Below are 115,343 nucleotides of genomic sequence, written 5' to 3'. Positions count from 1 at the left end.
AGTGCGCCAAAAGCCGAATTCCAGTTTTGTTCCGGCAGCGGTAATCCTGATGAAGCAACTCCAAGACCTCCAAATCCATAAAGCGGTCCGTTTTGACCATTTACAGTTCCGTAATCCTGCTGTGCCGACAAATTTAGGTTAGGCAGGTAATCACGTCGAGATTGTTTTAGAGTCTCTTTTGATGCATTGGTGTAATTGTTTTTTGCCCTAATCGAACCGTAATTTTCAAGCCCTGTTTTTACTGCTTCTTTTAAAGAAAGGGTTTGAGAGTAACCGATTGATGCAAAAATCAAGAAAAATAATAAGGTAATTTTTTTGAAATACATAAACTCAAGTGTGAAATTATAGTACAAATTTATTTCTCTTGTACTGATAAAAGTCATGTTAAGTGATGTACTGCAATAGTAAATGACCAATTCAATTGGTCATTTTTTAGAAATGATAATTAAATATTTGTCCGTACTTTGTGAACTATTTAAGTTTAAAAAATGAGCATAAAATTTGATAATATTCTGGATAACAAATGGTGGCAGGAAATTGCCGTCGTCGCGTTTTCCTTTACCATATATACTTTAAAAAATGACTGGATGTTATTTAGTTCTATAACATCTGTTTTAATGGGCGTTTTTTTCTACTGCATTCTTTACATGCATGCGCAGTTCAATCGTTTCTTCCTTTTTCCTATATTATTTAAAACCCGCCGTCCTTTTACTTACCTGGTATTAACGCTTTTTGGAGTTCTTGTTTTCTCTATTGTTTTGTATGAGATTACGATGCTGGACATATTTAGAAATCTTTATTTTTATCAAAACTCGCATCAAAGAAGTTATTTGTACCAATTGGCCAGTGTTTTAGGAACGTTGGTTTGTATTTTGAGCCCGATTATTGTTTTTAAATTCTACAGAATACACAGAAAACGTACAGAAGAAGCTTTGTTATTTAACCAAATGCAGTTGAATTCGTTAAAAGGACAATTGAACCCACACTTTTTATTTAATACTTTTAATACGCTTTACGGAATCAGCTTGGAATTTCCGGACAGAACGCCGGATTTAATCATGAAAGTTTCGCAGTTAATGCGTTATCAATTAGAAAGTAACAGTAAACAATGCGTATCTTTAGAAGACGAATTAGAGTTTATAAATAGTTATGTGCAGCTTGAAAAAGAACGTGTTGGATATCGTTGTGACATTACTTTTGATTCTAAAGTTGACAACGAAAACGCGTATAAAATTTCGCCAATGCTTTTAATTGCTTTTATTGAAAATGCTTTTAAACACGGAACCTGCGCAATTGAAAAATGTTTCGTTCAAATTTTTATTACGGTGGAAGACGGACAGCTGCATCTTCATGTAGTAAATTCAATTCCAACGAGGCAAACCGATGTTGTTTCGACCAAAATTGGTTTAAAAAACACGATTGAAAGGCTAAATCTGATTTTCGGGAAAAACTATACACTCGATATTCAGGAGAATAAAAAGACTTATATAGTTGATTTAAAAATGCAGTTGAAAAGATTTGCATAATGAGAGATCCAAAAAAATGTATTATTGTTGATGATGAGCCGGCAGCGCATTATGTTTTAGCTAATTATATAAAACAAAATCCGCAGTTAGAATTGGTTTTTCAAGGATATAATGGCATTGAAGCAATGGATTATCTTAGAGAAAACAAAGTCGATTTGATGTTTTTGGATATTAATATGCCGGAGATTTCAGGAATGGAATTATTGAAGATTATTCCCAATCATCCTAAAACCATTTTAACGACAGCTTATTCTGAATTTGCACTTGAAAGTTACGATTACGGCGTAATTGATTATTTACTGAAACCTATTTATTTTCCGAGATTTTTAAAAGCTGTAGATCGTTTTTTCTCTACAGAAAATGTAAAAACAAAAGAAGAGGAAGTAGTTGTAAATAAGGTAAGCGTAAAAGTCGATGGTTATTTTATTGATATTGAATTAGACCAGCTTTTGTATGCACAAAGTTTTGGAAATTATGTGAAACTGCACACAACAAAGCGAACTTATCTGGCTTCAATTACCACAACGGAACTTGAAAAATGCCTTCCGGAAAAGAATTTTATCCGAATTCATAAATCTTATATTGTCGCATTAGACAAAATTGATGCAACTGAAAAAGATTTTGTAGTCATCAAAAATGAAAAATTACCCGTTGGAATAACCTACAAAAGGGAATTGACGGACAGATTAAAAAAGTAACATTTTTTTTATTAAAAAATATTTGGATTTCATTTTAAAAGTAATAATTTTAGTACTTATTTTGGTTTTTAATTTTAATAGTCAGGATCATGAAAAAAGTATTCTTACTGCTGATTTTACTTTACGGTGGTTTTTTAAGCGCTCAAAATGAAGTAGTAACACCGCCCGAAAAAGTTAGATTTACTTTTGAAAAAGAATATCCAAATAAAGTTGCGGTCTGGTCTATAGATTACGTTGGCGATGATAATGATGAAATTAGATACGAAGCAAAATTTAATACTGATAAGAATACAAAAGCTCTGGCAGTTTATGATAATTTAGGAATTTTAAAAGCATATGAATTACAAATTCCGTTAACTCAATTACCTCAAAAAGCGCAGACTTATTTAAAGAAAAATTACGCACCAAAAGCGATTAGGGAAATCGCTGTGATAGTAAATGATAAAAATAAAACCACTTATGAAGTGGGTGTAGAAAAAGACTCCAGATTTTATGATGTTGTTTTTGATCAAAATGGAGGTTTTGATGTGATCATCGAAAAAAATTAACAAGCACACTTACTAATTCAATTATATTTAAAACGGCAAACCCGACAAGTTTTATACTTGTCGGGTTTTGTTTTTATAGGAAATATTTTAAAAATTAACTTTTTTAATAAATTTTAACGTAGTATTTTTACTACTTTATTATAACCAATTTATTTAAAGTATTAAAATGAAAAACTTCTATTTATTTGCCTGCCTTGTGTGTTGTAATTTTATGATAGGTCAAGCTATTCTTCTTCCGTCTGAGACTATTAGAACAGCTTTTGAACAACAATTTCCTAGAAAAAAGCAAATTTGGACAATGGAATATGGCAAAAATGAAAATGACATTAGATTTGTAGCAAAATTTATAGCAGCAGCAAAGACTCAGGCCTATGCTGTTTATGAAAGTGATGGCACTTTTAAATCATATAAAGAGCAAATTCCAAGCGCTAAATTACCACAAAATGCACAAGTTTATTTAGATGCCAATTATCCGATTAAAGCAAACGCGAAGCCAAAAAGTAAATCTAAGGCTGTACCTGCCGCAACTGTAAGAGAAGCTTATTCTGTTGTTGATGCTAAAAATAGAACAACTTATGAAGTGAGAGCAGTAAAAGATGGGAAAAATTATAATCTCATCTTTGATCAAGAAGGAAATTTAATTAAAACAATTCAAATAGCATAAAAAAAAATACTCTTTCAATTCCTTTAAAATAACAAACTCGACAAGTTTTTAAATCTGTCGGGTTTGTTTTTTATCTTTTTTAAATAAAATTATGCAATCGCCAATTTTTCTCTCCATTTAGCAAGATTTACACCTTTAAAAATAAGCCATAATGTGAGGCCTAATTCTGCAATGATGCAAGGAAACAATAATGCAAAATTGGAAAGCTGCGGTGCCAGAATTGATAGAAAACTGTTTATTAAGTAGCAAAGACCGGCTATTGCCATTAAGATACCTAATACTTTTGGCAAATAATGGGATTTATAAATCAAATATCCTTCAATAAGACACACAAATCCAAAAAAGATTAAACCTATACCAAGCCCATAGCTGTGTAATTTTATGGAAAGATAAGATAATGCGTGTAATTGATCTGGATTAAAAGATTTTAAATAATCTGAATCTCCCAGGAAAAATAAAGCAGCAAGCAGATTTAATTTATTGGCCGCCAATACAGCAGTTTGAATTAAGTTAAAAGATAAATTGAGCAGCGCTAGTTTTTTGTTTACAGGTCTAAGCAGATAATAAAGAATAATCATTACAGGCAGATCGCAAATTTGCATGATTAAATCTGCGCTGATTCCTATTCTCCATAAAAGGTCAGAATGAATAATATTGTTTGCTGTAGCGGCCGCATCTCCGTAAACAATTAATTTGCTTCTTACAAAGACTTCAGCAAATAAACCTGTTACAATAATAACCAGATATAATAATCCGGCTATTCTCGCATAAAATTGGGGAGAAGTTTCAAAATTTTTTGGTTTCATATTTTGGTTAGTTTAAGATAAGACGTTTGTCTCACTAAATTGTTACCAACCATGATATTAAGTTTTAAATAGAAACCCGACGGTCCCGATGCTTCGGGACTGTCGGGTTTAATTCATAATGCAAATAAGAATTACAAATTCATTCCGCCAGAAGCTTCAATACGTTGTGCATTTACCCAGCGTGCATCTTCCGTACATAAAAAAGCAACAACACCGCCAATATCATCTGGTAAACCAACTCTTCCTAAAGCTGTAATTGAAGCTATGTGTTGATTTAATTGTTCATTATCACGAACAGCGCCTCCGCCAAAATCCGTTTCAATAGCACCCGGAGCTACAACATTGGCTCTGATTTTTCTTTCGCCTAATTCTTTTGCCTGATATTTTGTTAATGTCTCGATGGCACCTTTCATAGAAGCATAAGCCGAATAACCTGGAAATGAAAATCTTGCCAAACCAGTTGAAATATTTACAATTCCGCCGCCGTCGTTCATTACGTTCAAAGCTTTTTGAGTCAAGAAAAACGGACCTTTAAACTGAATATTAGTTAATTTGTCAAATTCTGCTTCAGTTGTTCCAATGAATGAATTGTGAATCCCGATTCCGGCATTGTTTACTAGAAAGTCAAATTTATCCGTATTAAAAATGTTTTTTAAAGTCGAAGAAATACCTTCAAAAAAACCATCAAAAGTCTGTGAATCTCCCACATTCAATTGAAGAGAAGCTGCTTTTTGACCTAAACTTTCAATTTCTTTTACAACAGCGTCTGCCTCATCTTTTTTGCTGTTGTATGTTATAATAACATCAAGTCCTTTTTTAGCAATTGCAATTGCCATATTTTTTCCTAAACCTCTGCTTCCTCCTGTAACCAGAGCTATTTTTGTATTTACTGCCATTTTTTATAATTGTTAATTATTAATTGTGAATTATTGATAGTTTGTTGTTTGTTGTTCTGTCAGTCTGAGTGAAGTCGAAGACCCCGCACAGTGTGATTTTTTTTAAACACATAGAAACATAGATTTTATTTTGATTTGAAAAGACTGCAAAAAGAAACTAGTTTCTAACACATAGCGATGTGGGATTTAGATAAATGAAATTTCTTTTTAGCTGCATTTCTATGTTTGTTTAGATAAAATGAAATGCCTTTTATACGTTTTCAATAACTATGTTTCTATGTGTTTAAATAAAATTAATTAGCGTGCATTGCATTAAAATGATTTCTCAAATCTTCTGCGCTTGCGTTTAATCTTGTTTCGCTGGTCCCAAAAGTAAGTTCCGGTCTTCCATCTTTTAATTGTTCAAAAATAGATTCTATAAAACTGCTTACGCTTGGATGTGCGTCGTGTAAACCAACTCCGCCAAGATCTGTATTCAATGCAGGTGGAATAATTTCGATTACTTCGATATTCGTAGCTTTTAATAAATGACGAAGCGAAAGCGTAAACGAACGGAAAAATGCTTTTGTAGCCGAATAAACCGGAACTTTTGCAAAAGGCGAAAATGCCAGTCCAGAAGTTACATTCATTACCGTTGTTAAAGATTTCAACTCAATAAATAAGGAAGTTAAATGCAGAGGCGCTTCAATATTCGTACTGATTTCTGCTTTCATGCTTTCGTAGAAATCAGAATCTGTAACAGAAACCCATTTTTGGATTCCGGCATTGTTGATTAAAACATTTAAGTCAGGATGATTTTCTTGAATCCATTTGTAAAGTTCGATTCTTTCTTCTTCTAAAGATAAGTCGCATACTTTTGTGATTACGGAAGGAAATTTTGCTTTCACTTCATTTAAAACAGATTCTCTTCTGCCGCAAATAATTACAGTATTATTTTCCTGAATAAATCTTTCAGTAAGTCCAAGTCCGATACCGCTTGCACCGCCTGTTATTAAAATTTTGTTGTTTGATAAGTTCATCTTTTCGATCTTTTAAATTGATAAGACAAAGGTAGGAGTGAAGTAGAGTTGGGGAATTGTAAATATCAAACCGATGTTTGCAAAATTCAAATCAGGAGTAAATGAAATTACAAATTTTTAAAATTCCAAATTCCAATTGTCATTTTATGTCATCCTGAGCGAAGTCGAAGGACACGCCCTATAAGAACATACTGTATGGACTCAGCATGAGATCCTTCGACTTCGCTCAGGAGGACAAGCTTTGTGGTAATCTAAAATAGAAACTCTGCAATCTAAAATAATTATAAAATCTAAAATAATTCTACAACCTAAAAGCCAGCGGCGTTAAAGTTGTTTGCTTTTTAAAAAAGTTAGAAAAATGCGCTAATTCCTCAAAACCAAGAGAATAAGCGATTTCAGAAATATTCCAATCCGTTTGTTTTAAAAGGATTTTTGCTTCGTTTGTCAATCGGGAACTGATTAATTCAGTTGTGGTTTTTCCGGTATTTTCTTTTAAAACCTTATTTAAATGATTCACGTGAACAGATAATCTCGCTGCAAAATCCTTTGCAGTTCTTAATTCTAATCGCTGATGCGGAGATTCTATTGGGAATTGTCTTTCTAATAATTCGGCAAATAAAGAGGAAACTCTCGCTGCAGAATTGTGTTTAGAATAAAGAGCAGTTATGGGCTGTAATTTTTGTCCAAAGTGGATTAGTTCAGCCACATAATTTCGGATTAAATCATATTTATAGATATAATCAGAATTGATTTCTTTTTGTATTTTGTTGAATATCAATGCAACTTCTTCTACTTCTTCATCTGAAAGCTGAAAAATAGGATAACCGTCTGAAGCAAAAATAGGAAGATCGTCTAAGTCAATTCCGCTTTTGTTTTTAGATAAAAACTCGCTTGTAAAAACACAAAATTGTCCAGATTGATTGGTGTCTTGCGGAACGTAATTGTATGGGATTTTGGGTGTTGCAAATAATAATCCTTGTTTTTCTATTTCAATTACTTTGTTGGCGTACTCTGCTTTATTATGACCTCGAATCAAACTTATTTTATAATAAGCTCTTCTGTCATAAGGCATTGTTGGTTTTCCCTGAAGACGTTCTAAAAGTTCTTTGATATCAAATACATTAAAATGACCAATTTCTTTTTGAATGTCATTTGGTAATAATGAGTTGGGTTCAACAGTTTCGTCTCCGGTAATATCCTGGTAAAATGAATCTAGGGATTTCATATTTGTGAATTGTAAAATTCAAATATACGAAATTTTTTTGGCCCGCGGATTTTGCAGATAAAACAGATTTGCACAGTCATTGTGAGGAACGAAGCAATCTCATTTGCTGAATCAATTGGTGATCTTTGTTAGTGTGGTTGCTTCGTTCCTCGCAATGAAATACTGTGAGTTTATTTAACCGCAAAGAGCGCAAGGTTTTTTCGCAAGGTTCGCAAAGAAATAAAATAGCGTGCTTTGCGTAAATCTTTGCGCTCTTTGCGGTTAAAAAAGACTCCCCTGAATAAACTCAGCTTGTGCATTTCCATTAAAAGAAAAAGCATCAATTACAAAAAACTGTTTTTTAACAGGATCTAATTCTCTTAAAACAATTTCCTTACATGAAAAATCAATATCGATTGTCGTAAAAAGCTGCGAGGCAATTTTAAGGTTTTCAGGAGTTAATTTCCTTCCAATCGACATATGCGGATCGTCGCTTTTTTTGAGTTTTAAAGGTTTTAAAGATTCCTGAACCTTTTTCATAATGGGTTTCAGGTTGTTTTTTGATTCTTCATTTGGAGCTATGTAAAATGCTCCGGCATTGTCATAGGAACCAAAATGATCTAAATGAACTTGAAAAGGAATAAACGTATCGCAAACTTTAAAAAGCTTTTGTTTGTATTTGTCAATTTCGGATTCTGTAATTGTGAATTCACAAATCGTAATATGTCCAACAGAATTACAGCTGTTATACCAATCAATTTTGCTTTTTAAATAATCCTTCATTGTTTTGACAGAATCAATAACATCTTGGGAAGGATAAATGGCAACAGAATACTTTTTCTCCATTTTTAGGACTTTGAGTTACACAAATTTAAGCTGTTATTAATAATTAAACAGAGCGATTTATTTAGACCAAAAATTTCTTGAAAACCCATTATTTTGATCGTATGAATATTCATAGTCAATTGATTTTTTGCGTTTTGAAAATTCTTCAGAAGAAATAATCTTTATGTCTTCGGGATATTCAACTATGGCAGTTTTAATCAAATTATATTGAATTTTGCCTTTATCATTTTTATTCTTAACCAATATAATATCATCATTGCCTATTACTTCAATCAAATCATAAATTAGCACTAAACCGGAACCTTCATGTTGTATTTCGATATATTTTGATGGAAGAATATCACTTTCCATTAAATAAAAATTGCGTGATAGGCTTTCTTTAAAAGTATAATCTTTGTAAAGACATTGCGTTAAAAATAGTGAGACGAATAGAACAATAGTTATTTTGGAGTATTTTTTTCTCATTTGAACAGATTGTGTTACACAAATTTAGAATTTAAATTGTGCTGTCAAAGCAGTATAAAAATAATCTTTTCCAGAACCGGCTTCTTTTAAAAATGCACCAGCATCAAACCAGGCTCCTTCTACAGAAACGGTTAAAAAAGCATTTACATTGTAATCAAAATTTGTAATTAATTGCGTTCCTATAAAACGTTTGGTTGTGTTGTCTCCAGAATACAAAAGCTGCATGTTTGGCGCGTATAAACCGTCGTGAATGGAACTTCTCCAGAAAATATCATAATCGATTCCGAAACCTAATTTTTCAGTTAAATCTAGAGCAATTGACGGGTGAATGTCAATTAAGTTTGATGGGCCAATTAAGCCGACTAAACCAAAATAAGCACCTTTTGGATACAACGGATTAAAAGTCTGCAATTGATTGTCATTGCTGTTTTTATCTCCCGAAATGAATTCGGTTTTTAAACCAATTTCGGGATTGAATTTTACGTTTTCAAAAGTATAAGATGTATTCGATGAAAGTGTCCATGCGGAAATATTTTGCGAGTTGATTTTTCCGAATTGGTACAAACCTTCAAAATCATATTTCCAGTTTCCTTTTGTTTTCCATATTCTTGTTCCTATAGAATGTCTGGTTTCTTCACCAATGGCGTTATCAAAAACGGCGTTGTTTTTCCATAAACCCAAATAGTATAAATCGATATTTTGAATAAATGGCACTTTATGAAATACGGTATAACTTCCCCAAAGTTTGGCATTGTCATTAAAATCATCGTTGAAAACTCCAGGTTTGTTGGCAACAGGATGCGAGTAAAAAGCATCCGTCTGCCAATTGTTGTTTTTGTAGAATAATTTCATTCCATCAAAAGCGATTCTATTATTTGGACGTTCGCGAACGCTGACTAAACGCTGTGAACCATATGCCATTTCTTGTCTTCCAACTCTAAAAGTTAGCTGCTGATTTTTATTTTGAATGAAATCAACATCTAAAAAAGCCTGATGAAAATCGAGTTCGTTTTCATCGACCGGACTCGGATCAATTTTGCTGTTTGCTAAACTGCTTTGAAATTCAATAAAAGTTCTGAATCTTCCCAAATGAACATCGGCATTTAGTAAATATCTGGACAATAAATAACCGTCGCCGCCTGTGGTTTCGTCGCCCCATTTGTCATTTACGGTATAAAAATATTGTTCTCTTATTTCGCCGCCAATTGAGGCGTAGTATTTATTATTTTTAGATAACGGAATATATTTGATTTTCTCGTACCAGTTTTTCGTCGAGTCGGCTTTTAGATATTGGAAATCATCGTCATATCGCAGCTTTTGGAAAACTGGTTTTTGTTGTGCATTTGCAGAAAAAATGATTCCCAAAAGCAACAATAATCGGAATGTATTTTTCATATTAGTTTTTTTGGTAACCTCCAAAGTAATTTACTGGACTCCAATCCGGAATCGCTTTTGGTGTTTCTTTGGCAAAGGTTCTAAATTCATTATCAGCATAAACTACTTTTCCGTTTACGACTGTTAGTTTTGATTCTATATTTAAGATTTTTTCTTCAGGAGCAGCAAAATAATCATCAGAAAGGATAGAGAAATCGGCTAGTTTATCTGCTGTCAGCATTCCGCGGTCTTTTTCAATATTGATTAATTGTGCGCTTCCGTAAGTGAATAATTTTAAAGCGGTTGTTCTGTCCAGAATGTTTTCATCATTCATATATTTTAAACCGCCTAAAGTTTTTCCGGTTGTTAACCAATATAAACCAACCCACGGATTGTAACTTGCTACACGGGTTCCGTCAGTTCCCATTCCTACTTTAATTCCTAATTCTAGTATTTTCTTCAGCGGAACTGTATTCGCAACAGCTGTTTTTCCATATCTTTTAATGAAACTTTCGCCTTGATACGCCATTCTATGCTGAATTGCTAATCCGCCGTTTAAAGCTTTGATACGTTTTAAATTTTCTACAGAAACCGTTTCTCCGTGATCAAAGAACCATAAAAGTCCGTTTAAAGGTGTTTCTTTATTAATGTCTTCAATTACATTTAAAAATCTGGTAATGCTTTCGTTATAAGTGGCGTGAATTCTAAACGGCCATCGGTTTTTAATTAATAAAGACAAAACTTCTTTTAATTGTCCTTCCATCGCCGGACTTAATTCTGGTCTTGGTTTATCGAAATTTTCAAAATCTCCGGCACTCATAACTAAATTTTCTCCTGCACCCTGAACATGATATTCTACTTTATCTGAATGATGATCGTCGTCACAGCCTTCGCCAATTTCAACGGTATTAATCCATTTGGTGTAATCGTTTAGTTCGCTTCCCGCTTTTTGTGCAAACAAATAATACGGCATTCTAATCGTTAAATCGCTGTCTTTACATAAACCATTTGTTACACCATAATCGTCTGGAAAGTTTTGAAATCCGCCCCCTGCATCCATAATAGCGGTTACGCCAAGACGGTTCATTTCGGTCATAAATTGTTTTGTGGAGTTTATTTTTTCTTCTGGAGATAATTCCGGAAGCTTAGAAAGTGTTGAGTATAAAATGAAAGCATTTGGTTCGGCAACTAATAATCCGGTTGGGTTTCCTTCTGGATCTTTTTCAATTAATCCTGCATTTGGGTTTGGCGTATTAGCGTCAATTTTTAAAGCTTGTAATCCTGCTTTGTTTAAATAAGCGTGTCCGTATAAGTGAAGAATAAATGCCGGAACATCGCCTGTTGCTTCGTTTATTTCAGCTAAAGTCGGAAGTCTTTTTTCTTCAAACTGATAAGCGTTCCATCCGCCTACAACACGAACCCATTGTCCTTTTGGAGTTCTTTGTGCTTGTTCTTTCAGCATTGCTAATGCTTTTTTGAGAGAACGAACACCGTCCCAGCGTAATTCGGTATTAAAGAATCTTCCGCCGCGGATAATGTGCATGTGAGAATCGAATATTCCGGGAATAATTACTTTTCCTTTGGCATCGATTATGGTTGTTTTTTTGTCTTTTAATTTTAAGATTTCGCTGTTTTTTCCTGTTTTCAGGATTTTTCCATCGGCGACAGCCATAGCTTCGGCAATTGTATTTTTATCGTCTAAAGTGTGAATTACAGCATGATGAACGATAAGCGTGGCTTTTTTGCCTTGAGCGAAAATTGAAACAGAAAGCAATAAAAGAAAAGCTAATGTTTTGAAAGAGAGTTTCATGGTTGTGGTATTTGTTTGGTTTAGTAGAAGAAAAGACTGTACGTTTTATATAGTCTTTTTTAATGGATTAAATATTAGACGCAGATTTTACGGATTTGCTTTGCAAAGACGCGGATTTACACAGATTTTTTATTTATAACTAATGATTTAAAAATCCGTTTTTATCTGCGCCTTCGCGATAGCGAATCCGTTTCATCTGCGTTCCATTAACATTTAGTGTTTCAACATTTCATGTGCGTATTGAACACCTACACCATAAGCACCACCGTATTTTTTAACTAAATCTGTTACAGGTACATAAGTTTCCTGACGAGCCCAGTCGCGTTGTAATTCTAATAAATATTGTAATGAAGTTACAGGGTGCGCACCCGCTTGTACCATACGTGTTACAGCCATTTCGTGAGCTTCTTTAGAAACGTCTCCGCTTGCATCTGTAATTACGTAAACATCATAACCTTCGTTGATTGCTGATAAAACTGGTCCAACAATACAAACGCTTGTCCATAAACCGCCAAATACGATTTTCTTTTTACCAGTTGCAATAATGGCTTTGCGTGCAGGAGCATCTTCCCAAGTGTTCATTGTAGTACGATCGATATAGTTTGAAGTTTTTTGAGGATAGAATTCTTCAATTTCTCTAAAAACAGGTCCGCTGAATGATTTCTCTGCAACCGTTGTTACAATAGTTGGAACTTTGAATATTTTTGATGCTCCGGCTACAAGGGCGGTGTTGTTTCTAAGCTGATCGATTGGAATATTGCTTACTGCAAATGCCATCTGGCTTTCGTAATCGATTAGGACTAATGTATGATTTGTTGGGTCTAACAATGAAGGACTTGGTTTTTGAGCAAATCCAATAAATGTTACAAATAATAAAGCTGCGGTAAGGATTAATTTTTTCATGATAATGTGATTTTGTTGTTAATTAAAAGGGTTTAAAAAATATTTTGTATTTGATTTTCAGTGTTTAGCATTCAAATTAAATGCCTTGTTTGTAATGTGTTGATTTTAAAAGGATTTTCAGAAAAGGCAATAGTGATCCTAGCGATATATCGTCAATAAAAATTGGATATTCGTTAATGTATTATCGTAAAGCTTTTAATGAATTTTAAAAGAGAAAAATGCTGGTACCTAAATTTTTCCTTTTAGATGTAATCGGTGGAGAATTTCTGATTTTAATAAACCGCTTCCTCCGCCAAAATGTTCAATTACTTCAACTTCCGGCTGCTGTTTTAAGCAAAATGAAGTAAACTCTTTTTCGACATGATCTTCGATTCCGGAACTCAAAAGAACAACATCGATTTTGTGATTTTGAAAATATTCCTGAGCTTCTTTTTCATTGTTGAAAGAAACTGCGTTCCAATCTTCATATGCATTTACAAGGCGAAGTAAAATGGCCAATATGTCTTCGTTTTTTCCGAGTAATAAGAATTCAAGAGTTTTCATTTTTTCTAAGTTTCTGAGGTTCTGAGATGCTAAGGTTCTAAGTTTTTTACTTTGAATTTAGTTTTGACAGAACTTCTAATTTACTTTACAAATTTATTTGTTTTGTTTTTGCTTCAACTTAATCTAGAATAAGAAAAGATACTAAGATTCTAAGATTTTCTTTTTCTATTTGGTTTCAGTTTTTGACAGAACGTGTAATCTACTATGCAAATTTATTTGTTTTGTTTTTGCTTCAACTTAATCTAGAATAAGAAAAGATACTGAGGTTCTAAGATTCTAAGTTTTTCTTTTCTATTTGGTTTCAGTTTTTGACAGAACTTATAATTTACTATGCAAATTTATTGGTTTGATTACGGTTTCAACTTAACCTAGAATAAGAAAGGTTCTAAGCTTAAAAAACTTAGAACCTCAGAATCTTTGCATCTTAGCGTCTTAGTAACTTAGCATCTCAGAGCCTTAGCAACTAAAAAAGAAAAATATACGGGAAACCCGTAATGAGATCTCAAAAGGCTGTATTAGATTTGTCTTGTTGAGTTGCTGAAGAATGATTTACTACCTTTTAAATTATTCCTTTAAAGATCTTAACGGTTAAACTGTTTTTGGAGAAAACAATTTTTTTAATTTTTTAAAAATTTGACATATTCACTTTATCATGGGTAACTTGTAGAAATTTGCAAATAATACAACAGATGTCTATTTTTTATGGGCTTTTAGATTCGGTTAATTGGTTGGCCTCTTCTAAAAGCCTTTTTTTTGTTTACTACTTTTTGGTTTTAGTTATAGCCGTTTGCTTTTAACCATTCTTCGCAGTCTCTTGTCCAATATTTGCTAGTGTCATTTACACCTAAACCAAAACCGTGACCGCCTTTTTCATATATATGTAACTCTGCTGTAACACCATTTTTTTTGAGTGCTAAATAATAATCAATACTATTTTCTGGTAAAACGACCGTATCATCTGTTGCATGAATTAAAAATGCGGGCGGTGTTTGTGCAGTAACTTTCTTTTCGTTTGAAAAGGAATCAATTAAATCTTGTGAAGGATTGTTTCCCAATAAATTAATCTGCGAACCTTTGTGTGTAATTTCATTTTGCATTGAAATTACAGGATATATTAAAAGAGAAAAATCCGGACGGGCGCTTACTTTATAAGCAGATTCATAAATTTTATCGTCATAATGAGTGGATAGAGTAGCAGCCAGGTGCCCGCCGGCAGAAAAGCCTAAAATTCCAATTTTATTAGGATCAATGTTCCATTTTGCTGCATTTTGTCTTACATAGCGAATGGCTTCCTGCGCGTCTTGCAATGGCCCGACATTTTTGTTTTTCATTATTAAATCACTCGGAAGTCGGTATTTCAATACAAAAGCTGGAATTCCTAAACTATTAAACCATTGCGCTACTTTTGTACCTTCTTTATCAATAGCCAAATGTTGATACCCTCCGCCGGGAAGAATAATTACAGCGGTCTGATTTGGTTTTGTTACATTCGGGAAAAACGCCGTTAAAGTTGGAATTGTAACTAAACTGGTACTTTGAACTTTTCCATCCGTTATGACTTCTTTTTCTTTATAATCTGGCGCTTTAATTTCATCCGGAATTTTATTCCAAAGCGGAATTACCTGATTTTGCGCCTTTATATTCAATAATACTCCTGCAAAAAGGATAAAACTAAATACAGTTTTTCTAAAATATTGTTTTTTTGAATTTTTCAATGTTAAATTTAATTAGTTGTTTTACAATTGTTTACTTGTTTGATTAGATTAAGTTATAAATTTAGATTTGGATAAATGAAAGGTAAATAAAAACAATTTCACAGGGATTAAATTGCAGGACAATTTTACCCCTAAATACGGACGAATTTAACCTATTGGCTTTTAACAAATATATTGGTTAATGTGTAATTTTGAGTTCTTTTTTTTATGCAATGTCTTAAATTTGATACTGAAAATAATTTTATATATAATTTATTTGGAATATAAAGATTAAAAACTATATTTGTGCAATCGATTACATTATTGCAATCCTATAATTTTAATCTCTTGATTCTAATGTGTTTAAATTATGCATTTGTACATAGATCTTAAAATTAAATAATCTAACTATAATAACCACAATCATGAGTCAAACCGATGCTGTTACAGTAAATCAAACTATTAAATCCGCAGGAAAATATCGTTGGAGTATATGTGCGCTTTTGTTTTTTGCAACCACCATTAATTACCTCGACAGACAAGTTCTTTCGTTAACCTGGAGTGATTTTATTGCACCTGAGTTTCACTGGACAAACAATGATTACGGAAACATTACTGCGTTGTTTTCTATTTTTTACGCTGTTTCTTTATTGTTTGCTGGACGATTTGTAGATTGGTTAGATACTAAAAGAGGATTTCTTTGGGCTATTGGGATTTGGTCTATAGGGGCTTGTTTACATGCTTTTTGCGGAATTGCAACTTCAGGAATTATAACAGGAAACTGGTTGGTTGGTTTTGAAGGATCAAAAGAAATAATCAGCGGTTTAAGCGATACCGGAAAAGTAATTAATGTAAGTGTTACATTGTTCATTTTCGCCCGTTTTATCTTAGCAGTTGGTGAAGCTGGTAACTTTCCTGCAGCAATTAAAACTACTGCCGAATATTTTCCTAAAAAAGACCGTGCCTTTTCTACCAGTATCTTTAACGCTGGTGCAACAGTTGGTGCTTTAGCAGCTCCAATTTCAATTCCTTTTATTGCAGAATCATTTGGATGGGAAATGGCCTTTATCATCATTGGAGCATTAGGTTTTATCTGGATGGGATTCTGGGTTTTTATGTACGATAAACCAGAAAGACACAAAAGAGTAAGCGCAGAAGAATTGGCTTATATCCAGCAAGATGATATTGCTGACAGTAAATTAGTAGGTTATGTTCCGGAAACTACTTCAAAAGTATCATTTATAGAATGTTTAAAATACAAACAAACCTGGGCTTTTGCTTTTGGTAAATTCATGACAGATGGCGTTTGGTGGTTCTTTTTGTTCTGGACTCCGGCTTATTTAAGTTCGGTATACCACATGGATTCCACAGAAGCAGCATTGCCACTATTTGTTCTTTATTCTATTACATTGTTGTCAATTATTGGCGGATGGCTTCCAACATATTTTGTTGAAAAGAAAGGAATGAACCCTTACGAAGGAAGAATGAGAGCGATGCTGATTTTCGCATTTTTTCCACTATTAGCTTTAATTGCACAGCCTTTAGGATATATTAGTTATTGGGTTCCTATCATTATTATCGGTATTGCAGGAGCAGCGCACCAGTCATGGTCGGCAAATATTTTTACAACCGTTGGAGATATGTTTCCTAAAAAAGCCATTGCAACTATTACAGGAATTGGAGGTTTAGCAGGAGGTTTAGGTTCAACTTTGATTAATAAAGGTTCAGGATTATTGTTCGATTATACACATAAAACATTCACAACCGTAAACGGACAGCCGTTTTTAGAGAAATTCCCGCAGTTTGTAACACAGCCTATTCCGGAAACTTTCTTTAAAGAATTAGAGAAAAGCGGTGCGGTAATTTCTGACGGAATCAATACAGGATATATGATTATTTTCTCAATCTGTGCCGTTTGTTATTTAATTGGCTGGACAGTTATGAAAACTTTAGTTCCTAAGTATAGTCCAATTACAAATCTGTAATTTAGCATTATTGAAATATTTTTTAGTTGGAATTATGCTTTTTTCAATATAAAAAATTAAATTTGTGCAATCGATTACATTAAAATAAAATTATGACAAAATATAGCTCAAGATACGCGTCAAGCCCAGAAGCAGTTAAAAAATACGACACACAGCAGTTAAGAGAAGAATTCTTAATTGATGACTTAATGCAGGAAGATGAAGTTGTATTGGTTTATTCGCATTACGACAGATACATTGCAGGTTCTGCAGTTCCTGTAAAAGGTGATTTAGCTCTGGAAACAATCGATCCGCTTAAAGCGCCGTACTTTTTAGAAAGAAGAGAAATAGGAATTATTAATGTTGGAGGAAGCGGTTCTGTAGTAGTCGAAGGAACATCTTATGAACTTGGTTTTAAAGATGCCTTATACATTGGAAGCGGAAATAAAGAAGTAATCTTCAAAAGTGCCGACAGCAAAAATCCGGCTAAATTTTATATTAACTCTGCACCGGCTCACACAACTTACCCAACGGTAAAAGTAAGCTTGGCAGAAGCCAATAAATTAGAATTGGGTACAATGGAAACGGCTAATCACCGTACCGTAAATCAAATGATTATTGGAAGTGTTGTTACAACCTGCCAATTACAAATGGGAATGACGGAATTAAGACCGGGAAGTGTTTGGAATACGATGCCTGCACACGTTCACGATCGCAGAATGGAAGTTTATTTTTATTTAGATATTCCAGAAAATCAAGCCGTTTGTCACTTTATGGGACAGCCGCAGGAAACAAGACACATCTGGATGAACAATCATCAGGCAGTAATTTCTCCGCCTTGGTCAATTCACTCCGGTTCAGGAACCAGTAACTATACTTTTATCTGGGGAATGGCGGGTGAAAACTTAGATTACGGAGATATGGATGTTTGTAAAATCACTGATTTAAGATAAGAAAATGACAAACTTATTTGACATAAAAGGAAAAGTTGCCCTTATTACAGGAAGTACACACGGACTGGGAATGGCAATGGCAAAAGGACTTGGAGAAGCCGGAGCAACGATTGTTGTAAACGGAAATTCGTCTCAGCAAAAAATTGACGATGCTGTAGCTTCACTTAAAAGCGAAGGAATCAATGCGGTTGGTTACAAATTTAATGTAACCGAAGAGCAGGAAGTAAAAGCAGCTGTTGCAAAAATTGAAAGTGAAGTTGGGCCAATCGATATCTTGATTAACAATGCAGGAATTATTAAAAGAATTCCGCTTCTTGAAATGGAAGTTGCTGATTTTAGAGAAGTAATTGATATTGATTTAGTAAGTCCGTTTATTGTTTCTAAGCACGTTGCAAAAGGAATGATCGAAAGAAGACAAGGAAAAATCATCAACATTTGCTCTATGATGAGCGAATTAGGTCGTAATACTGTTTCGGCGTATGCTGCTGCAAAAGGCGGTTTAAAAATGCTGACTAAAAACATGGCAACAGAATGGGCAAAATATAATGTTCAGATCAACGGAATTGGGCCGGGTTATTTTGCTACAGAACAAACAAAACCAATTAGAGTTGACGGACATCCGTTTAACGATTTTATCATTAGCAGAACGCCTGCTGCAAAATGGGGAGATCCAAATGATTTAGCCGGAGCAGCGATATTTTTATCCTCAAAAGCGAGTGATTTTGTAAACGGTCACATTTTATATGTTGACGGCGGAATCCTGGCGACAATAGGAAAACCTTCAAACGAAGAATAATTTTCAAAATATATTTTAAAAAGACATGAGCGCGAATCAGACATTCATACACGATAATTTTCTGTTAGAAAATAAATATGCTGAAGAGTTGTATCACAATTACTCTAAAAACCAGCCAATTATTGATTATCATAATCACCTAAATCCGCAGTTTATTGCCGAAGACAAGATTTTTGATAACATTACAAATGTATGGATTAATGGAGATCACTATAAATGGCGCGCCATGCGTACATTAGGAATCAACGAGCAGTTTGTAACCGGAAATGGTTCAGATAAAGATAAGTTCTTAAACTGGGCAAAAACAGTTCCGTACACAATGCGTAATCCTTTGTACCATTGGACACATTTAGAATTAGCGCGCTATTTTGATATTTATGATCTGCTGAATGAAAAAAATGCAGAGAAAATCTATATCGAAACAACTGAGAAAATAAATTCTCAGGCTTACAGCACACAAAACCTTCTTAAAAAAGTAAACGCTGAATTAGTTTGTACTACCGAAGATCCAATTGACAGTTTAGAGTTTCATCAAAAACTGGCAAAAAATCCAATTGGAACTAAAATGAGTACGGCTTTCAGACCCGATAAAGCCATCTTAATTGTTAATGATGGTTATAATGCATATCTGGACACATTAGGGGATGTGTCCGGAGTTGCAATTAATACTTACGCTGATTTACAAACCGCATTAAGAAACAGAATTGAATTTTTTAATGCCAATGGTTGCAAATTAAGTGACCACGGTTTAGATCAGATTTATTTTGAACAATTTACAGAATCTGAAATCAATTCAATTTTCAAAAAGAAAAGAGAAAACAGAATCCTAACTTCAGAAGAAGCGTTAAAATTCCAAAGTGCCGTTTTATTGTTTTTATCTGAAACATATCATGAATTCGGCTGGGTGCAGCAGTTTCACTTAGGTGCGTTGCGTAACAACAATGCACGTATGCACAGAATTTTAGGCCCAGATACGGGATGGGATTCTATTGGAGATTATCCACAGGCACAAAAACTGTCAAGCTTTTTAAATGCATTGGATAGCAAAGATAAATTGACAAAAACAATTATCTATAACCTAAATCCGGCTGATAACGAAGTTATGGCAACAATGATTGGAAATTTCAACGACGGAAGTGTTCGCGGAAAAGTACAATTTGGTTCTGGATGGTGGTTTTTAGATCAAAAAGACGGAATGACAAAGCAGTTAAATGCACTTTCAAATATGGGATTAATCAGCTGTTTTGTTGGAATGTTGACAGATTCAAGAAGTTTCTTATCGTTCCCAAGACACGAATATTTCAGACGTATTTTATGTAATCTTTTAGGAGATGAAATCAAACGCGGTGAACTTCCTGCTGATATGGAATGGATAGGAAAATTAGTTGCCGATATTTCATATAATAATGCAAAAGAGTATTTTAAATTTTAATTTAGAAAAGAGAAGAAAGAAGAAGAATTTTAGCGTTCAGGCTTAAAATCCTTTTAATCATTATAATCTGTGGCAAAAAAAATAATATGAGTAGAGTAGTTGCATTTGGAGAAATCATGCTGCGTTTATCGACAGAAAGACATTTACGTTTTTCGCAATCTACGGCATTTGGTGCTACGTATGGAGGCGGAGAATTTAATGTATGTGTTTCTTTGGCTAATTATGGTATAAATGCCGAATTTGTTACAAGATTACCCGAAAATGAAATTGGTTCATCAGCATTAAAAGAAATGCGAAAAATGAATGTCGAGACCAAAAACATAGTTTATGGAGGAGAACGTTTAGGAATCTATTTTCTTGAAACCGGAGCTGGAACACGTGGAAGTAACGTAGTTTACGATCGTGCGCACAGTGCGATGGCAACTATTGAAAAAGGCCAGGTAAACTGGGAAAAAGTTTTAGAAGGAGCAGAGTGGTTTCATTGGAGCGGAATTACTCCGGCTATTTCTCAAACCGCTGCGGAAGCTTGTTTAGAAGCTATTAAAGCCGCTCACAAATTAGGAATCAAAATTTCCTGCGATTTAAATTACAGATCAAAATTGTGGCAATATGGCAAAACTCCAAGCGAAGTAATGCCGGAAATGTTACAATACTGCAATGTTGTTTTAGGCGATATTGATACGGCTTATTTCATGTTAGGAATTCCAAAGGAAAACCCTAATTATCAGGATCAGGAATCACTTCCGGTTTTATACTCAAAGTTGTTTGAATTAATTCCGAATTTAAAAATCGCAGCAACAACACTTCGTTATTCTGTAAGTGCATCGCACCAAAGAATTGGCGGTATTTTGTTTGACGGAAAAACAATTCATCAGGCAGCTGTAAAAGAAGTTACGCCAGTTGTAGACCGAGTAGGAAGCGGCGACGCTTTTATGGGAGGATTGATTTACGGATTGTTAGAATATCAAAATAATAACCAGAGAGCATTAGATTTTGCAGTGGCAGCTTGTTGCTTAAAACATACAATTGCCGGCGATTACAATTTGGTTACTTTAAAAGAAGTTGAAAATATGATTGATGGTGATGGTTCAGCATTAGTATCAAGATAATTAATTAGAGATATGGCAAAATATTCAAGAATAGAGGTTGCGCAGACAATGAAGGATAACGGAATGGTACCGTTGTTTTTTCATTCGGATATTGAATTAAGTAAAAAAGTTTTAAAAGCTTGTTACGACGGAGGTTCCAGATTAATGGAATTTACGAGCAGAGGTGACTTTGCACACGAAGTTTTTGGAGCTTTAAATAAATATGCTTTAGCAGAATTACCGGGAATGATCTTGGGAGTTGGTTCTATTACAGACGCTGCTGCGGCTTCATTATACATGAGTTTAGGAGCCAATTTTATTGTAACTCCGGTATTTAGAGAAGATATTGCAATTGCTTGTAATCGTAGAAAAGTATTATGGTCGCCAGGCTGCGGAACACTTACTGAAATTGCAAGAGCAGAAGAATTAGGCTGTGAAATTGTAAAATTATTTCCGGCAGATACTTATGGCCCGGAGTTTATCAAAGCCATAAAAGGCCCATCTCCGTGGACAAGTATTATGCCTACAGGAGGAGTTTATCCAACAGTTGAAAGTTTGAGTTCATGGTTGAATGCAGGAGCAACTTGCGTTGGTTTAGGGTCACAATTGATTTCAAAAGACATATTAGACAATAAAGATTTCGATGGTTTAACTACTAAGGTTAAACAAGTTCTTGACATTATAAAAGATATTAGAAAATAAATAAGGAGTAATCATGCCAATCCTTATTTATGCGTTTTTTTTAGATTTTAGAGATTGTAATTGAGCATTACGCTTGAAAAATAAATCTTGTCACTCCTCACAGCAAGATCTATTTTAATTACGAGTGTAATGTTTCATTTACAATGTATTAAAATGTCAATAAGGTATTAAGTGGTTATTTAAAACACTTTAAAGCAAAAATTAAAATGGAAAAAATTAACAGATCAAATTCAGAGTTTTCAAACAGACTTCCTATTAAAATAGTTCAATTTGGAGAAGGTAATTTCTTAAGAGCTTTTGTAGAATACGCTATTCAGAAATTAAACCAAAATGCAGATTTTAATGCCGGAATCGCTGTTGTTCAGCCTATTGATAAAGGGTTGGTGAATATGATCAATGCACAGGATGGTTTATACACTTTGTTTATGAAAGGTGTAAAAAAAGGCGAGGAAATTCAGGAAAAAGAATTGATTACCAATATTGTAAAAGCAGTTGATCCTTATGCTTCTTTCAACGAATATTTGGCTTTAGCAAAAGAAGAAGAACTGGCTTTTATTATATCAAACACAACTGAAGCCGGAATCGAATACATTGCTTCAGACTTGCCTACAATGCAGCCTCCTGTATCTTTCCCTGCAAAATTAACCGTACTTTTGCATGAAAGATTTAAACATTTTAATGGTGCAGCTGATAAAGGATTAACAATCATTCCTTGTGAGTTAATTAATTATAATTCAGATACTTTAAAAGAAGTTATTTTAAAATATTGTACAGACTGGAAATTAGGTCAGGACTTTGTTTCATGGCTTTTAAACAGCTGTTCATTCCACAATACACTAGTTGACAGAATCGTTCCGGGATATCCAAAAGATCAAATCGAAGAATACAACAGTCAGTTAGCGTATAAAGATGATTTGATTGTAAGTGCAGAAAGTTTCTTTTTATGGGTTATTGAAGGTGACGATGAATTGAAAGCAAAACTTCCGTTTGAGAAAACAGATTTAGATGTAAAAATTGTTGAAGATATGCAGCCTTACAGAACACGTAAGGTGAGAATTTTAAATGGAGCGCACACTGCAATGGTGCCGTTTTCATTACTTTACGGAAACGAAACTGTAAAAGAAACCGTTGATAATGCTTTTACAGGAGAATTCATTAACAAAGCTGTTTTTGAGGAAATTAACGAAACCTTAAACATGGATAAACAAGAACTGGCAAGTTTCTCTGAAGAAATTTTAGACCGTTTCAGAAATCCGTTTATCAAGCACTTATTATCATCAATTGCTTTAAATTCAATTTCGAAATTTAAAGTTCGTGTTTTACCAAGTTTAACAGGATATGTAGATATTCACAAAACACTTCCGGTTCATTTAACTTTTGCATTTGCCGCTTTAATTCGTTTCTACAAAGGAACCTGGAACGGACAAAGTTTACCGGTAAATGACAGTGAAGATATCGTTTCGTTTTTTGACGGTTTATGGAAATCAGATGATTATGAAAAAATAGCGAGACTGACTTTGCAAAACAAAAGTTTTTGGGATGAAGATTTAACTGAAATTCCTGGCTTAACAAAAGCGATTACAATTGCCTTAGAAGAAATTGATGCAAATGGAATTGAAGCTGGTTTTGCCAAGTTTCAGGAAAGAATAAAATAAAAAAAGCAAAAAAACAAAAAGCAAAAAGAATAAGGATTATGGCAGCGCAGAAAAAATTGATAAAAGTTCACCCAACCGACAATGTTGCGGTTGCTTTGGTGAACCTTACAGCTGGCGAAGTAATTGATTTTGAAGGAGAATCAGTTACGGTTGAGACAGATGTAAAAATGAAACATAAGATTGCAATGGTTCCTTTTAATGTAGGAGACAGAATCATTATGTACGGAGTTTTAGTAGGGAAAGCGAGTGCAAGAATCGAAAGAGGAGGATTGCTTTCTACTGAAAATGTAAAACACGAAAGCGATAAAGTTACTGGTAAAACAGAAACGATTGGCTGGAATGCTCCAAATGTTGACAAATGGAAAGACAGAACATGGCAGGGTTATCACAGAGAAGACGGGCAAGTTGGAACTGAAAACGTTTGGTTGTTCTTCCCGTTAGTATTTTGTGAAAACAGAAACATCGAAATCTTAAAAGATATTTTTGAGAAAGAATTGATGAAACCTAAAGAAAACGATTATCAATTGTTATTGCGTTCTTTAGTGAAATCTGAAACTGGCGGTGCAGGAAATCAGGAAGCTTCCAACGATGCTAACTTATTCAATAATATTGAAGTAAAATTCATTACGCACCAAGGCGGCTGTGGCGGAATTCGTCAGGATTCTCATAGTTTGGCTAAATTATTGGCAGGTTATGTAAACAATCCAAACGTAGCCGGAGCAACTGTTTTAAGTTTAGGATGTCAAAATTTGCAGATTCAAATTTTCAAAGATGCTCTTGATGCGATTAATCCAGACAGTAAAAAGCCTGTTTTAATTTACGATCAGCAAGCTATCGGAACAATTGAAACGATGTTGAGCAGTGTTGTAAAAGACACTTTTGAAGCGATTAAAAAAGCAAACGAAATAAAAAGAGAACCAGCTCCATTGTCTAAACTTAGAATTGGTTTAGAGTGCGGTGGATCTGACGGATTCTCTGGGATTTCTGCAAACCCGACTTTAGGGGTAACTTCAGATTTATTGGCTGCTTTAGGCGGAACTACTATTCTTTCTGAATTCCCTGAATTATGCGGAGTGGAGCAGGAATTAGTAAACAGATGTGTTGAAGACGAAGGCGGAAAACGTTTCTTAGACTTAATGCAATGGTATGAAAAAACAGTTGTCGATGCTGGTTCAGGATTTGATATGAATCCGTCTCCTGGTAACATCAAAGACGGTTTGATTACCGATGCCATGAAATCTGCAGGAGCGGCTAAAAAAGGTGGAACTTCACCAATTACAGGAGTTTTTGATTACGGAGAATATATCACTAAACCAGGTTTAACTTTGCTTTGTACGCCAGGAAACGACGTTGAATGTACAACAGCAATGGTGGGTTCTGGAGCAAACATGGTATTGTTTACAACAGGTTTAGGAACACCAACAGGGAATCCAATCGCTCCGGTTGTTAAGATTTCTTCTAATACACAATTAGCAAACAAAATGTCAGACATTATCGATATTGACACGGGCGGAATTATCACCGGAGAAAAATCAATCAATGAAATGGCAGATGAAATGTTAGAGTTTATTATAGATGTTGCCAGCGGAACAATCAAAACCAAAGCAGCGTTATTAAACCAAAACGACTTCATCCCTTGGAAAAGAGGAGTATCGCTATAAAAAGGGTTTCACCATATAAGTTATATAAGTAAATTTAAGTTTGATTCTTAAAACATAGCAATAAAAAAGCAGCTCTTTATGGAGCTGCTTTTTTATTTTAAGTATATTCTAAAATGAACTTATATAACTTATATGGTTTAAAAAAACTAAAAGGTGCTTCTTGATGAAGATTTGCGGATGTGTAATTCTGGTGCGAGGACTACCTTTTTTTCGATTTTAATGGTTTCTGTTTTGTCAACTTGTTCTAAGAAAACGCGCGCAGACATTTTTCCCATTTCAAGCGGTGACTGATCTACAGAAGTAATCGATAATTCCATGAATTTGGTGAAAGGTTCATTACTGAAACCAGCTACACAAAACTCTTTCGGGATACTGATATTTCTTTCTTTTAATTCCTGAATTGCGCCTAATGCAGCAAAATCACTTGAAGAAAATATAGCATCTGGCGGCGTTTCTAATTGCAAAAGTTTATCAACTGCTTCTTTTCCGGCTTCAACGGCACTTTTCGTATAAATAACATATTCTTCTTTAAAATCAATTCCGTGATCCAGCAAAGCTTGTTTATATCCTAAAAACCTGTTTTTAAAGATTTCCAACGACTGATCTCCAGAGAAATGTGCAATTTTTCTGCAGCCTTCATTAATTAAATGCTTGGTCGTTAAATAACCGCCTCTAAAGTCGTTTATCGTTACAGAACTTACACCTTCAATATGTTTGCTTCTATCAAAGAAAATCAGCGGAACATTTTTTTGAAGTACATATTGAAATGCAGCATCATTTTCGTCGGTTACATCGGTTACAGACATTAAAATTCCATCCACCTGAGCATCAATTAAAGTATATAAATTTTCGTTTTCTCTCTTTTTGCTTTCATGCGTCTGGCAAATAATTACCTGATAACCATGAGGGTGCAGTTCTTCTTCAATTCCTCTAATTACAGAGGCAAAAAAGTTACTGTCTATACGCGGTACAATTACACCAATATTGTTACTTCGGCCGCTTTTTAATGCTAAAGCAAGTTTGTTCTGCTTATAGTTCATTGAGGCAGCGGTTTTCATAACCAACTCACGAGTGCTTTCTTTAATCTTCGGGTTGTTATTCAACGCTCTGGAAACAGTAGCTGCAGTGATATTTAATTTTTCGGCAATATCATAAATGGTTACTTTTTCGCTCATTAAAAAGGGTTTTTACAAGTTAAATTCTTAGACAAAAATACATTTTTTTTAGTTAACCTAATATTTAATGTTATCGATTACCATAATAGATTACTACAACGTTTTTTATTTTACAATGATAATAAATTACAATATTTTTTGCATTAAATGTAATTATAATTCTTAATAAAAATTAAAAATACAATAAATTTCTAAATAAATTTGGTTGGGTGGAACATATTTTCTATTTTCGTGTAATCGATTACATGATTATTCATGTTTTTCTAATGTTTACCAGAAATTCCACAAAAATGATTATAAACAGGATTATAGCGTATAAATCAATTGTTTTTGCCAGTATAATGGTTGTTTTGACCATATGCTGCGCTAAAAAAGTTACGGCTGTCCCTGAATCTGATCCATGGAAAAATATGGAATTGACTATAAAAAGTCTACCTCAAACAAAATTTCAGGATAAAACCTACAATATAAATGATTTTGGAGCTGTTGCAGATGGTAAAACTTTAAACACTTTGGCCTTTGAAAAAGCCATTAAAACCTGTACAGAAAATGGCGGAGGAAAAGTGTTGGTTCCAAATGGAAAATACCTAACCGGAGCGATTCATTTAGAAAGCAACGTAAACCTGCATTTAGAAGATCATGCCGAAATTCTTTTCAGCTTAAATCCAAAAGATTATCCAATCGTTCATACTTCGTGGGAAGGAACAGAAGTAATGAATTATTCTCCGCTTATTTATGCTAAAAATAAAACCAATGTTGCCGTTACCGGAAAAGGAACTTTAAACGGTCAGGCTGACAGCACCAACTGGTGGATTTGGTCTGGCGGAAAAGGATACGGCTGGAAAAAAGGAATTCCGTCTCAAAATGACCCAGCAAATCGTGAAGTTTTGGTGGATATGGCTGAGAAAAATATTCCCGTTTCAGAAAGAATCTTTGGTGATGGAAGATATCTGCGTCCCAACTTTATCGAGTTTTTTGAATGTAATACTGTTTTGGTAAAAGACATAACGGTTATTAATTCTCCTTTTTGGATTCTACATCCCATCAAAACCAACAACATTATTATTGACGGCGTAACGGTAAACAGCCACGGGCCAAACAACGATGGCTGTGATCCTGAATATTCTCAAAATGTAATAATCAAAAACTGCACTTTCAATACGGGCGACGACTGTATCGCTATAAAAGCCGGACGTGACGCCGACGGAAGAAGAGTAGCGATTCCGAGTAAAAATATCATTGTTCAAAACTGTAAAATGATCGACGGTCATGGTGGAGTTGTAATTGGGAGCGAAATTTCAGCCGGAGTAAATAATGTTTTTGTTGAGAATTGTGTAATGGACAGTCCAAACTTAGATCGTGCCATTCGCATCAAAACCAATTCAAAAAGAGGAGGCGTAATTGAAAATATTTTTGTTCGAAACCTCGAAGTAGGAACAGTAAAAGAATGCGTTTTGCTCGTAACCATGTTTTATAACGTGTACGGCTCGCAAACCGGAAATTTTATACCAACAGTACGAAATATAAACCTTGAAAATATTACAGTAAAAAACAGCGGAAAATTTGGCGTTTTGGCAGAAGGTTATCCAGAATCTCCAGTAGAAAATATTACGCTGAAAAATGTAAAAATCGAAAAAGCAGACTCAGTCTATTCATTAAAAAATGTAAAGAACATCAATTTTATAAATACTTATATAAATGGAAAAAAAGTAAACAAATAAAAACTAGTAACTATAACATTTAACCAAACCACGAAACCACTTATGAAAATTAAACAACCATTAAAGAAAAAAACAAAATACAATCTCGTATTTTTATTTTTCCTGAATTTTCTGCTGTGCAATACCATAAACGCACAGTCTACAACAATAGAAGGGAAAATTACAGATGCAACAGGATTATCGCTGCCAGGCGTTAATATCCAGGAAAAAGGAACTAAAAACGGAACTTCGACAGATTTTGAAGGAAGTTTTAAAATAAATGTAACCAATAATAAAGCTGTTTTAATAATAAGCTATTTAGGTTTTCAAACACAGGAAGTAAGCGTTGCCGGAAAAACAACAATTAATGTAAGTCTTGCAGAGCAATCCAATTCATTAAACGAAGTTGTAGTTGTTGGGTACGGTTCTGTAAAGAAAACAGATCTTACAGGATCTGTAAGCACCATAAGCGCGGCAACTATTACCGAAAGAAATACAACTAGCGCGCTTGAAGCTATTCAGGGAAGCACGCCCGGAGTTACGATTTCGTCAACTTCAGGACGTTCCGGCGACGGATTTAAAGTGGTTATAAGAGGAAATAACTCTCTAGTTGGATCGTCTCCATTATATGTTGTAGATGGCGTTCCGGTTGATAATATTGACTTTTTGAATCCGCAGGATATTGCGAGAATGGACGTTTTAAAAGATGCTTCATCAGCAGCAATTTACGGTTCAAGAGGAGCCAGCGGTGTTATCATTGTTACAACAAAAAGTGGTGCCAACGTAAAATCAGGAATCAATGTAACTTTTGATTCTTCTTACGGAACAAAAACAGCGGCGAGATTACCAAAAATGATGAGCGGAGAAGAATGGTGGAAATTTCACCAGGTTGCTTATATGAGCGCAACTCCGGCAACTCAGACTCCTGCACAGCTTGCAGCTTTAGCAGGAAATCAAAGTCCGTTATTAGTTTCAAGAGCAAACAGCGGTTACAATTTTGATTGGGCCGATGCGGTTCTAAAAGACGGAATGACGCAAAACAATTATTTAAATGTTACAGGCCGTTCAGATTCTGGTTTGAGCTACAATTTAGGATTCGGAATTCAAAGCGATGAAGGACTTATTGATAATGACGGAACCGATAAATATTCTTTTAAATTAGGATTAAATCATAAAATAAACGACAAATTTACAACAGGTGCAAACGTTACAATTGCCCGTGTTGACACGCAGTTAGGAAGTGATTTAGCAATGCAGGATGCTTTCAGACTAAGCCCTTTAATGTCGCCATGGGCAGTTGATGCCGCTGGAAATGAAAAAGTAGGAACTTTATTTTTCCTTCCGGGAAAACTAACTTATCCTGATGGTTCATGGGCAATTAATAAAACCAGTGCGGTAAACCCGTTAATGGAAATTGCTAATTCTTCGCAGACAGAAAAAACATGGCAGACGGTTGGAAATGTTTTCTTTCAATACCAAGCTTTAAAATGGCTTTCGTTTAAAACCACTTTTTCTGCCGGAATAGAAAATACTGTTACAAGTGCCGCGTATGGTGCACAGTCAAATGCCGGAGTTACCTTAAACGGAAAAAACTCGGCATCTATAAAAAACTTCAACAACTTCAATTACACTTGGGACAATCAGGTTGACTTGAAACATACTTTTGCCGAAGTTCATGATTTCAGCGTTTTATTATTGCAGAGTTTGTATTCAAATGTTGATGAAACTTCGTATTTATATTCTAATAATCAGCCTTTTGATACAGGATCAAACAATATGGGATCTGGAGTTCAGACCAGTTATAATATCAGTTCAGGATATCAAAAAAATACATTAAGCTCTTACGCCGTTCGTTTAAACTATACGTTTAAAGATAAATATTTATTGACCGCTTCTTCAAGATGGGACGGTTCATCTGTTTTATCGCAAGGCAATAAATGGCAGAGTTTCCCTTCTGTAGCTTTAGGATGGAAAATCAGCAAAGAATCTTTCCTAGCAAATAGTAATGTAATTTCAGACTTAAAACTTCGTGCGAGTTTAGGTTATACAGGAAACGACAACGTAGCGCCTTATACTTCTCAGGCTTTATTAAATCAACAGACTTTTTATGCAAACGGAGCAAATGTAGTTTCGGGCTGGCAGTCAGAAAATCTGGCAAATCAGGATTTAACTTGGGAAAAAACACGCGAACTAAACTTTGGTCTTGATTTCGGTTTCTTAAAAAACAGAATTTCAGGAAGTGTTGATGTTTACGACAGATTATCAGATAAATTAATTTACAAACAGCAATTGCCTGCAGAAAGCGGCTGGAAAAATACTTTTGCAAACGTTGGTTCTGTAAGTAATAAAGGTGTCGAGGTTTTATTAACTACAAAGAACATCAAAAGCGAAAATGTAAATTGGGAAACGACTTTTACCTTCACTAAAAACGTAAACAAATTAGAGTCAATTTACAATCAGGACAAGGTTAGTGATATCGGAAATAAATTAATTCTGGGTTCAGAGTTAAATCCTAATTACAACTACGTTTATGATGGTGTTTGGCAGGAAAGCGAAGCAGCTCGTGCAGCATCTTACGGACAAGCTCCGGGGCAGGCAAGACCAAAAGATTTAAATGGTGACGGAAAATTTAATCAGGATGACAGAACGGTAATTGGAAACGCAAATCCGGATTGGCAGGGAAGTTTATATTCTAAACTGACTGTTGGTAATTTCGATTTCAATTTTTCAGTTTTGACAAGTCAGGGACAAACAGTTTTAAGTACATTTCACCAAAACTTTGCTGATGTAAGTGACAGAGGACGTCAAAAACTGGCAATGGATTATTTTATTCCAACAAACGGTACAGGAATCGAAGCCAACGCTAATAATACAAACCCAAGACCGGGTCCGGTTGCAACGGGCGCAGGAGCTTACTGGACTTCTTTATTTGGGTACTACAGAGATGTTTCTTATGTAAAAATCAAAAATATATCTTTAGGTTATACACTAAATTCAGAACTATTGAAAAGACTTAAAATCAGTAATTTGAGAATTTATGTAAATGTTTTAGATCCATTTGTATTTACAGATTTTGATGGATATGATCCAGAATGGGCCGCTTCTCCTTTTGGGGTAAACCGTCCGGCATCTGTAACAACGCAATTGGGATTAAGTGTTAAATTTTAATAAAGATATCAAATGAAAAAAATAATAATAATATTAGGAATTGCTGTCATGGCTTTAAATTCATGCAGCAATTATATAGAAGAAGAAAGTCTTTCGAATGTTCCTGCCGATGCTACTTATAAAACCGCAGCGGGATATCAGTTATTGATCAATACAAATTATGCTTGGCTTAAAAGCATTTATGGCGGAAATCCGTGGTTATTTGAAGCCGGAACCGATATGTATGCCGAAGGAAGAACGCCGGAACCAGCAGGTTTAAGCCAGTATGCACTTTTAATACCTTCTTCAGATAACGTTGCAGATTTGTATACACCTTGTTACCAATTGATTCAATCTGTAAACAAAGCCGTTTATTATTCGGCAATAACAGAACAAACGGCTAATTTGAACACTTTAGTAGGCGAAGCTAAATTTTTGAGAGCACAGGCTTATTTCTTGTTAGTTCAAACTTACGGCGGTGTTCCAATTGTAAATGAGAATATTACAACACCGGTTTTATCTTTCCACAGAAATACTGCTGAAGAAGTGTATACACAAATTATTTCAGATCTTGATGCAGCTTTGGCAAGCGTAGGAACAAACTCTTACAGCACAACCGGAAAAGTAAACAAAAGAGCGGTAAATGATTTATTAGCAAAAGTATATTTAACGAGAGGATATGAAACTTTTGGCAAAGCCGATGATTTTGCAAAAGCAGCAGCTTATGCCGATGCAGCAATTGGCGGACAAACTTTAGCACTTGCTTTCGATCAGTTATTTAAACCCGGAAACGATTTAAATGCCGAAACTATTTTCTCTGTACAATATGATAAAGCTTCAACCAGTACGGATCCAACAAAATTGGGTAACAATCAGTTTTACTATTTCAGTTCGTATTTAGGCGGAGCAGAAACGGGTGCGCCATTAAGAAGTTATAATTTATGTCCAACAGATTACGCTTTAGGTCTTTATGAAAAAGGAGATAAAAGATGGGATGGTACTTTTATGACAGAAATATTGGAAGGTCCTGAAACTACAAACGGCGTTACAAAAAACGTATTGTATTATCCCTATTACAGAAGCACAAATCCGGCTTCATTAAAAGTGAGACATTTTTATGAGCCAAAATGGTTTACACCAGCAGACAGAACAGCTTGGGAAACAGCAAATGCGGCTAGAAAATCGGCAACGTTTGTGTATCATCCTTGGGGGGAATATTCTGCAGCGCATACTTTAATTAAAAACTTAGACTGTTATACAATTCCGGTTAAGAAATTTGACGATCCGGATCCTACAACGCCTTCAAGTACAGGACCTGTAAGCACAAGAGATATTATTGTTTCAAGATTGGGAGAAACGTATTTAATCGCTGCCGAAGCCTATTTAAAAGCAGGAAATCCCGGAACAGGTTTAGATCGTTTAAATGAAGTAAGAAGAAGAGCCGGAGTTGCAAATGCGACAGCAGGAGAATTCAACATCGATTATATTTTAGATGAAAGAGGTAGAGAATTGTTAGGAGAATATAAACGCTGGTTTGATTTAAAACGTACCGGAACATTGGTTGCAAGAGCATCGGCTCATAATTATAAAATTAAAGCCGCAAATTTTGTTGGTGTTGGCGGACAGCTTAAAATTTTAAGACCAATTCCTCAAGTGGCATTGGATTTAAACCAAAATAAAGATTTTCCTCAGAATCCTGGTTATTAGTAATTTGTTAGTTTTTTGAGACTATTTGTTTTTTTGAAGAAGTTAAAGAGGAGTTTGACCCAAGTGTCGAACTCCTTTCTGACTAAAAAGTAAAAGGATTGTAATGCGAAAAATAGTATTGATTTTATTCTTGCTTTCGGGCGCAATAAACGCGCAGCAAACTTACCCTGTCGACACCTCGTACACGGTAAAAAGCACGTATGCTAAATTGATAAAAAAATATCCGTCAATTACAATTCCGGTTTTAGAAAAGCATAAGAATCTTATTCAAATTAAAGATATAATTTATTTTAAAGAGAACGAAAGAACCTTGCATTTTGATGCTTTTGTACATAACACAAAAAAGCAAAACCCTGCCGTTATTATGATTCATGGCGGAGGCTGGAGATCTGGCGATAAAACTCAGATGAATGCTTTGGCAGAAGAAATTGCTTCTTACGGTTATTCTTGTTTTACAATTGAATACAGATTGTCGCTTGAGGCAAAATATCCATATGGGGTTTATGATGTAAAAAATGCGATTAAATTTATAAAAGATAACGCAGCGAAATTCAAAGTTGATCCAGATAAAATTGCGGTTTTGGGCTGTTCTTCGGGCGGGCAAATGGCAGCTTTGATTGGTACAACAAATGAAAATCCAACTTTTGAAGATGCTTCCAATCAAAGTAAATCAACTTCAAAAGTAAATGCAATTATCGATATAGACGGCGTTTTGGCATTCAGGCATCCGGAATCTTCAGAAGGAGAAATGGCATCTTTTTGGCTCGGAGGTTCTTATGAAGAAAAAACGGAGAACTGGAAAAATGCTTCGGCTTTAAGCCATACTGATAAAAAGACACCTCCAACATTGTTTATCAACAGCAGTATTGACAGGTTTCATGCCGGAAGAGATGATATGATAAAGATTTTAAATCAGTATAAAATTTACAATGAAGTTCAAACACTAGAAAACTCACCGCATTCTTTTTGGTTTTTTGAACCCTGGTTTTATAAAACAACCGATTTTACAGTCCAATTTCTAAATAAGATATTCAAATAATTTACCATAAAATGAAAACAAAAATTACAGCCGCAGCTTTATTCTTAATTGGTTTTACATCCGTTAATGCTCAAAAATATGATATTAAAACGGCTAAAACGTACGCTGAAATTTCGGCAAAAACAGACGGACACTGGGAGGGACGCAAATACATTGGCGGAACGACTTTTAAAAACGTCGACAGATTAAAACTGGCACCGGAACATACAGATCATTCTTTTGATATTCGTTACGAAGGTCCGGGCTGGGAAAATAACCGAATTGGTTATCGTTTGTATTTAGACTGGAGAAATGCAATTGATATTTTCGGAAAGAAAACACCGGCTATCATTTTACCAAAAGTCGGACAGGATAATTTTGATTCGTATCATGAAATGAGTGATTGGGGAGCTGATATTTTAAAAGCCGGAAAAGCAATTGGAATTGGTTCTATCGATCGTTATTTAAACAATGAAAAACTGCATTTTCGCGAAGTAGATTCTACGATTGCAACGGTTGTAAATAAAGACAATGAATCGGGTGTAAAAGTGAATTATTACGGATGGAAAACAGCATCTGATAAAATTGATTTTACTTCAACTTTAACCATAAAACCAGATCAGTTATATACAAAACATACGATTCAGGCATCCAAAGAAATTAAAGGAATTTGTACAGGAATTGTAAAACAAAAGAATACGGAATTGCTTAAGAAAGAAAGTAAAAACAAAAAATGGGCTTATATAGCAACATATGGTACACAGTCTTTGGTTCCGGACAAATTAGGACTGGGTATTTTCTATGAAGTAAACACAATCGAAAATATCGCCGATACAGATTTAGATTATTTATTGGTTTTTAAACCAACAACAAAAGCAAATTCTTTTTATCTTTTAGGTGCCTGGGAACAAGAACAAAACGGAATAAAATCGCAGGAAGATTTCGTGAAATATTTGGATGCTCAATTAGAGGTTTTGAATAAAAAAGGGAAAATGTAGATTGTTTTATTTGCCACAGATTATGAGGATTAAAAAGATTAAAATCTGCTGTATCTGCTAAATCTGCGTGAGAATAATTTAACACATAGAAACATAGATTTTATTATGTTTTTAAAAGAGAATAAAAAGAAGCACGCTTCTTACACATAGCGCACTATGTTTGTTAATGCAAGTGAAACGCCTTTTATCAATTACTAAAAGCTATGTTTCTATGTGTTTAAATTAATCTGCGTGAAATGCATTTAACACATAGCAATTAAAAAGCAAAGAATAATCCAAATAATCCATTTAATCTGTGGCAAAAAAAAATATAAATATGAAGTATAAAAAAACAGCTGTACTATTATTTCTGCTTCTCCATGTTTTTGCAATCACACAAAACAATCCAGAAAATGCGCTCCCAGATAACTTAAAATGGTCTGAGAGAACTGCGCTTTCTATTTTGGATAAATATCCCGAAGCATGGAAACTAGACGGAAATGACAGTCCGAAATGGGATTATAAAATGGGTTTTGTATTATCTGGTTTTGAGAGATTATATCAGGAAAAAAAGGATAAAAAATACTTAGACTATATCAAACAGTATGTTGACGGTATGATTGACAGTGAAGGGAATCTTAAAAAATACGAGACTAAAGAATACAATATTGATTGTTTGAATCCGGGAAAACTTTTGTTCAATTTATATGATGTTACAAAAGATTCGCGCTATTTTGAAATTATTGGAAAATTGAGAAATCAGTTAGAAAATCAGCCAAGAACGGCTAGCGGAGGATTTTGGCACAAACAGATTTATCCGAATCAAATGTGGATTGACGGCTTGTATATGGCTGAACCTTTTTACACGCAATTTACGGTGAAATATGAAAAAGGAAGAAGCTTAGATGATATTGCAAAACAATTTGAATTAGTTCACGATCATATGATCGATAAAAAAAGCGGACTGGTTTACCAAGCTTGGGACGAAAGCAAGGAAATTGCCTGGGCTGACAAACAAACCGGAACTTCGCCAACGGTTTGGGGACGCGGAATTGGCTGGTACATGACAGCGTTGTTAGAAACACTGGATTATTTTCCAAAATCTCATCCAAAATATAAAGTTTTGGTTCAGTATTTAAATGAAATTGCGGCGGCTGCAGAGCAATACAAAAGCGATACAGGATTATGGTATCAGGTGGCAGATAAAACACAGTTGTATGCCAATTATACAGAACCATCTGGTTCAGGAATGATCATTTATGCTTTTGCAAAAGGAGCACGCAAAGGATATCTGTCTTCCAGTTATAAAAAAACAGCGAAGAAATCATTTGACAGTTTTATAAAAGAGTTTGTTAAGGTTGATAAAAAAGGAGAAGTAAATATTCTGAATGTGTCGGCAAATGTAGGTTTGGGAGGAAAACCTTTTAGGGACGGTACAAATGATTATTATCTTATTGCCAAAACAAAAGAAAATGGAGCAATAGGTTTAGGAGCATTTTTATTGGCTTCAATTGAATTAGAAAAATAATAGAATTAAATATATTTTGAAATGAAAAATATCAGGAAACAAAGTTTTATGTCGGTTTTATTAGTTTGCTCAATAGCTTTAACAGGCTGTAAAGCAATTTCACAAGAACCTGCAAAAAAAGAAATTGTGATTTCTAAAGACCTGAAATGGTCAGATAAAATGGCTTTAACCTTAATGAAACGCCATCCCGAAAGTTATATGCTTGACGATTCTAAAAAGCCAAAATGGGATTATGTTCATGCCTTAGTTTTGCATTCGATAGAAGAATTGTACAAGAAAAATCCAGATCCGCGTTACAAAGCTTATATAAGAGGTTATGTAGATGAATTAGTTCAGGAAGACGGAAGCATTAAAACCTACGAATTCGACAAATACAATATTGATTTAGTTGTTCCCGGACGTTTGCTTTTTGATATTTATGCAGAATCAAAACAGGATAAATATTTAAAAGCTATGCAATTAGTTCGCAAGCAATTAACAGAACAGCCAAGAACGGTAAGTGGAGGTTTTTGGCACAAACAAATTTATCCAAACCAAATGTGGTTAGATGGTTTGTATATGGGAGAACCTTTCTACGCACAATACACAGCAACATTCGAAAATGGAAAAAGCTTTGATGATATCGCAAAACAATTTGAATTGATTCAGCTTCATGCCACAGATCCTAAAACAGGATTATTATACCACGGCTGGGACGAAAGCAAAGCAATGCCTTGGGCAAATAAAGAAACAGGAAATTCTCCAAACTTTTGGTCCAGAGCTTTAGGCTGGTATGTAATGGCTTTGGTTGACGTTTTGGATTATATGCCAAAAGAGCATCCAAAAAGAGCTGAATTAATTAAATATTTAAATAATGCTGCTGCAGCTTTGGCTAAATATCAGGATAAATCAGGATTATGGTATCAGGTTACAGATAAAGGCGGAGAGAAAGGGAATTATTTAGAAGCTTCGGGATCAGCAATGTTTACTTATGCTTTCGCAAAAGGAGCAAACAAAGGATATTTACCGGCAAAATATAAAAAACTGGCAAACAAAGCTTTTGACGGATTGACCAAAATCTTAATCAAAAAAGTTGACGAAGATGGCGGAATTACTTTAACAAACTGCTGTCAGGTTGCAGGTTTAGGCGGAACTCCGTATCGTGATGGTTCTTATGAATATTACGTAAACGAAAAGAAAAAAGACAACGATCCTAAAGCGACCGGGCCTTTTATTTTGGCTGCTTTGGAGTTGAACAGATAAAATTTAATTATGAATTGTGAGTTATGAATTTTGAATTATGAGTTAAGAGTGAACGCACGCATTGCCTTGCTGAGCGAAGTCGAAGCATCACATAGAAACTCCTCAAAGAAACTCCAATTGCAAATCACGATACAAACCCGACAGGTTTTAAAAACCTGTCGGGTTTAAAACACATAGTTTGTCATTTCGAGGAACGAGAAATCGCACTCGGAATTCGACAAAGATTGACGACAATAGGAATGGAGTTTCTTGTGCGATTTCTCCTTTCGTCGAAATGACAAAAAAACAAAACAAAACAAAATGAAAAACATAAAAATCATTTTCCTTCTCCTTTCCGTTTTCTCTTTTGAGAAAAATTCGGCACAAATCTGGACACCGGATAATGGAGACGGAACGTATACCAATCCTATCATTCATGCTGATTATTCAGATCCTGATGTTGTTAGAGTTGGAGATGATTTTTATATGACGGCATCGTCTTTTAACTGTATTCCCGGACTTCCCATTCTGCATTCTAAAGATTTGGTAAACTGGAAAATTTTAAGTTACGCACTGCCGAAACAACCGCCTTTTGAAACGTATGATAAAGTACAGCACGGGAATGGAGTTTGGGCGCCAAGTATTACTTTTCATAACAACGAGTTTTATATTTATTATCCAGATCCTGATTTCGGGATTTATATGATAAAAGCTAAAAAAGCCGAAGGCCCTTGGTCAGAGCCACTTTTGGTAAAAGCCGGAAAAGGATTGATTGACCCGAGTCCGCTTTGGGATGATGACGGAAAAGTTTATTTAGCACATGCCTTTGCAGGAAGCCGCGCGCAAATTAAAAGTTTATTAGTAGTCTGTACGATGAATGCAGAAGGAACAATTGCTAATAATGATGAGGTTATGGTTATTGACGGACATGAAAGCGAAGGCACAATTGAAGGTCCAAAATTCTACAAACGAAATAATTACTATTACATTTTTGCACCTGCAGGCGGCGTTCCTACGGGCTGGCAGACCATCTTAAGATCTAAAAATGTTTTTGGGCCTTATGAAAAGAAAAAAGTTTTAGAGCAGGGATCAACCCAAATAAACGGTCCGCATCAGGGCGCGTGGGTGCAGACGCAAGCAGGTGAAGACTGGTTTATTCATTTTCAGGATAAAGGCGCTTACGGAAGAATTGTGCATTTACAGCCTATGAAATGGGAAAACGACTGGCCGTTTATGGGACAGGATTTTGACAGAAATGGAATAGGAGAACCGGTTACAACATTTAAAAAACCAAATGTTGGTAAAAAATATCCAATTGAAAATCCGGTGACTTCAGATGAATTTAACGAACCAAAATTAGGTTTACAATGGCAGTGGCAGGCCAATTCGCAAATTAATTGGGGATTTCCTACCAGTATGGGATATCTGAATTTATTTTGCGTAACCACAATTAAAGACAATAAAATATTTGATGCTCCGAATTTACTGCTTCAAAAATTTCCTGCTGAAGAATTTTCGGCGACAGCCAAAATAACTTTCAATACACGATTAAATGGAGAATCGACTGGACTAATTATCATGGGATTAGATTACAGTTATTTGAATTTTAAAAATGTAGAGGGAAAATTATATCTAAATCAAAAAACGGGAACATTCAATAAAACCATTTCAGAAACAGAAACAAAACCTATTTTGATAGCTAACAATACTATTTATTTAAGGGTTAAAATTAAGAAAGGCGGAGTATGCAGTTTCTTTTACAGTTTAGATGATAAAAATTATCAGGCAATAGGAACTGATTTTATTTCGAAAGAAGGAAAATGGATTGGAGCGAAGATTGGACTTTTTGCTTTAGGGGAAAAAATAACAAACGATTCAGGAAATGCTGCTGTCGATTGGTTTAGAATTACGAAATGAAAAAAGCATCAAATTCATAAAAAATAATTTTTTGACCGAAAAAACGCGCTCAATAAATGAGATATAATAAAAGATTTTAAAAAATTAATATCACAATACATTTTAATATAAATTAATAGCTAAAATAGCTTTTAAATGGTTTTTTCTTACAAAATATTAAAATTTTAATTTTTTTTGAGTAAAAATTGAATTTTTCATTCTGTTGAAGTAAAAAAGAATTAGACATGATTATCGCAAAAGAAAAGAAAATGATGCAGCTAAAAAAAATAGTACTGTTTTTCATTGTTGGTTTTAGTTTTGCTGTTAAGGCACAAAATAAAAACTGGCCGGATATAATTCGTAAAAATGATGCATCCTGGTTTGGTACCGAAGAAGCGAAAAAGATAGCCGAAAATGTTTTGCTGTACCAAAGAGATATTGGAGGCTGGCCAAAGAACATTCAAATGCAGAATGAGCTGACTTCTTCGCAGAAAAAAGAGTTACTCGAAATAAAGAAAACTACTAAAGAAACCACGACAGACAATGGAGCAACGACTCAGGAAATGCTTTTTATGTCTAAAATGTATGCACAGGTTAAAGACGAACGCTACAAAGAATCCTTCTTAAAGGGTTTAAATTATTTGTTAGAAGCACAATATGCAAACGGCGGCTGGCCTCAGTTTTATCCCTTAAAAAAAGGATATTACACCCATATAACGTACAATGACGATTCGATGGTACGCATTTTAAATGTGATGAAAGAAGTGGCTGAAGAAACTGATTTTTACAGCATTAAACCATCAAAAGAAATCGTTGCCAAAACTAAAACAGCTTTTGATAAAGGCATTGACTGTATTATTAAAACACAATACAAACAAAACGGAGTTTTAACAGCTTGGTGCGCGCAGCATGATGAGGTTACTTTACTTCCGGCAAAGGCGAGAGCGTATGAACTTCCTTCGCTTAGCGGAAAAGAATCGGCTAAAATTGTTTTGCTTTTAATGTCAATTCAAAAACCTTCGCCAGAAATAATTACCGCTGTAAAAAGTGCTAATGCATGGTTTGAAAAAACGAAAATTACCAATTTGGAAGAGAAACGTGTCTTAAATGATGCCGGAAAAATTATCGACAAAAAGATGATTCCGGTTCAAAATGCGTCACCAATTTGGGCAAGATTTATGGAGCTGGACAATAACGAACCTTTCTTTAGCGATCGAGACGGAATCAAAAAGAAATCACTGGATGAAATTGGCGCAGAACGCAGAAACGGTTATGCGTGGTACACTGACGAACCAAAAGAAGTTTTAAAAAAATACGATTCCTGGGCAGTTAAAAACGGAATAAAAGTTTCGGAAACAGCGTCAGAGAAAAAAAAAACTAACACTTTAACCGTTGCTCAGGATGGTTCCGGAGACTTTACCAAAATACAAGATGCCATTTATGCAAGCCCGTCTTTTCCTTATGAAAAAGTGACCATTTTTATAAAAAACGGAACGTATAATGAAAAGCTGAGAATCCCGGAATGGAACACTAATTTGATTTTATTGGGAGAAAGCAAAGAAAAAACCATCATTACTTTTGATGACAATTTTTCGAAGATCAATTTAGGACGCAACAGCACTTTTTATACGTCAACCCTTTTAGTAGAAGGAGACGATTTTTCGGCATCAAATTTAACCATTCAAAATGCTTCTGGAGATAAAGGTCAGGCAATTGCGTTGTCAGTTGTAAGCAATAGGGCTAAAATTTCAAATTGCATTATTTTAGGAAATCAGGATACCCTTTATTTATCAGGAAAAAATGCTAAACAATATTTTAAAGACTGTTATATTGAAGGAACAACTGATTTTATTTTTGGAGGTTCAACCGCATTATTTGAAAACTGTGTCATTCATAGCATTAAAAGTTCGTACATAACAGCTGCATCAACTCCCGAAGGAACAGCATACGGCTTTGTTTTTAAGAATTGTAAACTAACGGCTGAACCTTCTGTCAATACCGTTTATTTAGGAAGACCGTGGCGAATTTATGCCAAAACTGTATATATAAACTGCGAATTAGGAAAACATATAAAACCTGAAGGCTGGGAAAACTGGTCAAAACCAGATGCAGAAAAAAACGCCTTTTATGCAGAATATAATAACAGCGGAGAAGGATTTCAGCCAGCCAAAAGAGTATCATGGTCCCATCAGCTTACAAAATCAGAAGCAGAGCAATATTCAATAGAAAATATTCTAAAAGATACAACGATACCTTGGTATCTTAGTTACTAAGTTTCTAAGATACTAAGACTCTAAGTTTTGTTTGACTCCTTAGAATCTTAGCATCTCAGTATCTCAGTATTTCAGTATCTCAGAAACTTAGCCTCTCAGCACCTTAGAACCTTATAAAAAATGAAATATCTTATCCTCTTATTAATCAGCTTCAGCTCTTTTGCCCAGAACAATGATTTCCCAAAGGCAAAAGTCGATTCGATCGTCAATAGAATACAGCTTCCTGTTTTTCCTGCTTATCAGGTAAATATTTTGAAATTAGGAGCAAAAGGAGATTCAATAACAAACAATAAAGCTGTTTTTGATAAAGCGATGGCATTATGCAAAAAGAATAATGGCGGAACTATTATTGTACCAAAAGGAATTTATAAAATAAACGGGCCAATTCATTTTGTAAGCCATGTAAACCTGAAAATTGAGAAAGGGGCAAAAATCAAATTTAGTGACAATCCGCAGGATTACCTTCCAATGGTTTTAACAAGTTGGGAAGGAACCATGCTGTATAATTACAGTCCGCTTATATACGCCAACGAATGTACTAATATAGCCATAACAGGAGAGGGAACAATTGATGGAGAAGGAGGAAAAGTGTGGAAAAGCTTTAAAGCAAAAGAAGGTTCGGGCAAGGATTTAAGCCGTGACATGAACCATAATAATGTTCCGTTGAAAGACAGAAAATTTGGCGAAGGTTATTTCCTGCGTCCACAGATGATTCAGTTTTTGAATTGCAGGAATATCCTGGTTGAAAATGTGAGAATCGAAAATTCACCATTTTGGTGTTTACATCTTTTAAAATCGCAAAGTATTACCGTTCGCGGTATCAGCTATAAATCATTAAATCATAATAATGACGGAATCGACCCTGAATATGCCAAAGATGTTTTAATCGAAAATGTAACTTTTAATAATGGTGACGATAACGTTGCCATAAAAGCAGGAAGAGATCATGAAGGAAGAGCTAATACAGCAACGCCAAGCGAAAATATAATAATAAGAAACTGCAATTTTAAAGGACTTCACGGTATAGTAATTGGCAGCGAAATGTCGGCCGGAGTTCAAAATGTTTTTGTAGAAAACTGCAAAACCATCGGATACTTAAAAAGAGGAATTTATCTAAAAACCAATGCAGACAGAGGCGGTTTTATCAAAAATATCTTTGTTCGAAATATTCAATTAGATCAGGTTGAAGATTGTATTTATATAACGGCCAATTATCACGGCGAAGGGAAAGGATTTCAATCGGATATATCCAATATTTCATTCTCGAATATTACTTGTAATAAAGCATCAGAATCCGGAATTGTAATTCAGGGTTTCCCCGATAAAAAAATCAAAAACATATCGTTACAAAATATAGAAATCAAAGAAGCAAAAAATGCCCTTTCCAACGAAAATGCAGAAAACGTTTTGATGACAGATGTTTTTATAGGACAAAGAGCGACAGTGCCAACGGCAGTCTCGAAACCGTAATTTTTTAGGTTCAAAGGTGCAGAGGTTCAAAGGGACAAAGATTTTTCTGTAGAGGCGCACAGCAGTGCGTCTATTTCGAGGTGATAGGCGTAAAGAGTAATATTAATTTTGTTCTTCTGATTTTTGAGGGACAAAGTAACAAAGTAACAAAGGTTCAAAGGTTCAAAGGTTTTCCGTAGAGACGCACAGCAGTGCGTCTACACAAAGAGAATCCATAAAGATATGTCCTCCAGAGCGATCCCGAGATTTCGGGAGAAGGATTTTCATACCGTAAAAGGTTTTCGACTTCGCTCAGACTGACATTCGATATAAATAAAAGCACTATGCTTGTCATCCTGAGCGAAGTCGAAGGAACGCAAGTAACTCCGCATTTCAAAATCTAAAATCTAAAATCTAAAATGAAACACATCATAATCTTATTACTAATCTCCTCGGTTTGTTTTGCACAAAAAACAACCTTATATACTATAGGCGATTCAACAATGGCAAATAAAAAAGACCCTGAACGAAACCCGGAGCATGGCTGGGCACAGGTTTTACAGCCTTTTTTTAAAGACGATATAGTAGTGGTAAACAAAGCTGTAAACGGAAGAAGCACAAAAAGTTTCATCAACGAAAAACGCTGGGATTCAATTTATAGAAAACTAAAGAAAGGGGATTATGTCTTTATACAATTCGGACATAACGATGAAAAAATCGAAGATTCTACCCGTTATACAAACCCGCATACAGCCTATAGATATAACTTAATACGTTTTGTAAAAGAAAGCAGGGAAAAAGGAGCAATACCGGTTTTGTTAACTTCAATTGCGAGACGTAACTTTAATGAAAAAGGAGTATTAGTTCCTACCCACGGCGATTATCCTTTAGAAACCCGCTTAGTGGCAAAGGAATATAAAGTACTTTTTATCGATTTAGAATATTTTACAGAAAAACTAGAACAATCTTACGGCCCGGAAAAATCGAAGCAATTACACCTGCATTTCAAAGCAGGAGAAAATGTCTATTATGATAAAGATAAGGCAGATGATACGCATCTTTCTTTATTGGGAGCCAAAACAATTGCTCAAATAGTAGTAAATCAAATTAAAGTTTTAGAGGACAAATCTTTAGAAAACCTCAAAAAAGAAATCAGGTAGTACAATTTACCATTCACAAAAAAAACATACCATTATTTAGGTAAAAACTTGCTCATTTAGGGTAAGCATACAGAGTAGAATACCAGCAAGAGAGAAAATGTAAGTTTTCTCTCTTTTTTTTGTAATTTTATGTATCAATTATCTGTTTGTTAAGTACTTAGTTTGTTTTTGCTTCGCGCCATTTCTACTATTTGCCCTTTGCAATATAGGAATTCTTCCCTATAAAATACGCTCTATTTTCATATATACCTTAATCTATAAGTTTAAAAACTTTTACAGGCAAAAATAAATTCATTTTCAGAAGAACTTTGCACCTTCAAATCTAGATGTTTGAATTTTAAAGACTTAAGAAAATAATTAAACACATAATAATTAAAAGGTTATGAAAAATAGATTACTCCCTTTATTTGTTGTTTTGGCTACCTTTTCGGCCCGTTCGCAGGTTGGTATTGGAACTAAAACGCCAAATTCATCAGCTCAATTAGAGATCACGACTGTGGATCTTCCTGAAGCAGATAGATATGGTAAAAGTACCAAAGGTATATTGATACCTAGGGTTGAACTGACAAGTACAAAGGTTTATGCGCCAATTGTGGGTAAACCGACTAATAGTTTGTTAGTTTTTAATACAAAAACAACTGGAGATGTTACACCAGGTTACTACTTCTGGCTTGTCGACAAATGGAATAGATTAGCAGTTTCTGGTGAAGCTGGTTCTGGAACAGGAAAAGATGGAAAAGTTGGTCTTGCTGAAGGTACTGGAATTGAAGATAATCAGGGCGTTTTTTTAAAAATGTTTAAAAGAAAATTTAAAGAAGAGTTTGAATTTTCTGAAGATTCTTTTTTGTTAGAAAACGGAAGTAAACCAAAAGATTTTGAACGCTCTATATTTGTTGTATACGACAAATCAGAATTAATAGATTTTTTAAAATTAGAGAAAAAAGGAACCAATGTGATGGTTTGCTTTTTCAATAAGCATTTGCACAATAGTCTGCTTTATTTTAATGAAATTAAAAACCTAAAACTTGTTGATGCATCAAAATCGAGAAACGAACTTTTAAAAGAATTAAAATCTTATTTTAAAGACACTTCAGATTTTATCTCAAAAATACCGGAAATTAAATTTTCGAATTCAACGGTTAATCAAACTCAGCTTGACAGCCTTCAAAAAGCTTTGTTTTTTATGGCACAGTTTTAAAACTGCCAAAATACTTTTCCTATTTTATTTAAACCAAACAGGGAAGCGCAGGATACAGAAAATGTTTTTGTGCTGTAAATTTAGAGTGGAATTATACTTAATTTCATTTAAATACTTAAATTGGTTTAAAATAAAAAGAATGAAAAGTACCATCAAACTTTACACATCAACAGCATTCTCTGTACTAATTTTTGCGTCGTGCCAGGCACAGCAAAAACTTTCGAAAGAAAATAAGATTGTTTTAAAAAACACCTCTAATATCGAATTATTTCAAAAAGCTATTGCTGTAAATAGAAATCAGCTTACCATAAATAAAGATTTAGGAGCTTATCCCGTATTACTTTTTAAAAATGATACCATTCCCGCACAGGTTAATGACTTAGACGGTGACGGAAAATGGGATGAACTTTTTTTTGTAACCGATTTTTCTCCAAATGAAGAAAAAACAATACTGCTGAATTGGTCGCAGAAAGATCCTAAATATCCAATAAAAACAAGTGTTAGATTTGGAAAAAGAGAAGGAAAGAACCTTCCTGTTCACCCTGATACACAAGAAGTTTTAATGGCAGACCAGGTGCATAAAAAATTAGGGTATCAAAAATATCAGACTGACGGGCCAACTTGGGAAAATGATAAAGTAGGTTTCAGACATTATTTAGATGGAAGAAACTCAAAGGATGTATTTGGTAAAAAATTGCCGGGAATAACGCCCGAAGATGTTGGAATTAACAGCAAAGGTGCCGTTGAAGACAATTACCACGTCATGTACGATTGGGGAAGAGATATTTTTCCTGTTGGAAATTCGGCTGGTTTAGGAGGTTTTGCCTTATTGACTAATGGAGATAAAATCAACAGACTCGGAATTCTGGCTGCAGACACTTTAAATACAATTGAAAAAACGACTTTTAAAATCGTTAGTGAAGGTCCGGTTAATTCCGTTTTAAGTTATACGTATCAAAATTGGGAAGCTTCAGGAAATAAATATCAGGCACAGGAAACAACTTCAATCTGGCCGGGAATGTATGGCTACAAAAATACAGTTTCGCTGAATGGTTTAAAAGGAAACGAAATGCTGTTGGTAACACTTTCTAACCTAAACAATCAAAACCCGCTGCAGGTAATTGAAGCTGGAGATTTCGTGTGTTTTATTCAACATGATAAATTGACTTACGAACGTCAGTGGATTTTAGGAACCGCAGTTATTGTTCCGAAAAATGTTTATAAAGGATATATGGAAGCAACAAAAACAGGACAGCTGACAGATTCTTATCTTATAAAACTAAAAACAAAAAACAACGAGAAAATAAGTTATTATCCGATAGCGGGATGGGAATTAAGCGCAGATACAAACTTTAAGGATTCTGTTTACTTCACCAATTATGTAACCAATTTGGCAAAGCAGCTTTCGGCTAAAATTAAGGTAAGTGTAAAATAAGTTTGGTATTATTCATTTAAGAGAGATAATAACAAAATCTTAATATTTGACTCGTATTTTGAAGTTCTGCCTGTAAATAGACAATCAATTGGGGAAAAATTCCACACATTCTCAGTGGTGAAATAAAATTTTAAGCGAAAATCTTATACTTTAAAATTGTTTTAAATTTTTATAAACCTATTTTAAAACACGTCTAAATAAGTTTTGAAATTTTGTTTTGATAATAATTGTCTGATTAATAGTTTATTGCAAAAAGAAGATTTAGCAAAATGTGATTCGTAAATTTTAGGTTAATTTAAAGAGTAAAAAACAATGATAATTTTAACAGCAAATATGTTGTAACTATCAATCAAACTTCTATTTTTGCGCCTTAATTTAATAATTATAAGCATGAAAGATCTATTAGTAAAAATCAACGCCGAAATTGACACATTCAAAGCAGAAGCTGAATCTTTAACTGAAAAAGGTATCAAAGCTGCAGGACCAAGAGCACGTAAAGCTACTTTAGAAATCGAAAAACTTTTAAAAGAGTTCAGAAAAGTTTCTATCGAAGAATCAAAAAAATAATACAACTAAAACCTCGTCAACTGGCGAGGTTTTTTTTGCTTTAATATATAGGTTTTAAAAACCTTAGTATCTCAGAATCTTAGTACCTTAGCATCTCAAAAAAACTATCTTTTTTCTCCGTAAAGATTAATTCTTTTGTTAGTAAATCAAATGTTTTAGTGTCATTGCTGCAATAAAACTTAATTTGTAATCGGTTTTTTTCCATAAAATCAAACCCACAGGAGCAATTATTGTTTTTATCTTCTTTTAACCTAATAATTTCGGTGCCCTCTTGGTTGTATATTGCATATACATTATAATTACCCTCATTTTTAATGGCAAAATAGTAAAAACCCAATAATTTATTATCGTTGAGAAAACGAAGAAACTCATCGCTTGGTTGTGTATTAGGAATTATTTCCTTCATCGATATTTGGTCAAATTCCGCAGGCAGGATAATTTTTCCGCTTTGATCTATAATACCTATTATATCTCCCTCTTTATGAGGTGAAAAAGCAAAGAGTTTATCTGTAATTGCTTCTCTGCCAAAAGTATTCATATAAAAAGCAACCCTGTTTTTTACAGGTTCAAGAAAAGGATAGGCAAAAGGAGAAACTGTTCCATCAAAATCAACAATTTGAATTCCTTTTTCAGTTTGCGAAAAATAGTATTTTGCAGAACCCCATACAACATTTTTGGCAGGATTAGGTTTTACGCTTAATGTACTGTCAATAACGGTATCATAATATTCATTTGATTTTTCGGTTTCTGATTTGTTTATCTGAGTCCACAATTCATTTTTATCTTTTACATACAAGTATCTTTGAGAGTCTCTCGAATGCTTTTCAAATAGAATTTTTTTATCAGTATTGAGGTCAAAATACCCAAACTGATTGTTGGGATTAAGATAAATCATGTTTTTGCCAAGATGCTTTATGGAAGGATATGCACAAAGTTGAGCTGCATTATTTTTATTTGCATCTAAACGAAATAATTTGTCATCGTAATTTATGATATTGATTCGATCTGGTATTGTTTCCTCGCCCCAAAGTTGTTTTTTGGTTATAAGATAAAGCTGTTTATTGTGGTAAAAAAGTGATTTTACATCCTCGCCTTCATCAAATGTATATAGCAGTTTACCATTTACATTAAACAGAAAGCTTTTAACATACATGGAAAGAGTATCTTCCCTGTAAGATCCAACATAAAAAATCTGCTTAGATGTTGGCGAATATACATCATCTGTCAAACGTCGATCTATCCAGCCATACTTTGCAGGAATAAGAATTTGTTTGGTTTCTGTAACCATTACGCCGCTATTAGTACCTTCTATAAATCTAGTATATGGAGTATCAGGATATGGATCGTATTTTAATTTTGCTTTGCAGGAATTAAAAAGAATGCAAGATAAAATCAGCAATACATAAAGTATATTTTTCATTTTAAACCTGCTTTTTTGATATCTTCCATAAATTGATAATATTGTTGCCTTATTCCTGAAAAACTCCAATTCATGGAAAGTGGTTTCATTACCGCTCCGTCCATATTCTCAAAATCACAAACATAGAAAGCGAAATTTTCTTTCTCAGGAGCTTCTATTTTAATAATACTTGGAACATTATTACTTAAATAAAAAGTTTCTTTATAATATTTATCTTCACGATTGTATATATGATGAATGATTTTTTGGATCTCGCCATTTTTTTTATACACAACTAATATGTTTTTTGACAATGGATTTCTCGAATAGTCTCGAGCTTCTTCCATAGTATCTTTTTTAAGAGATTTATCTCCATCAATTTTAGAAACTAAATTATCTGCTTTTTCAAAAAAATCATTATCAAATAGAGCTGCCTTTTTTCTGTTAGCATAATCGGATTCAAATAAGATATAATGATATTTGTTTTTAATTTTTACCAAAATCAAATAAGTATCTTGAAAACCTTTGCTGTAAAGAATCTCATAATCTTTGATTTTGTTTTGCTCCATGCAAAAAGAAGCTATATCTTCAATTCTATATAATGATTTTGTTTCGAACCAATTTATACACTGCTTTATACCAAACAGACCCGAAATTTCCTGATATTTTTGATCTAAAACCGCAATGTATTCAAGATTTTTTTTATCATTTTCGGAATTTCCGTCGCTTATACGAAGCTTAAAATTGCCATTTTCTTTATAAATACGAAACAATCCTAAATCTACATTTGGTTCAGAAGATCCTTGACAATCGCCATGCTTACTTATTTTTTCCAAATAAAAACTAATGTAATTCTCATCTAACATTTTATATTTTCCTGTAGAAGTTGTAAAACAATCGTTTCCGCATGGGGCAGAGTAAGAACAAACAAATGTTCCGTCAGGTTTAATTGAAATACTGTTTCCGTAAAAAAATCTGTCATTAGATTTTCTTAAAGAAAGGTTATATTCTTTTTTGTCTGTACCCGTTATTAAGTGATCAATTCCCCAGTTTCCCTGCAAATTGATTATTTCTGGATTATTAACGGCTGAATTAAATTCGGTATAATTTACTCGGTTTTGTCCAAAAGCAATATTCGATAGAAATAAAAACAGAAGTAATAATTTTTTCATAGGTTTCCTTTTATTATAAGGATATAATAAATTGTAAAAAGGTTGGGATTGGTATGTTTTTTTATTTGATTATACTTCGTAAAAAACGGTCAGTTGTTTTAATCGGCTTTTTACCAGGTCATTTTTTAGAGGTTCGAAGTGGAATATTTCGGTATTGTTTTTTCTAACTGTTATGTAAAACGGCTGATTCATTTTTTGTGTTAGATGATAAATGGTTTCCAGTTCGGCAATATCTTCATACCAACTTGCCATTGCGTATAGGGAAGGGAAGGGCGTTTTTTGCAGCTTACCGTATATTTCGGGTGCCACTTCTATAGATAACGGACTTCCGCCTCTAAAACGAGTTTTTTCAAGTAATGGATCGATGAATTTTTCAGCAGGAATATTCATTTTGTACCAAATAGATTCTGTAAAAACTGTTGGTTTAATTAGAGTATCTTTATCAAGAGGATGCGGCGTTAGTTCTAGCACAGCATCAACAACATGTGTAGCCTCATGAAGCAGCACATAAAGAAACGCATCCATTTCACCGGCTTCAATACGGACTTCATAATCGGGATTTGTGGAGCGATCATAGCAAATAAGCTCTTTTGCAGTAGCCCATTCAGAAATTGTTTCGTTGAATATACCAGCCCGAAAAGTAATATTGAACATTTTTACATCATCTTGATTTTCAAGAGTAGATGTAAGAGCAGTATTAGGCATATTATCCATAAAACTAATACTATGCAAATTTGTTTTTAAGATTTTCTGATGCAGAGGCGGTAAAAAAGAGAATGCTTTTTCAACCTTTGCTCTTTCATTTTCAGTCAATTCGTGATTTACAGGATTCATTCCGGCATCGCGAAATTTTTTATAGACACTTTCGGGAGCATTTAAAACCCGTTTACTGGCATCCTGATTTGTGGTTTGACCAAATGTTTTAAGCGACAAGAATAAACAGAGAATTGCCTTAAGGTAGTTTTGTATCATAGATGATGAAATAGAAGTTTTTGTTTTGGATGCAAAAATAAGATCTGAAAATCTGATTTTTAATACATCAAAACTATTAAAAAGAAATGTGGTTTAAGCTGAAAAAATCAAATATTGCTTTCTCTGCGGTAAATTTTTGGAGTTAACTGCTGACTTCTTTTGAAAAAATTGATAAAATGGGGAAGATCATCAAAACCCAGGCACCACGCAATCTCAGAGATATTCCAATCCGTATGCTGAAGAAGACTTCTGGCTTCCTGCATAATCCTTTCGGCTATAAGCTGAGTTGTAGTTCTTCCTGTCACCTGTTTCAAAGCGTGATTGAGGTGATTGACATGTATGGATAACTGATGCGCAAATTCAGTTGGATAACGTAATTCCATTCGCTGCAGGTGAGACTCGATAGGAAACTGTCTTTCCAGTAATTCCATAAAAATAGAACTTATCCTTTGGGAACCATTCGAGTCATTATATCGCTGGTAAGCGGCCGGTTCCAGTTTTAGTGCCGTAAGAATAAGCTGAAGCAGCATAGCTCGAAGCGAATCATATTTATAGCTGAATTCCAAAGTAATTTCGTTCAGCATCTGTTTGAAGATATTTTCAAATTGAATATATTGCTCTTCATTCAAATGAAAAAGCGGAACATTGCCAGGCTTGTAAACCGGATAATCTTTGATATTTACAAACTGATCAAAAAACTCATCGGTAAAGATGCAAAAATAAGAAGTCTGTTCAGAATCAATATGTTCCCAGGAATAAGGAATATTAGGATTAGTGAATAATAAAGCACAATCAGACTCCATTGTTTTGTCGGCATAATACAGTTTAGTTTTGCCTTTTAATAAACTTATTTTATAAAGTGATTTCCTGTTGAAAGGCTTGCAATTGAACTTATCTTCTTTATTATGCTTAATATAAAGCACATTAAAATTTTTGATGTCTTTATCAAACAATCCGGGCATAAAAACCCTGCTGTCATTTTTGAGATCCTTATGTAAATCAATTTCCTTCATCATCTCTGAAATTTGCAGTCTAATCACTTTTTTTACAGGTAGTTGTAAACTGATTTTGCTTTATGTAAATATAGAACAAAGGTATAAAATCGAATAGAAGTAAATTGCTAATTTCAAATAGAAAACTGTAAAAATCAAAGAAATGGCTATTGTTCATGATATTTGATTTTTTCAGCTTTTCATTTGATATACACATCTTTGATGATAGGTGCTGCCAATAACTTTGCATGGATTATAACACTAAACCTAAAAACAATGATTGCAGTAAAAGGATATGCAGCACAAAGTGCAAATGAAACGCTGGCTCCATGGAATTTCGAGAGAAGGGAAGTTGGAGCACATGACGTACAAATCGAAATTTTATATTGTGGAGTCTGTCACTCAGATCTCGCACAAATCAACAATGAATGGTTTCCGGGTGTTTTTCCAATGGTTCCCGGTCATGAAATAGTAGGACGCATCACAAAAGTGGGGGATCACGTTAAAGGATTCAAAGTAGGTGATCTTGCCGGAATTGGTACAATGGTTAATTCATGCGGAGAATGCAGCCACTGTCAGGACGGATTGGAGCAGTATTGCAGCGAAGGCGTTGTGCCAACTTATAACGGTCTTGATAAATTTGGAGACGGCAAACCAACATATGGAGGTTATTCTAACACCATTGTAACCCATGAAAATTTTACCGTACACATTCCTGAAACATTAGACTTAGCCGCAACCGCGCCTTTGTTATGTGCAGGAATTACAACTTACTCGCCATTAAAACACTGGAAAATTGGCAAAGGACATAAGGTTGCTGTTCTTGGCTTGGGCGGACTTGGACACATGGCTGTAAAATTTGCAGTTGCTCTGGGAGCTGAAGTTACCATTTTGAGTACTTCTCCACAAAAAGAAGTTGATGCAAAAAGACTAGGAGCACATCATTTTGTAATAACCAAAGATGCAGCACAAGTTGAAAAAGTAAAAGGGTCTTTCGACTTTATTGTAGATACAGTAGCGGCAGACCACGATTTTAACTTTTACCTGTCTTTACTTAATATTGATGGAGTTCATATTTGCGTAGGTGTTCCGGTAGAAGGAATTCATCTGGATGGAGCTTTAGGCGCTTTTTCATTATTAGGCGGACGTAAAAGTATTGTTGGATCTGCATGCGGAGGAATAGCCGAAACTCAGGAAATGCTAAACTTTTGCGCCGAACATAATATTGTTGCAGATATCGAATTAATCGACATCAAAGACATCACAACAGCCTACGAAAGAATGCTAAAAAACGATGTAAAATACCGTTTCGTAATCGACATGGCAACTTTATAAAACATCAAATAAACTATCTAATCATCTGCAATGAGAAAAAAACTTATTGCAGATTTTTTTTAAGTCTCTATATAAAAACCTTAGAATCTTAGCATCTCAGAACCTTAGCACCTCAGATCGAATTTCTATCAATAAAATTAAAAGGCACCTTAAACTGCCCTTTTTCTTTATTCAAAATCATTCTGGCAGCAGTTTCTCCCATAATATTAAAATCAGTAGACATTACAGTTATGCCGAGTAATTCCTTTAGCGGTGTATCATTATAAGAAATAACGCCAATATCTTTTCCTAAAACATATTCCTCATCGCGAATTTGTTTCATTAAATTCACCAAATCAGATTCTTCAATAGTAATAAATAAGTCACCTTTTTTAAGAATCATATCATCATAAACTTCACTAAGAATCTCAAAGTTGATTTCGTGCTCGACACAAAATTTTCTGAAACCATGCAGAATTCTCCTCGGATACGGATAAACCGCTTTATCAGGATAAACTAAAATTAATCGTTTGTATTTGGTGATTTTCGTTAAACCCTCTTTTAGCGCATTGTAAATATCATTTTCAAAATCCTGATAAATTTTAATGATTTCACCTTCGTGAGAAAGTTTAATATTGTCCATTAAAACCAATTTCTCCTCAGGAATTCTTTGTATCGCTTTGGCAACTTCATCCGTAAAACTCAAATGTTTTAATTCATCGGTTTTAAAATGCGTTGTAATAACATAATAATCATAAGCCCCTTCAAACTTATCCAGTAAATTTAAAAACAGCGTTTCGTCGCAATGATAAATATGAAGATCAGTATGCGCATTCGCACCAAGAGTATCAATAAACGAGCTGTACGTTTTCATTTTGTACGCGCTCAGTTTATTAAACAAAAACAAAATATTTACTTTCGATTCCAGTTTTGTTCGGGTAATATAATATCCTTTTCCTCTAATGGACGAAATGATTTTTCTTTCCTTTAAAATATTATAGGCTTTTTCAACCGTATCGCGCGACATATAAAACTCTTCGCTGAAACTGTTTATAGAAGGGATTTTTTGGTTGATTTTTAAATTTCCGTTAGCAATATTCTGCAAAATCGAGTCAACAATTTGTTTGTATTTGGGAATCCTCGAATCTTCGTCTATTTTAATTAATTTAATCATGCTGGTATTTTGCAATCTGTTTCAGGTTAGGGGCATGAAACAAATTTTTTTTAATTATAATTTTATAAAAAGCAATCCTAAAAACGGCTTCATATACTGTTTTTACTACTTTCCTTACAAGCAACAGCCATAAAATAAAAGTACTCTTTATTTTCAGGCAGTTATACTAAATAGCGGATATAATAATTACGAAATCGATTGCTAAAGTAGCACTTTTAAATTTATTTTTCGAATACAATTGCATTGATCTTTGCAATTAATGCGCACTTTTAACAAAAAATACACGAATCATAAAGGATAGTACAGGACAGTTTTCTTTTCTACATTATATTATTTTACAAAACGAAATTAACTATCGCAATTAACCACAAACAAAATTATTAAATGGAATCATTATTAGGAATCATTTTTCATTCTATCGGAGGATTTTCTTCAGGTAGTTTTTATATGCCTTTTAAAAAAGTTAAAGATTGGGCCTGGGAAAGCTACTGGCTTGTAGGCGGTTTTTTTTCCTGGTTAATTGTACCGCCAATTGCAGCCTACTTAACGATTCCAAATTTTACTGAAATAATCATCACAGCGTCACCAGCCATCAAAACCTTTACTTTTTCGATGGGACTGATCTGGGGAATTGGCGGATTAACATACGGTCTTGGCGTTCGTTATTTAGGAATGTCATTGGGAAATTCAATTACATTGGGATTTTGCTCTGCTTTTGGAGCTTTAGTCCCTTCAATATATTACGATTTTAATCCGGCAGAAGGCAAAATTTCATTCTCTCATATGCTTTCTAATTCTGGCGGACAGCTGGTTTTATTGGGAGTAGCTGTTTGCTTGTTAGGAATAGCTATTTCTGGAAAAGCGGGGATGTTAAAAGAAAAAGATTTTGCGACAGGTCATGAAGATAAAGACAAAGATTTCAGTTTAGCAAAAGGTTTAACTGTAGCGGTAATTTCAGGAATTTTAAGTTCTTTTTTTAATTACGGAATCGAAGCCGGAAAACCAATGGCAGAACAAGCCGTAATAAATGGCTGTAACCCGTTGTTTCAAAATAATGTAACCTATATAGTTTTGCTTTGGGGAGGTTTGACTACCAATTTTATTTGGTGTCTTTATCTTAATTTCAAAAACAAATCAATTGGAGATTACTTCAATGTAGCAACACCAATTACTAAAAACATTTTGTATTCTGCACTTGCCGGAACAATGTGGTTCTTGCAGTTTTTCTTTTACGGAATGGGCGAAAGCAAATTAGGAAACGGAGCCAGTTCATGGATTCTGCATATGGCAACTATTATTTTAACAGCAAATTTTTGGGGATTCTATTTGAAAGAGTGGAAAGGTGTTTCTAAAAAAACATTCAGCACTTTTATTTGGGGAATCGGATTGATAATGCTTTCGATCGTTTTAGTCGGAATTGGGAATTCTTTGTAAATACTTGAAAAAATATATGATAACAATGTCAAATACAAATACAAAAAATATGAATTTTAAGCATGTGAGCTATCTTTGGGATGAAGCTAAAGCAGCAGCATTAGCAGGAGATGAAGTAGCGCTTTTCATTTATCGTTCGAACCTTTTAGGAGCCGATTTAAGATTGACTAACTATGGAGGAGGAAATACTTCTGTAAAAATTACAGACAAAGATCCCTTAACAGGAGCAAGTTCAGAAGTTATGTGGATTAAAGGTTCTGGAGGAGATATTGGTACATTGACAAAATCTGGCTGTGCAGCATTGTATTTAGACAGATTACGTAATCTTGAAAACGTTTACAAAGGAATTGAGTTTGAAGATGAAATGGTAGAATTATTCAATCATTGTATTTTCGATTTGGCTTCAAAAGCGCCATCTATCGACACACCTTTACATGGTTTTTTACCATTTAAACATATTGATCACTTACATCCGGATGCGGCAATTGCAATCGCTGCCGCAAAAGACGGAGCAAAAATCACCGAAGAATTATTTGACGGAGAAATTGGCTGGGTAGGCTGGCAGCGTCCGGGCTTTGACTTAGGACTTCAGTTAAGAAGCTGTTTAGAAGAAGCTGCAAAAAAAGGAAAAAAACTACGCGGCATCATGTTAGGTTCTCACGGTCTTTTTACCTGGGGAGATACTGCATACGAAAGTTATATTAATACACTGGAAGTAATCGAGAAATGTGCCGAATATTTAGAAAATAACTACGGTAAAAAACGTCCGGTTTTTGGAGGTCAAAAAATCGAAAGCCTTCCAGAAGCACACCGCAAATTAAAAGCAGCAAAAGTTGCCCCAATTTTAAGAGGTTTCTGTTCATCAGAACGCCAAATGATTGGACATTATACAGATGATGCAAGAGTATTGGAATTCATCAATTCAAATGATCTTTCAAAATTAGCTCCATTAGGAACTTCTTGTCCGGATCACTTTTTAAGAACAAAAATCAGTCCGCTGGTTTTAACATTAGATCCAAACGAAGATTTATCAGATGTTGATGCGGTAAAAGCAAAATTAGCTCCGGCTTTTGAAGCTTACCGTGCGATGTACAAAGACTATTATAATGCCTGCAAGAAATCAAATTCTCCTGCAATGCGTGACCCAAACCCAGTTGTGATTTTATATCCGGGAGTTGGAATGTTCACTTTTGCAAAAGATAAAACGATGGCACGTTTGGCATCAGAATATTATATCAATGCAGTAAATGTAATGAAAGGTGCAGAAGCTGTTTCAGAATATACTTCACTGCCGCACCAGGAAGCCTTCGATATTGAATATTGGTTATTAGAAGAAGCAAAATTACAGCGTATGCCAAAACCAAAAGCATTGTCTGGCAGAGTAGCTGTAATTACAGGTTCTGCTGGCGGAATTGGTAAAGCTATCGCGAAGAAATTTGCTCAGGAAGGTGCTTGTGTAGTTATCAACGATATCAACGAAGAACGTTTAGAAGCAGCAACAGCTGAATTTATTAAAGCTTTTGGAAAAGATGCTGTTGCGAGTACTTTATTAAATGTTACAGATGAAAAAAGCACAGAATTAGCTTTAGACCAAGCTTCTTTAGCTTTTGGAGGTGCAGATATTATTGTAAACAATGCCGGAATCAGTATTTCGAAATCTATTGCAGAACATACTCTTGAAGAGTGGGACAGATTATATGATATTTTGGTAAAAGGACAATTTATTGTTTCTAAAGCCGGAATCGAAGTAATGCGCAAACAAGGTTTTGGAGGTGATATTGTAAACATTGTTTCTAAAAACGCAGTTGTAGCCGGCCCAAATAATCCGGGTTACGGTTCTGCAAAAGCCGCTCAGGCGCATTTAACACGTTTAATGGCTGCCGAATTAGGAGCCGATAAAATTCGTGTAAACACCGTAAATCCTGATGCTGTAATCTCAGATTCAAATATTTGGTCTGGCGGATGGGCAGAAGGTCGTGCAAAAGCATACGGAATCACGGTAGAAGAATTACCGGCTTACTATGCAAAACGTACGTTATTGAATGAAATCATATTGCCGGATGATATCGCAAATGCTTGTTTTGCGTTTGTTGGAGGTTTCCTGAACAAATCAACAGGAAACGCCTTAAACGTAGACGGCGGCGTTGCAATGGGCTTTTATAGATAAAAATTATTTAAGTTTTTTTATAAGTTTGTTTAAGCAAAAGTGGTTTTTTGTGGTCTAGCGTTCGAATTCTTTCGAACGTTAGATTTTTTTAGACATCCCATTTTTATAAGCAGACCAATTACCATAAAATAGTAAAGTTAAACCAGAGTTTAGTATAAAAATTTTAGTTGAAAAATATTGAACATATAGACATAGAACGCGGATAAAACGGATTCGCTATCGCGAAAACGCTGATCTACACAGATTTTTTTTTAATTCAATCTTATAAAAAATCCGTTTTTTTCCGCGTCTTCGCGATAGCGAATCCGTCAAATCTGCGTCTAAAATTTCAGCACTTAAAACTGTGCAGTTATGTGTTAAAAAAAAATTACCAAGCATATAAAATTTATATATTGTATACTCTATTAAAATATCAATAACTATGTTAATCGGATCAAACCACATCGAATCTCATAACGAGGGATTATTAAAAAAACACCAAAACAAACTTGTTTTTACAGCATCAGAAATTGATAATACAGAGTCGATTATTAAAAAACTAATCGATTTTCAAATTGCAATTCCATCTTGGGCTTTAGGAACAGGAGGAACAAGATTCGGACGTTTTGCGGGAGGCGGAGAACCACGTTCAATCGAAGAAAAAATCGAAGATGTTGGGTTGCTTCATAAATTAAACAACGCTTCAGGTGCTATTTCACTTCATATTCCGTGGGATATTCCACAAGATTATAAAGCAATCAAAACATTAGCATCGCAGCACAATTTAAAGTTTGATGCCATGAACTCGAATACATTTCAGGATCAGGCAGATGCAGAACATACATACAAATACGGTTCATTACAAAACGTAAATAAAGCTGTTCGTAAACAAGCCATTGCACACAATATTGAAGTTATTAAACACGGAATCGAATTAGGTTCAGAGTCATTAACCGTTTGGTTAGCTGACGGTTCTAACTTTCCGGGGCAGTTAAACTTCCGTAAAGCGTACCAAAACACCTTAGAAAGTTTAGAAGAGATCTACGATGCATTACCTTCAAACTGGAAATTATTTTTAGAATACAAGTGTGCCGAGCCTAACTTTTATTCTACAACAGTGGCAGACTGGGGTCAATCCTATTCTTACGTAAAAAAATTAGGAGACAAAGCACAAACCTTAGTCGATTTAGGACATCATTTACCAAACGCCAATATCGAGCAGATTGTTTCATTATTATTAATGGAAAACAAACTAGGCGGATTCCACTTTAACGATTCAAAATACGGTGACGACGATTTAACAGCTGGAGCTTTAAAGCCATATCAATTATTCTTGATCTTCAATGAATTGGTTGAAGGAATGGACGCAAGAGGAATGAACCACGCCAAAGATTTAGGCTGGATGATCGATGCTTCACACAACATCAAAGATCCGTTAGAAGATTTATTACAATCTGTTGAAGCCATTATGATTGCTTACGCACAAGCACTTTCAGTAGACAGAAAAGCATTAGAACAAGCACAACAAGAAAATGACGTCGTAAAAGCACAGGAAATTCTTCAAAACGCTTTCCGTACAGACGTTCGCGCATTAGTTGCCGAAGCTCGTTTACGTTCAGGAGCAGCTTTAAATCCGGTAGGATTATACAGAAGTCTTTCTGTGAGAAAAAATCTTATTGGAGAAAGAGGATTAAAAACATTGGCTACTGGTTTGTAATTATGAGTTTTGAATTATGAATTATAAGTTGATAAAAAACTTAGCAAAAACATAATTCGTTAACTCATAATTTATAACTCATAACTCATAACTAAATTAAATGAATGTAGTTGCAATTTTTGATATTGGTAAAACAAACAAAAAAGTATTTTTATTTGATGAAAACTATCGAATTGTTTGGGAGAAATCAGTCAATTTTGACGAAACGGTCGACGAAGATGGTTTTCCCTGCGAAGATATAGAAGTGCTTAAAAACTGGATTTTTGAGCGCTTTTCAGAAATAAAAACGTTGACCAATTATGTTTTAAAAGCCATCAATTTTAGTACTTACGGTGCTAGTTTTGTCTACATTGATAAAGAAGGAAAAGTTTTAACTCCTCTGTATAATTATTTAAAAGATTATCCGGAGGATTTAAAAAACGACTTCTATAAAAAATACAAAGGAAAAGAAGCATTTGCAGTAAAAACAGCTTCTCCGGTTTTGGGAAGCTTAAATTCGGGAATGCAGATTTACCGTTTGAAAGAAGAAAAACCAGACTTGTTTAAAAAAGTAGCGTATTGTCTGCATCTTCCACAGTTTCTGAGTTTTCTTTTAACCAATGAAGCTTATGCTGATATTACAAGTGTGGGCTGTCATACCAATCTTTGGAATTTCAAAAAAATGAAATACCACAAATGGTTAAAAAATGAAAAAATTTCAGGAAAAATTCCGCCGTTTTATAACGGAAAAGATGTTATTAAAACTAAAGAAGGTTTAGCAGTAGGAGCGGGGCTTCACGATAGTTCATCGGCGATAATTCCGTATACTATAAACTTTACAGAACCTTTCGTTTTATTATCAACAGGAACCTGGAGTATTTCCTTAAATCCGTTCAACAATAAACCGTTGACTTTTGAAGAGTTACAACACGATTGTTTGTGTTATTTACAATACACAGAAAAGCCTGTAAAAGCCGCAAGACTTTTTGCAGGAAACGAACACGAAGTGCAGACCAAGCGTTTAGCAGAATATTTTAACGTTCCGGTTGATACATACAAAGATGTTTATTTTGATAAAAATGTCGTTTCAAATTTACGAGCGTTAAATTTTCAAATCATTTATCCTAAAAAATATAATTTTGATATTTTGAAAGAATGTCCTTTTCAAAACAGAGACCTTTCAACATTCAAAAATTACGAAATCGCCTATCATCAATTAATGTTAGATTTGGTAGAACAGCAGGTTTTTTCAACTAACTTAGTCATTCATAACAGCCCTGTAAAGAAAATTTTTGTAGACGGAGGTTTCAGTAAAAATTCAATTTATATGAATTTATTAGCCGAAGCTTTTCCGGATGTTGAAGTTTATGCTGCATCGATGGCGCAGGCAAGTGCTTTAGGAGCAGCATTGGCCATTCATCAAAACTGGAATCCTAAACCAATTCAAAATGATTTGATTGATTTAAAATTTTACAAACATTAAAGTTTATGCCACAGATTAATGGATTAAATTGATTTTTGTTTCACGCAGATTCTGCAGATTATAGCAGATTTAATTTTAGAAAATCTGCGCGTATCTGCTTAAATCTTTTTAAATCTGCGTGAAAAAATAATAATTACCAAGAATATGAAAATCGGACTATTTATACCGTGTTATGTCGATCAGTTTTATCCAAAAGTAGGTATCGCGACATACGAACTTTTACAGAAATTAGGCTGTGAAGTTCATTTTCCGATGGGACAAACCTGCTGCGGACAGCCAATGGCAAACAGCGGTTATGCACATTTAACAAAAGGCTGTGATGCTAATTTTATAAGCAATTTTGCGGGATTCGATTATATAGTATGTCCTTCAGGAAGTTGTGTTCTGCATGTAAAAGATCATTTGCATGACGAAAAAAATGAAGAAGCCGCGACAAAAATTAGAAACACCGTTTTTGAACTAACAGAATTTATAACTGATATTTTAAAAATTGACCATATAGAAGGACGTTTTCCTTTTAAAGTGGGAATGCACGTAAGCTGCCACGGACAACGCGGACTACATCTTTCGCAGATGTCGGAATTAAACGCGCCATTTTTCTCAAAACCAGAACAATTACTGCATAATATAAAAGGACTTGATTTAGTTGCTTTAACGAGAAAAGACGAATGCTGTGGTTTTGGAGGAACATTTTGTGTGACCGAAGAAGCTATTTCTGTAAAAATGGGACAAGACCGAATTAAAGATCACGAAAGCCATAACGTAGATTATATTACAGGCGGCGATATGTCATGTTTAATGCATTTAGATGGAATTTTGAAAAGACAAAAAAGCCGAATAAAAACCATTCATATTGCTGAAATATTAAATTCACTCGAAAATTAAAATAGATGTTGAGTATAAAATTTAACCGCAAAGTTCGCAAAGAAAAAACACGCAAAGTACGCTAAGATTAAAAATTAGCTTTGCGAACCTTGAGTACTTTGCGGTTAAATAAGCACACCAATAATAAAGATTTCAAAATTGACTTTTAAATAATTAAAAATGTCATCAGAAAAAATAATACAGCACAGCGAAGCCGCAGCAAAGTTCAACAAAGATGTAGAACGTGTCAATTGGCATGATGAAACACTTTGGTTTGTTCGTGCAAAGCGTGATAAATCGGCACATCAAATTAAGGATTGGGAATTATTACGAGAAACGGCATCCCAAATAAAAGCCAATGTACTTTCTAATATTCATGATTATTTAGTTGAATTTGAAGCCAATGCCCAAAGAAACGGAATCATTGTACACTGGGCAGCCGATGCAAAAGAACACAACGAAATCGTCCATTCAATCATGGCAAAACATGATGTAAAGCAAATGGTGAAATCAAAATCAATGCTTACAGAAGAATGCCATTTAAATGATTATTTAGCCGAAAAAGGCATAGAAGTTATCGACTCAGATTTAGGCGAATATATTGTACAGCTTCGTAAAGAACCGCCAAGTCATATTGTATTACCAGCTATTCACCTTAAGAAAGAAGATGTAAGTGAAACTTTTCATGAACATTTAGGGACAGAAAAAGGAAATTTTGATCCGCAGTATTTAACCGAATCAGCACGTCATAGTTTAAGAAACACCTTCTTAACCCGAAAAGTAGCATTAACCGGAGTTAATTTTGCCATTGCAGAAACCGGAGAATTTGTAGTCTGCACCAATGAAGGAAATGCCGATATGGGTGCGCATTTAGCCGATGTTCATATTGCGTGCATGGGATTCGAAAAACTAATTCCGCAGCGTAAACATTTAGGTGTTTTCCTGAGATTATTGGCAAGAAGCGCAACAGGACAACCTATAACCACTTTTTCAAGCCATTTCAAGAAACCAAGAGACGGGAAAGAACTTCATATCGTAATTGTCGACAACGGCAGAAGCAAACAATTAGGAAGAGAAGATTTTAGAAATTCTCTAAAATGTATTCGATGCGGTGCCTGTATGAATACCTGTCCGGATTCGTTATTCTGAAAAATTTAAAGGATCTATAGAAGCCAATTTTTATCAAGAAGTGACAGATACTATAGAAATCTTGAAAGCCGGTTTTGCAAAAAAAGATATGGATGCTTTTGGTAATGATTTAATAGTTGCTCGTGAAGCATCACTTAAACAAGAAGTTTATGCAATACTCAATATCAAAGAATAAGTATGTTTTTATTGGATTAAATGTGTAGTCCCTACGGGACAAATTTTCAAGGTGCGATCTTTGGGATGCTACCGATATTTAATCTCTCCGAGATATTCTAAGAGAAACAATTAAGACATTCATATTAAATCCGTTAGGAGTTTCATATCGGTAGAAAAAAAAATAGCATTGCCAGTTAAGTATACCCCGTTAGGGGTTTAATATCGGTAGAAAAAATAAAGTGACATCAGAAATACTCCGTTAGGAGTTTCATATCGGTAGAAAAAACAATAGCATTGCCAGTTAAGTATACCCCGTTAGAGGTTTAATATCGATAGAAAAAACAAAGTGACAGCAGAGATACTCCGCTAGGAGTTTCATACCAGTAGAAAAAACAATAGAATTCCCCGTTAAGCATACCCCGTTAGGGGTTCAATATCGGTAGAAAAGAAATCAAAGGATAGTAGAAATACTCCGCTAGGAGTATATCGTTGGTAGAAAACAAAATTCAAAATAAGGCAGATACTCCGTTAGGAGTATTTGATTCATTACAAAAGATATTATACAATAATCAATTCCTAGGTCAGTTTTAATTAAAAGTATAACTTTATATTTCAGGATTAACAAAAACAAATTAGGAATGGGTAACGAAAAAAAACTTAAAGCTATCGCTTACGGAGAAGTGCTGTGGGATGTTTTTACCAACGAAAAAAAGATAGGCGGCGCACCGTTGAATGTAGCTTTAAGAATGAAATCATTAGGATGCGACGTTGCCATGATTAGCTGCGTAGGAAACGACGAAGACGGAGAAGCCATTCTGGACACAGTAAAAGATTTAGGGCTTGAAACCGCTTCCATAATCACGTCAAAAGATTTTCCAACAGGATTAGTAAACGTAACATTAGATCAAACCGGATCTGCAACTTATGAAATAAAATATCCATCGGCTTGGGATAAAATTATATTAAACGACGAAGCTAGAAAACTTACAACAGATGCTGATGTTTTAATTTACGGAAGTTTGGTCTGCAGAGATGAGGTTTCCAGAAAATCATTAGAAGAACTTTTGCAAACCAATGCTTATAAAGTATTTGATGTCAATTTAAGAAAGCCTCATTATACGTATGAAATCCTCGAACAATTAATGAAATCAGCCAATTTCGTTAAGTTCAATGATGAGGAAATTTTAGAAATTGCATCAGCTTTAAACTTTCCACATACAGATTTAAAAGAGAATATGAATTTTATTTCTTCTTTGGCAGACGTAAAAGGAATATGTGTTACAAGAGGAAAAAATGGAGCTTTACTTTTATGGGAAGGCGCTTTTTATGAAAATAATGGTTATCCAATTATTGTTGCTGATACTGTTGGTGCGGGAGATTCTTTCTTGGCAACTTTAGTAACATCTTTACTTACAGATAAAAAACCGCAGGAAGCTTTAGATTTTGCCTGTGCAATGGGAGCGTTAGTTGCTAGATCGCCAGGCGCAAATCCGAAAATTTCTTTATCACAAATTGAGAATTTAATGAAAAGAAAATAAAAATAACCTCAAAGAACGTCATTGCGAGGAACGAAGCAACCGCACTAGAAATTGATTCAGCAAATGAGATTGCTTCGTTCCTCGCAAAGACAAAAACATAGGTATAACTTTATTAAAAACAATCAACCACTATAAAAATCCTATAAACAAAGGGTAAAATATAATTTTTATATTGTAATTTTTGTAAAATACTGTCAAATTAGCTTATAATTGTACTTTTTACAAGTATTTTAAAAATTAGACTTTGAAGCATTTTTTTCTATATCTTCTACTAATAGGCTTTTCATTTTCAGGATATTCGCAAGATTATCCCGTTAAGTTTTTGGATATATCTGACGGATTATCAAATAATTCCGTAACCACGATATTTCAGGATAGTGAAGGTTTTATGTGGTTTGGAACTTACGATGGTTTAAACCGATACGATGGCTACAATTTTAAAGTTTTTAGAAACCGAATCAACGATCCAAAATCATTATTATTCAATGCGATTTACAATATCGAAGGCGATTCTAAAAACAACATTTGGGTAGGAGGAAACAACGGAGTCTGCATTTACAACAAAACTTCGGCTACATTTCATTCTGTCGAATATACTTTTTCAAATAAAAAGACAAAATCCCTAAAAGATATTGTACATCAGATGCGTTCTGTTTCTGATAAACTTTTTTTAATTGCTTCTCAAAATTTAGGATTAGTTGCTTTCGAAAATGGTTCATTTATCGGGAAACCAATTCCGCTTACCGTTTTAGGAAACCAAATCAACGTCAATAACTACGACGCGATAGCCATTCAGGAAAATAAGAATAAATCCGGAAGCTGGGTTTATATTCGAAATGTCGGACTTTGCAATTACACTTATAATTCAAAGAGATTACAAGTAGTTTTTCCGCTTTCAATTGGTGTAAAAGCAATGAAACTCTCTTTAGATGGAAATCTTTGGTTCGGAACAGACGAAGGGCTTTTTCTGTTTAATACCAAAACCGGAACACTTTCGGATAATTATTTCTCAAACAAATGCAGCGTTACGGATATTCTCGCAGACAAAAAAGGCGAAATCTGGGTTACAACAGACGGCTGCGGCATTTTTCAGGTTATTGGAAACAATAAAAAAGCTGTGCCATATAATTCGGTTAAAAACAACCAACTGGCAAAAAGTAATTCGGTTTGGAGTTTATACGAAGATAAATCAGGGAACAAATGGTTTGGTTCCCTTCGCGGCGGAATCAGTATGTTGAGCGACACGCCAAAATATTTTAAAAGCATTAGATACAATGGAAAAGATCCCGCCGAAAACTTTATTCTGTCTTTTTGCGAAGACGAAAAAAAGAATTTATGGGTTGGTACAGACGGTGCAGGTTTAAAATATTGGGACCGAAAAAATAACACTTACATCAATTACAGCAATGCACTTTCAAGCAGTTTTATTACCGGAATTGTTCGTGATAACAATAATGATATCTGGCTTTCGACCTGGGCTGGCGGCGTAAACAGAATCAATAAAGAAAACAATACGGTAACGAAATTTTCTTGTTACAATCCGTACACCAAACAAGTGGAGAAAAATATTTGGTTTGTCTACAAAGATTCAAAAGCAAATATTTGGGCAAGTGCGACAAACGAAGGCACTTTATATCTTTTTGACCGAGCGCAAAACAATTTTGTTCTTTTTGATAAAAATGTGACCAATCTTCAGTCTATCATAGAAACAAGCGACGGAAAGCTTTGGGGAGGAAATTATACCTCTTTATTTTCCATAGAAAAAAACACCAAAAAGATTACCAAAACTACAATAGGAAACCCTGTTCGATGCATTTATGAAGATAAAGACAAAAATTTATGGCTAGGAACGCAGGAAGGCGGTTTGCTTTTATTTGACCGAAAAACAAATAAATTCAAAAGATTTACGTCTGATGACGGACTTCCTTCCAATACCATTTTAAGATTATTTGAAGATAAAGAAGGAAATCTTTGGATGAGTACGTATAATGGCATTTGCCGATTTGATAAAAAGAGAAAAACCTTCCGCAATTTCTCTATAAACGACGGACTTCAAAGTAATCAGTTTAGTTTTAATGCCGGACTTCAGTTATCGACAGGAGAATTTCTTTTTGGTGGCATAAACGGTTTTAATATCTTTTTTCCAGAAGCCATAAAAGGATTCAATCAAAAGAATAATGTTTTGCTGACTGATTTTTATGTAAACAATCAGCCCATAGAAGAAAGCAAAGCAGAAATCACAACCAATTCTGAAAAAATAAAAGAAGTCGAACTGGCTTACGATCAAACCACTTTATCTTTAGAATTTGTTGCCTTAGATTATAATAATGCCGACAAAATAAATTATGCTTATTTTTTAGAAAACTGGGACGAACAATGGAATTATGTGGGTCAGGCCCGAAAAGCAAATTACTCCAGACTTCCCGAAGGAAAATATACTTTTAAAGTAAAAACAACCAATTTTAAAGGAGGCTGGAACAAAGAAGTCAGCCTTGTTTCCATACAAGTTCTGCCACCTTGGTACAGAACCTTGTGGGCTTATTTATTGTATATTTTGAGTATTGCAGGACTTCTTTTTGTTTATTTGGATTACCATAAAAACAAAGAAAAACTAAAATATAAAGTCAAAATTGCCGAACTGGAAAGTAAGAAAGAAAAGGAAATTGCCGAAAAACAATCTTCTATGTTTACTTATATTTCGCATGAATTTAGAACCCCGCTTTCGCTGATTATAAATCCGTTGAAAAAAGCAGTTCAAAAAGAAGATGTCCAAAATGGTTCTTCGGGAAGTGATTTGGCAATTGCACACCGAAATGCCAGAAGACTTTTAAGTCTTGTAGATCAGCTTTTACTTTTTAGAAAAGCAGAAAATGATGCGGATTCGCTTCGTTTATCTCCAATAAATGTAAACAATCTTTGTAATGAAGTGTATCAATGTTTTGTAAATCAGGCTAAAGATAAAAACATCGATTATAATTTTACAATTCCGGATCATGAAATTGTAATTATTGGCGATTATGAAAAAATTGAGATTTCGTTATTCAACTTAATGTCAAATGCTTTTAAGTACACACCAATTGGCGGAGAAATTAATCTTATAGTAACAGAAAGTGAGGATGAGGTTTTTCTTGAAATTTCGGATAACGGCGACGGAATCGAGAAAAAAGATATCGAGGTAATTTTCGAAAAATTCAAACAAATCAATTCAAAAGTTTCAATAGGAACCGGTTTCGGAATCGGACTTTTTATTGTCAAATATTTTGTAGACAAACATAAAGGCAAAGTAAGCTGCGAAAGCGAAATAGGGAAAGGAAGTATTTTTAAACTAACTTTTCTGAAAGGAAACAGCCATTTTGAAAATGTTGAAATTACAAATGACGCTCCGCAAAGAAGCCAATTATTTGATGAATTAATAATTGACGATGCCGAAGAAAACAATGCAGCCTCAAATACTATAGTTTCAGAAAGTGATTTCCAAAAAATCATGCTTACCGAAAAACGCACCGTTTTAATTATTGATGATAATGCCGAAATCAGAGCTTATCTGATAAAATTATTCTCAGAAAACTATGTCGTTTACAGTGCCGAAAATGGAGAAGAAGGTTTAAAACTGACCAAAAAACACATGCCGGATCTTGTAATCAGTGATATTACAATGGAAGAAATGGATGGTTTAGAATTATGCCGAAAAATAAAAGAAAGCAACGATTTGTCGCATATTCCGGTAATTCTGCTTACGGCATCAAAAAATCCTGAAACTCATTTGCAGGGAATTAACGATGGTGCCGATGATTATATCACAAAGCCATTTGATGATGATATACTCAAAGCACGTGTAGAATCGTTACTGCGAAACAGAAGTAATCTGCGAACGTATTTCTTAGACAGCATTACACTTAAGGAAAATACCCAAAAAGTTCCGGTAGAATATCAGGAAATGCTAAAAAAATGTATTGACATTGTAGAAGCCAATATTCATAAAAGAGATTTTACCATCAAAAACTTTGCGCTCGAAATGGGAATGAGCCACAGAACGCTTTATACTAAAATCAAAATCATTTCGGGACAGACTTTAAATGCTTTTATACGTTCTGTTCGTATTCGAAGAGCGGCGATGTTAATGCTCACCGAAGACATGAATATTACCCAGGCAAGTGCCGAAGTTGGTTTTGAAGATCCAAAATATTTCAGACAGCAGTTTGTAAAACTCTTTGGAATGACGCCGTCAGAATACATTAAAAAATACAAGAGTTCTTTCAACTCAGATCTCAATATTATCAAATAATAAGTTTTTTGTCATTTACTCGTAACTCGACAAAGATTGGTCATTGCGAGGAACGAAGCAATCTCACGAGCTAAATCAATTAATGATCTTTGTTAGTGCGGTTGCTTCGTTCCTCGCAATGACAAACGGTATAAAACAAAAACCGCAAACGTTTTAGTCTTAAAAGAACATGAAATTTAATAATTATATATTATGTAAAAATATGCTGATATTTTTTCGTAGTCCTTAAAATTTAATATAAAATAATGGTTAATTGCAATTTTGACCTCCTTTTTTTTCCATTTTACCCCTGCTGGAAAGTTTGAATTAAACATTTCTTTGCAGTAATAGTAATGAAGTTAGTCACATTACTAAGTTATAATCATAAGTGTTTGTTTCGATAAGTTTTTTAGCAGTTTAAAAAATTGAGCCTTTTTTAAACATTAAGTAAGAGTTGGTTTTACCGTATAACTTATCATACCCGCAGCTCTTAAAAACTGCGGGTAAAATAACAAGTAGCAAGATTCTCTAAAGAAGAAAGAGCAAAGAAGAAAAAAAGGAAAAGATATACTAACAATTAACCAAACTCACCAATATGAAAATAACCAGATAATCAATTGCAGTCTGTTTTTGCCTCACGAACAGATAAGACCAAACTTAAAAAATGACCTACAAGTTTAAACCAACTTACGTTTTTAGAAAACGACAAACTAACTAAACCTAACTTTAAAAATTAAGAAATGAAAAAAAATGTATTTTTATTTTTTCTTACCCTTTTTGCCATCTTTTTTACCGGATGTCAAAATAACGAATCAGGATTTCCAAGTTCTGATAATCCTACGGTAGTGGTATCAACGAAAGAAATTTATGGTGCACCAAGCAGAAAATTTGAAATCAAAGCCGCTCTGGCTGATGATTTAGGATTAAAAAGCGTAGAGATTCAAATTCCAGAATTATCGCTTGATAAAGTAATCTCATTTGCAACAGATCCGCTTTTAAAATCATACGATTTGAGTTACTTTTTTGAAGTTCCGGCAAACAGAGGAACTTCTGAAGCATTCAAAATAAAATTAATTATTACAGACGTTTCTGGAAATGTGGTAAACGAAGAAGCCAATCTGCGTTTAGACGGCGAATTTGCAGCTCCTTCCATAACAATGGTTACGCCAAAAGAAGGCGCCGTTATCTTGTTATCTACAAGTAACGAAATGCCGGTAAATTTTGTAGTAAACGACGATTCTGGAATTGATTATGTTCAGGTTAAATGTGAAGCACTTGGTATTGACGAAACCGTTACGTTAACAGGTTCGCCACAATCATACACTTTTAATAAAACCTATACACTGCCTGTAACTGCTGCAGATTATGTATTAACTATCACAGCAAAAGACAAATTTGCGATTCCGAATACAGGAACTTTAAGCGTAAATATTGTCGCAACAAACGAATATCCGGCGCTTTATTTATGCGATCAGCCAAAAGGTACAAACCTTACGACTGATGCAGTTGGAGTTCCAATGTATTTCCACGAAAAAAACGGACAGGATTTCGAATTCAAATACTATGCAGATAAAGACAATAAAGAAATTTATTTCTTAGGTCAGGAATCAGATTTTGCCCCGCATTGTTTTGGTTTAAATACGTCTGGAGAATTAGTAGACGATGTTGCTTCAACAGCTATTATTCTTCCAACAAAAGGATATTATAGTATAAAAGTAAATCCAAATACTTTAAAATATACAGCCACAAAATACACACCTTCAAGCAAAGTATGGGCAGATATTGCGAACGGATTATGGCATGATGATGAAGCTTTAAGAAGACCATTCGTAAGCGTTTGCGGCGGCGGAATTCAGGGTGCAGATTGGGATACATGGACGGCTTGGGTTCAAACAGGACTGCATTTAGCAAATAATCCAAACAACCCTTATCAATTAGTAGGAGAATATACTTTGACAGGACAAATGGAAGCGACTTTTACAGGTCAATGGTGGAGCCCTTCATGGAGATTAATTAAAAATGGTATTTGTACCATGTCGCCTGGAGAAAACGGAAATGCAAAATACCCTGCAGTGGCCGGAGTTTACAAAGTAGTTCTTGATACAGAGTTAGAGAGAGTTTTTATAACAAAGAAATAATTTGTTATCAGGCTTTTATAACATTAATAAATAAAACATCTAAATATGAAATTTAAATATATATGGTTTTTTATTGCCCTTTTGTGTACTGCTGTATCATTTGGACAAATAAAAATAAAAGGAACTGTTAAGGATAAAGCAAATGTACCAATTCCGGGAGTAAACGTAATTGTAAAAGGAACTTCAACATCTGCAGCGACTGATTTCGACGGAAATTATACAATCAATATTCCAAACAAAAATGCACAAATCGAGTTTTCATTTGTTGGATTTACAACTCAATTAGTAGCCGTTGGCGATAAAACCGAGATCAATATTGTACTTCAGGAATCAAGTCAGGCCTTAGATGAAATCGTGGTTGTAGGTTATGCCGCAGTAAAAAAGAGCACTGTAACGAGTTCAATTTCTTCTATAAAAGGAAAAGAATTACAAACCATGACAGTAGGTAACGTAACCGAATCATTGCAAGGAAAAGTTTCCGGAGTTCAGGTTACAGGACAAGGCGGGCCGGGCGCACAGCCAAGAGTTTTAATTCGTGGAATTTCTACCGTAAACTTAAGTACAGATCCGCTTTATGTGGTAGACGGAATCCCGATGGGAACGAGTATCAATTTCTTAAGCAATAATGAAATTGAATCTATGGAAGTTTTAAAAGATGCTTCTGCAAGTGCTATTTACGGTTCTCGTGCATCAAACGGAGTTATTCTGATTACGACTAAAAAAGGAAAAGTTGGAAAAACAAGATTCAATTTTGATTTGAGTTCAGGTATGCAGATCATGAATAATCCCTATAATATGGCTGATGCCGAAGGTTATGCAACGATTATGAATAAAGCTTACAACAATTCAGGTTATTCAGATTATCTGCCAAATCCTTCTCAATACAAAGGAAAAACAACAGACTGGTGGAGAGCCGGAATTAAAACCGGAACTCCTGTAACGAATGCTTCTTTTGGAGTAAGCGGCGGTTCAGACAAACATACGTATGCTATAAGCCTGAATTACTATAACTCAGAATCTATGTACGGAATAGGCGGATGGGAAAGAGTTACGATGAGAATTGCAAATGATTTTAAATTCTCTGATAAATTCTCAGCCGGAATTACTTTAAACCCACGTTACGAAACTTGGGGCGCACCGGGCAACTGGGCAGATTTTGACAAAATTGATCCCATTACACCAATTTACAAACCTGCAGATCAGTTAACAGGATTAGAAAATGAATACAGTATTTATGCACGTTCTCCGTCGTATGTATGGAATCCGGTTGCAGCTGTAAACCGTTACGACGATTACACAGACCAGTACAATTTAAATACAAATGGATATTTACAGTACGAACCTATAAAAGGTTTAGTAATTCGTACACAGGCTTCTGTTGAGGTTGGAGATAAAATTTGGAGCAAATTTACTCCAGATTTCGTAATCGATGCCGCGCACGAAAAAGCAGAAATCAATACTATCGAAAGAAGAGCAACAAACAATGTAGACTGGACGTGGCAGAATACGGTAACCTACAACAAAACATTTGCAGGAAAACACAACGCTTCCTTAATGATTGGTAATACAATGGAAGAGTACAACGGAAACGATGTTTGGGGTTACGGAGAAGGTGTGCCAAATAACTCAGATTCTATGAGAGAGTTAAATGCCGCAACTAAAAACCGTAACAGCGGCGGAAACAGCTGGTCAAGTTCTATAATGTCTTATCTCTCTCGTTTTTCGTATAACTACGATGGTAAATATTATTTCACAGGAACTTTTAGACGAGATGGTTCTTCAAAATTCATGGCCAATAACAAATGGGCAAATTTCCCATCGGCTTCTGTTTCATGGAGAATTTTAAATGAAGGATTTATGGAACCTACAAAAGATGTTTTAAGTGATTTAAGATTTAGAGCAGGATGGGGTAAAGTAGGAAATCAAAATTTACCAAGTGCTGTTTATCAGTCAAACATTGGTCAGGGATTTTATATAATCGACGGACAGGTTGTTGATACTTCTTATCCATCATCAATGGCTAATAAAGATATTAAATGGGAAACGGTAGAAGATGTAAGTTTTGGAATTGATTTCGGATTATGGAAAAACAAACTTTCAGGATCATTAGAATATTATCAAAAGAAAACACACGATATGTTGTTCCTGAAACAATTTCCAACTTACAGCGGATTCCCTGGATTTTCTACAATGTGGACAAACGTAGGTTCAATGCAGTCAAGCGGAATCGATTTATTAATTTCTTATAAAGATAAAAAAGGCGATTTCTCATACGGTGTAGACTTAACTTTTACAACCGTAAATGTCGAAATGCTTTCTCTGTCATCTGAAGGAGAAAAATTATACGGCGCAAGCAACAGAACTTTAACTGTAAAAGGGGAAGAACCGGGATATTTTTACGGATATGTTGCCGATGGTTTATTCCAAAACCAAACGGAATTAAATTCTCATACAGACGAACACGGAACAAAATTACAGCCTTATGCACAATTGGGAGATGTTCGTTTTAAAGATGTAAATGGCGACGGAAAACTGGATGATAAAGACAGAACAAAAATTGGTTCTCCATGGGCAGATTACAATGTAGGTTTGAACTTGAATTTTGGATATAAAAATTTCGATTTAGTAGCTAATTTCTATTCAAGTATTGGAAATGACATCGTAAACCAAAACATTTCAGATTTATACAACGGAGCAAGTTTAACAAACAAAGTAAACGGATTAGATCAAATGGCCTGGCACGGTGAAGGAACTTCAAACTACATTCCGCGTTTATCAAAAGACGACAATAATGAGAACTATACAAAATTCTCGTCTCTGTATGTTGAAGATGGTTCTTTCGTACGCATGAAAAACCTTCAGTTAGGGTATTCTTTCTACAACAAATTTGGTTTAGATAAATTGAGAATTTCATTATCCGGACAAAATTTATGGACATGGACAAACTACACAGGAGTTGATCCTGAAGTAGCCGGCGGAGATCCTAATACAGGAGACAGAGTTAAAGGATCAGGTTTTGGCGGATGGAATTATCCTGTACAGCCAACAATCCTGATGGGTCTTAATGTTGCATTTTAATAAAAAACGATCATGAAAAAAATACTAGTATCCATAATAGCTTTAGCCGCATTTACAGTTTCTTGTGACGATTTTATCGAAAAAGAAGAAAGAGGAACGCAGACTTTAGAAAACTATTTTCAAACTGCGCAGGAATGCGAAAACTATGCTAATGAATTAACACAGCGTTTGTTATTAGCAAAAGACTGGTGGACATTAACTGCGCCAAGAGTTACCAACGAAATGTCTACAGATGATGCCTGGATGGGAAACACAGGACAGGACAGCGGTGCGCACAGACCATGTTCTCAATACATCATTACGCCAGATAATATGGGAGATATGAGCAGTATTTACACCGCTCATTTTTACACCATTCAGTCAGCAAATATTGGTTTAGAGAAAATGGCAAACTCGCCAATTTCTGATGCACAAAGAAATCAATATATGGGAGAATCACTATTTGTTCGTGCTTATTGCTACTACGAATTGGTAAATCTTTTTGGCGGAGTTCCGTTATACACAAAATCTTTAGGAACAGGCGATTTGACTTTACAGCGCAGTTCTGCGGCAGATGTTTACGCTCAAATTGAAGCCGATCTTAAAGAAGCAGCATCAAGATTAGAAAGTGCTCCAGTAAAAAGAGACGGAAGAATTAACAAATGGGCAGCGTATGCTTTATTAGCTCGTGTTACTTTATTTCAGGAAAAATGGGCCGATGCCAAATTATATTCAAACAAAGTAATTACAGAAGGACCATTTCAATTGGAAGCCAATTTTTTAAATGTCTGGAATGTAAACAATCATAATGGAGTTGAATCCATTTTGGAAGCACAGACATCATCTGTACAAGACAAAAGTTTAGGAGCCGCTTTACCAACTTTATCAGGAGCAAGAGGCGAAGACAAGAAAAATTTCCCAAGCAACGATGCACAGGATGTTTTGGACGGCTGGGGATGGTGTATGCCAACCAGCGATTTAGAAAACGCTTATTTATCTGAAAATGACGAAATCCGCCGCAAAAGCACCATTACAAAATGGGGAGAACCTGCTTATGGAGATGAGACTTTAAACCCAACACATAAATTCAGTTTAAACGATAATAAATCAGGGCGTATCTGCCGTAAATATTATATTCCAATTGCGACGCGTCGTGCGTTAGATAAAAAAGACGGACACTTACCATTAAACATTCCGCTGATTCGTTTGGCAGAAATGTATTTGACAAGAGCAGAAGCAAATTATCATACAGGCGGCGATGCATTAGCAGATATCAATATCATCAGAGCGCGCGTTCAGTTAACACCAAAAACAGGAATTTCCGGTCCAACACTTTTAAAACAAATCTACAAAGAGCGTCGTTTAGAGTTAGCTTTTGAAGGATTACGTTTATTTGATATTCGCCGTGAAAAAGACCCAACAACCGGAAGACCAGTAATTGAATCTCTAATGGGACCAAACGGAACTTTTGTTCAGTACAACCTGAATTCTACAGATCCGTATGAAACTACAAATACAAGAGAATCACAAGACAAAGGAATCAATTTTAATCCGGCTAAAAACTTATTGTGGCCAATACCACAATTAGAAATTGACTTAAGCGGTGGATTAATCACTCAAAATCCAGGTTACTAAAATGAGGTTTTTAAACAACAATAAAGTAAGTCTGCTGTGTGCAGGCTTGCTTTTCGCCAGCACTTTATTAGTAAGCTGCGATTCTGAAAACAACGGAGATTCAAATTCAGAATCTGGTACAGCAGAATTAAAGGTAAATCTGGATATGCCTTTGCAGACAATGGAAAGTTTTGGAGCTTCTGATGCGTGGCAGTGTAACTTTATTGGGAAAAACTGGCCTTCAGACAAAAGAAATAAAATTGCCGATTTATTATTCAGCAAAGATTTTGATGCCGATGGAAACCCAAAAGGAATCGGATTATCATTATGGCGTTTCAATCTTGGAGCAGGAAGTTCAGAACAAGGCGATGCCAGCGATATTAACGACGAATGGAGACGTACAGAATGTTTTACAACAGATGGCGTAAGTTATAACATGAACAAACAAGCCGGACAAGTTTGGTTTATGAAAGCTGCGAGAGAACGTGGTGTCGAAAAATTATTGGCTTTCGCCAATAGTGCTCCAGTTTACTTAACCCAAAACGGAAAAGCACACGCCACCATCAAAGAATTTTACAATTTAAAAGATGGAAAAATGCCAGAACTGGCTGATTTCTGGGCAAACGCTTTAGATAAATTAAAAACAGAACAAGGTTTAACAATCGATTATGTGAGTCCGTTCAACGAACCGCAATACGAATGGGACGGAACAAATCAGGAAGGTTCTCCGGCTACAAACGCTAACATTTACAGTTTCGTAAATATTTTATCTCCAAAATTACAATCAAAAGGAGTTGAAGCACAAATCGTAGTTGGCGAAGCGGGAGCTTATGAACCTTTGTATAAAACAGTTTCGGGTAAAGAAAGCAGATCCAACCAAGTTGATTATTTCTTTGGAGCCAATTCAGCTAAAAAAATCAGCGGATTAAGTAATGTAAAGAAAACCATTTCAGCACACAGTTACTGGCAGGCATGGCCTTTAAACGAAATGGTTTCTTCAAGACAATTGGCAGCTTCCAGAATTCAGGGAGCAGGAAACATCAGCCTTTGGTCGTCTGAATACTGCGTTCTGGAAAGTCCGGGAACATCTGAATTACCGGGCGGAGCAGGTGCAGGAAGAGATTTAGGAATGTCTTTAGCACTTTGGACAGCAAGAATTATCAATACAGATATTGCAGTTGGCGGCGTTACGTCTTGGCAATGGTGGACAGCCATTAGCCGCGGCGATTACAAAGACGGTTTAATTCACGTAGATGATGGCGCAAGCAATGGAGCCGGAAACTCAGATTATTGCAAAAACGACGGTTATATCAGAGATTCAAAAACACTTTGGGCATTAGGAAACTTTTCATTCTTCGTAAAACCGGGAATGGTAAGAGTGCAGATTCCGAGTGTAGATAATGCCACTTCCGTGAATGATGTAATGGTAACCGCATACAAAGATGCAGCAAATAAAAAGCTCGTTGTTGTGGCCGTTAACATCAGCAAATCGGCGAAAGCCTATAAATTAAATCTTGCAGGAGGAGCTTTAACAGATAATAAATTAACGCCTTATACCACTTCTGAAACTTTGAGTTTGAAGAAAGGAACTGCTGTTGATGCGACGAGTTTTGAGATTCCGGCTAGAGCGGTTGTGACTTATGTAGGAAGTTATAAGTAAGAATAAAAATTAACCGCAAGCAAAGGTCACAAAGAAAAATCGCAAGGTTCGCAAAGCTAATACTAAACTTAGCGAACCTTGCGTAAACCTTAGCGCACTTTGCGGTTAAAAAAAACAAAAAAATAAATGAGAAAAATATATATCTCGCTTTTATTGATAACAAGTTCGCTGTCATTTTCACAGCGAACTGCTATCATCAGCACAGATAATGTTGTACAAACCATGGACGGTTTTGGAGGTTCTGATGCCTGGAGAACCCAGTTTGTGGGGAAAAATTGGCCGGAGCAAAAAAAGAATGCCATTGCCGATTTACTTTTTAGCAAAGAAATTGATGCAGACGGAAATCCAAAAGGAATTGGGCTTTCAATCTGGAGATTTAATCTCGGAGCCGGAAGTACAGAACAAGGAGAAAACAGCAAAGTTTCTGATGAATGGAGAAGAAGCGAATGTTTTTTAAATGCTGACGGAACTTACGATTTCTCCAAACAAGAAGGCCAAAGATGGTTTCTACAGGCAGCCAAAAAACGAGGTGTCGATAAATTTCTGATTTTTACAAATAGTCCGCCGGTATCAATGACAAACAACGGATTATCTTTTGCATCCCAAAAGAATAAACTGAATCTAAAAGATGGAGCAATTCCAAAATTTGCCGATTTCTTAGTTCAAAGCATTCAGGGATTAGAGAAAAAAGAAGGAATCAAATTCGATTACATAAGCCCAATAAACGAACCGCAATGGGAATGGATGCCTAATAACGGAGATAAAAACAGTCAGGAAGGAACTCCGGCAACAAACGACGAAATTTATGCTTTGACGAAATCACTTTCTGAAAAACTCAAAGCCAATAAAATGAGTACAGAAATTGTAATTGCCGAAGCCGCCCAAATCAATTATTTATATGAAAATGTAAATGCCGAAAACAGGGATAATCAAATTGATTATTTCTTCGGAAAATCAAAAACGAATATTTCGAAACTTTCAAATGTAAAAAATGTGATTCTCGGACACAGTTATTTTACAACATGGCCTGTTGAAAAACAAGTTTTAAGCCGAAAACTAATCGCTGCCAATATCAAACAAACCCCGGGATTAAAATACTGGCAGTCGGAATACTGTATTTTAGAAAATCCTGGAGAAGCTGAAATTCCTGGCGGTTCAGGCGGAGGAAGAGATTTAGGAATGCAGACCGCTTTATTTGTAGCACGTTTAATTCACAATGATATTGCAGTTGCCAACGCCGCTTCATGGCAATGGTGGACATCCCTAACCAGAGTTGATTACAAAGATGGTTTAATTTACTTGGATGATGGAAAAAGCAACGGAGGAACTGAACCTAATTATGTTAGAAACGACGGAGAATTTCACGATTCAAAACTGCTTTGGGCTTTAGGAAATTATTCGCTTTTCGTACGTCCGGGAATGCAGAGAATTGATGTTCCAAACCAAAATGAATTAGACGCTGCAAATGATGTAATGTTAACCGCTTATAAAGATACAGCGAATAAAAAACTAATTGTAGTTGCAGTTAACTGCGGAAAATCTCCCCAAAAATACAAGTTCAATTTATCAAAAGGAGCCGTAAAAAACAACGAATTCACACCATACATAACATCTGAAAATTCAAACTTAAAAAGAACAGCAGCTCAGAAAATTAATGATTTAGAAATACCTGCAAGGTCTGTAGTGACATTTGTGGGAGAATTTCAATAAAAATAAAGTTAGTTTCAAGTTTCAGGTTTCACATTAGCGAGGAAACTGAAACTTGAAACCTGAAACAAAAAAACTCAGAACCTTAGCATCTCAGCACCTTAGAACCTTTAAAAAAATGTTTACAAAAAAAATCCTATTACCCGTACTTCTCTTCTCCTGTTTATCGGCATTTAGTCAGATATCATTTGGAGATTCACAAAAAATCAATGACAACTGGAAGTTTAATCTTCAGGAAACTCCGGATGCAAAAAATACAGCCTTTGACGATAGCAAATGGCAGTCCGTAAACGTTCCACACGACTGGAGCGTAAAAGGACAATTGAGTCCAACATTGGCAAGTTGTACAGGATATTTGCCGGGCGGAATTGGCTGGTACAGAAAATCAGTAAATATTCCGCAAAGCAAGAGTGGCGAAAAAGTCTATTTATACTTTGAAGGCGTTTACAACAGAAGCGAAGTTTTCATCAACGGACATTCGTTAGGAAAACGTCCAAATGGCTATATTTCTTTTGCTTATGATGCGACTCAATATGTGAAATTTGGAGGAGAAAACACAATCTCTGTTCGAGTAGATCACAGTCAAAGTGCCGATTCAAGATGGTACACAGGCTCAGGAATTTACAGAGACGTTTATTTAGTATACGCAAATCCGGTTCATATTGGGCAATGGGGAGTTTACGCTTATACGGAAGTAAAAAACGGAACAGGAACTTTAAATGTTGAGGTTGATGTAGAAAATGATTCAAAAGCAAAATCAAGTCTTACTATTGTAAACGAATTGATTTCAAAAGAGGGAAAATCGGTTGCAAAATCTTCTTCAAAAGTGGAAGTTGCAGCCAATCAAAACGGAAAAATTTCAACCAAATTAAGCGTAAAAAATCCGCAAATATGGGATTTAGAAAACCCGAATTTATATCAGCTAAAAACAACCGTTTTAAAAGAGGGTAAACAAATCGATCAAACCGTTACCAAAACAGGTTTTAGAACTTTTACATTCGACCCGAATAACGGTTTTGCCTTAAACGGAAAATGGATGAAAATGAAAGGCGTTTGTCTGCATCACGATGCTGGAGTTTTAGGTTCGGCAGTTCCGCGCGAAGTTTGGGAAACAAGACTAAAAACACTTAAAGAAATTGGCGTAAATGCAATCCGTACAAGTCATAATCCGCAAGCTCCCGTTTTCTATGAACTTTGCGATGAATTAGGAATTTTAGTTTTAAACGAAGCTTATGACGAATGGGAATTTCCAAAGCGTAAATGGCTGGAAGGTTGGAATTACGGAACTCCGGGATTCGAAGGTTCATTTGATATTTTTGCAGAATACGCAGAAAAAGATTTAGAAGATTTTGTTCGTCGCGACAGAAACCATTTATCAGTTTTTGGATGGAGTATAGGTAACGAAGTCGATTATCCAAACGATCCGTATTCGCATCCGGTTTTAGATAAAGGAAAAGACGGTTTCGGGCAGGCAGCTTACGGCGGTTACAAAAAAGATGCACCAGATGCCATGCGTTTGGGAGCCATTGCAAAACGTTTGGTAGCAGCAGTAAAAAAATATGATAAATCACGCCCAACAACTGCCGGATTAGCAGGAGTTGCCATGTCTAACGAAACAGAATACCCGGGCGCTTTAGACATTACAGGATACAATTATACAGAAAGTAAATACCAAATCGATCACGAAAAATATCCTAAAAGAGTAATCTACGGAAGTGAAAACGTACACGATATCGAACCTTGGCTTGCTGTAAAAAACAACAAACACATTTTTGGACAATTTTTATGGACAGGAATTGATTATTTAGGAGAATCTGGAAGATGGCCTTCAAGAGGATTTTACTCCGGTTTAGTTGATTTTGCAGGCATTATCAAGCCAAGAGGATATTTCCGTCAGTCATTATGGTCAGATAAACCAATGGCTTATATTGGAACTTATTCATTAACAAATGAAAAAGACATTTCTAAAGATGCATGGGCAATCTGGAACTACAAAGATGGGGAAAAAATTCGTGTAGTTTGTTATACCAATGCTGCAAAAGCACGTTTAGAACTAAACGGAAAAGTAGTGGGAGAAACCAAACTTTACGACGAAAAAACCGGAATTATTTATTGGGATATTTCTTTTACTTCAGGAAAATTAGAAGTAATTGGTTTAGATCAAAAGGACAAAGAAGTTAGCAGATATGCCATTACAACAACGCAGCAGCCAGTTGAATTAACCATTGCAGATAAAAACATTACCATTTCTAAAGACAAAGGCGTTGCCAAAATAATGGTTCAGGTAAAAGATCAAAACGGTTTACCTGTAATGCTTTCAGACAACGAAGTAACCTGCACGATAAGCGGCCCGGGAACTTTATTAGGACTTGAAGCAGGAAATAACAGCGACATGACAGATTATACAGATAATGTGCAAAGAGTATTTCATGGACATATCGCGGCTTATATTCAGGCAACTGGAGAAGCGCAGCCAATTAAAGTAACCTTTACAAGTCAATGGTTAAAACCAGTTGAGGTTACCATTAATGTAAAGTAGAAAATTTAAACACATAGGAACATAGCTTTTGAAAGCCTGAAAAAGGCGTTTCACTTGTTTCAATGCACATAGCTATGTGTTAGAAACTAGTTTCTTTTTGTATCCTTTAAAAATAATGAAATCTATGTTTCTATGTGTTTAAAAAAATAATTTCTTACATTTAAAATGTGTAATATACATTTATTTAATATGAAAATAAAAAATAAAATATTGGCATTCGGATTGGTTTTGATATCAATTTCAGCCAATTCACAAAACAAAACTTTCCAAAAAGACGAATTCAAACAATGGGCACAAACCCCGCCAATGGGTTGGAACAGCTGGGATTGTTACGGACCAACTGTTGAAGAACACGAAGTAAAAGCCAACGCCGATTACATGGCTAAAAATCTAAAGAAATTTGGCTGGGAATATGTTGTGGTTGATATTCGATGGTTTGTAGAAAATGACAAAGCAGGAGGCTACAACCAAACAGACCCGCGTTATGTAATCGATCAATATGGAAGATATTTACCAGCGGTTAACCGTTTTCCATCAGCAAAAGACGGACAGGGATTCAAACCTTTAGCAGATTATATCCATAAAAAAGATTTAAAATTCGGAATTCATATCATGCGCGGAATCCCGAAAAAAGCCGTTGAAGACAAACTTCCAATAAAAGCCGCAAACGGAGTTACGGCAGACCAAATTTATACTACCGCTTTGCAATGCGAATGGTTAAAAGATAATTATACAATTGTAGCAGATAAACCGGGAGCGCAGGAATACTATAATTCTATTTTTGAATTGTACGCACAATGGGGCGTAGATTTTATTAAAATTGACGATTTATCAAGACCGTATCACGAAGGCGAAATCAACTTAATTAGAAATGCAATTGACAAATGCGGACGCAAAATTGTATTAAGCACTTCGCCGGGAGAAACGCCAATTGAGGCTGCTCCGCACGTAACCACGCACGCCAATATGTGGCGTATGGTTGACGATGTTTGGGATACTTGGCCGCACATAACCCATTTAATGGATGTGGCTCAAAAATGGTATCCATACATTGCGCCGGGAACATGGCCGGACTGCGATATGATTCCGCTTGGACGTATTTCAGTAAGAGGAGAACGAGGCGAAGATAGAATGACTCGTTTAACAAAAGACGAACAATACACATTGATTACATTTTTCAATATCTTCAAATCACCTTTGTTTTTTGGCGGAGATTTACCAAGCAACGACGCTTTTACTTTATCATTATTAACGAACAAAAATGTGGTAAAAATGCACAACGAAAGCACAGCCGTAAAACAGCTTTTCCAAAAAGATGGACAAATTGCCGTGACATCAAGAAATGCAAAAGACGGCAGTATTTATCTGGCATTATTTAATATTTCAGATACGGCTTCGCAAAATGTTTCGGTAAATCTTTCAGATCTTGGCATTTCAGGAGAAGCAGATGTTTTGAATATCTGGACAAACGAAAAATCTAAAACAACATCAACAACAATTGCCGCCGACTTAAAACCACACAGTTCTGTTTTATATCAAATAAAAAGTAAAAAATAATGAAGAAAGCACATTTTAGCCTTGTATTATTTTTATCGATTTTTAATTTTCTACAAGCCCAGAATACAAAAGGAATTCCGTCCGTAATTGCCGAGAAAGATTTAACAGCCTATTTGTTTGTTTATTTCACAGGAAATTCCGTTGAAGAAGAGGCCGTTCGTTTTGCCGTAAGTGCTGATGGTTATCATTATTATCATCTCAACGATAATAAACCCGTTTTAGACAGTAAAATAATCAGTTCAACCGGAGGCGTTCGTGATCCGCATATTTTAAGAGGCGACGATGGGAAAACTTTTTATATGGTTTTGACCGATATGACTTCTTCAAAAGGCTGGGATAGCAATCGTGCCATGGTTTTGCTAAAAAGTACCGATTTGGTAAACTGGAAAAGCAGCGTAGTAAATATTCAAACCACTTTCTCAGGAAACGAAAACCTAAAACGAGTTTGGGCACCGCAGACTATTTATGACGCCAAAGCCGGAAAATATTTAATCTATTTCAGTCTGCAATATGCAGGAGGTCCGGATAAAATTTATTACGCTTACGCGAATAAAGATTTCACAGCTCTGGAAAGCGCGCCAAAATTATTGTTTGTACCAAAATCTGAAAGAGCCTGTATTGATGGCGATATAATTGAAAAAGACGGCGTTTATCATCTTTTCTATAAAACAGAAACGGAAACGGCAGGAATAAAAGTGGCCACAACAACCGATTTAACTTCGGGAAAATGGACAGAAAATGATAATTATTTACAGCAGACAAAAGACGGCGTTGAAGGTTCAAGCGTTTTCAAACTAAACAATTCAGACGAATATATCCTAATGTATGATGTTTATACAAAAGGAAAATATCAGTTTACTAAAACCAAAGATTTAGAAAACTTTACAGTAATTGATAATGATATTTCAATGGATTTTAATCCGCGTCACGGAACGATTTTACCCATTACCCGCTCTGAATTAAAAAGAATCACAGACAAATGGGGAATGCCTGCAAAATATCCAAAAGTAAACAATAACCCAGTTTTAGAAGGTTATTATGCTGATCCTGAAATTCTATATTCCAACAAAACAAAAAAATATTATATCTATCCAACAAGCGACGGTTTTGACGGCTGGTCTGGAAATTACTTCAAGACTTTTTCTTCAGATAATTTAAAAGACTGGAAAGACGAAGGAATTATTCTTGATTTAAGAAAAGATGTAAGCTGGGCTAACCGCAATGCGTGGGCGCCGTGTATTGTAGAGAAAAAGATAAAAGGCAAATACCAGTACTTCTATTATTTCACAGCAGCGCAAAAAATAGGCGTGGCAGTTTCAGATAATCCTGAGGGGCCTTTTAAAGACAGCGGAAAAGCATTAATAAGCACAAGACCCGAAGGTGTAAAAGGCGGTCAGGAAATTGATCCCGATATATTTACAGATCCTAAAACTGGCAAAAGTTATTTGTACTGGGGAAATGGATATATGGCTGTCGCCGAATTAAATGCCGATATGATTTCGATAAAAGAGGAAACAACGAAAGTAATTACAGTTGATGAAACCTTTCGCGAAGGAACTTATATAATTTACAGAAAAGGAACGTATTATTTCCTGTGGAGCGAAGACGATACCAGAAGTCCGAATTATAAAGTGAGGTACGGAACCTCAAAATCACCTTTAGGGCCAATCGAAATCCCAAAAAATAATATTGTGATTCAGGGAAAACCAGAAGTTGGAATTCACGCAACCGGGCATAATTCCGTTTTGCAAATTCCAAATAAAGATGAATGGTATCTTGTTTACCATAGATTTTCTTATCCAACCGGAATTAAAATGGGAGATGCTGGAGGATTTCATCGCGAAGTCTGCATTGATAAATTAGAGTTTAATTCAGACGGAACTATAAAAGAAGTAATCCCAACTCATACCGGAGTCGACGGTTTAAAATAAATTTTGTAACTTTATCCTTTCTAAAAGCCATTCCTCACAAAGGAGTGGCTTTTTTTGTGGATTACTTATATAAGTAAAACGCCATATTGAATTTTTAAATCATAAGGTAAAATTTATAATTAGATTTAATTACAACCTCTGGTTATATTCTATAAGCTGACTTGTAAGAAAAAAAAGCTGATTATGCGTAATATTGCGAAATGATGTGCTGTTTACCACTGCAGTATTTTCAAATGTATTTAAGCCGAAAACAATTTTTTAGAAAACTTTCTCACCAGGTTTTCTTTAAAGAGATTTAATTATTTATCATTATGTTCATTTTCCTCACTAATGATCAGGTACAATTTCAGTACGGATCAAAACAATGGCAGTACAATTTTAATGAAATTGTAGAACTTGGACTGCTCAAAAAAAAGAAAACCTATCTTTTTGAAAACGGCGCTTTTACTGCCGTAACTGTTTTAGCCTATTACTGCATGATTTTCACCAATGTAATGGAGCTATATTACTTAATTCCAACGCTATTGTGCTATTCTTTTCTCATTATTCTGCGGTTTAATAACAAGGCAGAATTTGACTATTTTGTGATTGTAAAAGACATCTACAAAAAAGAAACTAAAGTAAAAATAGACGCTTTAGACCGTCCGGCAATTGGAAAACAAATAGATCAGTATTTGAATTTTGAATTTGAACGGATTTTAAAAACAACCAACTAAATATAACAATGAACCAACTATTAACTGAGATTTCCAGTTACGATCTGGCTTTTATAGTTATTGCTCTCGTATATGGTTTCATAATTATAATTAGAAAAAAATAAGCAAATCCTGTTTCACCGACCTACAGAAACAGCATTTGTAATTACCCCAAAATAAAGCTGCAATACCCCCCTAAGTTCAGTTGCGGCTGTTTAAGTTACAAACGCCCTCCCTCCAAATCAAACTTATGGCAACTTCAATAAAAAACAAAATAAAAAGCATTAGAGAGTTAAAAAATTACACTCAGGAATATATGGCAGATCAACTTGGTGTCACTCAGGCAGGTTATAGTAAAATAGAAAAAGGAAGAACAATATTATCCTATGTGAAATTAGTAGAAATAGCACGGATTTTAGAAGTAAGTGTAGAAGATATTATAAGTTTTGACAGTCAAAGATATTTCAACAACTATAATACTGTAAAAGGAAATAGTAACAACGGAAGCATATTAATTAATTCAAACAACGACGAAGCATTAAAAGAACTTTATGAAGATAAAATAAAACTTCTCGAAAAACTTTTAAATAAAACAGAAGAAGAACTAAACCGATATAAAATGAAGTTTGGTCACATATAAACTAAAAACGAGGCTTAAGAGCCTCGTTTTTTTGATATCTTTTTGCAGTTAATTATGCAGTCTGATCATCTGTATCTGCATCAGGAGCATTCTTTTTTACCGACTCGATTCCGTTTTCTCTGGCCGAAACACTTTCGTACATTTCACTTGCCCCAATATTTTGTCCGTTGCTGGCTTTTAAATTAAAATAAGGTTTGCCATTACTAGATTCTTTTCTGTCATAACGATTATCGTCCTGAGAGTTTGTTTTAACAGATTCAATTCCGTTTAAGGCCGCTGCTTTTGTCGAATAACCTTCGCTGGTCAAAATGGTCTGGCCGTTACCAGCTTTTAAATTGAATTGAAATTCACCATTGGTTCTTTTAGTAATTACAAATTTTCCCATGTAGTTCTTTTATTTAAGTTAACTAAAATATTTTGCTATTGATAAAAATACAAAACTTCATAATACAAATGATATTGCAAGAAAAAATAATTGTTTACAATTTGTTAAGCATAATCTGGAGATTTTAAAATCTAATAAATTAGCATTTAAGTGTAATAAAATTCTGTAAATTTGAAATAATATTAAAATTACACAATATGAAAAATGTATTGATTTTGCTAATCACTGCAGTTCAATTTTTGTCTTGTAACAGCAAGAAAAATGAAGAAAAAACAAATACTGCAGCAACAGATTCAACAGCTGTAAAAGTTGAAAAAAGTACAGTCGAAAATGTTTTGGTTTATGAAGGAGTACTGCCTTGTGCAGATTGCAGCGGCATTCAAACCGTTCTTAAAATTTATCAGGGAAACGGAACAATGGAAGGACAAAAATTTGAACTATCAAGTATTTACAAAGGAAAATCGCCTGAAAAAGAGTTTGTTGAAAAAGGAAACTTTAATACAGAACGAGGTTTAGAAAACGATCCCGATGGAACCATTTTCGTTTTGAATTGGGATAAACCTGTCGAAAAGCAATCGTATTATGGTTATTTAAGTTCAGACACCAAAAAAATCTATATGCTGGATCGCGAGCGAAAAATAATAAAATCAAAATTGAACTATTCTTTAGATCTAAAAAAATAAATCAAGCCGATTTTTAATTCAGAATATTATAAACTTAAATCGCTTTACTGCCTTTAAGTTTATAATATTTTTTATTTTTAGAGGATGAAAGAACATCAATACCAATTTCTGTTGATGGACATTTATTTTTATGAAAGAAATCAGCGAAATTCTTAAAGCATACACAGAAGCAAAATCGGCAGGGAAAAAAACAGCTCTGGCAACAGTCGTTAAAGTTGAAGGATCATCGTATCGCCAGCCCGGAGCACGCATGCTTGTTACAGAAGATGGAGAACTAACAGGCGCCATAAGCGGCGGCTGCCTTGAAGGTGATGCATTACGAAAAGCATTGCTGTCCATTCATCAAAAACAAAATAAACTTATTACTTATAATACGAATAATGAAGACGATATTGAAGTAGGTTTACAGCTTGGCTGCAACGGAATTGTTCATATTCTGTTTGAATATATTGATGAAGAAGCATCAAAAAATCCCATACAACTTTTACAGCAGTTAGAATTAGAAAGAAAAGAAGCCGTTGTTGTGACTTTTTTTTCTTTAAAAAGAAATGCCATTCAACAAGGAACGATACTTTTTTACAGAAAGGAAAATCAAATTTTGTCCCATAATGATGAGGTTCTAAATTTAATTTCAGATGTAAATGAAGTTTTGAAAACCAAGGCATCAATTGTAAAAAAACTTCAAACTGAAAACGAAAACGAAGCTTTAATCGAATATATAAATCCGCCAATTTCACTTGTAATTGCCGGAGCGGGAAACGATGTTCAGCCTTTGGTTAAAATAGCATCCATTTTAGGTTGGAAAATTACGGTTGGCGACGGACGCGCGACACATGCAATAGAAAAACGTTTCCCTAAAGCAGACAAAGTAAATGCAGTAAAACCAGAAGAATTTCTGGAAAATATCACCATTGATAATCAAACGTATTTTGTTTTGATGACGCACAATTACAAATACGATCTGGCAGTTTTAAAATTACTTTTAAAAACAGACTGTCAATACATTGGAATTCTTGGTCCAAAAACAAAATTAAACCGAATGATGGATGATCTTCAAAATGAAGGAATTAATGTAAGCGAAGAACAATTAGAACGTATTTACAGTCCGGTTGGATTAGATATTGGAGCAGAAACATCCGAAGAAATTGCGCTTTCGATTGTATCTGAAATTAAAGCTTTTTCGGCTGGAAAAACTGGAACTTCTTTAAAATATAAAGCAGGTAAAATTCATGACGAAATTCATTATGAAAGATCAATTTCAAAATAAAACCGCTATTATAATTTTAGCTGCAGGTAATTCCTCAAGATTAGGAAGACCAAAACAATTATTAGAATATAAAAACTCAACACTTTTAAAAAACACGATTTCTGAAGCTCTAAAAGTGCCCAATTCATTTGTAATAGTAGTAACGGGTGCCAATCATAATGAAGTTGAAAAAGAACTTAATACAACAGAAATAAATATTTGTTTTAATCCCGAATGGGAAAACGGAATGTCATCTTCAATTGTAAAAGGATTAAATGAATTATTGTTGCTAAATCCCGACTGCGAAGAATGTATTTTTGCTGTTTGCGATCAGCCTTTTGTCACCAATTTAATTTTTGAAAATTTAATTTTCGAATATTATAAAACCGAAAAAGGAATTATTGCTTCGGCTTATTCTGAAACCTTAGGAACTCCGGTTTTATTCCATAAAAAATATTTCAATGAATTGCTTGAATTGAGTGGGCAGGAAGGAGCAAAGAAAATCATTAAAAAATATTCAGAAGATACGGTTTCAGTTCCTTTTGAAAAAGGGAATATCGATATTGATACAGAGGAAGATTATAACAAGTTAATTTCTTAGTAGTTTACTATATGTTTTAATCTCGCAAAGTCGCGTAGCCGCAAAGTTTTTAAGATTTAATTTAAATTGCCTCCAGCTTTAGCTGGAGGTTCTAAGCAAGAATAGAAAAGGCTTTAGCCAAACTAACCCAAGTTTGGCTAAAGCCTTTTAAACCTTAATCTATTTCCTCCTCCAGTTAAAACTGGAGGCAACTAATAAAAAACTTTGCGTCTCTGCGACTTTGCGAGATTATTTCTCAAAGCAAACAAAAAAACTTTATGTCTTAGTGCCTTAGTGGCAAAACCAATTGTCGAGCCAAGTTTAAAACCCTCTCAACAGCAATATCAATTTCTTCCGAATTAGTAAATCTTCCCAAACTAAACCTGATAGAACTTAAAGCCTCTTCATCAGATAATCCCATTGCTTTTAAAACATGCGAAGGCTCAGATGTAACAGCCGAACAAGAAGCCCCATTCGAAACCGAAATATTCCCCAAGGCCATAATAAGTTTTTCCGAATTGACACCCGGAAAACAAATATTCGAAGTATTATAAACTCGGTTATGAATATTCCCATTTACAAAAGAACCTTCAAAATGCAATAAACCCTTTTCTAGTTCATTACGTAATATTTCTATCCTGTTTTTATCTGTTTCTAATTCATTTACAGCAATTTCTGCAGCTTTACCTAAACCAATAATTCCAGGTACATTGAGGGTTCCGCTGCGTAATTTTCGCTGCTGACCGCCGCCTGTAATCTGAGGGAGTAATTTTAGTTTGGCTTTCGCCGAAATATACAAAGCACCAACACCTTTTGGACCATAAAATTTATGTGCAGACAATGTCAAAATATCAATTCCAAGAGTTTTTACATCAATATGAATTCTTCCGACTGCCTGAGTTGCATCACACAAAAAAAGTACATTTTTACTTTTAAGAATCGCAGAAATTTCGCTGACATTTTGTATGACACCCGTTTCATTATTAGAAAGCATTCCTATGAAAACCAGTGTTTTATCTGTAGTAATTTCATTTAAAAGATTAAGATCTAAAACCCCCTCACGATTAACAGGTAAGTAGCTGACTTCAAACCCAATACTTTCCATAAAACGACAAGTTTCTAGAATCGCTTTGTGTTCTGTAGCAACAGTTACAATATGTTTTCGATCCTGATCAGCCAGACCTTTTATAGCCAGATTTATCGCTTCTGTAGCACCCGATGTAAAAACAATTTCATCAACATCGGCATTAATCAAATCAGCGGTTTGCCATGCAGCATTTTCAACAGCTTCGTTTACCGATAATCCTGCAATATGCTGACTTGTAGAATTGGCATAAAAATCAGTAAAATAAGGAAGCATAGCTTTTAAAACGCGTTCATCAACACGAGTTGTGGCATTATTATCGAGGTAAATATTTTGTTGATGCGGCATAATTAAAAGCTTAATCTTGTAAAAATACAATTTTCAATGTAAATAATAAATCTGTTTCTGTGTCTGTTTTTTTTTAACGCAAAGTGCGCAAAGGTTTTTATCGCAAAGAGCGCAAAGGTTTTTTTAAGTTAATTATCTAGATAATTGCAAAGTTCGCAAAGCTTTATTAATCCCAGCTTTGCGAACTTTGCCTTCGCTTAACATAAAGTGAGATAAAAAATCTTAGCGTGCTTTGCGTTAAAAGAAAAACACACCGAAATCCAGCTTTGCGAACTTTTGCCTTCGCTTAACATAAAGTGAGATAAAAAAAAACCTTTGCGCGCTTTGCGTTAAAAAAACACCCACAGAATATCAATTCCAGCTTTACGAACTTTGCCTTCATTTACCACAATGTGAGATAAAAAACCTTAGCGTTCTTTGCGTTAAAACCCACACAGAAATTGTAATTATTCTAAATAAGCCTAATGTTTGAATTTCGTAACTTTTTGTGGATTAAGATTGTTAAATTTGTTAGAATACCCAAGAGTTTTTGCTAATTTAAAAGAGAGATGGAATGGCTTCTAAAAAAACAAATCCAGATAAAGTAACAGAGAATGATTCAAATTCCCGTCGTGACTTTATAAAAAAATCAGGACTTTTTACCGCCCTTGCTCTGGCGCCGCCTTCGCTGGTTATGGCTTCAGAGAATAAGTGGGATGAAAAAATAGCGGAGTATTTAGAAACAGTACCGCTTTCTATCGAAGTAAATGGCAAAAAACACAATCTTAATATCGAGCCAAGAACTACTTTACTTGATTTATTAAGAGAACAATTATTGCTGACCGGAACAAAAAAAGGCTGTGACCACGGACAATGCGGCGCGTGTACAGTTCACGTAAACGGAACACGAATTTTGTCCTGTTTAACTTTGGCAACCATGCAGCAAAACGCTCAGGTTACGACAATTGAAGGACTTTCAAAAGGAAAAAAACTGCACCCAATGCAGGAAGCTTTTATCAAGCATGACGGCTTTCAATGCGGTTATTGCACGCCGGGACAAATAATGTCGGGAATTGCGTGTATCAAAGAAGGTCATGCCAACAGCCGCGAAGAAATTAGAGAATATATGAGCGGAAACATCTGTAGATGCGGTGCTTATCATAATATTGTTGATGCGATAACAGAAGTGAAGGAAGGAGGGAAGGAATTATGAAAAATTTTCAAATAATTAAAGCGTTATCTTCGAGTTCAGCAGTATCGAACATCAGCAAAGAAAAAGAAGCTATGTTTATTGCCGGCGGAACAAATTTGGTAGATTTAATGAAAAAGAATGTGGTAGCTCCAGACAAACTGGTTGACATTACAGGATTAGATTTAAAGAAAATAGAATTTCTAACAGGAAAAGTTTCAATAGGAGCATTGGCTAAAAACAGCCAAGTCGCCGAAGATGCATCAATAAAAGAAAAACATCCTTTGTTAGCTTTGGCATTAGCGGCCGGAGCATCTCAGCAAATTAGGCACATGGCAACGATTGGTGGTAATATGCTGCAAAAAACACGTTGTTCATATTTCTACAATACCGATATGCCATGCAATAAAAGAACTCCAAAAAGTGGATGCGGTGCCATTGGAGGTTCTAACAGAATGCACGCTATTTTTGGAGCTTCAGACAGTTGTATTGCTGTTCATCCAAGTGATATGTGTGTCGCATTAGCAGCATTAGATGCAACTGTTTTAGTTGAAGGACCAAAAGGAAAACGACAAATAAAATTTACAGATTTTCATCGTCTGCCGGGAAATACTCCTGAGAAAGACAATACTTTAGAAAATAAAGAATTGATAACTTCGGTTGAAATTCCGGATAATAATTTCACCAAAAATGTACATTATTTAAAAGTTCGTGACAGAACCAGTTATGCTTTTGCATTAGTTTCTGTTGCTGCGGCTTTAGATTTAAAAAATAATGTAATAAATGATGTTCGACTGGCGATGGGCGGTGTAGCACATAAACCCTGGAGATTAACTGAAGCTGAAGAATTCCTGAAAGGAAAAACAGTTTCGGAAGAGATATTTAGAAAAGCGGCAGATTTGTCAATGAAAGGTGCGAAAGCATACGGCGGCAATGACTTTAAATTAACGCTTGGTCCAAACGCAATAACAGAAGCACTTACAATAGCAGCATCAAAATAATTAGAATTATGAGCAAGACAAGTAATATTAATAGAGTTGACGGATTTGCTAAAGTAACGGGATCAGCAACTTATTCTGCCGAATATATAACGCCCGGAGTAGTGTATGCCTGTTTGGTTGGAAGTACAATTGCAAAGGGAAGAATCAAAACTATCGATACTAAAAAAGCAGAATGGGCGCCGGGAGTTCTGGCTGTCATTACGCATTTAAACGTAGACAAACCTGCCGGATATCAAAAAGCAAAAGACAAACATAATTTTGGACAGCCGCTGCAGATTTTCAAAGATGATTCGGTTTTGTATTATGATCAGCCAATTGCGTTGGTAATTGCTGATACTTTTGAGCGTATGCAATATGCAGCGAGTTTAATTAAGGCCGATTATTTAAAAGAAGAACATTCAACCGAACTTCAAAAAGCGGCAGATAAAGAGAAAAAAGTTGAAACAGATAAAGGGAATGATTACCACAGAGGAGTTCATGACGGTTATAAAAATGCAGAAGTAATTTTAGAAGCTGATTATACAATTCCAACTGAAGTTCATAACCCGATGGAACTGGCGAATATTATCGCAAAATGGGACGGAAACAAACCAATTTTATATACTAAAAGTCAAGGTGTTGAAGGTACACGTCGAAGTGTTGCCGGAGTTTTTGATGTACCTGCAGAAGATGTAGAAGTACACTCTGAATATCTTGGAGGCGCATTTGGAATGGGATTACATACCTGGCCATATGAAATCGCTGCATTAATTGGGGCAAAGAAATTAAATCGCCCTGTAAAATTAGTTTTGCACCGCGAGCAAATGTTTACGAATGTTGGTTTCAGACCTTATACCATTCAGAAAATGGGTTTAGGCGCAACAAAAGCAGGAAAACTAACTGGTTTAACTCATGAAGCTGTTGCGATGACTTCCAGTTATGAAGATTTCATGGAAGGAACTGTAAACATGTCCCGATTTATTTATGATTGTGAAAATGTTTCAACACGTTATAGAATTGTTCCGTTAGACACTTGTACGCCAATCTGGATGCGAGGACCGGGCGAGGCAACAGGCTCTTTTGCATTAGAATGTGCAATGGACGAACTGGCTTATAAATTAAACTTAGATCCAATTGAATTTCGAAAGCTTAATTATGCTGAGAAAGATTTGGAACAAAATAAACCTTGGAGCAGTAAATATCTTTTAGAATGTTACGAAGGCGGAATGGAACGCATTGGCTGGAAAAACCGTAAAAATGAACCGGGTTCTGTAAAAGAAGGCGAGTGGCTTGTAGGTTACGGAATGGGAACCGGAACTTTCGGTTGTTATAGAAGCCCAACTTCGGTAAAAGCAAAATTTTTACCCGATGGAAATTTAGTGCTTCAGTGCAGCGTCAATGATATGGGACCGGGAACGGCAACCATGATGACGGCAATTGGTGCTGAAATAACAGGTTTACCTGCAGAGAATGTAATCATTGAAATGGGAAAAAGCGGACTGCCAAAAGGTCCAACGCAAGGAGGATCGGCAACGACTTCATCTGTTGGTTCTGCGGTTCATGATGCCTGTAATTTATTGGTAAGTAAAGTGTTGGGATTAGCGACTGAAAACCCAGCTTTAAAAGGAACTCCAATTACTGATTTGACTTTTGCAAATGGAATCGTTTCTTCAACAAAAGATAACGCGAAATCAGTTGCTTTAACTTCTTTGCTTAGTGCAAATAAATTAGATGGATTAGAAGTTGAAAATCAATCAAAAGGAACGGATGAAGCTAAGAAATATTCGATTTATTCATTTTCAGTTCACTTTGTAAAAGTATTAGTGAATCCGAATTTGGGTAAAATACGATTGGCGCATGTTGTTTCTTGTGCTGATATTGGAACGGTTATCAACCAAAAAACATCGGCTGGACAAATGTATGGAGGTGCAGTAGGAGGTATCGGAATGGGATTAATGGAAGCATTGGAAATCGATCATCGTTTCGGTCGTCCAATCAACAATAATTTTGCCGATTATCATGTTCCCGTAAATGCCGATATTGAAAAACAGGAAGTTTTCTTCGTTAATAAAAAAGATCCAATCAGTAATCCAATGGGAACGAAAGGTCTTGGAGAAACGGCTTTGGTTGGAATGGCACCTGCAATTGCAAATGCTGTTTTTAACGCAACTGGAAAACGTGTTAGAGATTTACCAATTACGCTGGATAAAATAATTGCTTAATTATTAGTATTAATGGTTAATTGTAAATTTTAGTTGGTAATTTACCATTTACAATTAACCATTAATAACTAATCATTCCTTACTTTTTCTTATTGAAAGATGGCAGGATATACTTTTGAATCAATTCATCGCTTGGTGATTGTGAGTTATAATTTCCGCCAGTAATAACGGTTATCATATTTTGATCTTCCCAAATATAAATTTTCTGGCCGCCGTTACCTTGGGCAGCTTTTCCATCATATCGAACACCATCAACATTCAGGTATTTTAACCACCATAAATAACCATAATTCACACCTTGCACAACAGAATGTTTTGTTAATGATTCCTGAACCCAGTCTTTAGAGATTACTTGTTTCCCGTTCCAAACCCCTTTATTAAGATATAGCATTCCTAATTTTGCCATATCTCTTGAATTCAAATAAACCTGACAGAAAGTTTCGGCACTTGATGCATCGGGTTTAAAATTCCATTTAAAATTTTTAATACCTAAATCTTTAAAAAGAGTCTGTTTCGCAAATTCAGGTAAAGGCATTTTTGTTGCTCTTTCAATAATTTTACCCAATGTTATAGGATTTCCCGAACAATACATTCCATTGCCGCCCGGTACATCTATCATCGGAAGATCTAAGGTAAATTGTATCCAGTCATCAGAATAATTCATGGTAGTTTCATTCCCAACTGATTTTGGATTGCTCACATCACAATCAAGTCCGCTTTGATTGGTTAAAAGATTTTCAATCGTAATCTGCCTTTTATCAGAAGTAAGGTTTTTAAACGTATAATCAGGAAAATAAGAAAGTACCGTTTCATTTTTACTTTTAATAAATCCCTTATCTATAGCAATTCCTGTAAGTGCCGAGACAAAGCTTTTGGTAGCCGAACGAATTTCATGAAGTTTGGTTTTGTTGTACTCATAAAAGTATTCTTCAAAAACCAGTTTTCCATCTTTAATAATCAAAACGCTGTGAACGTTAGGATAAGTTCCGTTAACAATTTTTTGCATCATTTCGTTTAATAATGCTTTGTCCAGACCAGACTGATCAATATTTCCGGTTACTAAACCATCAAGATCTTTTTTAGGCTGCTGATATACATATTTATAATCTTTAGAAGTATTAAGTCTTGGATACCACATTTCTTTCGGGAAAACGACTTTTTTACTAATTAATTTGAAGGTTTTTCCATCAGAAGTATAACCCGTAATCGAAGCAGTATTATTTCTGATAAAGGTTACTTTTTCTTTTGACATATTCAGGAAAATGTCTTTCTCCTGAGGTCTTAATGAATACTTACTTTCATTGATGACGGCATATAAAATAGTATCTTTTGGGGATGCGGCAATTTGCAGTGTGGTATTATTTTCATATTCATAAATACCTTCATACTCTTTTAATTGTTCGTATGTAATTTTAAATTTTTGCTGAGAATAGCCGTAGAAAACGGATAATAAAAAAAATAAAAGTAAAGTGGTTTTTTTCATTCTTTTTGGTTTATGGTTAGTTAATTAATAGTTAGTTATGGTATAATTGACTCTTATAAAAGCAAAAAAAAGAGACACTTAATTTAAATTAGTGTCTCTTTGTATATAGTTTATAATCGTAAACAATTACTTAACCGTAATAGGCAATTCAGCAGTTGTTTTATCCCATCCAATAACCAAATTAGCTACAGAACCCTGGGATGTAAAAGCAATTGATAAAGCTTCGATTACTTCATTTACTGGTTTTACAGGAACAGAAACTCTTACAACATCCTTACTTTCATCATAAGCATAAGCACCCCATAAATCAATTTCTTTATTGATAATGATAGTCCATTTATCTTTTTCAGGAATTGCAAATAAACTGTAAGTTCCTGCTGGAATATTTTTTCCGCCAATTGTTACTGCTTTGTAAAATTTGATTTCTGTATTTTCATTCGCACCAACTCTCCAAACTTCTCCAAACTTAACGATATCTCCAAAAATAGTTCTTCCTTTTACAGAAGGTCTTGCGTAGATAACTTTTACAAGCGGACTAGGATTGTCTGTTTTTTTGAATTTAACAGCTTTGTTTGGGAAATAAGAAATATCAACCGGACTTGCATCAAGCGGAGCAAATTTTACTACATCTTGAGCTTGAACTGTAAAGGCAGCAAATAAAGTAACTGCCATTAAATAAAATTTTTTCATAAGGTTACAATTTTTAGAATAACTACAAAGTAAGTTAATAATGAAGAAAAATCATATAAATACAGTTTGTTTTTTGTTAATGAATTGGTAATGGTTCTTAATTTACTTTTCTTCTTTTTTCTTTTTATCGTACCAATTCTGCATAATGTAAAAAGCCTTCTTCTTTTCACCGTCATTTGAAATTAAACCTTTACGATTGTAACCGTCCTGAATACCCGGAAGTAATCGTTTTGGAGATCTAAAATCAACCAAAATCCACGGACTTAATCCGCTTAAATGAGGGATTTTTTCAATCATTTTCAAATTCTGAATGTATAAATATTCCTGATATTCTTCTGTCCAGCGTTCGGTTTTATCTCCGTGAAAGCCTGCTTTTGCATCTCCTCCAAATTCCGAAACAAAAACTGGTTTGTTGTATGGCGTAGTCCAGAATGTTTTTTCAGCATTTTCTAAGTTACCGCCGTACCAGCCTAAATATTGGTTAAAAGCAATAATATCAAGCGATTTACCAATTTCATCGTCAATTTTTCCGTTACGCGTTAATAAAGCCGCACTGATTAATCTTGTATTATCCAGAGATTTGGTATGCGTTACTAAATTCGTGATAAAAGTATTTCTGGCGTCAGAAATCGGAGTTTCATTTGCCATAGACCAAATTACAATACTCGCTCTGTTTTTATCTCTTGTAATGGCAGCGGTTAATTGATCCTGTGCATTTTGATACGTATTTTTATTGGTGAATTCAACTGTCCAGTAAACCGGAATTTCTTCCCAAACCATTAATCCCATTTTATCAGCCTCTCTAATAATGTTTTCGTTATGCGGATAATGCGCTAAACGAACATAATTACAGCCTAATTCTTTTGCCCAGTTTAATAAACGTAAAGCATCTTCCTGAGAATTCGCACGTCCGCCTTTTGCATTTTCTTCGTGAATCGAAATTCCTCTTAAAAAGACCTGTTTTCCATTCAATAAAATTTTATCTTCTTGTGTTTCAATAGTTCTAAAACCAATTTTATCATTTAATTTTTTTCCGTTAAAATCGATTGTAACATCGTATAATTTTGGATTTTCCGGTGACCAATATGAAATCTTTTTAGCAGGGATTTCAAAAGTTAAAATTCCGTCAGCACCAATTTTTCCTTTGTAGTTAATCTTTAATTCCGGAATAGAAATCGAAGCCTGATTTTGTGCCGGATTTAAATTATTGATTTTGATAAAACCAGAAATAACATTGGCATTATTCTTTTTCAATTGAATCGTGTAATCTTCAATAAATGCAGATTCTTCTTCAATTAAAGTCACATCGCGTGTAATTCCGCCATAATTCCACCAATCCGTATTAACTGTTGGAACGTCTTCTTTATGACGCGTATTATCTACTTTAATAACCAAATAATTGTCTTTTGGTTGTACAATCGCAGTAATTTCATAATTAAACGGAGTGAAACCGCCTTCGTGAGTTCCCAGTTTTTTTCCGTTTAAATAAACATCGGCTTTGTAATTGATGGCTCCCAAATAAACGAAAAGACGTTTGTTAGCAGCCAAATTGTAATCGAAAGATTTTTTGAACCAAACATTTCCTTCGTAATATTTTAGTTCCGTAACCTGCGAATTCCAATCGCCCGGAATATTTATTGTTGGCGATTTATCAAAATCATATTCTACTAATTCCTGTTTGTTTTGTGCATGATAATTACTGAAAAATGCACCTTTTGCCGGTTTTTCCTGTTTGTCATATTGATCAAGGTGAAAACTGTAAAAGCCTGTTTGATACGGATCAACAATATAATTCCAAACGCCGTTTAAAGAGGTTGTATTTCGGTTTGGAACGTTTGAAATTAAACCTTGTGATTGTCCAATAAAGGCTGAAGTCAGCAGTAAAAGGGTAATTAGTTTTTTCATTTTGCAATATTTATTTTTTAATCATTTTTATACCTTTCGAAAAGGTATTCTCTTTTTTGAATTTGATAATATAAAGCCCCGATTTTAAAGACGATACATTAACATTTTCAGATAGGTTATCGTGGGTAATAACTTGTTTTCCGCTGCTGTCGTAAATTCTTAATCCTGTATATTGATTTAAGATAACTTCTGACAGCTGTAGTTTATCTCCAACAGGATTCGGAAATTGTACAGACGCATTTTCTGCCACATGCTCTTTTGAAGATAAAGTAGTCAATTCTTCTATACTAAAATCAGAAAAACGCATAGCTTCGTCTCTCATATTCGCAATGTCAGCAAGACTGCGATAAATTCCCCATTTAGGTCGAATAAAAGAATTTGCTGCATAGGTAACACCAGCTGCCGATGTATAAGCAGGACGAATAGTTTGGATATTAGCATTACTGTAATCCATTAAAACAGTTCCGTCACTTACTTTTTTTATTATGATGGAAAAGGTTCCCTGCAATCCGACTTTTATGGTTTCTACAGCTTCGACCCAAATGCCTTCAAACAAAGACATGTTTAGATTTTGGTATTTTATGGTTGACGCAGCAGCATCTTTATCATAAATTAATTCCAATCGCGTTCCTCCATTAGATAATTTTCTCAGCGTCAAAGTAAAAAGAGGATCATCATCGTCGCCATCTACCGCTTTTACCTGATGTATGTGTGTAAAACTTGTAGTAGGTTTAAATCCTGCCGGCACTTTAAAGCGCCATTTATACTGTACTGTTTCGCCAATAATTCCTTTTAAGTTATCTGGAGAAGGGTTGTATGATTTAATCTCAACACGCTGTCTGTCCGTTTTTCCCGCTACAGGTTCATTATCCGGAGGTGTATTACTCACATGAGAATAAAACTCAAAAACATTTTTGTTCAGTTCCGTATCAAAAACCTCGGAAATATGACGGCCAAAACCGGGATGAATTGCATCTGGAGCTTCAATAGCCCCGTTTGCCGTTCCTGGAGCTAATGCGTTTGTAATTAGTTCATAAGTGCCAATTCCGTCAGGACCATCGGCATTTAATGTTACTATTTGTGCATTGCCAGCAAAACTTGTCAATACTAAAACGATACTATAAAAAGAGGTATTTTTCATAAGTTTTTAGTTTAATTGATGTTTTTAATTCATTTTGTCATTTCGACTGAAAGGAGAAATCGCACTCGAAACTCCGTACAGAATGCCGCCAATCTTTATCGATTCCCGCGTGCGATTTCTCGTTCCTCGAAATGACAAAACTATATCTAAAAAATCTGCTCAGTCTGCAAAATCTGCGTTAAACAAAATCTTTTTAATCCTTTTAATCTGTGGCAGAAAAAACTTTGTGTCTTTGCGCCTTAGCGGCTAAAAATCTTATTGAACAGGAATCTTCAAATATTCTCCTTTAAAACTCTGATTTAAAGCCGTCATTTCAATAGGCTCATTAGAACCATCAGGAATAACTTCGATAGATGCTTTTCCGTTTGCCATTTTTATCGATTCACTTCCAGTTGGTGTTCCTTGATTCTTCAAAGTTTTTCCACCTTTCAGACATTGGAAATAAACACTTTCTTCATAATCTAAGCAGCGTAAATTGTTATTATCAATTGCAATTGCCGTAACCAGATAATTACCATTTTTTAGTTTCTCTGAAGACAATTGTAAAGACGAAGCTGTATCATTTTTATTGAAACGATAATTAACCTTAATCGTATCAGAAACCGTTTTACCGTCTTTATTTTTACCAATAGCCACTAAAACATTTTCTCCTTTTTTAAAGTTGACATCCCAAGTTAGGCCATTTGCAGGATATAGAGCAAGATTTCTTTGCTTTTCACCAAGAGATTTTCCGTCATGAAATAAGGTAACTTTCTCGCAATTACTAAAAACATTTATAGTTCTTGGTGTATTTTCAGGACCTTGACGTTCTGTCCAGGTATGCGATTCTATGTAAGCGAAAGGTGCTGCACCCCAATAACTTTTAAAAACATAATACGCGTCCTTCGGATTTCCGTTTCGGTCCACCAAACCTTTTTGGTTCATATACGGAATATCATCTTCCGGACGTAAAGGCGTTGCAAAATCCTTAAATGCCCATTGTACATTTCCCACAAAATTTGGGTCATTCTCGGATATATGCAAGTGCCAGTCAAATAAATCAACGATATAATTTTCGCTCCAATCGCCAATTTGGGCAATATTCGCAACTTTAGTCTGTACAATTGCTTCTTCCCAGCCTTCGGCTTTTATAACATTTTCGCCTGTTACAGGGTTTTCGCTGTGACGGCCTACGTGGCTGTCTCCGCCATATTCGGCGTGGATGAAATGTTTGTATTCTTTTTTGTAAACATCAATTGCTTTTTGGTAGCTTTTGTAACTTCCGGAATACCAGCCAGACCAGATAGAAGGGGAGAATACATCTACAATATGCGAACCTTCATAATATTTTCTAATGGCTGTTTTTCTGGTTGGATCTAGTTTGTGCGCAATGTCGTTTAATTCCGTTAAAAAGACATTTGTTTTTTCTGTATTGTCTCCGTTAGGAAAATCAGGAAGCCAGTTCATTTCATTTCCCAGCGACCAGATTATAATACTCGGATGATTGTAATTTTGATTGATGATTTCTTTGAGCATGTTTTTAGTATTTGTCTGCCAAAGTTCACCGCCAATTCCACCGCGGCACCAAGGTAATTCATCCCAAACTAAAAGTCCAAGTTCATCACAAGCTTTATAAATTTCAGGATCTTGCGGATAATGCGCTAAACGAACAAAATTTGCACCCATATCTTTTATCGATTTCATGTCGGCCCAATGTTGTGCGTTGCTCATTGCGGCGCCAACTCCGGCTTGTTCTTCGTGGCGATGTGTTCCGCGAATCAACAAACGTTTTCCGTTTAAGTAGAAAGGACCGTGATCTTTAAACTCAAACCATCTAAAACCTACTTTTTCAGAAACGCTGTCTTTAATTTGATTTTTTTCTGATAAAACAGCCGTTAAGGAATATAAATTTGGTTTTTCGGTATCCCAAAGTTCCGGGTTTTTGATGTTTTCAAAAGTGATTGTCGAAGTTTTATCAGAAACAGAAATAGTTTTACTTGCCACTTTTTTTCCTTTCGGATTTTTAAGTGTTACCGTTAACGATAAATCTTTTGAATTATCTGCATTTATAAAAGAAGAAACAATTTGTACCGAAGCTTTTTTAGCCGAAACTTCAGGCGTTGTAATCTTTAAATTATCAATATGATTTTTGTATTTCGAAACGAACCAAACATCACGCGTGATTCCGCCATAAATAAAGAAATCACTTTTTTGAGATGGAATAATTTCGATGTCGTAACTATTATCTACACGAACAAAAATATCGTTGTTTCCTTCTTTAATAAAGTTGGTAATGTCTATAGAAAAGCCAATATAACCGCCAATGTGTCCGCCGGCTTCTTTTCCGTTTACATACACTTTTGTGGTAATATTTGAACCTTCAAAGTATAGCGAATACACTTTATTTTTATCAATTTGCGTAATATTTAATTTCTTTTGATACCAGCTTGCGTCACGTCGGTAACCCGGGTATAAATCGGTTGCATCTTCGGCGTTCCAGGTATGTGGTAAATTTATAGAAGTCCAGTTTGAAGCTTTTTGCGCTTCGGTAAGATTTGAAGTATGATTTTCAAGATACAGCCAGTTGTCGTTAAAATTCATCTTTGTCTGAGCAAAACTGCTGCTCAGACAAATCTGAAAAAAAACAAAAAGCGCAAAAATTGAAAATGTATTGTTTTGATATAATGAGTTCTTCATAAGTTTTTTTTAGGTTCTGAGGTGCTAAGATACTGAGGTTCTAAGATACTGAGATGCTGAGGCTAAAAACCTTAGTCCCTCAGTATCTTAGCACCTCAGTCCCTTAACTTACTTTTTTCTAAGTAACGCTTCCAGAAAATAATAGTCGGCGTAGATTATTGGTTCGTCAATTTCGTCGTGTTTTGGCCAGTTTCCTGTGCTGTGATCGAATAGAAAAGGAGCCTTGATTTTAGAATCTAAAATATATTTATCAGTTTGAACCGATGCTATTAGTTTATCGGCGAAAGCCAAATAACTTTTATTTTGTGTATAACTGTACAATTCATATAATCCCGATGCCATTACCATTGCTGCTGAAACATCTCGCGGCGAATTTGGAATACTAGGATCTTTTAAGTCCCAATACGGAATTCCGTCTTCCGGCAGGTTTTTATTCGTCATGAAAAACTTTGCAGTGGCTTCAGCTTGTTTTAAATAGGCCGGATCTTTTGTATATCGGTATGACATTGTAAATCCGTAAACTGCCCAGCCTTGTCCGCGTGCCCAAACCGAATCGTCATTGAAACCTTGTAAAGTAGTTTTCTTTCTAACTTCACCCGTATTCGGATTATAATCAATTACGTGATAACAGCTGTTGTCTGCTCTAAATTGATTTTTTAAAGTCGTATTAGCGTGTTGAATGGCAACATCGCGATATTTTGGATTTCCTGATAATTTAGAAGCTTCAAACAGCAATTCCAGATTCATCATATTGTCAATGATAACCGGATAATCCCAAATTTCTTTGTTGAAATCCCATGAACGGATGGAACCCACTTTTGGATTAAACCTTGTGCATAAAGTTTCGGCGCCTTTAATAATTACCGCTTCGTACTCTTTCTTGTTTTCCACTTTCAGCGCTTCTCCGAAACTGCAAAACACTTTAAAACCTACGTCATGCGAATTACTGTTAACACTTTCCTTTTTGCTGAAAGGAGTCCATTTTTTAGCTTGTTCTTTATATTTAGAATCACCAGTCAATCGGTATAACTGCCAAAGATTTCCGGCAAAAAAACCGCTTGTCCAGTCTCTTGAAGGGACTTTGCGAATCTCATTGGTTTTGATATTCATGCTTCTAGGCATTGACAGAGAATCAACCGGATAATCGAGTAACATTTTGTAACGCGTTTCCAGTAAATTATTTGCCGCTGCAGTGCTTTTTGTTTGAGAATTAATCCCAGATTTGCACGCTGTTACCAGCGATGCAAACCCAAGGATTAAAATGAAACTAACTCTATTCATACTACTAATTAATCTTTATTTTTAGTTTCTATACTAAGTTTTTGAACGCGGATGAAACGGATTCGCTTTCGCGAAGACGCAGATAAAACGGATTTTAAAATATAGTTTTATCTTAAAAAAATCTGCGAAAATCTGCGTTTTCGCAAAGCGAATCCGCCAAACCCGCGTTCCATAATAATTGTACTAAATTAATAACCAGGATTATTTGGTTTTAAATTTGGATTTATAGCCAATTCTGTTCCCGGCAACGGCCATAAATAATCTTTATCAGGATTAAAATTCGCATGCGGTTCTAAACCTGCAGGACCAAATACTTCAGGACCATTTTTCAATCTTTTGATATCATACCATCTGATATATTCAAAAGCCAGTTCTAATCTTCTTTCGTCAATAACCATTTTTTTGAAATCAGCTTTTGACAAACCTGGAGTTACATTTGCAGGGAAAGAAACTTGTCTTCCTCCTTTATTTCTTGCTCTTGCACGAACTCGGTTTACATAACCATCGGCTTCTGAAGTTCCCGGATTAATTTCGTTTAAAGCTTCTGCTGCTGTCAATAAAACTTCGGCATAACGCATTGTAATATAGTTGTGCTGAGAAGTTCTTCCGTTTGCACCCGCTTTCCCAGGAAAACGATAGTATTTTGCAATATGCGGACGAGGCGCTTTTTCGTTATCACTTGAAGGAAATACCTGCAATGATCCGCCCGGACCGGTTTTCTTTCTAATAATAGTATCAAAACTTACTGCTCTTCTGTAATCTCTTTGATCCCAAGTATTAAATACTTTTAATGAAGGAACGGCAACAGAAAATCCTTGTCCGTAGCTATAACTGTCATCTTTTAATGAACCTGTAAAAAACGCAGTATAATCCTGACCGTAATTTCCAGATGTTAAGTTATTAAAATCTACTGTAAATAATGGTTCTTTTAACGAAGCTGCTTTTGTAGCGTTAAATAAATCCTGAAAATCTGCATCAAGACCTAAACCAAATTTTGCTTCGTTTGTAATAACATATTTTGCTTCGTCATACGCTTTTTGATATTGACCCAAAGTTAAATAAACAGAAGCTAAATATCCTGCTGCGGTACCTTTTCCCGGAACGGCTTTTACTTTTGGTTTGTCATCAAGCCATTGTTTTGCAAATTCTAAATCGGCAATAATTTTTGGATAAACATCTGCTTCTTTTGTTTTGCTTATAGAGTTTACCTGAGAAACATCATTTACTACAAAATCAATGTACGGAATATCTCCAAAAAGACGTACTAAATGATAATAAGTAAAAGCTCTTGCAAAATAAGCCTGAGCTACAATTGCGTTTACTTTTGCAGGATCTCCCGGCGTTTTTTTAGCACCTTCAATAGCCTGATTTGCTGCAGTAATGATCACATACGACTGTGGCCAAAAGTTAGCTACAAGCGCATTTGTATCATTCATACTCATATCGTTTACATCGATACGTGCGGCTTGTGTAGTTCTGTCGCCAATGTCAGACATATCGTCGCGAAGCATTAAGGCAATTGTAAATTCTCGTCCCCAATAATTGTTATGTGCAATGTTAGCAAAAGCCCCGTTTACAGCTGCCTGTAAATCGTCGGTATTATTGAAAAAGTTTTCTGGACGAATGACTCCCACCGGATGTTCTTCTAAATCAGAACATGCAAAAAAGGTAAGTGTTCCCAAGAAAAGAAAAGCTATATATTTTTTCATGATATTTTTATTGTTAGAATTTTACGTTTAGACCCATTGTAAACGTTCTCACGTTTGGATAACCTCCATAATCCAATCCTAAATTGGTATTACTTCTTGAGTTGTTGTCGTTTAAGTAACTCGTTTCAGGGTCAGTTCCCGGATAATCAGTAATGGTCCAAAGGTTTTGTGCACTGATGTAAAAACGAACTTTGCTTAATCCGAATTTAGAAACAACATTCTCACTTAAACTATATCCTAAAGAGATGTTTTTCAAACGGATGTAACTTCCATCATAAACAAATCTAGACGTAACTCTTTTTGTTCTTGCTGCATTTTTAGGAACATTTGTATCTGTATTTGTTGGGGTCCATGCATCTAAAACTTCTGTTGTAGCATTGTTGTTTCCAGATGCTAATTCCATTAAAGTATAGTTTAGGATTTGTCCGCCTTCTGAACCTTGGAAGAAAATATTCAAATCAAGATTTTTGTATGTGAAATCATTGTTTAAACCAAAGATGAAATCAGGGTTTGGATTTCCGATAATCGTTTTATCTTGTGAATCTAATTTTCCGTCACCATTGTAATCTCTGAATTTTTCACCACCTGCAGTTGTTTCAAAATTCCCCGGTAAAGCAGTTTCTCCTTGTTGAAGAACACCATCATAAATGAATCCGAAGAAAGAACCAACCGGCTCACCAACTCTCAAAATTTGAGATTCTGTTGCTAAGAAGTGACCCGGAGTTGAGTTGATCAATAAATCTTTATTATCAGCTAATTTTAATACCTTGTTTTTGTTTGAAGAGATATTAAAGCTTGTATTCCATGTAAAATCCTGACCAATAAAGTTTTTAGAATTAATACCTAATTCCCAACCTTTGTTTTCTAATTCTCCAACATTTTGAAGCTGAGAAGCAATTCCAGAAACTCCCGGAAGCGGTCTGTTGAATAATAAATCTTTCGTGATCGTTTTGTAGTAATCTGCCGTAATGCTGATTCTGTTATCAAATAAACCTAAATCAATTCCGTAATCTTGCTGGTATGAAGTTTCCCATTTCAAATTCGGATTATCCAAAGATGTCAATTGAACCGCATTTACAATAACGTCACCGCTCACATCATAAATTTCTGAGAATCTAGATAAAGTAGAGTAGGCACCAATTGATGGATTTCCTGTTGCTCCGTAACTCGCTCTCAATTTAAGATTAGAAATCGTTTTGTTATCTTTTAAGAAATTTTCTTTACCAATATTCCATCCAATTGCTCCAGAAGGAAAAGTACCGTATTTGTAGTTTTTACTAAAGCTTGAAGAACCATCTCGTCTGGCAGTAAACGTTAGTAAGTACTTATCATCGTAATCAAAATTCAACCTTCCGAAAGCAGAGATCAATTCAGTTTCAGATAAATTAGAATCGGGTTTTAAGAATACAGTTCCCGCACCAAGATTTCTATATGAATTTGTATTTGTTAAGAATCCTCTTGAAGCTGCAAACGAACTTTCGTTTTTGTTTTTTTGATAAGAGTAACCTCCAAGAACTGTTAAAACTCCTCTTTCGATAATCTCACGTTTAAAAGTCAAATAATTCTCTGTTAAGAAAGAAGAAAATCTAGTGTTGTTTACAGAAGCTTCTCCTTTGATATTTTTTCCGGCAATTAAAGTTGAAGGAATAAATCTTCCTGTTTGAGAATTATTATCCGTTAAACCTAAAGTCGTTTTAAAATCTAAATCTTTTGTGATTTTGTATTGTGCAAAGAAATTGTTTCTGTTTACAATAGAAACTGTTTCCAGAATATTTTCCATTGCAGTTGCATACGGGTTGTCAATGTCATCACCAATTGGCGCTGTTGTTGTATACGTTCCGTCTTCATTGTAAATTCCTTTGTCAGGCATAAATCTGTAAGCCGATGCAATTACACCCGCAGCTCCAGTTCCCCCGGCTCCAGTCTGGCTCACAATTCCGTCCTTGTTTTGTTTACTTGTAAAAGTATTTAAACCTACTTTAAATTTTGGAGATAAGTCAGCTTCAAGATTAGCAACAATCGTATATCTGTCAATTCCTGAATTAATTACAACTCCATTTTGGTTGAAATAAGTTCCGGAAACATAATATTTCACAGTGTCAGATCCGCCTGAAAATGATAATTGTGTATTCGAAATCATTCCATCGCGATAAATAACATCCTGCCAGTCTGTATTTGCAGGACCTTGTGTATGTGTAGTAAAACTTTTTCTGTACGCTGCAAACTGATCTGCATCTAATAAATCCAGTTTATTGTTTACCGTTTGAATAGAAGTAGAGTTACTGAATTCAATTACCGGTTTTCCTGGTTTTCCTTTTTTAGTGGTAACCATAATAACCCCGTTTGAACCTCTTGATCCGTAGATTGCTGTTGCCGAAGCATCTTTTAAAACCTCAATAGAAGCAATATCCTGAGGCGCAGGCATAGAAACCCCTGCAAAACCGTCTACAACTATAAGTGCATCTCCACTTGCATTAATTGAAGTTCCGCCACGAACCCTGATTTTTACAGGTGCACCCGGCTCACCACCATTATTACTTTGTACTGAAACCCCTGCTGCACGACCTTGCAAAGCCTGTTCTGCACTTAGAACCGGATAAGCAGTCAATTCTTTTGCCGTTACCGAAGACACAGAACCTGTAATGTCGCTCTTTTTACGAGTTCCATAACCTACAACAATTACTTCTTCAAGATTTTTAGTATCTGGTTTTAAACTTACATTAATGGCAGTTTTGTTTCCAACCGGAATTTCAACGCTTTGATATCCTACGAAATTGAATACTAAAACAGCATTTTTCTCAGAAACAAAAACGGTATAATTTCCATCCATATCTGTAGTTGCTCCAACTGAAGAATTTTTGATATAGACATTTGCACCAGGTAAACCGAGTAAATCTTCGCTCGAAGTTACTTTTCCGGTAACTTTTCGTTCCTGTGCAGTCATCATGATACTTGCCAGTAAAAAAGATACTAGTAAATACCATCTAAACGATTTAATTTGTTCGTCTGTAAACATTCATTTTTTGGTTTTAAGGTTAATGTTAGAGAAAGTAGAAAAGCAATAAACTCATTCCGATTATCACAACGACAAAAAAAATTTGCAGCAATAAAAAGTTTATTTTTTTGATTTTCATATCGCAAATGTATATGCCGAAAACGATATAGAAATACAAAAAAGGGTATCTAAAAATACAGATACCCTTTTTTAAGCCCATAAAACATTGGGATTTTTAAAATACGACAGTAGATTTATAAAATTTGTCGGAATATTGTGACGGCGTTTCTCCGTACCTTTTTTGGAAGCATTTGCTAAAGTATTTCGGATTGTTAAAGCCGACTTTATAACTAATTTCTGAAACGTTTAATTTGTTTTGTTCCAATAATTGAGCGGCACGTTTTAACCTGATTTCATGAATGAATTCGTTTGGCGTAAAATTCGTCCAGGCTTTTACTTTTAAGAATAACATGGTGCGGCTTACGCCTAATTCCGCACAGAAAAACGGAATATCAAATTGTTCATTTGAAATATTATCCTCCACAATTTTAAACGCTTTTTTCAATAATTCTTCGTCCAGAGATGAAACCGTTATTTCAGAAGGAATAAAACTGTCTTCGCTTGAAAACTTGAGTTTTAAACGCTCGGTTGAATTTAAAAGGTTTTTAACGCGAAGCCTGAATTCCATTAAGTTGAATGGTTTACTGATGTAATCATCGGCACCACTTTCTAAACCTTCAAATTTATAAACCAATGAAGATCTCGAAGTCAGTAAAATAACCGGAATATGACTCGTTTTTAAGTTTTCTTTTATTTTAGAACAAAGCTCCGTTCCTACCATTTCGGGCATAATAACATCGCTTATAATCAAATTCGGAACAAATTTTAAAGCTTTTTCAAAAGCAATTTTTCCATTTTCGGCTTCAATAATATTATAATCTTTTTTGAGCAGGTTTTTCATGAACTTTCTCAAAACCTTATGATCTTCAACAAGCAGAATGGTTTGTTTTTCTTCATTAACAATCAAATCGTCAATGTCTTCATTTTCTATAGTTTCTGAAGGTTCAAGCTGCGCCGTATATTGCGCAATATCGTCGCTGATTTTAAAATCAGGAATAATCTCGCTGTCTAAAAGATGTTCACGCCCAAGCGGAAGCGTCACTTTAAAAATAACACCGCCCGAAGTTTTATTCGTAACATCAATCGAACCTTTGTGCAGTTTTACAATATTCTTTACGATTGAAAGACCAATTCCAGTTCCTTTATTGTAATTTTTCTGAACCTGATTATGCGTTGGCACTTCAAAAAATAAATCGAAAATTTTATCAATATGTTCTTCTGAAATTCCCACTCCTGAATCTTCAACCGCAATAAAGAGATTTTCGTGATCGTGATTTATTTTAATGTTGATCGTTCCGCCTTTTGGTGTATATCGAAACGCATTCGAAATCAAATTATAAAATACACGTTCGAGTTTATATCGGTCAAAATAAACCGATATTTCTTCATCCGAAGTTTCAAAAGTATAATCGTAACCGCCGTCTTTGGCATATTCTATAAATGATAAAAAGATTTCCTTAGTGAATTTTACAATATTTCCGTTAGCAGATTCTAACGTAACCTGATCATTCTCCAATTTTCTGAAATCCATTAAACGATTAATTAAACTTAAAAGATGATTTGCACTTCCTTCAATCACTAAAAGCTTTTTGTACATTTCGTTCGTTCCGTTATAATCCGCCAGAATTTGCTGTAACGGCCCTAAAATCAAAGTTAAAGGCGTTCTAAATTCATGCGAAATATTAGTAAAGAAATCCAGTTTTGCACGGTTATTTTCTTCAATACGTTTCGTTTCCAGATATTCCAGTTCCAGTTTCTGTTTCAATCTCGCTTTCGATTTCATAATCCAGATCAAACCGTATAAACCTAAACCAATAATAATTCCGTACAATAAAAATGCCCAAATGCTGCGCCACGGAGCCGGATTTACAACAACCGTAAGCGTTGCCGGAGTTTTGTTCCAAACGCCGTCATTATTAGCACCGCGAACTTCAAAAACATAAGTTCCCGGATTTTGAATCGCAAAATTAGCTTCAGCATTTTTAGTTGTTGTCCAGTTATTTTCCAAACCAATTAAACGATAACTGTATTGATTGTTCTTTGATCGAATGTAGTTTGGAATCGCAAAGTTTATCGAGAAATTAGCTTTGTCATAATCAAGCGTTATAGTTTGAGTAAAACCAATGCTTTTTTCTAAAATTCCATCTTCATCACTTGGATTTACGGTTTCGTTTTTGATTTTCAAATCCGTAATTAAAACCTGAGGAGCGTATTGATTTAGGGAAATTTTTGCAGCATCAAAATAAGTGGCTCCAGATGGGCTTCCGAAATAGAATTGATTCGAATCTAATTTTAAAGCCGAATTATCATTGAATTCATTACTTGCCAATCCGTCTTTTTGATCATATATTACAATATTTTTCTTAGTTGTATTGTATTTGATAATTCCCAAATTGGTACTGATCCATAAGTTTCTATCATCATCTTCTAAAATGGAATGTATCGAAGTAATTACCGTATTTCCTACTTTAAGATTAATGTGAATGAATTTTTTTCCATCAAAATAATGAAGTCCTTTAGCTTTTGTTCCCACCCAGATTTTATGTTGAGAATCCTGAAACAAAGTCAAAATGTCGTCGCCGGACAAAGCGGCATGATCATAAAAGAAATGCTGAATTTTATATTGCTGCGGATTGAAATTTTTTAACGGAATTCGGTTTAAACCATTTTGAGTTCCAACCCAAACGTAATTTTGTTTGTCAACTAAAATAGTTCGAACAATATTATTGGTTAGAAAAACAGGTTTTGTATTGTCATTTCCTATAATTTGAAAATTCTTATTTGCTGTATCATAACGAATTAAACCTTTTCCAAAAGTCCCAATCCATAAAACAGAACCTTCTGTTTTAAGCGAATAAACACCGCTTTCTTTTAATAAAGTCAATAAATCCGAAGTAATTCGGTTGTCTTCAATTCGTTTTGAAATCGTATTGTAAGCCGATAAACCTTTAGAAAAAGTTCCAATCCACAAAATATGATCGTCAGAAAGACACATTGATTTAATGTCGTTTTTATTGGCCTGACCCGTTTTGCTGTTGATATAACTTACGGCTTCGGTATTTTGATTGTAAATCGTGATTCCGCCGCCTTCTGTTCCAAAATAAATATTATGATTTTTATCGGCAATAATCGAACTAACCACATCAAAACTCATCGGAATCTTTTTTGAATTCTGATTATAATTAGAGAAATTGACATTTGAAACGTCCCAAAGATTCACACCTTTGTAGTAACAGCCAATCCAGATCGAACCTTTTTTATCCATATAAACAGATTTTACCTTGTCGATTCCGTTGCTGTTATTGCTGTTGTTTATTTTTTGCAGACTTTTATCTTGCCCTAAAATGTAAATTCCGTCATAAGCGCCAATCCATAAAGAACCTTGTTTGTCAATTATTAAAGATCGAATATCACTATTGATTTCGTTGAATTTTGCAGCATCTATAAAAGGAACATAAGTTTTTTGTTTTTGATCGAATTTTAAAAGCCCTTTATTTTTTGTTCCAACCCATAAATTACCCGTTTTATCTTCAATAACCGATTGTACCGTTAATAAATCAACAGGATTTAACGGATAATTTTTAAACGAAAATTTGCTGCCTTTTCTGCTTGTCAGCTGACATAAACCTTTTGTGGTTCCAATCCAGATTTCACCTTTTTTGGTTTTTACAATGCTTAAAATATTATTGCTCGGAAGTGTAGAAGTATCTATATCTGAATGAAAAACTGAAGTAAAATTTCCAGTACTTTTATTCAAAATTGTCAATCCTTTTGAAGTTCCAAACCACATTTCGCCGTCAATTTCTTTAATCGTCCAAACCGCATTATTGCTTATCGTGTGATTGGCTTTGGTATGCAGATATCTCGTGAATTTGCCAGAAACAGGATCGTAACAATTCAAACCATTGTAAGTTCCAACCCAGATTTTCCCAGAATTGTCTTCAACAATTGCCAAAATATCATTGTTGCTTATGGAAGATTTATCATTAACATCATTCCTGAAAATCGTAAATCGGCTGCCGTCGTATTTATTCAGTCCGTCGCGAGTACCAAACCACATCTGCCCAAACTTATCCTGATGTATGGCAATAACAGAACTCTGCGAAAGCCCGTCGGTTGTAGAAATATTTTTAAGGCGGTATTTATTTTGGGAAAACATATTTCCGAAAATAAGTACGGTTACGAGAAAAGCTACTTTATACTTCATAGCATTTAAGTTTTAGTGAAGAATTGTTTTTTTGCCACAGATTTTACAGATTAAAATGATTTTTTTATAGCCACGAATTCACGAATTATTAAAAAGAATTTAATTCAAAAAATTCGTGAATTCGTGGCTAATCTTTGCGTACAGAAATAATCCTTTTAATCTGTGAAATCTGTGGCTAGATATTTAAACACATAGAAACATAGATTTTCTTTTTATAAAAGGGAATCAAAAAAACTAGTTTTTCACACATAGCTTTACGCAAAACCTATGATTGTTAATGCAAGTGAAACGCCTTTATACGGTTCTAAAAACTATGTTTCTATGTGTTTAAATTATTTTTTTAAGCGTTTGTTTAATTGATAATTATACAAAGACGGGATTTTTTCTATCGACGTGTTTAAAAATTCAATATAAGGATCGACGTCGTATTTGATTTCAAATTTTGTATTTCCGTGTACGCCAATGATTCTGGCGAAAGCACCGTCTTTCATTCCGTATAATAAAACCGGTTTTGACTGATCTGGATTTTCGACTTGTACATTCAAATTCCAAAACGTGCTGAAAGGTCCGTGTGACGGTTTCCAGTAATCAGCACCGCCGCCGCCAAATAAAAAGTAACTATTGTTTTTATCAGCCGTAATATGAACCGTTATATTATCAAATAAATTTTGATGATTCGCTCCCGAATGCTGATCTAAAAGAGCATCAGCAAATATTTCACAATCCTGATATACGTTTTTAGTAGAAAAAGTATTGAAACTCAACGGATGAACCGCTTTATTGTAGATTTTAAGATTCTTCACTAAAACATTATGTACGCCACCTAAAGTTACCGTATAATGCGACAAATGTGGTCCATCGGTAATAATATTCTGAACCGTAACATTTGAGATTTCTTCGCCTAAAATTCCACTGTCGGCATTGGTGATTTTTACATCATTCACCCAGCTGTTAAAAAGACGAGTCAGGAAAACAGCATTATTTCCCGGTTCAATATGATGCGCCACTCTCGGAATATCAGGAAAAGTAAAGCGAAGATGTTCAATTCCTACTTCATTTAAATGTTTCCATTCTACCAATTGCGCCTGATAACTAGGTTTAATCGAAATGGTCAAAGGAGTTTTTATGGTAATTTTTGAATTTGAAATCTTCACAATTTCAACCTGTTGTCTCACAATAGGAAGTTTTGGAAACTGCCAGTGATGCGAACCCGGTTTCACTTTTGCACCTTGGTATAAATCTTTAACTATTTCGCCATTTTCACCATCTTTATTGAATAATTCCAATTCAACAATATCACCAACTTTTAGATTCTTTACATCAGAAACATTGATCGTAAATTCACCCATTTTCCCAGAACTGACTTTCGCCAAAACATTAGAATCCGGTTCGTATTTATCCAAATAAGATTTTACACGTTCACCCGGAATTTGTGTCCAAATGAAACCGCC

81 protein-coding genes and 1 pseudogene (2 of these 82 running past the window's edge) are annotated in these 115,343 nt (G+C 34.8%); 52 read left to right on the top strand and 30 right to left on the bottom strand.

What is annotated here, in order from left to right; all coding sequences use genetic code 11:
• On the bottom strand, nucleotides 1-326 hold the 5' portion of the coding sequence (locus tag B3C18_RS16070; RefSeq protein ID WP_291148675.1) for a TolC family protein. 1,060 nt of this gene lie to the left of the window's left edge; 326 of the gene's 1,386 nt are visible here — the first part of the coding sequence; its start codon is at nucleotides 324-326; its stop codon lies off the left edge, out of view.
• Between the two features lie 162 nt (nucleotides 327-488).
• Between B3C18_RS16070 and B3C18_RS16065 the strand changes: the two genes are divergently transcribed.
• The 4 genes from B3C18_RS16065 (at nucleotide 489) to B3C18_RS16050 (ending at nucleotide 3,436) form a co-directional block, all read left to right on the top strand.
• A complete protein-coding gene (locus B3C18_RS16065; protein ID WP_291148672.1) occupies nucleotides 489-1,526 on the top strand; it encodes a sensor histidine kinase in 1,038 nt (345 codons plus the stop codon).
• A complete protein-coding gene (locus B3C18_RS16060; RefSeq protein ID WP_291148670.1) occupies nucleotides 1,526-2,224 on the top strand; it encodes a LytR/AlgR family response regulator transcription factor in 699 nt (232 codons plus the stop codon). The genes B3C18_RS16065 and B3C18_RS16060 overlap by 1 nt, the downstream gene beginning before the upstream one ends.
• Before the next feature lie 89 nt (nucleotides 2,225-2,313).
• Nucleotides 2,314-2,772, top strand: coding sequence for a PepSY-like domain-containing protein (locus B3C18_RS16055; RefSeq protein WP_291148667.1), 459 nt, complete (start codon nucleotides 2,314-2,316; stop codon nucleotides 2,770-2,772).
• A gap of 166 nt (nucleotides 2,773-2,938) precedes the next feature.
• Nucleotides 2,939-3,436 carry a hypothetical protein gene (locus tag B3C18_RS16050; protein ID WP_291148665.1) on the top strand — a complete coding sequence of 166 codons (498 nt, stop codon included), beginning with the start codon at nucleotides 2,939-2,941 and terminating at the stop codon, nucleotides 3,434-3,436.
• 89 nt (nucleotides 3,437-3,525) lie between these two features.
• Here B3C18_RS16050 and B3C18_RS16045 read toward each other — a convergent pair whose 3' ends face one another.
• The 11 genes from B3C18_RS16045 to B3C18_RS15995 form a co-directional block, all read right to left on the bottom strand.
• On the bottom strand, nucleotides 3,526-4,242 hold the full coding sequence (locus tag B3C18_RS16045) for a DUF4386 domain-containing protein (protein ID WP_291148662.1): 717 nt from the start codon (nucleotides 4,240-4,242) through the stop codon (nucleotides 3,526-3,528).
• A gap of 131 nt (nucleotides 4,243-4,373) precedes the next feature.
• Complete coding sequence (locus tag B3C18_RS16040; RefSeq protein ID WP_291148659.1) at nucleotides 4,374-5,138, bottom strand: SDR family oxidoreductase; 765 nt, start codon at nucleotides 5,136-5,138, stop codon at nucleotides 4,374-4,376.
• A gap of 293 nt (nucleotides 5,139-5,431) precedes the next feature.
• Entirely contained in the window at nucleotides 5,432-6,157 is a 726-nt protein-coding gene (locus tag B3C18_RS16035) for an SDR family oxidoreductase (RefSeq protein WP_291148656.1), read from the bottom strand.
• 301 nt (nucleotides 6,158-6,458) lie between these two features.
• Nucleotides 6,459-7,382, bottom strand: a complete 924-nt coding sequence (locus B3C18_RS16030; RefSeq protein ID WP_291148653.1) for a helix-turn-helix domain-containing protein — start codon at nucleotides 7,380-7,382, stop codon at nucleotides 6,459-6,461.
• A 261-nt stretch (nucleotides 7,383-7,643) separates the two neighbouring features.
• Nucleotides 7,644-8,207, bottom strand: a complete 564-nt coding sequence (locus B3C18_RS16025; protein ID WP_291148650.1) for a 2'-5' RNA ligase family protein — start codon at nucleotides 8,205-8,207, stop codon at nucleotides 7,644-7,646.
• A 57-nt stretch (nucleotides 8,208-8,264) separates the two neighbouring features.
• Nucleotides 8,265-8,558 carry a hypothetical protein gene (locus B3C18_RS16020; RefSeq protein ID WP_291148647.1) on the bottom strand — a complete coding sequence of 98 codons (294 nt, stop codon included), beginning with the start codon at nucleotides 8,556-8,558 and terminating at the stop codon, nucleotides 8,265-8,267.
• Nucleotides 8,559-8,696: 138 nt separating this feature from the next.
• The gene (locus B3C18_RS16015; protein ID WP_291148645.1) at nucleotides 8,697-10,067 is read right to left on the bottom strand and encodes an alginate export family protein; all 1,371 of its coding nucleotides are present in this window, start codon (nucleotides 10,065-10,067) and stop codon (nucleotides 8,697-8,699) included.
• Nucleotide 10,068: 1 nt separating this feature from the next.
• A complete protein-coding gene (locus B3C18_RS16010; protein WP_291148643.1) occupies nucleotides 10,069-11,856 on the bottom strand; it encodes an amidohydrolase in 1,788 nt (595 codons plus the stop codon).
• Between the two features lie 213 nt (nucleotides 11,857-12,069).
• On the bottom strand, nucleotides 12,070-12,759 hold the full coding sequence (locus B3C18_RS16005; RefSeq protein WP_291148641.1) for a hydrolase: 690 nt from the start codon (nucleotides 12,757-12,759) through the stop codon (nucleotides 12,070-12,072).
• A gap of 228 nt (nucleotides 12,760-12,987) precedes the next feature.
• Nucleotides 12,988-13,302 carry a hypothetical protein gene (locus B3C18_RS16000; RefSeq protein ID WP_053472007.1) on the bottom strand — a complete coding sequence of 105 codons (315 nt, stop codon included), beginning with the start codon at nucleotides 13,300-13,302 and terminating at the stop codon, nucleotides 12,988-12,990.
• A 773-nt stretch (nucleotides 13,303-14,075) separates the two neighbouring features.
• On the bottom strand, nucleotides 14,076-15,017 hold the full coding sequence (locus B3C18_RS15995; RefSeq protein ID WP_291148636.1) for an alpha/beta hydrolase: 942 nt from the start codon (nucleotides 15,015-15,017) through the stop codon (nucleotides 14,076-14,078).
• Between the two features lie 404 nt (nucleotides 15,018-15,421).
• Here B3C18_RS15995 and B3C18_RS15990 point away from each other — a divergent pair, with 404 nt between their 5' ends.
• The 8 genes from B3C18_RS15990 (at nucleotide 15,422) to B3C18_RS15955 (ending at nucleotide 25,247) form a co-directional block, all read left to right on the top strand.
• On the top strand, nucleotides 15,422-16,981 hold the full coding sequence (locus B3C18_RS15990; protein ID WP_291148633.1) for an MFS transporter: 1,560 nt from the start codon (nucleotides 15,422-15,424) through the stop codon (nucleotides 16,979-16,981).
• 92 nt (nucleotides 16,982-17,073) lie between these two features.
• Nucleotides 17,074-17,913, top strand: a complete 840-nt coding sequence (gene kduI, locus B3C18_RS15985) for a 5-dehydro-4-deoxy-D-glucuronate isomerase (RefSeq protein ID WP_256635295.1) — start codon at nucleotides 17,074-17,076, stop codon at nucleotides 17,911-17,913.
• Nucleotides 17,914-17,917: 4 nt separating this feature from the next.
• Nucleotides 17,918-18,709: a gluconate 5-dehydrogenase gene (locus B3C18_RS15980; protein ID WP_291148629.1), complete on the top strand. Its 792-nt coding sequence runs from the start codon at nucleotides 17,918-17,920 to the stop codon at nucleotides 18,707-18,709.
• A 25-nt stretch (nucleotides 18,710-18,734) separates the two neighbouring features.
• A complete protein-coding gene (gene uxaC / locus B3C18_RS15975) occupies nucleotides 18,735-20,141 on the top strand; it encodes a glucuronate isomerase (protein ID WP_291148626.1) in 1,407 nt (468 codons plus the stop codon).
• A gap of 86 nt (nucleotides 20,142-20,227) precedes the next feature.
• The gene (locus B3C18_RS15970) at nucleotides 20,228-21,250 is read left to right on the top strand and encodes a sugar kinase (RefSeq protein WP_291148624.1); all 1,023 of its coding nucleotides are present in this window, start codon (nucleotides 20,228-20,230) and stop codon (nucleotides 21,248-21,250) included.
• Nucleotides 21,251-21,262: 12 nt separating this feature from the next.
• Nucleotides 21,263-21,931, top strand: a complete 669-nt coding sequence (locus B3C18_RS15965; RefSeq protein ID WP_073488190.1) for a bifunctional 4-hydroxy-2-oxoglutarate aldolase/2-dehydro-3-deoxy-phosphogluconate aldolase — start codon at nucleotides 21,263-21,265, stop codon at nucleotides 21,929-21,931.
• 206 nt (nucleotides 21,932-22,137) lie between these two features.
• Complete coding sequence (locus B3C18_RS15960; RefSeq protein WP_291148619.1) at nucleotides 22,138-23,586, top strand: tagaturonate reductase; 1,449 nt, start codon at nucleotides 22,138-22,140, stop codon at nucleotides 23,584-23,586.
• A gap of 38 nt (nucleotides 23,587-23,624) precedes the next feature.
• Complete coding sequence (locus B3C18_RS15955; RefSeq protein WP_291148616.1) at nucleotides 23,625-25,247, top strand: UxaA family hydrolase; 1,623 nt, start codon at nucleotides 23,625-23,627, stop codon at nucleotides 25,245-25,247.
• A 146-nt stretch (nucleotides 25,248-25,393) separates the two neighbouring features.
• Here B3C18_RS15955 and B3C18_RS15950 read toward each other — a convergent pair whose 3' ends face one another.
• Nucleotides 25,394-26,422 carry a LacI family DNA-binding transcriptional regulator gene (locus B3C18_RS15950; RefSeq protein WP_291148614.1) on the bottom strand — a complete coding sequence of 343 codons (1,029 nt, stop codon included), beginning with the start codon at nucleotides 26,420-26,422 and terminating at the stop codon, nucleotides 25,394-25,396.
• Between the two features lie 290 nt (nucleotides 26,423-26,712).
• On the opposite strand from B3C18_RS15950, the gene B3C18_RS15945 reads away from it, so the two are divergent.
• The 14 genes from B3C18_RS15945 (at nucleotide 26,713) to B3C18_RS15880 (ending at nucleotide 47,698) form a co-directional block, all read left to right on the top strand.
• Nucleotides 26,713-28,143, top strand: a complete 1,431-nt coding sequence (locus B3C18_RS15945; protein WP_291148611.1) for a glycoside hydrolase family 28 protein — start codon at nucleotides 26,713-26,715, stop codon at nucleotides 28,141-28,143.
• Between the two features lie 42 nt (nucleotides 28,144-28,185).
• Nucleotides 28,186-31,290 carry a SusC/RagA family TonB-linked outer membrane protein gene (locus B3C18_RS15940; RefSeq protein ID WP_291148609.1) on the top strand — a complete coding sequence of 1,035 codons (3,105 nt, stop codon included), beginning with the start codon at nucleotides 28,186-28,188 and terminating at the stop codon, nucleotides 31,288-31,290.
• 12 nt (nucleotides 31,291-31,302) lie between these two features.
• Nucleotides 31,303-32,976, top strand: a complete 1,674-nt coding sequence (locus B3C18_RS15935; RefSeq protein ID WP_291148605.1) for a RagB/SusD family nutrient uptake outer membrane protein — start codon at nucleotides 31,303-31,305, stop codon at nucleotides 32,974-32,976.
• Between the two features lie 103 nt (nucleotides 32,977-33,079).
• Nucleotides 33,080-34,015, top strand: a complete 936-nt coding sequence (locus B3C18_RS15930) for an alpha/beta hydrolase (RefSeq protein WP_291148602.1) — start codon at nucleotides 33,080-33,082, stop codon at nucleotides 34,013-34,015.
• 11 nt (nucleotides 34,016-34,026) lie between these two features.
• On the top strand, nucleotides 34,027-34,992 hold the full coding sequence (locus B3C18_RS15925) for a DUF4861 family protein (protein WP_291148599.1): 966 nt from the start codon (nucleotides 34,027-34,029) through the stop codon (nucleotides 34,990-34,992).
• Nucleotides 34,993-35,308: 316 nt separating this feature from the next.
• On the top strand, nucleotides 35,309-36,499 hold the full coding sequence (locus B3C18_RS15920; protein ID WP_291148596.1) for a glycoside hydrolase family 88/105 protein: 1,191 nt from the start codon (nucleotides 35,309-35,311) through the stop codon (nucleotides 36,497-36,499).
• A gap of 21 nt (nucleotides 36,500-36,520) precedes the next feature.
• A complete protein-coding gene (locus B3C18_RS15915; protein ID WP_291148594.1) occupies nucleotides 36,521-37,741 on the top strand; it encodes a glycoside hydrolase family 88/105 protein in 1,221 nt (406 codons plus the stop codon).
• Between the two features lie 300 nt (nucleotides 37,742-38,041).
• Nucleotides 38,042-39,637, top strand: a complete 1,596-nt coding sequence (locus B3C18_RS15910; RefSeq protein WP_291148592.1) for a glycoside hydrolase 43 family protein — start codon at nucleotides 38,042-38,044, stop codon at nucleotides 39,635-39,637.
• 224 nt (nucleotides 39,638-39,861) lie between these two features.
• Nucleotides 39,862-41,889: a pectate lyase gene (gene pelA, locus B3C18_RS15905; RefSeq protein ID WP_291148589.1), complete on the top strand. Its 2,028-nt coding sequence runs from the start codon at nucleotides 39,862-39,864 to the stop codon at nucleotides 41,887-41,889.
• Nucleotides 41,890-42,009: 120 nt separating this feature from the next.
• On the top strand, nucleotides 42,010-43,359 hold the full coding sequence (locus B3C18_RS15900; RefSeq protein WP_291148586.1) for a glycoside hydrolase family 28 protein: 1,350 nt from the start codon (nucleotides 42,010-42,012) through the stop codon (nucleotides 43,357-43,359).
• Between the two features lie 398 nt (nucleotides 43,360-43,757).
• Complete coding sequence (locus tag B3C18_RS15895; RefSeq protein WP_291148583.1) at nucleotides 43,758-44,498, top strand: rhamnogalacturonan acetylesterase; 741 nt, start codon at nucleotides 43,758-43,760, stop codon at nucleotides 44,496-44,498.
• Nucleotides 44,499-44,880: 382 nt separating this feature from the next.
• Nucleotides 44,881-45,696, top strand: a complete 816-nt coding sequence (locus tag B3C18_RS15890; RefSeq protein ID WP_291148581.1) for a hypothetical protein — start codon at nucleotides 44,881-44,883, stop codon at nucleotides 45,694-45,696.
• A gap of 139 nt (nucleotides 45,697-45,835) precedes the next feature.
• On the top strand, nucleotides 45,836-47,131 hold the full coding sequence (locus B3C18_RS15885) for a DUF4861 domain-containing protein (protein WP_291148579.1): 1,296 nt from the start codon (nucleotides 45,836-45,838) through the stop codon (nucleotides 47,129-47,131).
• A gap of 390 nt (nucleotides 47,132-47,521) precedes the next feature.
• Nucleotides 47,522-47,698 (top strand): histone H1, encoded by a 177-nt coding sequence (locus tag B3C18_RS15880; RefSeq protein WP_026729959.1) that lies wholly within the window; start codon nucleotides 47,522-47,524, stop codon nucleotides 47,696-47,698.
• Between the two features lie 79 nt (nucleotides 47,699-47,777).
• Here B3C18_RS15880 and B3C18_RS15875 read toward each other — a convergent pair whose 3' ends face one another.
• The 4 genes from B3C18_RS15875 to B3C18_RS15860 form a co-directional block, all read right to left on the bottom strand.
• Nucleotides 47,778-49,118, bottom strand: a complete 1,341-nt coding sequence (locus B3C18_RS15875; protein ID WP_291148571.1) for a hypothetical protein — start codon at nucleotides 49,116-49,118, stop codon at nucleotides 47,778-47,780.
• Nucleotides 49,115-50,269, bottom strand: coding sequence for a hypothetical protein (locus B3C18_RS15870; protein ID WP_291148570.1), 1,155 nt, complete (start codon nucleotides 50,267-50,269; stop codon nucleotides 49,115-49,117). The genes B3C18_RS15875 and B3C18_RS15870 overlap by 4 nt, the downstream gene beginning before the upstream one ends.
• 69 nt (nucleotides 50,270-50,338) lie before the next feature.
• Entirely contained in the window at nucleotides 50,339-51,241 is a 903-nt protein-coding gene (locus tag B3C18_RS15865; protein WP_291148567.1) for a hypothetical protein, read from the bottom strand.
• 107 nt (nucleotides 51,242-51,348) lie between these two features.
• Entirely contained in the window at nucleotides 51,349-52,257 is a 909-nt protein-coding gene (locus B3C18_RS15860) for a helix-turn-helix domain-containing protein (protein ID WP_291148565.1), read from the bottom strand.
• A 252-nt stretch (nucleotides 52,258-52,509) separates the two neighbouring features.
• Between B3C18_RS15860 and B3C18_RS15855 the strand changes: the two genes are divergently transcribed.
• Entirely contained in the window at nucleotides 52,510-53,568 is a 1,059-nt protein-coding gene (locus B3C18_RS15855) for an NAD(P)-dependent alcohol dehydrogenase (protein ID WP_291148562.1), read from the top strand.
• Between the two features lie 112 nt (nucleotides 53,569-53,680).
• Here B3C18_RS15855 and B3C18_RS15850 read toward each other — a convergent pair whose 3' ends face one another.
• On the bottom strand, nucleotides 53,681-54,721 hold the full coding sequence (locus B3C18_RS15850; RefSeq protein ID WP_291148558.1) for a GntR family transcriptional regulator: 1,041 nt from the start codon (nucleotides 54,719-54,721) through the stop codon (nucleotides 53,681-53,683).
• A 384-nt stretch (nucleotides 54,722-55,105) separates the two neighbouring features.
• Here B3C18_RS15850 and rhaT point away from each other — a divergent pair, with 384 nt between their 5' ends.
• The 19 genes and pseudogenes from rhaT to B3C18_RS15755 all read left to right on the top strand — a co-directional run bounded on the left by rhaT (nucleotide 55,106) and on the right by B3C18_RS15755 (nucleotide 86,989).
• The gene (gene rhaT, locus B3C18_RS15845) at nucleotides 55,106-56,155 is read left to right on the top strand and encodes an L-rhamnose/proton symporter RhaT (protein ID WP_291148555.1); all 1,050 of its coding nucleotides are present in this window, start codon (nucleotides 55,106-55,108) and stop codon (nucleotides 56,153-56,155) included.
• A gap of 25 nt (nucleotides 56,156-56,180) precedes the next feature.
• Nucleotides 56,181-58,322, top strand: a complete 2,142-nt coding sequence (locus tag B3C18_RS15840) for a bifunctional aldolase/short-chain dehydrogenase (protein WP_291148552.1) — start codon at nucleotides 56,181-56,183, stop codon at nucleotides 58,320-58,322.
• A gap of 421 nt (nucleotides 58,323-58,743) precedes the next feature.
• Complete coding sequence (locus B3C18_RS15835; RefSeq protein ID WP_291148550.1) at nucleotides 58,744-60,018, top strand: TIM barrel protein; 1,275 nt, start codon at nucleotides 58,744-58,746, stop codon at nucleotides 60,016-60,018.
• A gap of 100 nt (nucleotides 60,019-60,118) precedes the next feature.
• Nucleotides 60,119-61,480, top strand: coding sequence for an FGGY-family carbohydrate kinase (locus tag B3C18_RS15830; RefSeq protein WP_291148547.1), 1,362 nt, complete (start codon nucleotides 60,119-60,121; stop codon nucleotides 61,478-61,480).
• A gap of 144 nt (nucleotides 61,481-61,624) precedes the next feature.
• Nucleotides 61,625-62,365 carry a (Fe-S)-binding protein gene (locus tag B3C18_RS15825; RefSeq protein ID WP_291148545.1) on the top strand — a complete coding sequence of 247 codons (741 nt, stop codon included), beginning with the start codon at nucleotides 61,625-61,627 and terminating at the stop codon, nucleotides 62,363-62,365.
• A 159-nt stretch (nucleotides 62,366-62,524) separates the two neighbouring features.
• Nucleotides 62,525-63,478, top strand: a pseudogene (locus B3C18_RS15820) (lactate utilization protein B); the annotation flags it as partial.
• A gap of 55 nt (nucleotides 63,479-63,533) precedes the next feature.
• Nucleotides 63,534-63,668 (top strand): hypothetical protein, encoded by a 135-nt coding sequence (locus tag B3C18_RS15815; protein ID WP_291148542.1) that lies wholly within the window; start codon nucleotides 63,534-63,536, stop codon nucleotides 63,666-63,668.
• Between the two features lie 619 nt (nucleotides 63,669-64,287).
• Nucleotides 64,288-65,187, top strand: a complete 900-nt coding sequence (locus B3C18_RS15810; RefSeq protein ID WP_291148540.1) for a carbohydrate kinase family protein — start codon at nucleotides 64,288-64,290, stop codon at nucleotides 65,185-65,187.
• 244 nt (nucleotides 65,188-65,431) lie between these two features.
• Nucleotides 65,432-69,472 carry a two-component regulator propeller domain-containing protein gene (locus B3C18_RS15805; protein ID WP_291148538.1) on the top strand — a complete coding sequence of 1,347 codons (4,041 nt, stop codon included), beginning with the start codon at nucleotides 65,432-65,434 and terminating at the stop codon, nucleotides 69,470-69,472.
• Between the two features lie 719 nt (nucleotides 69,473-70,191).
• Complete coding sequence (locus B3C18_RS15800) at nucleotides 70,192-71,589, top strand: hypothetical protein (RefSeq protein WP_291148536.1); 1,398 nt, start codon at nucleotides 70,192-70,194, stop codon at nucleotides 71,587-71,589.
• A 45-nt stretch (nucleotides 71,590-71,634) separates the two neighbouring features.
• Nucleotides 71,635-74,667: a SusC/RagA family TonB-linked outer membrane protein gene (locus B3C18_RS15795; RefSeq protein WP_291148534.1), complete on the top strand. Its 3,033-nt coding sequence runs from the start codon at nucleotides 71,635-71,637 to the stop codon at nucleotides 74,665-74,667.
• A 12-nt stretch (nucleotides 74,668-74,679) separates the two neighbouring features.
• Nucleotides 74,680-76,281, top strand: coding sequence for a RagB/SusD family nutrient uptake outer membrane protein (locus B3C18_RS15790; RefSeq protein ID WP_291148532.1), 1,602 nt, complete (start codon nucleotides 74,680-74,682; stop codon nucleotides 76,279-76,281).
• Between the two features lies 1 nt (nucleotide 76,282).
• Complete coding sequence (locus B3C18_RS15785; RefSeq protein WP_291148530.1) at nucleotides 76,283-77,920, top strand: glycoside hydrolase; 1,638 nt, start codon at nucleotides 76,283-76,285, stop codon at nucleotides 77,918-77,920.
• Between the two features lie 126 nt (nucleotides 77,921-78,046).
• A complete protein-coding gene (locus B3C18_RS15780) occupies nucleotides 78,047-79,630 on the top strand; it encodes a glycoside hydrolase (protein WP_291148527.1) in 1,584 nt (527 codons plus the stop codon).
• A gap of 115 nt (nucleotides 79,631-79,745) precedes the next feature.
• Complete coding sequence (locus tag B3C18_RS15775; RefSeq protein ID WP_291148524.1) at nucleotides 79,746-82,166, top strand: sugar-binding domain-containing protein; 2,421 nt, start codon at nucleotides 79,746-79,748, stop codon at nucleotides 82,164-82,166.
• 189 nt (nucleotides 82,167-82,355) lie between these two features.
• Entirely contained in the window at nucleotides 82,356-83,723 is a 1,368-nt protein-coding gene (locus B3C18_RS15770; protein WP_291148522.1) for a glycoside hydrolase family 27 protein, read from the top strand.
• Nucleotides 83,723-85,654, top strand: coding sequence for a family 43 glycosylhydrolase (locus B3C18_RS15765; protein WP_291148520.1), 1,932 nt, complete (start codon nucleotides 83,723-83,725; stop codon nucleotides 85,652-85,654). The genes B3C18_RS15770 and B3C18_RS15765 overlap by 1 nt, the downstream gene beginning before the upstream one ends.
• A gap of 311 nt (nucleotides 85,655-85,965) precedes the next feature.
• Nucleotides 85,966-86,370 carry a hypothetical protein gene (locus B3C18_RS15760; protein ID WP_291148518.1) on the top strand — a complete coding sequence of 135 codons (405 nt, stop codon included), beginning with the start codon at nucleotides 85,966-85,968 and terminating at the stop codon, nucleotides 86,368-86,370.
• A gap of 229 nt (nucleotides 86,371-86,599) precedes the next feature.
• A complete protein-coding gene (locus tag B3C18_RS15755) occupies nucleotides 86,600-86,989 on the top strand; it encodes a helix-turn-helix transcriptional regulator (protein ID WP_291148514.1) in 390 nt (129 codons plus the stop codon).
• 52 nt (nucleotides 86,990-87,041) lie between these two features.
• Here the strand turns inward: B3C18_RS15755 and B3C18_RS15750 are convergent, their stop codons facing one another.
• A complete protein-coding gene (locus B3C18_RS15750; protein ID WP_291148512.1) occupies nucleotides 87,042-87,374 on the bottom strand; it encodes a YegP family protein in 333 nt (110 codons plus the stop codon).
• 197 nt (nucleotides 87,375-87,571) lie between these two features.
• Here B3C18_RS15750 and B3C18_RS15745 point away from each other — a divergent pair, with 197 nt between their 5' ends.
• The 3 genes from B3C18_RS15745 (at nucleotide 87,572) to B3C18_RS15735 (ending at nucleotide 89,904) form a co-directional block, all read left to right on the top strand.
• Nucleotides 87,572-88,057: a copper resistance protein NlpE gene (locus B3C18_RS15745; protein WP_291148510.1), complete on the top strand. Its 486-nt coding sequence runs from the start codon at nucleotides 87,572-87,574 to the stop codon at nucleotides 88,055-88,057.
• 130 nt (nucleotides 88,058-88,187) lie between these two features.
• Nucleotides 88,188-89,324, top strand: coding sequence for an XdhC family protein (locus tag B3C18_RS15740; RefSeq protein ID WP_291148507.1), 1,137 nt, complete (start codon nucleotides 88,188-88,190; stop codon nucleotides 89,322-89,324).
• Entirely contained in the window at nucleotides 89,302-89,904 is a 603-nt protein-coding gene (locus B3C18_RS15735; RefSeq protein ID WP_291148505.1) for a nucleotidyltransferase family protein, read from the top strand. Before B3C18_RS15740 ends, B3C18_RS15735 begins: the two co-directional genes overlap by 23 nt.
• A gap of 262 nt (nucleotides 89,905-90,166) precedes the next feature.
• Here B3C18_RS15735 and B3C18_RS15730 read toward each other — a convergent pair whose 3' ends face one another.
• Nucleotides 90,167-91,315, bottom strand: coding sequence for a cysteine desulfurase family protein (locus B3C18_RS15730; RefSeq protein WP_291148503.1), 1,149 nt, complete (start codon nucleotides 91,313-91,315; stop codon nucleotides 90,167-90,169).
• A 553-nt stretch (nucleotides 91,316-91,868) separates the two neighbouring features.
• On the opposite strand from B3C18_RS15730, the gene B3C18_RS15725 reads away from it, so the two are divergent.
• The 3 genes from B3C18_RS15725 to B3C18_RS15715 are packed head-to-tail and all read left to right on the top strand — an operon-like array spanning nucleotide 91,869 to nucleotide 95,685.
• The gene (locus B3C18_RS15725; RefSeq protein ID WP_180856682.1) at nucleotides 91,869-92,507 is read left to right on the top strand and encodes a 2Fe-2S iron-sulfur cluster-binding protein; all 639 of its coding nucleotides are present in this window, start codon (nucleotides 91,869-91,871) and stop codon (nucleotides 92,505-92,507) included.
• A complete protein-coding gene (locus tag B3C18_RS15720) occupies nucleotides 92,504-93,484 on the top strand; it encodes an FAD binding domain-containing protein (RefSeq protein WP_291148500.1) in 981 nt (326 codons plus the stop codon). The genes B3C18_RS15725 and B3C18_RS15720 overlap by 4 nt, the downstream gene beginning before the upstream one ends.
• Nucleotides 93,485-93,492: 8 nt before the next feature.
• A complete protein-coding gene (locus tag B3C18_RS15715) occupies nucleotides 93,493-95,685 on the top strand; it encodes a xanthine dehydrogenase family protein molybdopterin-binding subunit (RefSeq protein WP_291148498.1) in 2,193 nt (730 codons plus the stop codon).
• Between the two features lie 79 nt (nucleotides 95,686-95,764).
• Here the strand turns inward: B3C18_RS15715 and B3C18_RS15710 are convergent, their stop codons facing one another.
• The 10 genes from B3C18_RS15710 to B3C18_RS15665 form a co-directional block, all read right to left on the bottom strand.
• Nucleotides 95,765-97,168: a serine hydrolase domain-containing protein gene (locus B3C18_RS15710; protein WP_291148496.1), complete on the bottom strand. Its 1,404-nt coding sequence runs from the start codon at nucleotides 97,166-97,168 to the stop codon at nucleotides 95,765-95,767.
• A 126-nt stretch (nucleotides 97,169-97,294) separates the two neighbouring features.
• Nucleotides 97,295-97,858, bottom strand: a complete 564-nt coding sequence (locus B3C18_RS15705; RefSeq protein WP_291148495.1) for a DUF2911 domain-containing protein — start codon at nucleotides 97,856-97,858, stop codon at nucleotides 97,295-97,297.
• A gap of 102 nt (nucleotides 97,859-97,960) precedes the next feature.
• A complete protein-coding gene (locus tag B3C18_RS15700) occupies nucleotides 97,961-99,763 on the bottom strand; it encodes a glycoside hydrolase family 2 protein (RefSeq protein WP_291148493.1) in 1,803 nt (600 codons plus the stop codon).
• 10 nt (nucleotides 99,764-99,773) lie between these two features.
• Nucleotides 99,774-100,904, bottom strand: coding sequence for a T9SS type A sorting domain-containing protein (locus B3C18_RS15695; RefSeq protein ID WP_291148490.1), 1,131 nt, complete (start codon nucleotides 100,902-100,904; stop codon nucleotides 99,774-99,776).
• 255 nt (nucleotides 100,905-101,159) lie between these two features.
• Nucleotides 101,160-103,580, bottom strand: a complete 2,421-nt coding sequence (locus tag B3C18_RS15690; protein WP_291148488.1) for a glycoside hydrolase family 2 protein — start codon at nucleotides 103,578-103,580, stop codon at nucleotides 101,160-101,162.
• A 108-nt stretch (nucleotides 103,581-103,688) separates the two neighbouring features.
• Nucleotides 103,689-104,861 (bottom strand): glycoside hydrolase family 88 protein, encoded by a 1,173-nt coding sequence (locus B3C18_RS15685; protein ID WP_291148485.1) that lies wholly within the window; start codon nucleotides 104,859-104,861, stop codon nucleotides 103,689-103,691.
• Nucleotides 104,862-105,049: 188 nt separating this feature from the next.
• A complete protein-coding gene (locus B3C18_RS15680) occupies nucleotides 105,050-106,570 on the bottom strand; it encodes a RagB/SusD family nutrient uptake outer membrane protein (RefSeq protein ID WP_291148482.1) in 1,521 nt (506 codons plus the stop codon).
• 13 nt (nucleotides 106,571-106,583) lie between these two features.
• Nucleotides 106,584-109,586, bottom strand: coding sequence for a SusC/RagA family TonB-linked outer membrane protein (locus B3C18_RS15675; RefSeq protein WP_291148480.1), 3,003 nt, complete (start codon nucleotides 109,584-109,586; stop codon nucleotides 106,584-106,586).
• A 214-nt stretch (nucleotides 109,587-109,800) separates the two neighbouring features.
• Entirely contained in the window at nucleotides 109,801-113,892 is a 4,092-nt protein-coding gene (locus tag B3C18_RS15670; protein WP_291148479.1) for a two-component regulator propeller domain-containing protein, read from the bottom strand.
• 332 nt (nucleotides 113,893-114,224) lie between these two features.
• Nucleotides 114,225-115,343, bottom strand: partial view of a DUF4955 domain-containing protein gene (locus tag B3C18_RS15665; RefSeq protein ID WP_291148477.1) — the 3' portion only. Its footprint extends 513 nt past the window's final position; 1,119 of the gene's 1,632 nt are visible here — the last part of the coding sequence; its start codon lies beyond the right edge, outside the window — the gene reads right to left on this strand; it ends in the stop codon at nucleotides 114,225-114,227.

Origin of the sequence: Flavobacterium sp. UBA7680, assembly GCF_002482975.1 — a bacterium.
Taxonomy (GTDB): domain Bacteria; phylum Bacteroidota; class Bacteroidia; order Flavobacteriales; family Flavobacteriaceae; genus Flavobacterium.
Note: the sequence above shows the minus strand (reverse complement) of the source record. Positions and strands in the feature narration are given on the sequence as shown.

Excerpts from the sequence above, each read along its gene's own strand:
- B3C18_RS16065 (WP_291148672.1), top strand. The coding sequence starts at position 489 with ATGAGCATAAAATTTGATAATATTCTGGATAACAAATGGTGGCAGGAA.
- B3C18_RS16060 (WP_291148670.1), top strand. The coding sequence starts at position 1,526 with ATGAGAGATCCAAAAAAATGTATTATTGTTGATGATGAGCCGGCAGCG.
- B3C18_RS16055 (WP_291148667.1), top strand. The coding sequence starts at position 2,314 with ATGAAAAAAGTATTCTTACTGCTGATTTTACTTTACGGTGGTTTTTTA.
- B3C18_RS16050 (WP_291148665.1), top strand. The coding sequence starts at position 2,939 with ATGAAAAACTTCTATTTATTTGCCTGCCTTGTGTGTTGTAATTTTATG.
- B3C18_RS16045 (WP_291148662.1), bottom strand. The coding sequence starts at position 4,242 with ATGAAACCAAAAAATTTTGAAACTTCTCCCCAATTTTATGCGAGAATA.
- B3C18_RS16040 (WP_291148659.1), bottom strand. The coding sequence starts at position 5,138 with ATGGCAGTAAATACAAAAATAGCTCTGGTTACAGGAGGAAGCAGAGGT.
- B3C18_RS16035 (WP_291148656.1), bottom strand. The coding sequence starts at position 6,157 with ATGAACTTATCAAACAACAAAATTTTAATAACAGGCGGTGCAAGCGGT.
- B3C18_RS16030 (WP_291148653.1), bottom strand. The coding sequence starts at position 7,382 with ATGAAATCCCTAGATTCATTTTACCAGGATATTACCGGAGACGAAACT.
- B3C18_RS16025 (WP_291148650.1), bottom strand. The coding sequence starts at position 8,207 with ATGGAGAAAAAGTATTCTGTTGCCATTTATCCTTCCCAAGATGTTATT.
- B3C18_RS16020 (WP_291148647.1), bottom strand. The coding sequence starts at position 8,558 with ATGGAAAGTGATATTCTTCCATCAAAATATATCGAAATACAACATGAA.
- B3C18_RS16015 (WP_291148645.1), bottom strand. The coding sequence starts at position 10,067 with ATGAAAAATACATTCCGATTATTGTTGCTTTTGGGAATCATTTTTTCT.
- B3C18_RS16010 (WP_291148643.1), bottom strand. The coding sequence starts at position 11,856 with ATGAAACTCTCTTTCAAAACATTAGCTTTTCTTTTATTGCTTTCTGTT.
- B3C18_RS16005 (WP_291148641.1), bottom strand. The coding sequence starts at position 12,759 with ATGAAAAAATTAATCCTTACCGCAGCTTTATTATTTGTAACATTTATT.
- B3C18_RS16000 (WP_053472007.1), bottom strand. The coding sequence starts at position 13,302 with ATGAAAACTCTTGAATTCTTATTACTCGGAAAAAACGAAGACATATTG.
- B3C18_RS15990 (WP_291148633.1), top strand. The coding sequence starts at position 15,422 with ATGAGTCAAACCGATGCTGTTACAGTAAATCAAACTATTAAATCCGCA.
- kduI (WP_256635295.1), top strand. The coding sequence starts at position 17,074 with ATGACAAAATATAGCTCAAGATACGCGTCAAGCCCAGAAGCAGTTAAA.
- B3C18_RS15980 (WP_291148629.1), top strand. The coding sequence starts at position 17,918 with ATGACAAACTTATTTGACATAAAAGGAAAAGTTGCCCTTATTACAGGA.
- uxaC (WP_291148626.1), top strand. The coding sequence starts at position 18,735 with ATGAGCGCGAATCAGACATTCATACACGATAATTTTCTGTTAGAAAAT.
- B3C18_RS15970 (WP_291148624.1), top strand. The coding sequence starts at position 20,228 with ATGAGTAGAGTAGTTGCATTTGGAGAAATCATGCTGCGTTTATCGACA.
- B3C18_RS15965 (WP_073488190.1), top strand. The coding sequence starts at position 21,263 with ATGGCAAAATATTCAAGAATAGAGGTTGCGCAGACAATGAAGGATAAC.
- B3C18_RS15960 (WP_291148619.1), top strand. The coding sequence starts at position 22,138 with ATGGAAAAAATTAACAGATCAAATTCAGAGTTTTCAAACAGACTTCCT.
- B3C18_RS15955 (WP_291148616.1), top strand. The coding sequence starts at position 23,625 with ATGGCAGCGCAGAAAAAATTGATAAAAGTTCACCCAACCGACAATGTT.
- B3C18_RS15950 (WP_291148614.1), bottom strand. The coding sequence starts at position 26,422 with ATGAGCGAAAAAGTAACCATTTATGATATTGCCGAAAAATTAAATATC.
- B3C18_RS15945 (WP_291148611.1), top strand. The coding sequence starts at position 26,713 with ATGATTATAAACAGGATTATAGCGTATAAATCAATTGTTTTTGCCAGT.
- B3C18_RS15940 (WP_291148609.1), top strand. The coding sequence starts at position 28,186 with ATGAAAATTAAACAACCATTAAAGAAAAAAACAAAATACAATCTCGTA.
- B3C18_RS15935 (WP_291148605.1), top strand. The coding sequence starts at position 31,303 with ATGAAAAAAATAATAATAATATTAGGAATTGCTGTCATGGCTTTAAAT.
- B3C18_RS15930 (WP_291148602.1), top strand. The coding sequence starts at position 33,080 with ATGCGAAAAATAGTATTGATTTTATTCTTGCTTTCGGGCGCAATAAAC.
- B3C18_RS15925 (WP_291148599.1), top strand. The coding sequence starts at position 34,027 with ATGAAAACAAAAATTACAGCCGCAGCTTTATTCTTAATTGGTTTTACA.
- B3C18_RS15920 (WP_291148596.1), top strand. The coding sequence starts at position 35,309 with ATGAAGTATAAAAAAACAGCTGTACTATTATTTCTGCTTCTCCATGTT.
- B3C18_RS15915 (WP_291148594.1), top strand. The coding sequence starts at position 36,521 with ATGAAAAATATCAGGAAACAAAGTTTTATGTCGGTTTTATTAGTTTGC.
- B3C18_RS15910 (WP_291148592.1), top strand. The coding sequence starts at position 38,042 with ATGAAAAACATAAAAATCATTTTCCTTCTCCTTTCCGTTTTCTCTTTT.
- pelA (WP_291148589.1), top strand. The coding sequence starts at position 39,862 with ATGATTATCGCAAAAGAAAAGAAAATGATGCAGCTAAAAAAAATAGTA.
- B3C18_RS15900 (WP_291148586.1), top strand. The coding sequence starts at position 42,010 with ATGAAATATCTTATCCTCTTATTAATCAGCTTCAGCTCTTTTGCCCAG.
- B3C18_RS15895 (WP_291148583.1), top strand. The coding sequence starts at position 43,758 with ATGAAACACATCATAATCTTATTACTAATCTCCTCGGTTTGTTTTGCA.
- B3C18_RS15890 (WP_291148581.1), top strand. The coding sequence starts at position 44,881 with ATGAAAAATAGATTACTCCCTTTATTTGTTGTTTTGGCTACCTTTTCG.
- B3C18_RS15885 (WP_291148579.1), top strand. The coding sequence starts at position 45,836 with ATGAAAAGTACCATCAAACTTTACACATCAACAGCATTCTCTGTACTA.
- B3C18_RS15880 (WP_026729959.1), top strand. The coding sequence starts at position 47,522 with ATGAAAGATCTATTAGTAAAAATCAACGCCGAAATTGACACATTCAAA.
- B3C18_RS15875 (WP_291148571.1), bottom strand. The coding sequence starts at position 49,118 with ATGAAAAATATACTTTATGTATTGCTGATTTTATCTTGCATTCTTTTT.
- B3C18_RS15870 (WP_291148570.1), bottom strand. The coding sequence starts at position 50,269 with ATGAAAAAATTATTACTTCTGTTTTTATTTCTATCGAATATTGCTTTT.
- B3C18_RS15865 (WP_291148567.1), bottom strand. The coding sequence starts at position 51,241 with ATGATACAAAACTACCTTAAGGCAATTCTCTGTTTATTCTTGTCGCTT.
- B3C18_RS15860 (WP_291148565.1), bottom strand. The coding sequence starts at position 52,257 with ATGATGAAGGAAATTGATTTACATAAGGATCTCAAAAATGACAGCAGG.
- B3C18_RS15855 (WP_291148562.1), top strand. The coding sequence starts at position 52,510 with ATGATTGCAGTAAAAGGATATGCAGCACAAAGTGCAAATGAAACGCTG.
- B3C18_RS15850 (WP_291148558.1), bottom strand. The coding sequence starts at position 54,721 with ATGATTAAATTAATTAAAATAGACGAAGATTCGAGGATTCCCAAATAC.
- rhaT (WP_291148555.1), top strand. The coding sequence starts at position 55,106 with ATGGAATCATTATTAGGAATCATTTTTCATTCTATCGGAGGATTTTCT.
- B3C18_RS15840 (WP_291148552.1), top strand. The coding sequence starts at position 56,181 with ATGTCAAATACAAATACAAAAAATATGAATTTTAAGCATGTGAGCTAT.
- B3C18_RS15835 (WP_291148550.1), top strand. The coding sequence starts at position 58,744 with ATGTTAATCGGATCAAACCACATCGAATCTCATAACGAGGGATTATTA.
- B3C18_RS15830 (WP_291148547.1), top strand. The coding sequence starts at position 60,119 with ATGAATGTAGTTGCAATTTTTGATATTGGTAAAACAAACAAAAAAGTA.
- B3C18_RS15825 (WP_291148545.1), top strand. The coding sequence starts at position 61,625 with ATGAAAATCGGACTATTTATACCGTGTTATGTCGATCAGTTTTATCCA.
- B3C18_RS15810 (WP_291148540.1), top strand. The coding sequence starts at position 64,288 with ATGGGTAACGAAAAAAAACTTAAAGCTATCGCTTACGGAGAAGTGCTG.
- B3C18_RS15800 (WP_291148536.1), top strand. The coding sequence starts at position 70,192 with ATGAAAAAAAATGTATTTTTATTTTTTCTTACCCTTTTTGCCATCTTT.
- B3C18_RS15795 (WP_291148534.1), top strand. The coding sequence starts at position 71,635 with ATGAAATTTAAATATATATGGTTTTTTATTGCCCTTTTGTGTACTGCT.
- B3C18_RS15790 (WP_291148532.1), top strand. The coding sequence starts at position 74,680 with ATGAAAAAAATACTAGTATCCATAATAGCTTTAGCCGCATTTACAGTT.
- B3C18_RS15785 (WP_291148530.1), top strand. The coding sequence starts at position 76,283 with ATGAGGTTTTTAAACAACAATAAAGTAAGTCTGCTGTGTGCAGGCTTG.
- B3C18_RS15780 (WP_291148527.1), top strand. The coding sequence starts at position 78,047 with ATGAGAAAAATATATATCTCGCTTTTATTGATAACAAGTTCGCTGTCA.
- B3C18_RS15775 (WP_291148524.1), top strand. The coding sequence starts at position 79,746 with ATGTTTACAAAAAAAATCCTATTACCCGTACTTCTCTTCTCCTGTTTA.
- B3C18_RS15770 (WP_291148522.1), top strand. The coding sequence starts at position 82,356 with ATGAAAATAAAAAATAAAATATTGGCATTCGGATTGGTTTTGATATCA.
- B3C18_RS15765 (WP_291148520.1), top strand. The coding sequence starts at position 83,723 with ATGAAGAAAGCACATTTTAGCCTTGTATTATTTTTATCGATTTTTAAT.
- B3C18_RS15760 (WP_291148518.1), top strand. The coding sequence starts at position 85,966 with ATGTTCATTTTCCTCACTAATGATCAGGTACAATTTCAGTACGGATCA.
- B3C18_RS15755 (WP_291148514.1), top strand. The coding sequence starts at position 86,600 with ATGGCAACTTCAATAAAAAACAAAATAAAAAGCATTAGAGAGTTAAAA.
- B3C18_RS15750 (WP_291148512.1), bottom strand. The coding sequence starts at position 87,374 with ATGGGAAAATTTGTAATTACTAAAAGAACCAATGGTGAATTTCAATTC.
- B3C18_RS15745 (WP_291148510.1), top strand. The coding sequence starts at position 87,572 with ATGAAAAATGTATTGATTTTGCTAATCACTGCAGTTCAATTTTTGTCT.
- B3C18_RS15740 (WP_291148507.1), top strand. The coding sequence starts at position 88,188 with ATGAAAGAAATCAGCGAAATTCTTAAAGCATACACAGAAGCAAAATCG.
- B3C18_RS15735 (WP_291148505.1), top strand. The coding sequence starts at position 89,302 with ATGAAAGATCAATTTCAAAATAAAACCGCTATTATAATTTTAGCTGCA.
- B3C18_RS15730 (WP_291148503.1), bottom strand. The coding sequence starts at position 91,315 with ATGCCGCATCAACAAAATATTTACCTCGATAATAATGCCACAACTCGT.
- B3C18_RS15725 (WP_180856682.1), top strand. The coding sequence starts at position 91,869 with ATGGCTTCTAAAAAAACAAATCCAGATAAAGTAACAGAGAATGATTCA.
- B3C18_RS15720 (WP_291148500.1), top strand. The coding sequence starts at position 92,504 with ATGAAAAATTTTCAAATAATTAAAGCGTTATCTTCGAGTTCAGCAGTA.
- B3C18_RS15715 (WP_291148498.1), top strand. The coding sequence starts at position 93,493 with ATGAGCAAGACAAGTAATATTAATAGAGTTGACGGATTTGCTAAAGTA.
- B3C18_RS15710 (WP_291148496.1), bottom strand. The coding sequence starts at position 97,168 with ATGAAAAAAACCACTTTACTTTTATTTTTTTTATTATCCGTTTTCTAC.
- B3C18_RS15705 (WP_291148495.1), bottom strand. The coding sequence starts at position 97,858 with ATGAAAAAATTTTATTTAATGGCAGTTACTTTATTTGCTGCCTTTACA.
- B3C18_RS15700 (WP_291148493.1), bottom strand. The coding sequence starts at position 99,763 with ATGAAAAAACTAATTACCCTTTTACTGCTGACTTCAGCCTTTATTGGA.
- B3C18_RS15695 (WP_291148490.1), bottom strand. The coding sequence starts at position 100,904 with ATGAAAAATACCTCTTTTTATAGTATCGTTTTAGTATTGACAAGTTTT.
- B3C18_RS15690 (WP_291148488.1), bottom strand. The coding sequence starts at position 103,580 with ATGAAGAACTCATTATATCAAAACAATACATTTTCAATTTTTGCGCTT.
- B3C18_RS15685 (WP_291148485.1), bottom strand. The coding sequence starts at position 104,861 with ATGAATAGAGTTAGTTTCATTTTAATCCTTGGGTTTGCATCGCTGGTA.
- B3C18_RS15680 (WP_291148482.1), bottom strand. The coding sequence starts at position 106,570 with ATGAAAAAATATATAGCTTTTCTTTTCTTGGGAACACTTACCTTTTTT.
- B3C18_RS15675 (WP_291148480.1), bottom strand. The coding sequence starts at position 109,586 with ATGTTTACAGACGAACAAATTAAATCGTTTAGATGGTATTTACTAGTA.
- B3C18_RS15670 (WP_291148479.1), bottom strand. The coding sequence starts at position 113,892 with ATGAAGTATAAAGTAGCTTTTCTCGTAACCGTACTTATTTTCGGAAAT.